The organism is Streptomyces sp. NPDC052701 (genome assembly GCF_040678355.1).
Classification (GTDB): Bacteria; Actinomycetota; Actinomycetes; order Streptomycetales; family Streptomycetaceae; genus Streptomyces.
Genome location: NZ_JBFATO010000028.1, coordinates 1 through 98,479, shown reverse-complemented (window position 1 = coordinate 98,479; position 98,479 = coordinate 1). Strand labels below are relative to the sequence as shown.

General features: G+C 74.3%; 89 protein-coding genes and 1 riboswitch. Of the genes, 39 read left to right on the top strand and 50 right to left on the bottom strand.

Annotated features, from left to right (window positions below; translation table 11 throughout):
- Nucleotides 1-107: 107 nt before the first annotated feature.
- Nucleotides 108-374, top strand: coding sequence for a hypothetical protein (locus tag AB0L29_RS26340; RefSeq protein ID WP_365830241.1), 267 nt, complete (start codon nucleotides 108-110; stop codon nucleotides 372-374).
- Nucleotides 375-712: 338 nt separating this feature from the next.
- On the opposite strand, the gene AB0L29_RS26335 is transcribed toward AB0L29_RS26340, so the two are convergent.
- Nucleotides 713-865 (bottom strand): hypothetical protein, encoded by a 153-nt coding sequence (locus AB0L29_RS26335; RefSeq protein WP_365830240.1) that lies wholly within the window; start codon nucleotides 863-865, stop codon nucleotides 713-715.
- A gap of 164 nt (nucleotides 866-1,029) precedes the next feature.
- On the opposite strand from AB0L29_RS26335, the gene AB0L29_RS26330 reads away from it, so the two are divergent.
- Together AB0L29_RS26330 and pgm are read left to right on the top strand one after the other, a co-directional pair.
- On the top strand, nucleotides 1,030-1,458 hold the full coding sequence (locus AB0L29_RS26330; protein WP_365830243.1) for a hypothetical protein: 429 nt from the start codon (nucleotides 1,030-1,032) through the stop codon (nucleotides 1,456-1,458).
- A 322-nt stretch (nucleotides 1,459-1,780) separates the two neighbouring features.
- Complete coding sequence (pgm, locus tag AB0L29_RS26325; RefSeq protein WP_365830239.1) at nucleotides 1,781-3,421, top strand: phosphoglucomutase (alpha-D-glucose-1,6-bisphosphate-dependent); 1,641 nt, start codon at nucleotides 1,781-1,783, stop codon at nucleotides 3,419-3,421.
- A 343-nt stretch (nucleotides 3,422-3,764) separates the two neighbouring features.
- On the opposite strand, the gene AB0L29_RS26320 is transcribed toward pgm, so the two are convergent.
- Together AB0L29_RS26320 and AB0L29_RS26315 are read right to left on the bottom strand one after the other, a co-directional pair.
- Entirely contained in the window at nucleotides 3,765-5,090 is a 1,326-nt protein-coding gene (locus AB0L29_RS26320; RefSeq protein WP_365830238.1) for a lipase family protein, read from the bottom strand.
- A 300-nt stretch (nucleotides 5,091-5,390) separates the two neighbouring features.
- Nucleotides 5,391-6,482 carry a GNAT family N-acetyltransferase gene (locus tag AB0L29_RS26315; protein ID WP_365830237.1) on the bottom strand — a complete coding sequence of 364 codons (1,092 nt, stop codon included), beginning with the start codon at nucleotides 6,480-6,482 and terminating at the stop codon, nucleotides 5,391-5,393.
- Between the two features lie 816 nt (nucleotides 6,483-7,298).
- Here AB0L29_RS26315 and AB0L29_RS26310 point away from each other — a divergent pair.
- Nucleotides 7,299-7,862 (top strand): snapalysin family zinc-dependent metalloprotease, encoded by a 564-nt coding sequence (locus AB0L29_RS26310; protein WP_365830236.1) that lies wholly within the window; start codon nucleotides 7,299-7,301, stop codon nucleotides 7,860-7,862.
- 305 nt (nucleotides 7,863-8,167) lie between these two features.
- Nucleotides 8,168-9,715: a protein kinase gene (locus tag AB0L29_RS26305; RefSeq protein ID WP_365830235.1), complete on the top strand. Its 1,548-nt coding sequence runs from the start codon at nucleotides 8,168-8,170 to the stop codon at nucleotides 9,713-9,715.
- A 430-nt stretch (nucleotides 9,716-10,145) separates the two neighbouring features.
- On the opposite strand, the gene AB0L29_RS26300 is transcribed toward AB0L29_RS26305, so the two are convergent.
- The 6 genes from AB0L29_RS26300 to AB0L29_RS26275 all read right to left on the bottom strand — a co-directional run bounded on the left by AB0L29_RS26300 (nucleotide 10,146) and on the right by AB0L29_RS26275 (nucleotide 15,076).
- Nucleotides 10,146-11,009: an ATP-binding cassette domain-containing protein gene (locus AB0L29_RS26300; RefSeq protein ID WP_365830234.1), complete on the bottom strand. Its 864-nt coding sequence runs from the start codon at nucleotides 11,007-11,009 to the stop codon at nucleotides 10,146-10,148.
- Nucleotides 11,006-11,755: a cobalt ECF transporter T component CbiQ gene (gene cbiQ / locus AB0L29_RS26295; protein WP_365830233.1), complete on the bottom strand. Its 750-nt coding sequence runs from the start codon at nucleotides 11,753-11,755 to the stop codon at nucleotides 11,006-11,008. The genes AB0L29_RS26300 and cbiQ overlap by 4 nt, the downstream gene beginning before the upstream one ends.
- A gap of 6 nt (nucleotides 11,756-11,761) precedes the next feature.
- Nucleotides 11,762-12,181, bottom strand: a complete 420-nt coding sequence (locus tag AB0L29_RS26290; RefSeq protein ID WP_365830232.1) for an energy-coupling factor ABC transporter substrate-binding protein — start codon at nucleotides 12,179-12,181, stop codon at nucleotides 11,762-11,764.
- Nucleotides 12,178-12,879: an energy-coupling factor ABC transporter permease gene (locus AB0L29_RS26285; protein ID WP_365830231.1), complete on the bottom strand. Its 702-nt coding sequence runs from the start codon at nucleotides 12,877-12,879 to the stop codon at nucleotides 12,178-12,180. Before AB0L29_RS26285 ends, AB0L29_RS26290 begins: the two co-directional genes overlap by 4 nt.
- 29 nt (nucleotides 12,880-12,908) lie before the next feature.
- Nucleotides 12,909-13,092: riboswitch (cobalamin riboswitch) on the bottom strand.
- Nucleotides 13,093-13,684: 592 nt separating this feature from the next.
- Entirely contained in the window at nucleotides 13,685-14,422 is a 738-nt protein-coding gene (locus tag AB0L29_RS26280) for a DUF1775 domain-containing protein (protein WP_365830230.1), read from the bottom strand.
- A gap of 231 nt (nucleotides 14,423-14,653) precedes the next feature.
- Nucleotides 14,654-15,076, bottom strand: a complete 423-nt coding sequence (locus tag AB0L29_RS26275) for a DUF350 domain-containing protein (protein WP_365830229.1) — start codon at nucleotides 15,074-15,076, stop codon at nucleotides 14,654-14,656.
- 261 nt (nucleotides 15,077-15,337) lie between these two features.
- Here AB0L29_RS26275 and AB0L29_RS26270 point away from each other — a divergent pair, with 261 nt between their 5' ends.
- The 4 genes from AB0L29_RS26270 (at nucleotide 15,338) to AB0L29_RS26255 (ending at nucleotide 17,674) form a co-directional block, all read left to right on the top strand.
- Entirely contained in the window at nucleotides 15,338-15,835 is a 498-nt protein-coding gene (locus AB0L29_RS26270; RefSeq protein WP_365830228.1) for a DUF2975 domain-containing protein, read from the top strand.
- Complete coding sequence (locus tag AB0L29_RS26265) at nucleotides 15,835-16,056, top strand: helix-turn-helix transcriptional regulator (RefSeq protein ID WP_365830227.1); 222 nt, start codon at nucleotides 15,835-15,837, stop codon at nucleotides 16,054-16,056. The genes AB0L29_RS26270 and AB0L29_RS26265 overlap by 1 nt, the downstream gene beginning before the upstream one ends.
- A 273-nt stretch (nucleotides 16,057-16,329) precedes the next feature.
- The gene (locus AB0L29_RS26260; protein WP_365830226.1) at nucleotides 16,330-16,575 is read left to right on the top strand and encodes a hypothetical protein; all 246 of its coding nucleotides are present in this window, start codon (nucleotides 16,330-16,332) and stop codon (nucleotides 16,573-16,575) included.
- 235 nt (nucleotides 16,576-16,810) lie between these two features.
- Nucleotides 16,811-17,674 (top strand): restriction endonuclease, encoded by an 864-nt coding sequence (locus AB0L29_RS26255; protein ID WP_365830225.1) that lies wholly within the window; start codon nucleotides 16,811-16,813, stop codon nucleotides 17,672-17,674.
- 59 nt (nucleotides 17,675-17,733) lie between these two features.
- Here the strand turns inward: AB0L29_RS26255 and AB0L29_RS26250 are convergent, their stop codons facing one another.
- The gene (locus tag AB0L29_RS26250; RefSeq protein WP_365830224.1) at nucleotides 17,734-18,999 is read right to left on the bottom strand and encodes a SpoIIE family protein phosphatase; all 1,266 of its coding nucleotides are present in this window, start codon (nucleotides 18,997-18,999) and stop codon (nucleotides 17,734-17,736) included.
- Nucleotides 18,999-19,469 (bottom strand): hypothetical protein, encoded by a 471-nt coding sequence (locus tag AB0L29_RS26245; protein ID WP_365830223.1) that lies wholly within the window; start codon nucleotides 19,467-19,469, stop codon nucleotides 18,999-19,001. Before AB0L29_RS26245 ends, AB0L29_RS26250 begins: the two co-directional genes overlap by 1 nt.
- Nucleotides 19,470-19,794: 325 nt before the next feature.
- Between AB0L29_RS26245 and AB0L29_RS26240 the strand changes: the two genes are divergently transcribed.
- Both AB0L29_RS26240 and AB0L29_RS26235 read left to right on the top strand, forming a co-directional pair.
- Complete coding sequence (locus AB0L29_RS26240) at nucleotides 19,795-20,022, top strand: hypothetical protein (RefSeq protein WP_365830222.1); 228 nt, start codon at nucleotides 19,795-19,797, stop codon at nucleotides 20,020-20,022.
- Nucleotides 20,023-20,024: 2 nt separating this feature from the next.
- The gene (locus AB0L29_RS26235) at nucleotides 20,025-20,363 is read left to right on the top strand and encodes a hypothetical protein (protein ID WP_365830221.1); all 339 of its coding nucleotides are present in this window, start codon (nucleotides 20,025-20,027) and stop codon (nucleotides 20,361-20,363) included.
- A 75-nt stretch (nucleotides 20,364-20,438) separates the two neighbouring features.
- Here the strand turns inward: AB0L29_RS26235 and AB0L29_RS26230 are convergent, their stop codons facing one another.
- Nucleotides 20,439-20,765, bottom strand: coding sequence for a hypothetical protein (locus tag AB0L29_RS26230; protein WP_365830220.1), 327 nt, complete (start codon nucleotides 20,763-20,765; stop codon nucleotides 20,439-20,441).
- Nucleotides 20,766-21,036: 271 nt separating this feature from the next.
- Between AB0L29_RS26230 and AB0L29_RS26225 the strand changes: the two genes are divergently transcribed.
- Complete coding sequence (locus AB0L29_RS26225; RefSeq protein WP_365830219.1) at nucleotides 21,037-22,560, top strand: CYTH and CHAD domain-containing protein; 1,524 nt, start codon at nucleotides 21,037-21,039, stop codon at nucleotides 22,558-22,560.
- Nucleotides 22,561-22,671: 111 nt separating this feature from the next.
- On the opposite strand, the gene AB0L29_RS26220 is transcribed toward AB0L29_RS26225, so the two are convergent.
- Entirely contained in the window at nucleotides 22,672-23,208 is a 537-nt protein-coding gene (locus AB0L29_RS26220; protein WP_365830218.1) for an isochorismatase family cysteine hydrolase, read from the bottom strand.
- Between the two features lie 140 nt (nucleotides 23,209-23,348).
- Here AB0L29_RS26220 and AB0L29_RS26215 point away from each other — a divergent pair, with 140 nt between their 5' ends.
- Nucleotides 23,349-23,591, top strand: a complete 243-nt coding sequence (locus AB0L29_RS26215; protein ID WP_365830217.1) for a DUF6411 family protein — start codon at nucleotides 23,349-23,351, stop codon at nucleotides 23,589-23,591.
- A gap of 92 nt (nucleotides 23,592-23,683) precedes the next feature.
- Nucleotides 23,684-24,739, top strand: coding sequence for a polyphosphate kinase 2 (gene ppk2, locus AB0L29_RS26210; protein ID WP_365830216.1), 1,056 nt, complete (start codon nucleotides 23,684-23,686; stop codon nucleotides 24,737-24,739).
- 190 nt (nucleotides 24,740-24,929) lie between these two features.
- Here ppk2 and AB0L29_RS26205 read toward each other — a convergent pair whose 3' ends face one another.
- Entirely contained in the window at nucleotides 24,930-25,130 is a 201-nt protein-coding gene (locus AB0L29_RS26205) for a hypothetical protein (RefSeq protein WP_365830215.1), read from the bottom strand.
- Between the two features lie 256 nt (nucleotides 25,131-25,386).
- Between AB0L29_RS26205 and AB0L29_RS26200 the strand changes: the two genes are divergently transcribed.
- Nucleotides 25,387-26,838: a WGR domain-containing protein gene (locus AB0L29_RS26200; RefSeq protein ID WP_365830214.1), complete on the top strand. Its 1,452-nt coding sequence runs from the start codon at nucleotides 25,387-25,389 to the stop codon at nucleotides 26,836-26,838.
- A gap of 39 nt (nucleotides 26,839-26,877) precedes the next feature.
- Here the strand turns inward: AB0L29_RS26200 and AB0L29_RS26195 are convergent, their stop codons facing one another.
- Complete coding sequence (locus tag AB0L29_RS26195; RefSeq protein WP_365830212.1) at nucleotides 26,878-27,000, bottom strand: hypothetical protein; 123 nt, start codon at nucleotides 26,998-27,000, stop codon at nucleotides 26,878-26,880.
- Between the two features lie 423 nt (nucleotides 27,001-27,423).
- Here AB0L29_RS26195 and AB0L29_RS26190 point away from each other — a divergent pair, with 423 nt between their 5' ends.
- The 3 genes from AB0L29_RS26190 to AB0L29_RS26180 all read left to right on the top strand — a co-directional run bounded on the left by AB0L29_RS26190 (nucleotide 27,424) and on the right by AB0L29_RS26180 (nucleotide 30,963).
- Complete coding sequence (locus AB0L29_RS26190; protein ID WP_365830211.1) at nucleotides 27,424-28,860, top strand: gluconokinase, GntK/IdnK-type; 1,437 nt, start codon at nucleotides 27,424-27,426, stop codon at nucleotides 28,858-28,860.
- Nucleotides 28,861-29,299: 439 nt separating this feature from the next.
- Entirely contained in the window at nucleotides 29,300-30,265 is a 966-nt protein-coding gene (locus tag AB0L29_RS26185) for a YihY/virulence factor BrkB family protein (protein WP_365830210.1), read from the top strand.
- 383 nt (nucleotides 30,266-30,648) lie between these two features.
- Nucleotides 30,649-30,963 (top strand): alpha-amylase, encoded by a 315-nt coding sequence (locus AB0L29_RS26180; protein ID WP_365830209.1) that lies wholly within the window; start codon nucleotides 30,649-30,651, stop codon nucleotides 30,961-30,963.
- 73 nt (nucleotides 30,964-31,036) lie between these two features.
- Here AB0L29_RS26180 and AB0L29_RS26175 read toward each other — a convergent pair whose 3' ends face one another.
- Both AB0L29_RS26175 and AB0L29_RS26170 read right to left on the bottom strand, forming a co-directional pair.
- Complete coding sequence (locus tag AB0L29_RS26175) at nucleotides 31,037-31,468, bottom strand: hypothetical protein (RefSeq protein WP_365830208.1); 432 nt, start codon at nucleotides 31,466-31,468, stop codon at nucleotides 31,037-31,039.
- Between the two features lie 465 nt (nucleotides 31,469-31,933).
- Nucleotides 31,934-33,532, bottom strand: a complete 1,599-nt coding sequence (locus tag AB0L29_RS26170) for a PAS domain S-box protein (RefSeq protein ID WP_365830207.1) — start codon at nucleotides 33,530-33,532, stop codon at nucleotides 31,934-31,936.
- Between the two features lie 483 nt (nucleotides 33,533-34,015).
- On the opposite strand from AB0L29_RS26170, the gene AB0L29_RS26165 reads away from it, so the two are divergent.
- From AB0L29_RS26165 to AB0L29_RS26155, 3 genes are all read left to right on the top strand, one after another.
- Complete coding sequence (locus AB0L29_RS26165) at nucleotides 34,016-35,548, top strand: protein kinase (RefSeq protein ID WP_365830206.1); 1,533 nt, start codon at nucleotides 34,016-34,018, stop codon at nucleotides 35,546-35,548.
- 109 nt (nucleotides 35,549-35,657) lie between these two features.
- Nucleotides 35,658-36,221 (top strand): DUF488 domain-containing protein, encoded by a 564-nt coding sequence (locus AB0L29_RS26160; RefSeq protein ID WP_365830205.1) that lies wholly within the window; start codon nucleotides 35,658-35,660, stop codon nucleotides 36,219-36,221.
- 65 nt (nucleotides 36,222-36,286) lie between these two features.
- Nucleotides 36,287-37,096, top strand: a complete 810-nt coding sequence (locus tag AB0L29_RS26155; protein ID WP_365830204.1) for a nucleotidyltransferase domain-containing protein — start codon at nucleotides 36,287-36,289, stop codon at nucleotides 37,094-37,096.
- A 415-nt stretch (nucleotides 37,097-37,511) separates the two neighbouring features.
- Here AB0L29_RS26155 and AB0L29_RS26150 read toward each other — a convergent pair whose 3' ends face one another.
- Nucleotides 37,512-38,534 (bottom strand): LacI family DNA-binding transcriptional regulator, encoded by a 1,023-nt coding sequence (locus AB0L29_RS26150; RefSeq protein WP_365830202.1) that lies wholly within the window; start codon nucleotides 38,532-38,534, stop codon nucleotides 37,512-37,514.
- 137 nt (nucleotides 38,535-38,671) lie between these two features.
- On the opposite strand from AB0L29_RS26150, the gene AB0L29_RS26145 reads away from it, so the two are divergent.
- Genes AB0L29_RS26145 through AB0L29_RS26130 form a run of 4 tightly spaced genes read left to right on the top strand, consistent with a single transcriptional unit; the run spans nucleotide 38,672 to nucleotide 44,118 of the window.
- Nucleotides 38,672-39,973, top strand: a complete 1,302-nt coding sequence (locus AB0L29_RS26145; protein ID WP_365830201.1) for an extracellular solute-binding protein — start codon at nucleotides 38,672-38,674, stop codon at nucleotides 39,971-39,973.
- Between the two features lie 7 nt (nucleotides 39,974-39,980).
- A complete protein-coding gene (locus AB0L29_RS26140; RefSeq protein ID WP_365830200.1) occupies nucleotides 39,981-40,937 on the top strand; it encodes a sugar ABC transporter permease in 957 nt (318 codons plus the stop codon).
- A complete protein-coding gene (locus AB0L29_RS26135) occupies nucleotides 40,934-41,752 on the top strand; it encodes a carbohydrate ABC transporter permease (RefSeq protein WP_365830199.1) in 819 nt (272 codons plus the stop codon). Before AB0L29_RS26140 ends, AB0L29_RS26135 begins: the two co-directional genes overlap by 4 nt.
- Nucleotides 41,749-44,118 carry a glycoside hydrolase family 3 N-terminal domain-containing protein gene (locus AB0L29_RS26130; protein ID WP_365830198.1) on the top strand — a complete coding sequence of 790 codons (2,370 nt, stop codon included), beginning with the start codon at nucleotides 41,749-41,751 and terminating at the stop codon, nucleotides 44,116-44,118. The genes AB0L29_RS26135 and AB0L29_RS26130 overlap by 4 nt, the downstream gene beginning before the upstream one ends.
- Nucleotides 44,119-44,167: 49 nt before the next feature.
- Here AB0L29_RS26130 and AB0L29_RS26125 read toward each other — a convergent pair whose 3' ends face one another.
- On the bottom strand, nucleotides 44,168-45,445 hold the full coding sequence (locus AB0L29_RS26125) for a cellulose-binding protein (RefSeq protein WP_365830197.1): 1,278 nt from the start codon (nucleotides 45,443-45,445) through the stop codon (nucleotides 44,168-44,170).
- A 320-nt stretch (nucleotides 45,446-45,765) separates the two neighbouring features.
- Between AB0L29_RS26125 and AB0L29_RS26120 the strand changes: the two genes are divergently transcribed.
- The 3 genes from AB0L29_RS26120 to AB0L29_RS26110 all read left to right on the top strand — a co-directional run bounded on the left by AB0L29_RS26120 (nucleotide 45,766) and on the right by AB0L29_RS26110 (nucleotide 50,513).
- Complete coding sequence (locus tag AB0L29_RS26120; protein ID WP_365830196.1) at nucleotides 45,766-46,854, top strand: endo-1,4-beta-xylanase; 1,089 nt, start codon at nucleotides 45,766-45,768, stop codon at nucleotides 46,852-46,854.
- A gap of 161 nt (nucleotides 46,855-47,015) precedes the next feature.
- Nucleotides 47,016-49,115, top strand: a complete 2,100-nt coding sequence (locus AB0L29_RS26115; RefSeq protein WP_365830195.1) for a SpoIIE family protein phosphatase — start codon at nucleotides 47,016-47,018, stop codon at nucleotides 49,113-49,115.
- A gap of 216 nt (nucleotides 49,116-49,331) precedes the next feature.
- Nucleotides 49,332-50,513, top strand: coding sequence for a spore photoproduct lyase family protein (locus tag AB0L29_RS26110; protein ID WP_365830194.1), 1,182 nt, complete (start codon nucleotides 49,332-49,334; stop codon nucleotides 50,511-50,513).
- 214 nt (nucleotides 50,514-50,727) lie between these two features.
- Here AB0L29_RS26110 and AB0L29_RS26105 read toward each other — a convergent pair whose 3' ends face one another.
- On the bottom strand, nucleotides 50,728-51,321 hold the full coding sequence (locus AB0L29_RS26105) for a TetR/AcrR family transcriptional regulator (protein ID WP_365830193.1): 594 nt from the start codon (nucleotides 51,319-51,321) through the stop codon (nucleotides 50,728-50,730).
- 132 nt (nucleotides 51,322-51,453) lie between these two features.
- Between AB0L29_RS26105 and AB0L29_RS26100 the strand changes: the two genes are divergently transcribed.
- Both AB0L29_RS26100 and AB0L29_RS26095 read left to right on the top strand, forming a co-directional pair.
- Nucleotides 51,454-52,401: an NAD(P)-dependent oxidoreductase gene (locus AB0L29_RS26100; RefSeq protein ID WP_365830192.1), complete on the top strand. Its 948-nt coding sequence runs from the start codon at nucleotides 51,454-51,456 to the stop codon at nucleotides 52,399-52,401.
- Between the two features lie 353 nt (nucleotides 52,402-52,754).
- Nucleotides 52,755-53,411: a YceI family protein gene (locus tag AB0L29_RS26095; RefSeq protein ID WP_365830191.1), complete on the top strand. Its 657-nt coding sequence runs from the start codon at nucleotides 52,755-52,757 to the stop codon at nucleotides 53,409-53,411.
- Nucleotides 53,412-53,453: 42 nt separating this feature from the next.
- Here AB0L29_RS26095 and AB0L29_RS26090 read toward each other — a convergent pair whose 3' ends face one another.
- Nucleotides 53,454-56,402, bottom strand: a complete 2,949-nt coding sequence (locus AB0L29_RS26090; RefSeq protein ID WP_365830190.1) for a hypothetical protein — start codon at nucleotides 56,400-56,402, stop codon at nucleotides 53,454-53,456.
- Nucleotides 56,403-56,705: 303 nt separating this feature from the next.
- Here AB0L29_RS26090 and AB0L29_RS26085 point away from each other — a divergent pair, with 303 nt between their 5' ends.
- From AB0L29_RS26085 to AB0L29_RS26075, 3 genes are all read left to right on the top strand, one after another.
- Complete coding sequence (locus AB0L29_RS26085; protein ID WP_365830189.1) at nucleotides 56,706-60,080, top strand: pyruvate carboxylase; 3,375 nt, start codon at nucleotides 56,706-56,708, stop codon at nucleotides 60,078-60,080.
- Between the two features lie 151 nt (nucleotides 60,081-60,231).
- Nucleotides 60,232-60,990, top strand: a complete 759-nt coding sequence (locus AB0L29_RS26080) for an IclR family transcriptional regulator (protein ID WP_365830188.1) — start codon at nucleotides 60,232-60,234, stop codon at nucleotides 60,988-60,990.
- A gap of 113 nt (nucleotides 60,991-61,103) precedes the next feature.
- Nucleotides 61,104-62,429 (top strand): PP2C family protein-serine/threonine phosphatase, encoded by a 1,326-nt coding sequence (locus AB0L29_RS26075; protein WP_365830187.1) that lies wholly within the window; start codon nucleotides 61,104-61,106, stop codon nucleotides 62,427-62,429.
- Between the two features lie 97 nt (nucleotides 62,430-62,526).
- Here the strand turns inward: AB0L29_RS26075 and AB0L29_RS26070 are convergent, their stop codons facing one another.
- The gene (locus AB0L29_RS26070; RefSeq protein WP_365830185.1) at nucleotides 62,527-62,952 is read right to left on the bottom strand and encodes an ATP-binding protein; all 426 of its coding nucleotides are present in this window, start codon (nucleotides 62,950-62,952) and stop codon (nucleotides 62,527-62,529) included.
- A gap of 199 nt (nucleotides 62,953-63,151) precedes the next feature.
- Between AB0L29_RS26070 and AB0L29_RS26065 the strand changes: the two genes are divergently transcribed.
- Nucleotides 63,152-63,919: an IclR family transcriptional regulator gene (locus tag AB0L29_RS26065; RefSeq protein WP_365830184.1), complete on the top strand. Its 768-nt coding sequence runs from the start codon at nucleotides 63,152-63,154 to the stop codon at nucleotides 63,917-63,919.
- Nucleotides 63,920-63,957: 38 nt separating this feature from the next.
- The gene (gene glpK, locus AB0L29_RS26060; protein ID WP_365830183.1) at nucleotides 63,958-65,472 is read left to right on the top strand and encodes a glycerol kinase GlpK; all 1,515 of its coding nucleotides are present in this window, start codon (nucleotides 63,958-63,960) and stop codon (nucleotides 65,470-65,472) included.
- Nucleotides 65,473-65,478: 6 nt separating this feature from the next.
- On the opposite strand, the gene AB0L29_RS26055 is transcribed toward glpK, so the two are convergent.
- The 5 genes from AB0L29_RS26055 to AB0L29_RS26035 form a co-directional block, all read right to left on the bottom strand.
- The gene (locus AB0L29_RS26055; protein WP_365830182.1) at nucleotides 65,479-66,957 is read right to left on the bottom strand and encodes a glutamate-cysteine ligase family protein; all 1,479 of its coding nucleotides are present in this window, start codon (nucleotides 66,955-66,957) and stop codon (nucleotides 65,479-65,481) included.
- A gap of 140 nt (nucleotides 66,958-67,097) precedes the next feature.
- A complete protein-coding gene (locus tag AB0L29_RS26050) occupies nucleotides 67,098-67,895 on the bottom strand; it encodes a VOC family protein (protein ID WP_365830181.1) in 798 nt (265 codons plus the stop codon).
- A gap of 89 nt (nucleotides 67,896-67,984) precedes the next feature.
- The gene (locus AB0L29_RS26045) at nucleotides 67,985-69,685 is read right to left on the bottom strand and encodes a VanW family protein (RefSeq protein WP_365830180.1); all 1,701 of its coding nucleotides are present in this window, start codon (nucleotides 69,683-69,685) and stop codon (nucleotides 67,985-67,987) included.
- Between the two features lie 195 nt (nucleotides 69,686-69,880).
- A complete protein-coding gene (locus AB0L29_RS26040) occupies nucleotides 69,881-70,129 on the bottom strand; it encodes a hypothetical protein (protein WP_365830179.1) in 249 nt (82 codons plus the stop codon).
- Nucleotides 70,130-70,333: 204 nt separating this feature from the next.
- Nucleotides 70,334-70,747 (bottom strand): SRPBCC family protein, encoded by a 414-nt coding sequence (locus AB0L29_RS26035; RefSeq protein ID WP_365830178.1) that lies wholly within the window; start codon nucleotides 70,745-70,747, stop codon nucleotides 70,334-70,336.
- A 429-nt stretch (nucleotides 70,748-71,176) separates the two neighbouring features.
- Between AB0L29_RS26035 and AB0L29_RS26030 the strand changes: the two genes are divergently transcribed.
- Complete coding sequence (locus tag AB0L29_RS26030) at nucleotides 71,177-72,418, top strand: aminotransferase class V-fold PLP-dependent enzyme (RefSeq protein ID WP_365830177.1); 1,242 nt, start codon at nucleotides 71,177-71,179, stop codon at nucleotides 72,416-72,418.
- Nucleotides 72,419-72,692: 274 nt separating this feature from the next.
- Complete coding sequence (locus AB0L29_RS26025) at nucleotides 72,693-72,908, top strand: hypothetical protein (RefSeq protein ID WP_365830176.1); 216 nt, start codon at nucleotides 72,693-72,695, stop codon at nucleotides 72,906-72,908.
- A gap of 105 nt (nucleotides 72,909-73,013) precedes the next feature.
- Here AB0L29_RS26025 and AB0L29_RS26020 read toward each other — a convergent pair whose 3' ends face one another.
- Together AB0L29_RS26020 and AB0L29_RS26015 are read right to left on the bottom strand one after the other, a co-directional pair.
- Nucleotides 73,014-74,246, bottom strand: a complete 1,233-nt coding sequence (locus tag AB0L29_RS26020; protein WP_365830175.1) for a glycoside hydrolase family 64 protein — start codon at nucleotides 74,244-74,246, stop codon at nucleotides 73,014-73,016.
- Between the two features lie 193 nt (nucleotides 74,247-74,439).
- Nucleotides 74,440-74,994 carry a hypothetical protein gene (locus tag AB0L29_RS26015; protein ID WP_365830174.1) on the bottom strand — a complete coding sequence of 185 codons (555 nt, stop codon included), beginning with the start codon at nucleotides 74,992-74,994 and terminating at the stop codon, nucleotides 74,440-74,442.
- A 928-nt stretch (nucleotides 74,995-75,922) separates the two neighbouring features.
- On the opposite strand from AB0L29_RS26015, the gene AB0L29_RS26010 reads away from it, so the two are divergent.
- Complete coding sequence (locus AB0L29_RS26010) at nucleotides 75,923-76,579, top strand: response regulator transcription factor (RefSeq protein ID WP_365830173.1); 657 nt, start codon at nucleotides 75,923-75,925, stop codon at nucleotides 76,577-76,579.
- A 51-nt stretch (nucleotides 76,580-76,630) separates the two neighbouring features.
- Here the strand turns inward: AB0L29_RS26010 and AB0L29_RS26005 are convergent, their stop codons facing one another.
- The 6 genes from AB0L29_RS26005 to AB0L29_RS25980 all read right to left on the bottom strand — a co-directional run bounded on the left by AB0L29_RS26005 (nucleotide 76,631) and on the right by AB0L29_RS25980 (nucleotide 81,814).
- Nucleotides 76,631-77,215 (bottom strand): NAD(P)H-dependent oxidoreductase, encoded by a 585-nt coding sequence (locus tag AB0L29_RS26005; RefSeq protein ID WP_365830172.1) that lies wholly within the window; start codon nucleotides 77,213-77,215, stop codon nucleotides 76,631-76,633.
- An 85-nt stretch (nucleotides 77,216-77,300) separates the two neighbouring features.
- On the bottom strand, nucleotides 77,301-77,960 hold the full coding sequence (locus AB0L29_RS26000) for a DsbA family oxidoreductase (protein ID WP_365830170.1): 660 nt from the start codon (nucleotides 77,958-77,960) through the stop codon (nucleotides 77,301-77,303).
- Between the two features lie 105 nt (nucleotides 77,961-78,065).
- Nucleotides 78,066-79,463, bottom strand: a complete 1,398-nt coding sequence (locus AB0L29_RS25995; protein WP_365830169.1) for an MFS transporter — start codon at nucleotides 79,461-79,463, stop codon at nucleotides 78,066-78,068.
- Nucleotides 79,464-79,508: 45 nt separating this feature from the next.
- The gene (locus tag AB0L29_RS25990) at nucleotides 79,509-80,288 is read right to left on the bottom strand and encodes a class I SAM-dependent methyltransferase (RefSeq protein WP_365830167.1); all 780 of its coding nucleotides are present in this window, start codon (nucleotides 80,286-80,288) and stop codon (nucleotides 79,509-79,511) included.
- A gap of 3 nt (nucleotides 80,289-80,291) precedes the next feature.
- Nucleotides 80,292-80,585 carry a ferredoxin gene (locus AB0L29_RS25985; protein WP_365830165.1) on the bottom strand — a complete coding sequence of 98 codons (294 nt, stop codon included), beginning with the start codon at nucleotides 80,583-80,585 and terminating at the stop codon, nucleotides 80,292-80,294.
- The gene (locus AB0L29_RS25980) at nucleotides 80,582-81,814 is read right to left on the bottom strand and encodes a cytochrome P450 (protein WP_365830164.1); all 1,233 of its coding nucleotides are present in this window, start codon (nucleotides 81,812-81,814) and stop codon (nucleotides 80,582-80,584) included. The genes AB0L29_RS25985 and AB0L29_RS25980 overlap by 4 nt, the downstream gene beginning before the upstream one ends.
- A gap of 244 nt (nucleotides 81,815-82,058) precedes the next feature.
- Between AB0L29_RS25980 and soxR the strand changes: the two genes are divergently transcribed.
- Entirely contained in the window at nucleotides 82,059-82,514 is a 456-nt protein-coding gene (gene soxR / locus AB0L29_RS25975; protein ID WP_365830163.1) for a redox-sensitive transcriptional activator SoxR, read from the top strand.
- Between the two features lie 3 nt (nucleotides 82,515-82,517).
- Here soxR and AB0L29_RS25970 read toward each other — a convergent pair whose 3' ends face one another.
- From AB0L29_RS25970 to AB0L29_RS25900, 15 genes are all read right to left on the bottom strand, one after another.
- Nucleotides 82,518-83,390, bottom strand: a complete 873-nt coding sequence (locus tag AB0L29_RS25970) for an alpha/beta fold hydrolase (protein WP_365830242.1) — start codon at nucleotides 83,388-83,390, stop codon at nucleotides 82,518-82,520.
- 133 nt (nucleotides 83,391-83,523) lie between these two features.
- Nucleotides 83,524-83,718 (bottom strand): hypothetical protein, encoded by a 195-nt coding sequence (locus AB0L29_RS25965; RefSeq protein WP_365830162.1) that lies wholly within the window; start codon nucleotides 83,716-83,718, stop codon nucleotides 83,524-83,526.
- 18 nt (nucleotides 83,719-83,736) lie between these two features.
- On the bottom strand, nucleotides 83,737-84,456 hold the full coding sequence (locus tag AB0L29_RS25960) for an antibiotic biosynthesis monooxygenase (protein ID WP_365830161.1): 720 nt from the start codon (nucleotides 84,454-84,456) through the stop codon (nucleotides 83,737-83,739).
- 103 nt (nucleotides 84,457-84,559) lie between these two features.
- A complete protein-coding gene (locus AB0L29_RS25955) occupies nucleotides 84,560-85,423 on the bottom strand; it encodes an NAD(P)H-binding protein (RefSeq protein ID WP_365830160.1) in 864 nt (287 codons plus the stop codon).
- A gap of 50 nt (nucleotides 85,424-85,473) precedes the next feature.
- Entirely contained in the window at nucleotides 85,474-85,728 is a 255-nt protein-coding gene (locus AB0L29_RS25950) for an acyl-CoA carboxylase epsilon subunit (RefSeq protein WP_365830159.1), read from the bottom strand.
- 20 nt (nucleotides 85,729-85,748) lie between these two features.
- A complete protein-coding gene (locus AB0L29_RS25945) occupies nucleotides 85,749-87,338 on the bottom strand; it encodes an acyl-CoA carboxylase subunit beta (protein ID WP_365830158.1) in 1,590 nt (529 codons plus the stop codon).
- 191 nt (nucleotides 87,339-87,529) lie between these two features.
- Nucleotides 87,530-88,990, bottom strand: coding sequence for an MFS transporter (locus AB0L29_RS25940; RefSeq protein ID WP_365830157.1), 1,461 nt, complete (start codon nucleotides 88,988-88,990; stop codon nucleotides 87,530-87,532).
- Between the two features lie 88 nt (nucleotides 88,991-89,078).
- Nucleotides 89,079-91,505 carry an SDR family oxidoreductase gene (locus tag AB0L29_RS25935; protein WP_365830156.1) on the bottom strand — a complete coding sequence of 809 codons (2,427 nt, stop codon included), beginning with the start codon at nucleotides 91,503-91,505 and terminating at the stop codon, nucleotides 89,079-89,081.
- Between the two features lie 2 nt (nucleotides 91,506-91,507).
- Nucleotides 91,508-92,443 carry an aromatase/cyclase gene (locus AB0L29_RS25930; protein ID WP_365830155.1) on the bottom strand — a complete coding sequence of 312 codons (936 nt, stop codon included), beginning with the start codon at nucleotides 92,441-92,443 and terminating at the stop codon, nucleotides 91,508-91,510.
- Nucleotides 92,444-92,463: 20 nt separating this feature from the next.
- Nucleotides 92,464-93,249, bottom strand: a complete 786-nt coding sequence (gene fabG / locus AB0L29_RS25925) for a 3-oxoacyl-ACP reductase FabG (protein WP_365830154.1) — start codon at nucleotides 93,247-93,249, stop codon at nucleotides 92,464-92,466.
- Between the two features lie 110 nt (nucleotides 93,250-93,359).
- Nucleotides 93,360-93,620 (bottom strand): acyl carrier protein, encoded by a 261-nt coding sequence (locus AB0L29_RS25920; RefSeq protein WP_365830153.1) that lies wholly within the window; start codon nucleotides 93,618-93,620, stop codon nucleotides 93,360-93,362.
- A 125-nt stretch (nucleotides 93,621-93,745) separates the two neighbouring features.
- The gene (locus tag AB0L29_RS25915) at nucleotides 93,746-94,960 is read right to left on the bottom strand and encodes a ketosynthase chain-length factor (protein ID WP_365830152.1); all 1,215 of its coding nucleotides are present in this window, start codon (nucleotides 94,958-94,960) and stop codon (nucleotides 93,746-93,748) included.
- Nucleotides 94,957-96,228: a beta-ketoacyl-[acyl-carrier-protein] synthase family protein gene (locus AB0L29_RS25910; protein WP_365830151.1), complete on the bottom strand. Its 1,272-nt coding sequence runs from the start codon at nucleotides 96,226-96,228 to the stop codon at nucleotides 94,957-94,959. Before AB0L29_RS25910 ends, AB0L29_RS25915 begins: the two co-directional genes overlap by 4 nt.
- Nucleotides 96,225-96,554: a TcmI family type II polyketide cyclase gene (locus AB0L29_RS25905; protein WP_365830150.1), complete on the bottom strand. Its 330-nt coding sequence runs from the start codon at nucleotides 96,552-96,554 to the stop codon at nucleotides 96,225-96,227. Before AB0L29_RS25905 ends, AB0L29_RS25910 begins: the two co-directional genes overlap by 4 nt.
- 73 nt (nucleotides 96,555-96,627) lie before the next feature.
- Nucleotides 96,628-98,100 (bottom strand): FAD-dependent monooxygenase, encoded by a 1,473-nt coding sequence (locus AB0L29_RS25900; protein ID WP_365830149.1) that lies wholly within the window; start codon nucleotides 98,098-98,100, stop codon nucleotides 96,628-96,630.
- Nucleotides 98,101-98,479: the final 379 nt, after the last annotated feature.

The window sequence follows — 98,479 nt, the reverse complement described above, 5'->3', positions numbered from 1 at the left end:
GGCCCCCCCCCGCCCCCCGCCCATACCCTTCTGGCCGCGCGAGCCGACCCGGACCCGGGTCGGCTCGCGCGGTGCCGGTTGTCAGTGGCGGATGCCACCCTGCCCGTATGGATGAGCTGGAGTTCATGCGTGGCCGGGTCTACGGCTCCGACCACGACGATCCCGGGCCGCGCCACGGGCGCCACTACGCGGAGCTGGTCGGCGGCCCGCTGGACGGCCTGCTGCTGGACATCACCGACCACTCCGAGGGCGAGCTCAGGGATGGCGCGGCGCTGCCCACCGAGATAGGCCGCCATGGTCCGGGCGGACGGGCCGTGTACGTGCCCCGGACGGCGGGCGGACGCCGGTACGACTGGCGGGGCGACATCCCTTGACCAACGATGAGGGCGGCCGCAGGCGGCTCGGGTTCCGGCCACGGCCGCCCTCGGCCCGGAACGGCGGAGGAGGGGCCGCCCCGGTGGGTTCCGCGTGCCCGGGCGGCCGGGACCCATGCTGCGCCGAACGGGTGATGACCATGGGCTCGGTTCCCGCTTCCTCCGGCTCCCCCGGCGGGCTCGGCACCGTCCGCCGGGCCGCGCCGATCGCCGTACGCGGGTTCCCGAAGAGGGCTCGAAAGAGGGCTCGGGGCGGCGGCCGGCGGCTCCGGGCACGGCTGCGCGGCCCGGACTGCCCATGAGCCGGGCCGCGCAGCGGTCGGTACGGAGCGGTGCGGTCAGCGGTGGCCGCGTCCGCGGAGTTTGCCCAGCAGGCGCTGGGCCTGGGCCCGGCGGCGCGGGTCGGCCGCGGCGCGCCGTGCCTGTTCCGTCGTGCGGCGCCCCTGAGGGCTCCTGGCGAACTGCTTGATCCGGTTCAACATGCCCGGCATGAGAGCTCCTTTCCCGGGACACGGGTGCTCGTCCCTGCATAGCGCTGTGACTCGTCTACCCCCTGAGAGCAGAATCAGCCTCTCACCGGGGCACGGGGGCCGCATTCGGGCGACCCCGGAGGGCGGGCGTGTTTGCCGCGGGCGTGGGAGGCAAAGCGATGTCCATGACTGAACAGAACAAGAGCACGAATCAGAAGCCCACCTCCCCGCAGGCGACGGAGTCCAAGGTCCGGCGCGCCACGGACGGGGCCTCCGCTTCCGCGTCGCGTGCCGCGAAGTCCTCCGCGGCCAAGGCCGGTGACACGGCGTCAGCGGCCAAGTCGGGGGCCGAGCGCTCGGCCGGGGCGGCGACCGGGGCCGTGCAGACCGCCGCCAAGGGCGTCGAAGCGGGCCGCCAGGCCCTCGTCACCGCCTCGGGGCAGGTCGCGACCACGGCCAAGACGGCCTGGACGGTCATCGCCAACCGCAAGCTCGTCGCCGCCGGTGTCGGCGCCGGCCTGACCGTGCTGAGCGCCGCCTCCTACGCCGTGGGACGCCGCGCCGAACGCCAGACGTACGGTCCCCTCACCCGGCTCACCGGCGGGCGGATCTGACCGGGCGGGCCCGGGAGGAGGCGACGGCAGCCGCCCACCGGGGCGACCACGCGCGGGGGAGACGCCTTCGCGGCCGACGGCACGGTCCGGGGCCGGAGGCGCTGGACCCGCGGCCGACGACAGGCGCCTCCCCGTGGCCGGGCGCACGCGTCCGGTCACCGTGCGCCGGGCCCGGGAGGACCGGGACCCGCGGCCCCGGGCGGAGGCGCGCCTTCCGGGTCGCGGGTGCGGGGAGAGCGGCCGCCCCACTCGTGCGCCGGTGCCGTGAGAAGGAATGATGTGATCGCAAGCGAAGGATCACCCCTGATGGAGGAGCGGGCACATGCAGCACGAGCGAGCGGGTAGGCCGGCCGGTCCCGAAGACCTCGTCGACGTCGCCCGGCTGGTCACCGCGTACTACGCGCTGCGCCCCGACCCGGACGATCCGGGACAGCGGGTCGCGTTCGGGACGTCCGGGCATCGCGGATCGTCCCTGGCGAGCGCGTTCAACGACGACCACATCGCGGCGACCAGCCAGGCCATCTGCGAGTACCGCGCCCGGCAGGGCATCGACGGCCCCCTCTTCCTGGGCGCCGACACCCACGCCCTGTCGGAACCCGCGAAGGTCACCGCCCTGGAGGTGTTCGCCGCCAACGACGTCACGGTGCTCGTCGACAGCGCGGACGGCTACACCCCGACCCCGGCGGTCTCGCACGCCATCCTCACCCACAACCGCGGGCGCACCACGGGTCTCGCGGACGGCGTCGTCGTCACCCCGTCGCACAACCCGCCCGCCGACGGAGGGTTCAAGTACAACCCGCCGAGCGGCGGGCCCGCCGCGTCCGACGCGACCTCCTGGATCCAGGACCGGGCCAACGAGATCATCAGGTCCGGCCTGAAGGACGTCCGGCGCGTCCCCTACGCCCGGGCGCTCGCCGCCCCCGGCACCGGCCGCCACGACTTCCTCGGCACGTACGTCGCCGACCTGCCCGGCGTGCTCGACCTGGACGCGATCCGCGCGGCCGGTGTGCGCATCGGGGCCGACCCGCTGGGCGGCGCCTCCGTCGCCTACTGGGAGCGCATCGCCGAACAGCACGGCCTGGACCTGACCGTGGTCAACCCGCTCACCGACCCCACCTGGCGGTTCATGACGCTGGACTGGGACGGCCGGATCCGTATGGACTGCTCGTCGCCCTACGCCATGGCGTCGCTCATCGAGCAGCGCGACCGGTTCGAGATCGCCACCGGCAACGACGCCGACGCCGACCGGCACGGCATCGTCACCCCGGACGCGGGCCTGATGAACCCCAACCACTACCTGGCCGCCGCCATCTCCTACCTGTACGCGCACCGCGAGCAGTGGCCGGCCGGTACGGGCATCGGCAAGACGCTGGTGTCGTCCGCGATGATCGACCGGGTCGCCGCCGATCTGGGGCGCGAACTGGTCGAGGTGCCCGTCGGGTTCAAGTGGTTCGTGGACGGGCTGGCCGGCGGCTCGATCGGCTTCGGCGGCGAGGAGTCGGCCGGCGCGTCCTTCCTGCGCCGGGACGGCTCGGTGTGGACCACCGACAAGGACGGCATCATCCTCGCGCTGCTCGCCTCCGAGATCACCGCCGTCACCGGCAAGACGCCCTCCGAGCACTACGCGGCGCTGACCGCCCGCTTCGGCGAGCCCGCGTACGCCCGCATCGACGCCCCGGCGTCCCGCGAGGAGAAGGCCCTGCTGGCCAGGCTCTCTCCCGCCCAGGTCACCGCGGACACCCTGGCCGGGGACCCGGTCACCGCGGTGCTCACCGAGGCGCCGGGCAACGGCGCGCCCATCGGCGGCATCAAGGTGACCACGGCCAACGCCTGGTTCGCGGCACGCCCGTCGGGGACCGAGGACGTCTACAAGATCTATGCCGAGTCGTTCCTCGGCCCCGACCACCTCGGCCGGGTGCAGGAGGAGGCCAAGGCCGTGGTGCTGGCGGCACTGGGCGGCTGAGACGCCGGTGCGGTCAGCGGCGCGCCGCTGACCGCACCGGGGCACGGCCGGCCCCGGTGCGGCACGGCCTTGACGACCTCGCCGTTCGCGTCGGCCTGGAGACAGCCGCTCCCGTTGTACCTGTCGCTCAGGTGGATCCCGTCGCCGAGCCGCGCCTCCGGTTCGAACCGCCCGTCGACGACCCGTCTGCCGCTGCCGCTGCCGCTGCCCTGTCCGCCTCGCCCACGCGCCGGAGCCCGGTCGCCCGCGCGGACACCGGGCCGGGCCCGCCCGGGGTACCCGCCGGCCGGACGGAGGGCGCCCGGCGGCAGCCGTGGTGGGGACGGCTGCCGCCGGGCAGGCGTCAGGGCTGTGTGGGCAGGGTGGCGCAGGTGGAGGCGGCGGGCCTGCCGGCGAGACGGTCGCTCAGCCAGGAGACGGCGTTGCCCTGGTCGGCGAGGAGCGGGGCGAAGTGGTTGAGCAGCCCGCGTCCGGCGCCGGGCAGCACGACGGGTTCGTAGGTGACGTCCGCGCCCTTGCGGCACCAGGCGACGGCGAGTTCGCGGGACTGGCCGTGCGGCACCAGGTCGTCGTTGACGCCGGTCGCCACGCGGACCGGCCCGCTCGGCTTCATGGTCCCGATGCGCTGTTCCTCCAGGAAGGTGCCGAGCGCGGGCTCGGCCCGCACGATGTCGCCCAGCGGGCGCCCGTCGGTCGTCCAGGCGGTGCTGCGTGCCGAGTTGTAGGCGAGGAGGGCGTCGCCGACGCACATGGTCGACAGGTCGTCGAGCGCGGCCTTGCCCGCCGCGTTGAGGTGCTTGTCCACGATGGGCTTCAGGGCCGGCTCGGATTGCAGGAAGCCGTTCACCGACCATCCCAGGGCACCGGCCAGGTCGCCGCCGTCGATGGCCTCCATGACGGCGGCCAGGTCCGCGGGCGGAGCTCCGGAGTAGGTTCCGGCGAGGGTGACGTCGGGAGCGTAGGACGGCTGGAGCTCGGCCGCGGCGGCCGTCGCGCCGCCACCCTGGCTGTAGCCGAACAGGCCCACGCGCGAGGCCCCGGTGACGGAGGCGCCGCCGAGGGAGCGGACCGCGCGGGCGGCGTCCAGGACGGCGTGGGCCTCGTCGACCCGGTTGACGTAGGTGTGCAGTCTGTCCGTCGCGCCCAGACCGGCGTAGTCGGTGATGACGACCGCGATGCCCCGGGCGAGGAGGCGGTAGACCACCAGGGTCTCGTAACCGACGGAGACCGTCCGTCCGTTGAACAGGAGCGGGTACTGCAGGCCCAGCGAGGCGGCGCACTGGTCGCCCTGGCCCATCGTGCCGGGAGCGACGGCGACCAGCGGCCGGGGACCGCCGCCCTTCCAGGCGGCCGCGGGCTCGATGTAGGCGCCGGTGACGGCCACCGGCCGGCCGGTGGAGTCCGTGGACCTGTACATCACACGGGTGGCCCGGCCGGGCAGCGGGCCCTTCAGGCCAGGCAGGCTGAGAGCCAGCGGCAGCGGCTCGCTGCGGACCAGGGCGCCGTTTTGCGCGGGCAGGGTCGTGGGCGGGGTGTAGAACGCCGGGATCCTGACACCGCGGGAGACCACGGGACCGGAGGCGGTGGCCGCGCCGGCCGGGACGGCCTGGGCGCCGACGCAGGCGGCCACGGCGACGGCCGCGGCCAGCAGGCGGGTGGGTGCGGGCATGGCGGGACCTCCTGGGGAGGGGAGGCGGAGCCTTCCTCCGCGGCTCGGTGGCTGACGCCCCGCCCGGCAGCGGCGGGACGCGCGCGTGACGCGGCTCGTCCGGCCGCGCCCCGCAGCATTCTTAGACGGATCGTCAGGACGGTACCGATACCGGTGTTACCAGTGGTAGCGGCAGGGAGGTTACGGTTCAGTAATATCCGTACGGGCCCGGCCCGCCGGCGCCGCCCCCTGAAGGGAGGGGCCGCGCTCACGACGTGCCGGAGCGGTGCCCGGAAGGGGATCGGGCCGGCCGGACCCCGGTCACCCCCGTGGGTCCCGCAGCCGCCCCAGCTCCGTCAGCGTCCGCGCGGCGGCGCCGGCCAGCCGGGGGCGGTGGCGCACGAAGCGGCGGGCGGCCCGGACCGGTTCCCGCCGCAGCCGGTAGGCGGCCCCGCCCGGCCCCGGACGCACCACCGCGCCCTCGTACACCCGCAGGTCGCGGGTCTTGAACGACTCCTTGTAACGCGCCGGCCCGCTGCCCAGGTCCACCAATCCGACGCCGTCGGCCGCGGCGGCCTCCAGCATCCGCAGGTGCAGCACGAGCCCGGGGGAGTACTTGCCGTACGCGCGGTCGTACGCCGGAAACCACCAGGACAGCACCGTGCGCGAACGCAGTCCGAAGTGCGCGGCCACGGGCCGGCCCGCGGCGTACAGCACGGACAGCACCCCGCGGCACTCGGGCTCCTCGCTCCGCGCCAGCAGGTCCACCAGTCGCGTGATCCACTCCTGCGCGAAGCGGTCCCGCCGGCCCGTGCGCCGGTACTGGGCGGACTTCCACTCCATCAGCGCCCGCAGCGCACCCGGATCCCGGGCGTCGTACACGAACCGCACCTCGCCGGCCTGCCGGGCGAGCCTGCGCTCCTTGGCCAGGGTCCGTCCGAGGAAGCCCGCCGACCTCTCCCGCAGCCTCTGCGTGTACCGCTCGAACCCCTCGCCGATGTCGACGACGGGGCAGGCGAGTTCCTCGGCCGCGTGCGGGACGAACAGGTCCTGGCCGGCTTCGAGGTTGTCGAACTCCCACGACGACAACGCGCAGGCCCGCAGCAACCCGCGGGCCTCCGGGCGGATTCCGGGACGCAGGACGGCCCCCTGGCTGTCCGACACCCCGAGGCCGATGGCCCGCCCCTGCCCCAGGGGCCCCCTCTCGTACGGGAAGAACCCGACCGGGGAGCCGTCCTCCCGCAGCACCGCCACTCTGACCCCCGGCCTGACCCGTCCCACGGCCGTGGTGAACGCCGGGTCGAGGAACGGGTTCTCCGGCGCTGCGGACTCCCGCCGGATCTCCCGCCACATCGTGCGGTCGTCCGGGCTCAGTTCGTCCGGTCCGAGGACGAGAACGCGCTTTCCTGGCACCTGTGCCTCCTGTGTCGTCGGCCTGCTGGACACACGGAGGCCCGCTCATGACCGTGGATCGGCACCGGGCAGTACGCGGGCCGCACGGCGCGGGCCTTCGCGGGTACTGCCGTCCCTCAGCAGCGGAACGTCTGTAGGGCGGCGGCGCCGCGGTGCGGACCGCCCGCCCCCGGGCTCCCCGGCGCCCCCGCCGAAGCGGGGTCCGCGCCGGCCCGGCGCGCCGCCGGGACGCGCGCCGGGGCACCGGCCGTCGCACGGCTCGCCCCCGCCGTCCCCGCGGGCCTGGGCGACCGTGCCGCCAGACCGCGCGGCGACACGTCCTGCTCGCACGCGGATCCTTCGCCGGCGTCCTGGAGTCCGGCGTCCTGGAGTCCGGCGTCCGGTGCGTCGCCGGGTACATCCGCCACCGTCGCGGCGGTGGGCGCCGTCGCGTCCCCGCCGGGCGCGCTCCCCGGTACGAAGAGGTGCAGCAACAGCGCCGTCGCCAGCGCGACCGCCGCCGCTGCCCACCGGCGCCGTACCACCGGCCCCCCGATGTGCCTCGCGGCGGAGGTTCGGCCTGCTGGTTCGACATACCGGGCCGGCACCGAACGAGTCCCCCCATACCCCTGGCTGCGCCTTCCAGTAGGCCGAGCGCCTCCCGCCCCGTCAAGCCCTTGCCGCACGGTTCGGCGTGTTCGTCCCGGTGCGCGGCGGGGCGCGGCGCCGCGTCCGGGCCGCCGTCCGCCGATTGACGGATTGGGGCCTTCCCGCGCTGGGCAGGGTGCGGGCGAATGTCATGTGCACGACTCACCTTCCCCCACAAGGAGGTCGACCATGAACGTCCGTACGCTGGCCGGCGGTCTCGCCGCCGTCCTCCTGGCGTCCGTGCCCCTGGCGGGCCAGGCCGCTGCCGCTCCCCCCGGGCCCGCCGACCGCACCGCGGCCGCGCGGGTCCTCACCTACGACGCGAGCGGCTCGGCGGAGTTCAAGACCGCCGTCGACCGTGGCGCGGCGATCTGGAACGAGAGCGTCGACAGTGTCGAACTGCGTCCCGTCACGGCCGGGCAGCGCGCCAACATCCGTGTCCTCGCGGACAACGGCTGGCCCCGCGCACTGCCCGGCTCCCTGGGCAACGGCACCGTCTACATCGGGCGCCAGGCCGTCGACCAGGGGTACGACACGGTGCGCATCTCGTCCCACGAGCTCGGCCACATCCTCGGCCTGCCGGACCGCAAGCCCGGCCCCTGCTCGAGCCTGATGTCCGGCTCCAGCGCGGGCGTGGCGTGCCGCAACCCCTACCCGAACGCCGCGGAGAAGGCCGAGGTCGAGGCGAACTTCGGCGGTGCGCTCGCCGGGCAGGCACGCGCACCGCGGTCCGCTGCCGTGATCGTGGACTGAGACACGGCACGGACGCCGGGCGGAGGCCGCCGCACGGCCCGGGGCGCGCACGGGCCCCGGGCCGTACGGCCCGCGTACGCCCCGAGGGGGCGGCGGGATCCGAGCCGCACCCCGGACTCCGGCCTCTTCGGCGTCGACGGCGGGCCCGGCCCGCGGAAAGGCGCGGCGCAAGGGGCCGACCCGCCGCACCCCGCGTCGAGGACCGCCCCGCCGTGCGCCGAGGGCCGCGCCGCCGTGCGGGACGCGCGCGGCCACGTCGCCCGGAACCGTCCCGGCGCACCGCCTCCTGCCCTAACCTGACGTGCATGAACGCACCGGGGGACATGGTCGACGGACGATTCGAGCTGATCGAGCGGCTGGGCAGCGGCGGGATGGGCACGGTGTGGCGGGCACGGGACACGGTGCTGCACCGCGAGGTCGCCCTGAAGGCCGTCCGCCCGGACGCGGAGGCCTCCCACGCGGTACGCGAACGGGTCATGCGCGAGGCGAGGGCGCTGGCACGGCTCAGCGACCCGCACGTGGTGACGGTCCACCAGATCGTCGAGGCCGATCCGCACCCGTGGATCGTGATGGAGCTGGTACCCGGCACGTCCCTGCAACAACACCTGCAGAGCGGCCCGTTGGAACCGCCGGAGGCGGCCCGCCTCGGCCGCCAGGTGCTCGCCGCCCTGCGCGTCGCGCACGCGGCCGGCATCCGGCACCGGGACGTCAAACCCGCCAACATCCTGCTGCGCCCGGACGGCACCGCCGTGCTCACCGACTTCGGCATCGCCGCCCTGCAGGGAGCGACCGCGCTGACGGTCACCGGCGAACTCGTCGGCTCCCCCGAGTACATGGCGCCCGAACGCATCCGCGGCCGCGAGGACGACCCGGCCTGCGACCTGTGGTCCCTCGGACTGGTGCTGTACGTGTGCGTGGAGGGGGTGAACCCGCTGCGCCGGGCGACCACGCTGGCGACCCTGGCCGCGGTCCTCGACGACCCCGTCCCCCCGCCCGTGCGCTCGGGCCCGCTCACCCCCGTCCTCCAGGCCCTCCTCGTACGCGACCCGGCGGCCCGCCCGGGCGCCGGCCGGCTGGACGCGATGCTCGCGCAGGCCGAGTCCGGCACCGCGCCGCACCGGGACCGGCCGACGATGACGGCGGCACCGGCTCCCGCGCCACCGGTCCCTCCGGCCCCCGCGTCACCTTTCCTCCCGGACCCCGCCCCACCGGTCCTCCCGGCACCCACGCGGCCGGACGGACCGCGGACCGGGCACCCGCCCCGGTGGCGCACACCGGTCCTGCTCGCCGTGAGCGCCGTCCTGGCCGTGGTCGCGGCGACCGCCCTCGTCCTCACCCTGCGCACACCCGACGGCGGCAGGAGGGAGGCCGGGGGCGCGGCCGCGTCCTCCGCGCCGGCCGAGCGGCCGTCACCGGGACGGAGTTCCGGCCCGGCCCCGGCAGCCACCCCGGCCCAGACGCCCGCCCGGACCGAGCCGTCCGCCCCGGACGGCTCCGGTTCGCCCGCGGCCCCCGCCGGGACCGGCCGCTGGATCGCCCAGCTGTACTCCGAACCCGTCTCCTCGGGGACCGCGGCCCGCGACCGCAGCCTCGCCCGGATCCGCCGGTCCGTGCCCGAGGCCGTCGTCCTGCGCAGCGACGCCTACGCCTCCCTCCACCCGGGCTACTGGGTGATCCACGCGCCGGGCCCGTTCACCGACGGCCGCGCCGCGCTCGCCTTCTGCGCCGGGCGGGGGCGTACGACGGCGAACACCTGCGTCGGCCGCTACCTGAGCGCCAGTCCGGCCGATCTCCCCCTGCAGTGCCGCCCGCCGGCGGCGGCCCCGACGGGCCGCTGCACCCGCACCTCCTAGGTGCGCTGTCCGGACAGGTCGGTGACGCGGCCGGCGGGTGGCCGCCGCACCCCGTTTCCGGGGCGGCCGCAGCCGCCCCTGCCGGCGGATCGTCCGCCTCCGCCGCGTACCTCCCGCGAGGACGCGCACACGCGCGGGGTTCCGTGTCCGGGGATGCCGTGAGGGGGTCCCGTCGGCCGGTTCCGGCGGGAGCGGCGCCGGTCCGCGCCGTGCCGCCGACGGGCTGTGCCGGGCCCGGTCGCGGTGGGATCGCCACCCGTGCCTATGAGGACGAACACGGCCGGGCCCGCACCGGCGTGGCGGTGGCCGGCTCCGGGGACGGCGGCCGGGAAGGGACCGGCACCGCCCGCGGCCACCCGCCGGAGGACCGGCCGCCGGGCCCTCGCGCCGCTGCCGGGCCGGGCCCGCGACGCGCCCGCCGGCGGCCGGGTCAGTCCTCGGCCGGTGTCCGCGCCGCGGTCGCGGCCGCCACGAGCGCGGCCAGTTCGTCCGCCGTCCGCGGGCCCGGCGCGGTGTCGGCCAGCAGTCCCTGCGCGCGCAGCGCGTGTGCCGCCGCGACGCCCCACGGCAACCGCAGGCCCGCCTGCTCCAGCAGTTCCGGGCGGGCCAGCATCACGGACGCGGGCCCGGCGCGCACCCCCTGCGGGGTGAGCAGGGCAGCGTCGTCGGCCCAGCGCAGGGCGAGGTCCACGTCGTGCGTGGCCATCACGACGGTGGTGCCCGCGGCGCGCAGCCCGTCCAGGGTGACCAGCAGCCGTTCCTGGCCGTCCGGGTCGAGTCCGGCGGTCGGCTCGTCCAGGATCAGGACGCGTGGCCGCATGGCCACCGCCCCGGCGATCGCCGTCCGTTTGCGCTGACCGTAGGAGAGCAGGTGGGTGGGACGGTCGGCGAGAGCCGTGATGCCCAGGGCGTCGAGCGCCTCGCCGACGCGGCGGCGCACCTCGCCGTCGGGCAGGCCGAGGTTCAGCGGCCCGAACGACACGTCCTGCGCGACGGAGGCGGCGAACAGCTGGTCGTCCGGGTCCTGCACCACCAGCTGCACCGTGGTCCGCAGCCGGGTCAGCCCCTTGCGGTCGTACACGACGGGACGGCCCTGAACCGTCAACTGCCCGGTACGGGGCCGCAGTCCGCCGCTGAGCAGGCGCATGAGGGTGGTCTTGCCGCTGCCGTTGCGGCCGAGCAGGGCCAGCGCGCGCCCCTCGCGCACCTCGAAGTCCAGGCCACTGAGCACGGCCGGGCCCTCCTCGTAGGCGAAGGAGGCATCCCGCAGGGCCACCAGCGCGGGTTCGGTCATGACAGCGGCCTTTCGAGGACGAAGGTCACGGCGGCCACCGCCGCGAGCAGCGCGGCGCCGCCGGCCGTGAAGGGCACGGAGACGCGCGCCTCGGGCACGAGCACGCGCAGGGTGCCGTCGTAGCCGCGCCCGGCGAGCCCCGCCTGGAGGCGGGTCGCCCGGTCGAAGGCGCGGACGAAGGCGGTGGCGCCGAGCCCCGCCAGCGAACGCCACCGGGCGGCCCGTGTGGTGTGCCCGAGCCGCGCGGCCTGCGCCTGCCGGATCTGCCGCATCGCCTCGAGCAGCAGGAAACTCATGCGGTACGTCACCAGGGCGACGTCCACGACCGCGGCGGGCACCCCGGCCCGCACCAGGCGCGGCAGCAGGTCGGACATCGGGGTGGTGAAGGCGAACAGCAGGACGCCGAGGGAGGCGGCGGAGGTGCGCAGGAGCACCTGCCCGGCGCGGGAGGGGCCGCCGTCGGCCAGGGCGAGGAACCCGTCGGGGCCGCCGACCTGGACGAGCAGGGTGACGGCTCCGGTCACGCAGAAGCCGAGCGGCACCCGGTAGGCGCGCCACAGCTTGCGCGCGGGCACGCCCGCCGGGCCCAGCAGGAGCGCTAGGGCGGTGACGAGCACCAGAGCGGCGCCCGGCCAGGGCGGCAGCGAGACCGCGAGCACGGTCAGGCCCAGCCCGAGCACGGCCTTGTCCACGGGGTGGCGGTGGCGCCAGCGGCTGCTGTGCGCCGCCGCGTCGATCGGCAGCACCGTGGGTCAGACCGTTCCGGCGGGGGAGTCCCCGGTGCCGCCGGAACCGGTCGCCGGGCCCGCGGGCCCGGACGGCCGGGGGGCGGCCGACGTCCGCTCCGCCGGCGCGTCGCGCTCGGCCAGGGCCTTCAGCTCTCCCTGGCGGCGACCGCGCCGCAGACCGAAGTAGTAGGCGAGGACACCCGCGCCGATCGCCGCCTGCAGGGCGAACAGCGCCGACTCGATCTCACCCGACGGCGGCTCGTACAGCGGCGAGAACCAGGGCTCGTAGTCCGGCTCGATCTCGGTGATCGCCGTCTCCGCCTGGGCGTCGGCGCCGGCGAACGGCTCCTCCTTGCCGTCGCCGAGGCCCAGGGCCAGCGGCAGGACCGCGAGCGCGGCCACGGCGAGCAGCAACAGGAGGTTGATCTTCGTGTTCCTGCTCACCGGGTCACCGCCTCCGCCCCGGCCCGGTCCTGCCCGCCCGTCACGAGCACGCCGAGCCGGGTCAGTTCACCCTTGCTGGACTGCACGAGCAGACGCATCACGAGCACCGTGAGGAGCCCTTCGCTCACCGCGAGCGGGATCTGGGTGACGGCGAAGATGGAGCCGAACTTGCCGAGCGCGCCCGGGAAGCCGCTGCTCGGGTCGGGGAAGGCGAGGGCCAGTTGCACGCTGGTGACGCAGTAGGTGGACAGGTCGGCGACGAACGCGCCGGCGAACACGGCGGCCATCAGCGGCACGCCGTAACGCCGCAGCAGCCGGTAGACGGCGTATCCGGCCCAGGGCCCCGCGATCGCCATCGAGAAGACGTTGGCGCCGAGGGTGGTGAGACCGCCGTGCGCGAGCAGCAGCGCCTGGAACAGCAGGGTGATGGTGCCCAGCACCGCCATGACCGGCGGCCGGAACAGGACGGCCCCCAGGCCCGTGCCGGTCGGGTGCGAGCAACTCCCGGTGACCGAGGGCAGCTTCAGGGCCGACAGGACGAACGTGAAGGCTCCGGACGCCCCCAGGAGCAGTGTGCTCTCGGGGTGTTCCCGGACCTCACGGGTGAGTGACCGTACTCCGTGGACGACGAACGGCGCGGACGCGACACCCCAGGCGATCGCGTGCGCCGGAGGCAGGAAGCCCTCGGCTATGTGCATGGCTCGGCAGACCCTCTCCAGCACCTCGTGGATGGTTGACGCGCCTTGGCCGGTCTCCTGGCTGACGGGTACCACCGCCCGAACCCCGCCTTCCCGGGTCCGAGGACCCAGTGGCCGCCCCGGAGGGCTGGAGCCGGACTTCCCGATCACAGTGGCGAGGGCCGCACCGGCATCACACCGGATTTCCCGAACACCAAGGCGTCGTGACACTAGTCCGCAGGTAGGGGCGCTGACAACCCGGCCGGAGGGGCGCGCGGGCGCGGGCGGCCCGGACGGCGGCCACCGGGTTCCGCGGTGCTGCGCGTGTCCCGGTGCCGGTCCCGGGGTCCGGGGCGGGGCCGGGGCGGGCCCACAGCCGTCCGGCGGGATCGCCGCGACGCCGGGCGCGCGGGCCCGTCGGCCTGGGCGACCGACGGTCGTGGCCGTGGGCACGGGCGGACGAGAACGGACACGGGCGGAAGAGAACGGACACGGGTGGGCGAGAACAGACACGGGCGGGCGCGCCGGGCGGCGGTGCGTTCGCACCACGGCCCACGGCCCACGGCGCATAGCCCACGGCCCACGGCTCACGGCGGGTGGCGCACGGCGCCTTGTGCCGGTGTCGGTCCGGTGCCGGTGAGGGGGCCACGGGGCGTGCACAGCCGGGGCGGGGCGACCGGGGACGCGAGGAGCCGGACCGCCCCGGCCGGCGGCGGGGCCGTGCCGTCGGAGGGCCCGCGGCGGCGGACGCCCGTGGACGGCCGCCGCCCGGCCGCGGTGAGGTGGGCTCACGGGCCGGCCCGAAGGCCGCCGTGCCCGGCGGGAACTACGCGGACCGTGCGCCGCGGCGCCTCGCCCACCACACCCCGCCGCCGACGGCGAGAAGGACGGCGGCGCCGATGCCGAGGGGAACCGCGGGGGACGTCCCGCCGTCGTCGGAGTCGCCCTCGGCGGAGGACGCGGCGGCCGCGTCCGGCCGTTCGTCCGGGGCGGGGCTGGAGGCGGCCGGGGCCGTGTCCTCCTCGGCGGAGGGAGAGCCGGGGCCGAGGGGTTCGGCGCCGGGCTCGGCCGGGCCCAGCCTCAGTTTCGGGGCGGGGTGGCCGTGGCCGTGCCCGTCCCCGGACCCGTCGAGTTCGATCCAGCGGTCGACGCGGCCGTCGCTGTAGGTCTGCAGGGTCTTGAAGACGAGCTCCTTGACGTCCGGCAACTGGCGGACGGTCACGGAGACCGTGGCGTCCTCGCCGACGGCGAGCGCGGGCCCCGACGCGGCCCAGCCGCGGCCGGTCGCGTCGAACGTCCAGCCCTCAGGGCCCTTTTGGTAGTCGAGGTCGCCGGGGGCGATCCCCTCGGGGAGGATCACCTCCAGCTTGCTGATGCCGGCGGAGGAGGACTCCGAGGCGGCGGAGAACGTCAGCGTGACGTTGCGCGCGAGGGCCCTGGCGTTCTCCGCCTCGACCTCCGTGTGGGCGGAGGCCGGGCCGGCGGTGGCGACCACGGCCGCCGTGAGGACGGCGCCGAGGGTGGTGAGACGGCGCGCGGTGCGCGCCTTTACGGGACGGGACACGGCGGACTCCGGGTGGTCGTCGGTGCGTGCCGTCCTGCCCGTCCCGGTACCGGTGTCCGGTGAGGCACGCCCTGCGGGACGGGCGACGGCCGCGGATCGTGCAGGGAGTCGGAGGGCGCGCCCCGCGAGTTCCCCGCGAGGTCGGTGATCTGTGTCACGCTCCGCAGATCGGGAGCGCCCGGCCTGTCCGCCGCCCCCGGGAGCGACGGACGGGCCGGGCGCGAGACGGCGTCAGGCGATGGAGGCCGAGATGACCGCGGACACGGCGAGGTTGCAGGACGCCGTCACCCAGACCGCCGGGTGCGGCTCCGGCTCGACCAGCGTCGCGCCCAGGCGCCCCGGCGTGATCAGGTCCACCACGAGGAACGCCACGGCCATCATCACCAGTCCCAGCAGCCCGAACGCCGCCGTGGACACCAGCCCCTTGCCGAAGTCCTCGTACGTCGTCCAGATGGAGGTGAACACGATGCCGCCGATGCCGAGCAGCGCGGAGCTGAGCACCATGGCGGCGTTGCGGTTGCGCTGTTCCCAGATCTGGCGGCCGAGTTTCCCGGGCGTCAGCACGTCGACCAGGACGATGCCGAGGACCAGCAGGACCAGGCCCAGGACGCCGTAAGCGGTGGCCCGGCCTAGTCCGTTGACGATGTCGGTCATGGGGTGCCAGCTCCGTAGCGTGAGGGATCGTGAGTGATCGAGGATCAAGGAGAGGCAAAATCTAGCGCACCTGTTCGGCCGACTGGCCGGCGCGCCGGCCGGTCGGCCCGGTGCGCGTCCCGCCGTCGTCGTCCGTGACCCGCATGCACCCGTGCGACGGTCCGCACCTCCGGCGGCCCGTGAGGGCCCGGCGGGCCAACCCCTTGCTCCATCTATCGATTTTCGATAGATTCCCATCGTGCTTCGATAGAAGGGAAGGCAATGGGGAAGTTGACAGTGCTGGCGCTGCGCGCCGTGCTCGTGGTGCTGCTCGCCGGCTCGGTGTTCGTGCAGGCGGTGATGGTGCCGCTGCTGGCCGCCGATCTGGAGGGACTCCGTTCCGCGTACGCGTACCTGCGCACCCCGCTCCTGGTGATCGCGGTCCTCGCCGTGGTGACGGTCCAGGTCGTCCTCGTCTGCGTGTGGCGGCTGGTGACGATGGTGCGCCGCGGAACGGTGTTCTCCCACGGCGCCTTCCGGTACGTGGACGTCATCACCGGTGCGTTCGTGGCGGCCGCCCTGCTGGTCTTCGCGCTCGGCGTGGTCCTCGCGCCGGGGGAGGCGGTGGCCCCGGGCGTCGTGCTCCTGCTGGGCGGGGTCGGCCTGGCCGTCCTGGGGGTCGCGCTCATCGTGCTCGTGCTGCGGATGCTGCTCGCCCAGGCCGTCGCGCGTGATGTCGAGGCGGCGCGGATGCAGGCCGAGCTGGCCGAGGTGATCTGATGCCGATCGTCGTCGACATCGACGTGATGCTGGCCAAGCGGAAGCTGTCCGTGGGCGAGCTCGCCGAACGCGTCGGGATCACCCCCGCCAACCTGGCGGTGCTCAAGAACGGCCGCGCCAAGGCGGTGCGCTTCACGACGCTCGCCGCACTCTGCCAGGTGCTCGAGTGCCAGCCGGGAGACCTGCTGCGCTGGGAGGCCGAGGACGCCACCGCCGGGTGACGTGGGCCGCCGGCCGTGGCGGCCGGGCCGAGGGGGGCGCGGGGCCCGGCGGCAGGGCGTACGCGTTCGCCTTCGACGACGTGGACCACCACGAGTCCCCCTGCACGGCGGCAACCCGCAGCAGGCCTGCCCCGCACTCGACCCGTCCGGCTGAACCGGCCCCGCGGCGGCCGCCGTCCCGTCCGGCCCCGTCCCGCCCCGCCCGGCGGCCGTTTCCGCCCCCGGCCCCGGGGAACCCGGCGAAGCCGACGCGCGACCGGAGGGACGACTCGCATGAGCGATCAGCAGGCGGACAAGTACGCGCGGGCGCGCAGCGACGAGGAGCCGGGATCGCACTCGGGCTCGGAGAGCCAGCCGCAGGAGCGCTCGATCCCGGGCACGGCCAGTGCCCGGGAGGGCTACCAGCCGGCCCGCGGGACGACGGCGGGCAAGCCTTTGGAGGGTGTCGAGGCGGAAGGAGAGGAGCAGCCGGAAGCGGCCGAGCGGGACACGCAGCGAGACGCGACCGGCGGTGACTAGAGCACGGCGCGTCGCGGTCCGCTGTCACCGGCGGGCGCGGCGCGCCGGCCGCCGAACCACCGGCGGGGCCCGTGCGGAGCACGGGCCCCGTTCGCATGGGCCACCGGACCGTTCGCATGGGCCGCCGGAGCGGCCGGCCGGCGCCCTGCCGCCCGGCGTTCACCCGGTCGGCGGTAAAGGACCGGATCGCGGGCAGACGACGTGAGTGATCTTCGTTCCGTTCCCAGAGGGAGGAATGACGTCGGTGGCCGTGCCCGAGCACCATAGGCGCTTCCCGTACCGTGAGCGTCCCTTCGACCTGCGCGCGACCGCCATGTTCTTCGGCATCAGCGCCGTGGTCCTGATCGTCGTGGGGCTGGTCGCCCGTGCGGCCGTCGACGTCGCGGAGCGGCGCCCCGCCTGGGCGGCGGTCCTCTCGCTCGTCGGGATCGCGATCCTGCTGGCCTGGCGGCGGAACCGGCGCCGGATGTCCGTGGTACGGCTCGCACGCCGCACCACCGAAGCGCTGGAGGAGGCCACGGCGACGGCGCTGGACGCCCTGGAGACGGCGGAGCCGGCCGGCCCGCCGCAGGCGGCGCCGCACCGGGCGGGGGTCTGCGCGGCCGGGACGGCCGTCCCGCGGCGGGACGAAGGCGTGCGGACCGGCGACGAGGGCGGCCTGCTCGAAGCGACCGCCGTCCTGGACTACGCCGTCCTGGACTACGCCGCCCTGAGCGCCGACGAGTTCGAGCAGGCGATAGCCGATCTGTGCGTCCGGGACGGCTGCTCGCGCGTCGAGGTCGTGGGCGGCGCGGGGGACCTGGGGGCCGACGTGGTGGCCCTGGCCCCCGACGGCCGGCGGGTCGTCATCCAGTGCAAGCGCTACGGGGAGGACAACAAGGTCGGCTCCCAGGAACTGCAGCGCTTCGGCGGCACCTGCTTCACCGTCCACGAGGCGGACGTGGCGGTCATCGTCACCACCAGCGACTTCACCGCACCGGCCGAGGAGTATGCCGAGCAGTGCGGCATAGTGTGCGTGAACCACGAGGGTCTGCGTGCCTGGAGCGACGGCCTGGCGGTGGGGCCCTGGGCGCCGGGGCCCCGAGGCGGCGCCGCGTAGCCGCGCACCTCCCCGGCCGGGCGGGCGGTACGAGCGGGGGCCGGCCCTTGCGGCGGGTTTCAGGGGACGGGGGAAGAGGGGAGCGGGAGGCCCAGGGCGAGCAGGGCCGTGTCGTCGTCGAGCCCGTCGCCGAAGGCGTCGAGCAGGCCGGTGAAGGCCCCGATCACCGTGTGCGGCGACGCGGGGGCGAGACCGGCGGCGAAGGACTGCAGCGCGTCGTAGCCGTACAGGTCGTCCCTGTCTCCCGTGCGCGCCTCGGTGAGGCCGTCGGTGTACATCAGGAGGGTGTCACCGGGGTGCAGGGTGGCGCGTACGGCGGTGAAGGACGCGTCGGGCAGCACCCCTATCAGCTGTCCGCCGGGCGTCGGCAGGTACTCGGCCCGGCCGTCCGCGCGCAGGACCAGCGCCGGGGGATGCCCGCCGGCGGCGAGGCGGACACCGACGGTCCCGCCCCGGGGCTCGAGGACGCCGAAGACGGCCGTGCAGTACCGCGGGTCATCGCCGGCGTACCGGTCCAGCAGCCCGGCGTTGAGGGTGGCCAGGGCGGTGAGGGGATCGGGGTCGTGGAAGGCCGCGGCGCGCAGGGTGTAGCGGACGAGGGACGTCACGGCCGCGGCCCGGGGGCCCTTGCCGCACACGTCGCCCAGGAAGAAGGCGAAGCGCCCGTCGCCCAGGGGGAACAGGTCGTAGAAGTCGCCGCCGAGCTGCATCGAGGAGGCCGTGTGGTAGTGGGACGCGGCCTCCATGCCGGGCACGGCGGGCAGGTCGGCCGGGAGCAGGCTCTGCTGCAGCACGTCCAGTGCCTCGCGCAGCTGCTCGCGATCGGCCTCCGCCTGGCGGCGGGCCTCCTCGGCCGCGCGGCGGGCGCGCAGCAGCTCGGTCTCGTAGGAGCGCCGGTCGGTCGCGTCGAAGACGGTGGTGCGCACCAGCAGGGGCCGGCCGTCCCCGCTCCTCTTCACGGTCGACGTGATCAGGACCGGCAGCCGCGATCCGTCGGCCACCTTCATGTCCAGCGTGATGCCGCCGGCGTGGCCCTGCATGCGCAGCAGCGGCGCCAGGTGGGTCTCGTGGTAGAGCCTGCCTCCCACGGTCAGCAGGTCGCTGAAGTGCTTGCGGCCCACGACCTCCTCCCGCGAGAGGCCCAGCCAGTCCAGCAGCGTTCTGTTGATCTTGGCGATGGTGCCGTCCATCAGGGTGGACAGATAGCCGCAGGGGGCCGACTCGTAGAGTTCCTCCGCGCTGTCCTCCAGCAGCGCGGTGAACGCCGCGTCGAGGTGCGGACGCCCCTCGCCGTTCTGACCGGAACCGGGGTCCGAGCGGCACATCAGGGGAGGTCCCCCGCGAACGCGGAGACGGCCCCGGGCGACTCCGGCGGTGCGTCGACGTCCGCCGCGCCCAGGCCGCCGCGACAGCCGTCCTCGTCGGTGACGGAGGGGGAGGGGCGGACCACGACCGGGGAGCCGATCGGGTCCGGGGCCGCCGCGGCCGGGACGCCGGCCGCGGCGCCGGCGGAGCGGCCGGCCGAGGCGGTGTCCCGCGGGCCCGGCTCCTCGCGCACGTCCCCCACGGCCCGGGCGTGGCCGTCCGGCGACGCGTACCGTTCCTCCCGCCGCGCCGAGGGGTCCGAGCGGCCGGAACCGACGCGGTCGGACGACACCACGCGCGCGTGCTCCGCCGGGGCGGGGGCCGCGAGCCGTCCCATGGTCCGGGCACGGCCGGAACCGCGGGCGAGGACCACGTCCAGGCCGGTGGCCGACCCCGTGACGCGGACGCTGTTCCTGCCGAGGATGGTCATCGCCCCATCCTCCCACGCGGCGAACCCGCTCGTACGGGTGAGCGATCGCCGGATTCGTCCGGCGGGTGGTCCGCGCCTCCGCCGGGCCGTTGCGGCCGGTGCGCCGGTCACGGGCCGCGGCCGCCGGCCGCCGCCCAGGGCCGCGCCGGCGGCCGGGTGCCGGGCGGTCCGGCGCCCCGCAGCACGTGCGGTCGGGCACCGCGCGGCGCCGGCGTGCCGCCGCGTTGTCAGTGCTGTACTGAACAATGCGGCCACGAGCGAGATCAACATCGCCCGCACTGGGTAAGCGATCGTCAATTCCCGCCTCAAAGGAAGGCCACCGCTGATGCATCCCATCTCCGGTCCGGCACAGGCCCTCGTCGCCGACGCGACCGCGCGCCCGCAGGACGCCGAGGACGGACCGGCACCCGTCCCGGCCCGGGCCGCCTCGGTGCGGCCCTCCTTCCGCGATCCCGGAGCGCGGTCCCGCCCCGAGCGCCCCGGCCGTCCGCTGCCGTCGGGAACCCCGGCCCACGCCGCTCGTGCCCCGCGGGCCACGGTGGGGGAGAAGTGACGATGCTCCTGCCCCACCGCGGCCGGCCCGGTGCCCCGCTCAGCCCCACGGGCGCCGACCTCATGCGCCTCATCTCCGACCCCGGCACCCCGGTGTTCCTCACCGTGCACGCGGGAGGGCGCCGCAGGTACAGCTACTGGCAGCCGTTCGACCCCGGCACCGGCAGGGGAAGCTGCTACGCCGCCCTGCCCACCGCCGAGTGCGACGCGCTGCACGCCGCCGGCCGCATCACGCTCGGCGAGCCGGTCGTGGACCCGACCAGGACGACCTACCGCGTCCGGCCGGCCCGTGCCCAGAGCGCGCCGCAACGCCTCGCACGGCGGCAGGCCCGCGCGGCGTGACCGCGCCACCGCAGGAGCGCCGGGAACGGCGGGTCCGGAGGGCGCCGGCACGCGGCGGCCGCACAGGAGGACGGATCAGCTCCGGCCCCCGCCCCGCTCGACGGCCCTTCCGGCCAGGCCGGCGGTGCCGTGCCCGTCGGCGGTGACCGGCGTGCCCTCCGCGGTGGTCCGCACCCGCAGCGTCCCGCGCGCCGTGCCCTGCTCGGACGTCCCGGCGCAGGCGGAACGCACCGCCCGCGTGCCCTGCTCCCGGGAGCCGGCGCCGGCGCCGCTCTCCGCCGAAGCCCCCTCGGCACGGCCGGCCGAGCCGCTGTCGTCGCCGCAGCCGGCCGGCACCGTTCCCGCCAGGACGCCGGCGACGGTCAGCGCGCCGGCCCTGATGCCGCTGCCGGCCCCGTGCATCGAACCAATTCCTCTTTCCGCACGTGCGTGCCGTGGGTGTGCCGAGGGCCGGTCCGGCCGGCACCGGCCCGAGGCCGCGAGTGCCCACATGGGGCATGAACACACCTGGCTGGTATGCCAGTTGGCCGACCGGCCGACGTCCGGGCGGTGCTCCGGGCGGCCCCGCGCGTGAGTCCCGGGGGGCATTTCGAGGAGGCGTCCCGCCCGGGCCGGTGTCACTCACACCGGCTGATCGGGGTTTGAGCGGGCGCCCAGCGTCAATGGGCACACTATGACCCGGTCTATGCCAGAGACGGAACGAAAGTACACGGTGCCCCCGGCGGACGACGCCGGGTGGCTGGCGTCGCTCACCGGGGCGGGGGCGGTCGCGTCCGTCGTCGACCAGGGTGCCCAGGAGCTGGACGCGGTCTACTACGACACCGACGACCTGCGGCTCGCGCGCAGCTCGGTCACCCTGCGCCGGCGGACGGGCGGCACGGACGCGGGATGGCACCTGAAGCTGCCGCTGGGCGGGGACACCAGGGAGGAGGTGCGCGAACCGCTCGCCGACGACGTGCCCGGCCCGCTGCGCGACCTCCTGACGGCGCGCACGCGCGGCGCGCCCCTGGTCCCGGTGGTGCGTCTTCGCTCCAGCCGTTCCCTGCGCCACCTGGTGGACGACGAGGGCACGGTCCTGGCCGAGCTCGCGATCGACACGGTACGCGCCAAGCCCCTGCTGGACCGCGGCGAGAAGGCCCGCTGGCGTGAGCTGGAGGTGGAGGTGGCCGACACCGCGCCCGCCGCGCTGCTGGACGACGTGGAGAAGGTCCTGCGCGCGGCGGGTGCCGAACGCGCGCGCACGCCGTCCAAGCTGGCGCGGGCCCTGGCCGACACGCACCTGGACGAGGCGCGCCCGGCACGGCGGCGGCCCGCGGCCGAGCCCGGTTCGGCGGGCGGTCACCTCCTCGCGTACCTCGACGAGTGCGTGCGCGCGCTCGTCGAGGTGGACCCGTCGGTACGACGCGGGCTGCCCGACGCCGTCCACACGATGCGGACCACCTGCAGGCGCTTGAGGGGGTGCCTGCGCGCCTACCGTTCCGTCCTCGGCCGGGACGTCACGGACCCGGTCAGGGACGAGCTGAAGTGGCTGGCCGGCGAGCTGGGCGAGGAACGCGACCAGGAGGTGCTGCTGGAGCGTGTGCGCACGGGCCTGGAGGGCCTGCCCGCCGAACTGGTCCTCGGGCCGGTCGCGGCCCGGCTGCGCACCTGGGACGTGGCCGGGCAGTCGGCCGCGCGCCACCGCACGCTCACCGCCCTGCGCTCCCCCCGCTACCTGGCGCTCCTCGAGGCGCTGGACGGCCTCGTCGCCCATCCGCCCCTGCGCGCCAAGGCTTCGCGGAAGCCGGAGAAGGTCATGGCCAAGGCGGTGCGCAAGGAACAGGCCAGGCTCGCCCGCCGCATGGAGCGCGCGCTGGACCGGCCCTCGGGACCGGAGCGCGACGCGGCCCTGCACCAGGCCCGCAAGGCGGCGAAGACGGTCCGGTACGCGGCCGAGGCCGCCGGCCCGGTCCTCGGCGGGCGGGCGGACAGGGTGAGAAAGCGCGTCAAGGCCGTCCAGAAGGCCCTGGGCGATCACCACGACGCCGTGGTGGCCCGGCAGGCGCTGCGCCACCACGCGCTGGCGGCCCACGCCGCGGGCGAACCGGGCTTCACCTGGGGCCTGCTGTACGGGCGGGAACAGGCCGCGGCGATCCGCCTGGAGGAGGAGCGGGTGCCGGCCCTGTGGAAGGAGGCCTCCGGCCTCCGGCTGCGCTGAGGAAGCCCGCGGCACCCGCGGCAGGAGTGCGGCGCGGCCCGCCGGGCCGCGTCACCGCGGGCCCGTGCCCGCACCGGTCACCCCTCGCCTGCGGCGGTCACCGGTGGCCGGTCACGGCCACAGCTCGCCGCTGTCGCACACGCGCGCACCCATGTTGCGCTCCATCATGCGCAGGGCCGCGTCGGCGAGGTCGGCATGGATGTGGGCGACGGCATCGCGCGGGACGACCACGTCGAAGTGGCGGATGTGGGCGTCGAGGGAGGAGTAGAGCACGCACTGCTCCGTCACCTGACCGCACAGCACCAGCTTGTCGATCCCCTGCTGCCGGAGCAGATACGACAGCGGCGTCTCGAAGAAGATCGAGTGGCGGGCCTTGACGACGAAGAGCGAGGAGTCGTCGGGCCGCAGCGGCTCCACCAGGTGCGCGTGCGGTCCCGACAGGGCCTGGTCGAGGAGTTCCCCGTGGTGCGAGCGCCACTCGCCGAAGTTGTCGTTGACGTAGATCACGGGTACGCCGTTGTCCCGTGCCCGTTTCAGCAGGCCGGTCACGACCGGGACCACCGACTCCGCCGAGGGGAGCAGCAACTCGGCGTCCTCGTGGTCGTACGTGTTGATCATGTCGATGACGATCAGCGCAGTCTTGCCCATGCCGCCCGGGTTCCCACCGGACGGCGCCGGACGCGGCACAGGGTTTCCGCCGCTGCGGTGCGTGTTCACAGACTGCGGGGGCAGTCGGTTCAGCGGGACGCCGTCCCGGCCCCGTTCCACCGACCGATTGGGAGTTCCTCATGGTGATCGCCGGAGTGATCGGCCTCTGCGTCGTTCTCGCCGTACTCGCCTTTGTGCTGCCGCGCCTGTCCCGGCACCCCCAGAACGGTGCCCAGCGCACCCTGGGCCTCGGCTCGCGGGCCGGGTCGAAGGCCCCCGGTCCGCTGGGACGCCTGTTCAGCAAGCCCTTCAGTTCCGGTTCCCGCGCGGTGGGCCGCAGCGGTTCCGCCGGGCGCCGGGCGCGCGGTCGCCTGCCGTTCTGACGGAGTCGCCCGGCGACGCACGCCCGGCGCGCGGGGCGCCGACGCGACGCCCCGGGTGCCGGCCAGTTCGAGGAAAGAGCGAGAGGTTCCCGATGTCCGAGCGTGACGACGCCACCGCCCTGGAGAAGGCCGGCGACGACACCGCCCCCGACACCAGCGACGACACCAGCGAAGGCACTGCCTCCGACACCAGCGAAGGCATCGTCGACGACGATCTGCTCACCGGCTTGCGCATCGACCAGCGGCGTCCGGAGAAGCCCCTGCTCCTGGACGCCGACGGAAGCCCCATAGAGACCTGGCGGGAGAACTATCCGTACGACCGCAAGATACGCAGATCCGAGTACGAGCGGACCAAGCGCGTCCTGCAGATCGAGCTGCTCAAGCTGCAGCGCTGGGTGAAGGACACCGGCCAGCGGATCGTCGTGGTCTGCGAAGGCCGCGACGCGGCCGGCAAGGGCGGCACCATCCAGCGCTTCATCGAGCGGCTGAATCCGCGCGGTGCCCGCGTCGTGGCGCTGGAGAAGCCGACCGAGCGGGAGGCGGGCCAGTGGTACTTCCAGCGCTACGTGGCGCATCTGCCGGCGCGCGGGGAGATCGTCTTCTTCGACCGTTCCTGGTACAACCGGGCCGGCGTCGAGCGGGTGATGGGCTTCTGCTCCGACGACGAGTACCGCATGTTCCTGGAGCAGGCCCCGCTGTTCGAGCGGCTGCTCACCGACGACGGCATCCTGCTGGTGAAGTTCTGGTTCTCCGTCTCCCAGGCCGAACAGCGGACCCGGTTCGCGATCCGCCAGGTCGATCCCGTGCGCCGCTGGAAACTGTCGCCCACGGACCTCGCCTCGCTGGACCGGTGGGACGACTACACCAAGGCCAAGGTCGACATGTTCCGTGCCACCGACACCCCGCACGCGCCGTGGACGGTCGTGAAGAACAACGACAAGCGGCGCGGCCGGCTGGAGGCCATGCGCAGCCTCCTCGACCGCTGCGACTATCCGGCGAAGGACCACGCGGCCGTCGGGAAGCCGGATCCGCTGATCGTGGGTGCGGCGGACACCCTGCTGGAGGCGGGCGAGGAACCCACGGTCCTCTCGCCGACACCACTGGCCGGTCCCGGCGACGGGCCGGGAACCCATCCCACCACGGAGTGAGGGCGGCCACGCCGCCGGACTCCGCGGAGCATCCGGTGGCGCGGCGCCTGCAGGCGGACGCGGACCACGGCCCCCGCCGGGCGGCCGGACGTGCCGGGCGGCCGGGCGGCTCAGGCGAGGGGCGCGGGGCCGGGCGGCCGTCCCCGCGCCCCTGGAACCGGCGGGACCGCGCGCCCGCCCCGTTCCCCGGTCAGACGCCGGCCGCCAGCACGAGACCGACGACGATGGTGCAGCACGCCAGCACCATCATCACGGTGCGCCCCGCGCCGCCCGGCGGCCGGACGTGCCGAGTGGCCGGGAAGCAGGCGCACCCCGTGTGGCGCTGGTGGGGGGAGTCCAGCCAGTAGGCGCCCCACAGCGGGGGGCGCGGGGGAGTGAGGTCGTCGCTCATGCCCTGGTCCAACGACCGTCACGGCGATGGGTGGCGCCGCCGGCCGCCGGCGATGCGGGACTCGGGGCCGGTGGCGTCCGGCCCCGAGTCCCGCGGACCTCCCGGGAGGCGCGGTCCCTTCGGCGGTCCGCGGGTCATGAGGAGGCGGTTTCCCCGGAGGACGCGGGCGCCGGGCCGTTGTCAGTGCTCCCTCCTACTCTTCGGACAGTTGGACCCGCCGGAGCGGCCGCGGGTCCGTCCTGGGGAGGGGTCTGCCATGTCTGCCGGGTCCACGGTGTCCACGACGTACCTGGAGCTGTCGCAAGAAGGCGGCGGTGCACACAAGTTCTACGAGGTGGCGGTCGACGGGCAGGTGGTGACCGTGCGGTACGGGCGGATCGGTGCCGCCGGGCAGACGCAGACGACGACCTTCGCCACGGCCGAGAAGGCGCGGGCGGCCGCCGCGAAGAAGGTCGGCGAGAAGGTCCGCAAGGGCTACGCCCCGGCCGTGCCGGGGCAGCGCGCCCCGCGTTCGGTGACGCGGCGCCAGGTGACCTCGGCTCCCTCCACCGCGCGTGCCGTGGCACCCGTGCTGTGGCGCTTCCGCACCGGCTCCTCGGCGTTCGGCATCCACGTCGACGACGACGGCTGCTGGGTCGGCAACCAGGCGGGTGACGTCTACACCCTGGACCACGACGGCGGCGTCCTCGCCCGGTTCAGCCTGCCGGACGGTGTGAAGTGCCTGGTCGCCGACGACTTCTGGATCTACGCCGGCTGCGACGACGGCCGGGTCTACGACCTGTCGTCGAAACTGCCGTTCGCGGCGTACGACATCGCGGCGGACGTCGACATCTTCTGGCTGGACATCCACGAGGGCGTCCTGAACGTCTCGGACCGCGCCGGCCGGCTCACCGTCATCGACCACGAGGACGAGCACCAGTGGGCCCGCCGCAGTCAGGGCGAGCACGCCTGGATGGTCCGTGCCGACGACCACGCCGTCTACCACGGCCACCACCAGGGGGTCACCGCCTACGCACCCGACGGCGGCACCGAACTGTGGCACACGCCCACGCGGGGCGCCGTGCTGTTCGGCTGGCAGGAGGACGACGCCGTCTACGCGGGGACGGCGCACCGTGTGGTGCAGCGGCTGTCGAAGGCGACCGGCGCGACCGAGGCCACCTATGCCTGCGACAGCGCGGTGTACTCGTGCGCCGCCTCGCCCGGCGGGCGGTTCGTCTTCGCCGGTGACGCGGCGTCGTCCGTCTACTGCTTCGACCGGGACGGCACACGTCTGTGGAAGCTCGGCACGGGGGGCGGCTCGGCGCTGTCGATGCAGTACCGGGACGACAGGCTGTACCTGGTGACCACCGACGGCTCGCTGGTGTGCGTGGACGCGAGCGAGGCGGCCGTCTCCGCGGCACAGCAGGGCGCGGTGCCGGCGGCGCGGGACGTCAAGCTCTCCGCGACCCTGCCGACCTACGCGCCGGCCACGGCCGCGGACGCGGTGGCCACGATCGCCCACGCCCCGGCGGGAGCGGTCGTCGTCGAGTGCGTCCAGCAGGGCGGTCGCCTGCGCGTGCACGTGGTGTCCGAGGGATACGACACGTCGTGGAACGTCCAGTTCCCGCGGGCGATACGTGTGCCCGGCGCCCGCTACGTCGTGGACGCCCTGCACCCCGCGGCCGGCGGCTTCTACCGGGTCCGCGGCGACATCCGGCGGCTGTTGTGACCCGGCCGGACGCCGGACGGCCGGGCGTGCCCGGCCCGGTCACAGCAGCAGGGGGAGGCCCGCCAGCGTCGCTCCGGCCGCGGCGAAGGCCGCGAGGAGCGCGGTGGGCCAGTTGCCGGACCGGGCGAAGGCCAGCAGCCCCATGAGCAGGCCGGACACCATCGCGGCCAGGAGGATGAGAGCCCAGCGCAGAGGTAACCGGTCCGATGGGGGAGGCGGTGACGTCGGTTCGGACATACGGCTCTCCTGGGGGCGTGTCGGATGAACGGGGCGGAACGGCTCCACGGCGGCCGCGGGCACCGGCGGAAGGAGCGAGGCGACCGGAAGGGACGGACCCTGCGGGGCGCCCGGATGCCCCGGCACCTCGGCACCTCGGCACCACGGACCTACTCGTATGAGCGACCACGTTACGCATCCGTGGTGCATCAGAGAAGGCGTCTGATGCTTCATTGTCGGTCGGCTGGTGGAGTGAGGGCGCCGAAACGCTGGGGCGCGCCCCGCTTCGCGCCCCGGACCACCCGATGCGCTCCCTTCCTTCGGTCCGGACGGGAGACCAGCCGGCCGTCGTGATTTAGCATCCCGGCCATGACTGGTCTCGAAGGAGAGCCGCCGACAGGGTCCGAGGACGTGCCCCGGGGTTCCACCGTGACGGTGGTGGAACGGCTGGGCCGTCAGATCGTGGGCGGCGACAAGCCCCGCGACCAGCTCGTGACGGTGGACGCCGTGATGCAGCAGTTCGCGGTCACCCGCCCCATGGCCCGCGAGGCGTTGCAGCTGCTGCACCACAAAGGGCTGGTCGACCTGCAGCCGCGGGTCGGGGCCACGGTGCAGGCACTGCACCAGTGGGACCTGCTGGACCCCGACGTGATCGGGTGGCGCCTGGACGTGGCGCCCGACAGCCAGATGCGCTCACTGACCGAACTGCGGGAGGTGATCGAGCCCCGGGCGGCCCGGCTCGCCGCACTCAGCCGGTCCGCGGAAATCTGTCACGACCTGACCAGCCACGCCCGTACCCTGCTCGCCCTCAGCGAGGACCCGCACTTCGCACTGCCCCGGGAAGGGGCGGCGATCCGCCAGCGCTTCCGGGACGTCGACGCGGCGTTCCACCGCACCCTCCTGGCCGGGTCGCGCAACGAGCTCTTCCTCCGTCTGGCCCACCCGGTCGTGATGGCGCTGAACCACCGGATCGACCGGGACTGGGCGGGCGGTCACCGGGAGACGGCGGTCATGCCGGTGCGGGCCGCCGTCGTCGCCGACACCGTCCAGAGCTACCCCGCACGGCCGCAGCCGATCGCCATGTGGCTGCACATGGGGCTGGCCCACGCCGTCGACCAGGGGCTGCCGGCGGCCGCGGAGGCCTTCGCGGAGGCCATCCTCGCCGAGATCCGGAGCGGGCGGCTGCAGGATCCCGCCGTCGTCGGACGCCTCAGGGCGGGACTGGACCGGTTCAACGCCAACGCCCTGCCCGCCGCTTACCGGGCCGGCTTCCAGGAGGCCATGACCGCCGTGGTCCACACCCGCCGCGTCCCCGTCGTCGTCATGGGGGTCAGCGGCAGCGGCAAGAGCACCGTGGGCCGGCACCTGGCGGACGCGCTCCGCGTGCCCTTCGAGGAGGGCGACGGCTTCCACCCCCGGCGCAACCTCGACGCCCTCGAACAGGGCCGGCGTCTCGACGACCGCAGCCGCAGTCCGTGGCTGGCCGCCCTCGCCGGCCGCATACGGGCGGCCGGTCCGGACGAGGGGCCGGTGATCACCTGCTCGGCCCTGCGGCGCATCTACCGCGAGGTGCTGCGCGCCGCCCACCCCGACACGTTCTTCGTGCACCTGGCGCTGAGCCAGGAGGAGGCCGCCGCCCGCGTGGCGCGGCGCAAGGCGCACTTCATGCCCGCCTCCCTGGTGCCCTCGCAGTTCGAGGACCTCGAGCCGCTGGAGGAGGACGAGGCGGGGATGACCGTGGACGCGACGCTGCCGGTCGAACGGATCGTCGCCGAGATCCAGACCGGGCTGGCCCGACGCCCCTGAAGGCACGGCGGGACCCGGCGGACCGGCCGGCTCCGCCCGGTCCGCCGGCCCCGGCCGGGTCACCCCTCCGGACACGCCCCGGTGATCACCCGGGCCGCGGCCGTGCGGCCCGGCCGCGGGTTCACCCAGGGGCAGCCGGGCGGCACCGACGCGTCGGCGGGCGGCGCCCCGCGCACGCCGCGCGGCCGTCCCGTCGCACCGGCGGGGAAGCGCCGCAGGCCCGCGCACGCCGCGACCGTGCCGGCGGGGTGGTGCGCCGGCGGACGGAGCCGGCGCGCGCACGTGCGGGTGAGCACGGCGCCCGGTTCCGCGGGGCCGCGCACCCGGGGGCAGGTGGGTGAGCACCTCCTCGGCGCCCGCGGCGGAAGAAGGGCAGGGGTCCTGGTTATCGGGGCAGAGGACAAGGGAGAGCCGCCACGAGCCGAGGAGCGTCCGCGTCATGGGTACCGCCGTACACGTCCCGCAGACCCGGGACATGATCGGGGAGGAACTCTCCGGAGACGAGGCGTTCACCGCTCTGCGGCACTACGGGGGCCTGCGGCTGCTGACCGACTCCTTCGCGCGGTTCCGCTACGCGGACGGTTTCACCCACGCCCGGGCGCTGGCCTTCCAGGTGGTCGTGGGGCTCGTGCCGTGCACCGTGGCGCTGGTGGGCCTGGCCACGTCGGTGCACACGGAGGGCGTGGGCCGCATCATCGAGCTGACACTGGGCCGGATCGTGCCGGGCGCCAGCGCCGATGTCGTCGAGGACGCCTTCGACGGGACCCGGCGCATCGCCCACCAGGACGTCCTGAGCACGCTCGCCCTGTGGCTGGGCCTGGCGTTCGCCCTGCTGAACCTGGCCTCGGCCATGGGGCAGATCGAGCGGGGCGCGAACCGGATCTACGGCATCGAGCGCGACCGCCCGTTCCCGCGCAAGTACGCCAGGGCCCTGGTCCTGGCGCTCGCGGCCGGCCTCCCCCTGGTCCTGGGGTTCCTCGTCCTCGTCGCGGGCGAAGCCGTCGCCGACGCGGTGGCCCGGACCGCCGGATGGCAGGGTGGCGGCCCGGGCTGGTGGTACGTCCTGGACGTGCCGGTGGGACTCGTGCTCGCCTGGGTCGCCTCGGCGGTGATCTTCCGCTGGTCGCCGCGGCGCGACCAGCCCGGCTACACCTGGCTGGCCTTCGGTTCCGCCGTCCACCTGCTGCTGTGGGTGGCGGCCACCTGGCTGCTCACGCTCTACGTCGACAAGAGCGGCTCGTTCGGTGACCTGTACGGCCCCCTCACCGCTTTCATCGCCCTGCTCCTGTGGGCCAACCTGACCGCGATCGCCCTCTTCCTCGGCATCGCGTTCGCCGCCCAGCTCGAAGCGGCTCGTGCCGGCATCCACCGGCCCGTACGGCCGGATCCCGGACCGGGTGCCTGACCTTCGCCGTCCGCCGCCGGACCCCGCACGGCGACCCGCCTTCGCCCGCAGATGAGAACCGGACCGATGCCCCGCCGAGGTCCTTGCAGGGCCCGGCGGACCCCTTCTCGCCGCCGGGGCCGCCATCTGCGCGTCCACGCGTGTGTTCCGCAGCCGAAGGCGAAACGGTTGAACCGTCACCTCGGCCGTGCCACGGCTCGCGGCGCATCCGGCCAGGTGACGAGAGTGCGGGTATGAAACCGGTCGCCTGACCGGAAACGCGATCACCGCGTTGCGTTCGACGTCTCGCACTGAAAGCTTTCGACCGCTGAACGCCACATGCGCCGAGGGCGGCGTTCGCGTTCAGGAAATCGACGTTTCCCGGTAACGGAAGGTGATCAGTCATGCGGATGCGGGTTCTTCGGCACCTGGCCCACGCGGGCACCGGAGCGGCGCTCCTGCTGTCCTCCGTGGCGGCCGGCCCGGCCTCCGCCGCCCCGTCGGCCGCCGAACCGGCGCCCTCCTGCGTCGCCCTGTACGAGAGCTGGCGGTACACGCAGGCCGGGAACGACTGCGCCGTGACGATGACCGTGAAGGCCGTCTACCAGGACGGCGCCGAGGGCCCGTGCCACGCCGTGCGGCCCGGTGACGTCACCACCATCGGCGAGGGGTACCTCGGCCCGCACGGACACGCGCACCACATCGCCCTCTGCGGGTAGGACCGCTCGTGCCCGCCGCCCGTTCGTGCCGCCGGCCGCCGGGCGGGCCCGCGCCGTGTGCCGGCCGCCTGCCTCAGGCGGCGGCCAGCGCCGCCGTGCCCAGACCGAACAGGGCCGCGGTCTTGAGCACTTCCAGCGCGATGTAGAGGTGGTGCGCGCCCGAACGGGGGACGTCCTCGCCGGCCAGGACCCGGTCGCTGCGGCGGTTCAGGACGGGCCGCACCACGGCGAGCTGAACGGCCAGGAGCACGGCCGCCGCGGCGGTGGGAACGGCGACCGCGGCGGTGGGGGAGCCGGACGCGACCGCCGTCACGACCACCGCGGCGAGGACCGCCTCGGCGAGGTTGAGCGCCCGGAAGACCAGCCGGCCGATGCCGAGCCCGAGCGGGACGGTGATGCCGGGCGCGCGGAACTTCAGGGGCGCTTCCAGGAAGGAGATCGCCAGCACCATGCCGAGCCAGGTGAAGGCGGCCGCGCCCGCCACGGCCGCCGACGTCGCGTTCATACGGTGAGCTCCTGGGTCCGGGGTTCCTCCGGTGTCGCGGTCGTCCAGTGTGCCCGACGGCGGGGACCCTCGCGCCCGCCGGGCCCGGGCCGCGCGCCGGGCCCGCCTCTCACGGCTTCGGCGTGCACCAGGTCGTCCTCCCCCCCCGTCCGTCGGCCGGACGCCCCGGCTCTCCGCGAGCGTGCGCACCGGCACCGGCCCCGGCCGGACTCCTCGTCCTGTGTGACCGGGCGCGGCTGGGGAGGGGTGCGGGCTGCGGTCGCCGTCCTCCACGGCGGGGCCGGCCGCCGAGCGGCACAGGCGCGGGGCGACGGAACCCCCCGGCGCGCTGGACGGCGTCGGTGAGGAGCCCGGGCAGGAGCAGCGGGCGTCGTCGGCGCTGTGCGCACCCCCATGAGGCCAGGGGCCCGCGGGGGAAGGCGCGCCCCCGCCGGGCGGAGGCGGGGACGGCGGGCGGTTCGGTGGTCAGGGCGGGCAGGGGCGTGCCGGGAGCCGGGCCAGCAGGAGCGTGACGTCGTCGTCGTGGCCCTCGGCGTCGGGCAGGAGCCGGCTCAGCACGTGGTCGGCGGCGGCCTCCAGCCCCGCGCGCTGGGTGGGGAACCCGTCCAGGACGGCGCAGAGGTCGGCGATGCGGCCCTCGATGTCGCTGCCGGGCGTCTCGATCAGCCCGTCGGTGTACAGCACGAGCGTGGCGCCGGGCGGGATGCCCGCGCGGGACTGCTCGTAGAGGACACCGCCGACGCCGAGCGGTGCGTTCACCGGGGTGGCGAGCCTGCGCGTGCCGTCCCCGGCACCGGTGACCAGCGGCGGCAGGTGGCCGGCGGAGCAGACGGTCACGGCACCGTCGTCGGGGGCGACGACCAGGTAGCAGCAGGTGACCAGCTGGTCGGGCACGTCCAGGTCGGCGACGGCCGCGTCCAGGGCCTGCATCAACCGCCGGGGCTGCATACCGGTCCTGGCGAGCGCGTGCGCGGCCGAACGCAGCTGGCCCATCACGGCGGCGGCCTCCAGACCGCGCCCCATCACGTCACCGATGAGGATCCCGACCCGGCCGGCGCCCAGCGGTATCAGGTCGAACCAGTCGCCTCCCACACCCGCTCCCTGGGTCGCGGGCCGGTAGCGGCTGGCCGTGGGCAGGCAGGGCAGGGCGGGCGGGGTGCCCATGAGGCTGCGCTGCAGGGTCAGCGCGATGTGCCGCTGCTGCTCGTACAGGGCGGTCAGCTCGGCCTCCGCCCGTTTGCGGTCGCCGATGTCGCGCACGATGGCGCACGCGCCGGCCACCGCGCCCCGCCGGTCCCGGGTCGGCCACAGGGTCACGTCGACGTCCAGCAGGGCCCCGTCCCCGGTGACCCGCAGCGTCTCGAAGTGCTCGACCTTCTCCCCGTTCCGCAGCCGTTCCATCAGCAGGCCGATCTCGTCCTGGGACTCGGCGGGGGCCAGCAGGGACAGGTTCCGGCCGATGGCCTCCTCGGCCGGGTGGCCGTACATGCGCTGGGCGGCGGCGTTCCAGTAGGTGATGCGCCCGTCGAGGGTCGTGGCGAGGATGGCGTCCTGGGAGGACTCCACCAGCGCGGCCAGCTCGTTGATGCGCGCCTCCGCGGCTCTGCGGTCGCTGACGTCCCGGACGGCGGCCGACACCAGCAGCCCGTCGGCGGTCTCCAGCGGACCGAGGCTGATCTCGACGGGGAACTCGGTGCCGTCCCTGCGCCGTCCGCGCAGTTCGAGCCCGGCGCCCATCGGGCGCACCTGGCGGTTGGCGGCATAGCCGCCGCGGTGCCGGGTGTGGTGGGCGCGGAAGCGGTGCGGGACGAGCAGCTCGACCGGGTGGCCGAGGAGTTCCTCGCGGCGGTAGCCGAACAGGGCCTCGGTCCGGGCGTTGACCAGTTTGATCGTCCCGGCGTCGTCGACGATGACCATGGCGTCCGGCGCCGCCTCCAGCAGCCCCCGGAACCGCTCCTCGGCGGCCGACGGCCCGTCCCCCCACGGTGCTGCGCCGCACCGGCAGGCGTCGAGGACCGTGATGGATCCCGTCGGCCGCGTCGGCCGGTCAGCAGACGTACTCATGACCACCTCATCACGCCCGCTTCGCCGGGCCGGCTGCATCGGTATCCGGCCATCCCAACGGACGCCCGCCCTTCACACCGCACCATGTCCCTTACTGTCCTGCCGTGCCCGGAACCGATCGCGGGCTGACGGCGGGTGATCGGGCCCGGATGTCCTCTGCCCGGTCCGCCCGGTCCGCCCGGTCCGCCCGGTCCGCCCGGTCCGCCCGGTCGGGCCTTCGGCACCGGCGGGCCGGACCGCCTCGCGCCCGCCCGGACCGGCACACGGGCCCGCGCGGGGGCGGGCGCGGCAGGGTGGCCGGGGCCTCGCGGGGCCTCGGGCCGGGGATGACCGGGGCCGTGTCGTGGGGCGGCGGCGCGGCGGCGGGACGTGTTCACGAGGCGGTGTCGCCGAGCGGGACGGATGGGCGCGGACACGCCGGGTACACGCCTTGGAGCCTTGCCGATGTCCGGGACCCACGAGCAGCAACCACGGAGACCACACATGAGGGCTCGCCCGTCAGCATCCCCGTCGATCCGCTCCTCAGCCCGGGTGCTCGGCGGCCGGTACCGGTTGGGGGAGAGGATCGGCACGGGAGGAGTCGCCGACGTCCACGAGGGAGTGGATCTCCGGCTCAAGCGGCCGGTGGCCGTCAAGGTCTTCCGGCCCGGCGGCGATCCGGCCCTGAGCGAGCGGTTCGCCGGCGAGGCCGTCGCCCTGGCGCGCCTCGAGCACCACCCGGGACTCGTCACCCTGTACGACGCGGGGCGGCACGAGGGCTGCGCCTACCTCGTCATGCAACTGGTGAAGGGGCCCACCCTCGCCCGGCGTATCGAGGCGGGGACGATGGAACCCCGCCACGTGGCCGGGCTCGGTGCCGATCTGGCGCACGCCCTCGCCCATGTGCACGCCGCCGGCATCGTGCACCGTGACGTCAAGCCGTCCAACGTCCTGCTGGACGCCTCGGGCGCCCCGTACCTCGCCGACTTCGGCATCTCGCGGATGACGGACGCCACACGGCACACCGCCTCCGGCGAGCTCATCGGCACCGCCGCCTACCTGGCACCGGAGCAGGTGCTGGGCAGGGCGGTGGGCCCGCCCGCCGACGTCTACGCGCTCGGCCTGGTCCTGCTGGAGTGCCTCACCGGGCGGATGGAGTACCCGGGCACGCCCTTGGAGTCGGCCGTGGCCCGCCTGCACCGCAGGCCCGCGATCCCCGGCTCGGTGCCCCCGGGCCTGGCCCGGCTCCTGGACACCATGACAGCCCTGGACGAGCACGCCCGGCCCACGGCCGAGGAGTGCGCCCAGACCTTGTCCGCGCTGTGCGCGAGCCTTGCCACGGAGCCGGAGCCGGAGCCGGAGCCGGAGCCGACGTCGGCGGCCGGCGCCGGCCTGGCCGCCGCCGACGGCGCCACAGGCGCCGGGCACACCCCGGCCGAAGTGGAGGGGAGGCGGCCGGAGCGGCCCGCTCCCGCGGTGACCGGAGGCAGCACCCGGCGGCAGCAGGCGCACGGGCCGGGCCGTCCCCGCCGCCTGATGCTGGCGACCGGTACGGCGGTGCTCGCGGTGCTCCTCGGCACCAGCCTCGCGGTGGCCCCGGACGGCGAGGGCACCGGCGAGGACCGGGCCGCGCCCGGAGCGCCCGAGTCCGCCCCCGCCCAGTCGCCGTCCGCCGGCCCGTCCGCCGAGAGCCCTCGGCGGGCCGCCCACCGGCCGGACGTCTCCCCTCCCGACGCCTCTCCCACCGACGCTTCCCCGTCCGATGCCTCCCCGTCGGCTCCCGCCGCCCGGACGTCACCGGCTTCGGACGACGGGGCCGGGAGTGCGCCGAACCGGTCGTCGGCCGTCCCCGGCCCGCGGACCGCGGCGGCGCAGGCCGACGGGCCGGGTGGCGGCCCCCGCCGGGGCACCGCGCCGGCCGATGACAAGGAGCCGCCCGGGGAAGCGCCGGAGAAGGCGCCGGAGAAAGCGCCGGAGAAAGCGTCGGAGAAGGCGTCGAAGAGCCAGGGCCGTGACGTCGGGAAACAGCGGCCATGACCTCGGCGGCCATGCGCGCCGGCCCCGGGCCGGGAACCTCCGTCCCAGGTCCTGACGGCTCCGGGACGGAAGGACCCGCCCGGCCGCGGACGCCCGTACGGGGAACGCCGTGGAACCGCTGCTGATCACCTTCGGGCACGGCACCGCCGGCCGCGAACGGATCGTCCGGCTGCTCCGGGACGCCGGCGTCACCGCCGTCGTCGACGTGCGCATCGCCCCGGGCAGCCGTCGCGATCCGGACCTGGCCAGGGACCGGCTCGGCACCTGGCTGCCGGCACAGGGCATCGCCTACCGGTGGGAGCGCGACCTGGGCGGATTTCGCACGCCGCCTCCGGACAGCCCTGACGTCGTCTGGCGCAACGCGTCCTTCCGCGGTTACGCCGCACACACCAGAACGCCCGGCTTCGTCGCCGCCGCGGAACGGCTGCTGGCCGAGGCGGCCGTGGTCCGCACGGCGGTGATGTGCAGCGAAACGGTCTGGTGGCGCTGCCACCGTCGTCTGATCGCCGACTTCGCCGTCCTCGCGCGAGGGGTGCCGGTCCGCCACCTGATGCACGACGGGCGGTCGCACCCCCACGCGCCGACGCCCGGCGTCCGGCTGCGCGAGGACGGCCTCCTCCTCTACGACGACCTGGCCGCGGCCGAGGGGCCGGCCGCGCCGCCCCGGTCCTGAGGGGCACCGGCCGACACGGGCGTCGCCGCGGACCCGGTGGCGGACGGCGGACGAATACTGACCGTATGACCCGGATTCCCGCAGACCCCCGCTCCCTGCCCGCCGAGCTCCGCCCCTACCTGGAGGAACTCGTCCGCCGCACCCTCGCCGTGTGCGGACCCCGCGTGGTGAGCGTCGTGGCGGTGGGCTCGGTCGCGCTCGGCGACTACCGGCACGGGCGCAGCGACACCGACGTGACGGTGGTGGTCGACCCGTCCCTGCCCGCGGAGGCGCTGGACGACCTGGCAGCCGCTTTGGCGCACCCGTCCCTGCCCTGCCCCGCGGCGGGCCTGGAGCTGGTGGTCTACCCCGCGGACTTCGCGGCCCGGCCGTCCGGCGAGGCCGGGTACCTGATGGACCTCAACACCGGCCCGCTCCTGCCCGGCCGGGTCAGCTTCGACCCGGCGGGCTCCCCGGCGTTCTGGTACGTCATCGACCGGTCGGTCGCCCACCGGTCCGGGCGCCTGCTGTACGGCAGGCCGGCCCGGGAGGCGGTGGCCGAACCGGCGCGGTCCAGCCTGCTCGGCGCCCTGCGCGCCTCGGTCCGCGAACACACCGACGGCGACGGGCACCTCGCGGACAACCGGGTGCTGAACGGCTGCCGCTCCGTGGTGTTCTGCCGTACCGGCCGTTGGTCGGCCAAGCGCCGGGCCGCACAGGAGGTCGCGGCGTCCGAGGACCGCTTCCGGCCGCTCCTGGAGGCCGCGCTGCGCAGCTTCGACCGCCCCCGCCGCTTCGCCGCCGTCCTGCCCGCGGACGACGTCCGGGCCTTCCTGTCCTGGGTGGCCGAACGGATCGAGGAGACGGCCGAGGCGGACCGGGCGGGGCGGGGATGACCGCACGGCCACCCTGGCCCCGAGCCCGCGGACGGGGCGCCGGCCGCCCCGCTCGCCGTCGTTCCGCCCGCCGCCGCCCCGCTCGCCGTCGTTCCGCCCGCCGCCGCCCCGCCCGCCGCCGTTCCGCCCGTCACGGGCCCGCCGCCGACGGGACCACCGTCCGGCGCCGGGGCGCTCCCGGCCCCCGCCCGCCCCTCCGCCGCGGCCCGGGCCCCACCGCCTCTTCGCCCGGCGCGTCCGGCACGTCGCCCTCCGTCCGGCGCGACTTTCGCCGGCGTGCTCTCCGCCCGGCCAGGGGCGCCCGGACGCGCACCGCGGCGGACACGCCCGGCAGCGGCGTCGCGCACCGCTCCCGGGGGCGCCGTGGTCCGGGTGCTTGTGGCCGGGCACCGCGCCCGGGTCCTCGACGCCCGGTTCAGACGCCCGCGGGCGGGGCGGTGCTGTGCCGGACCACCAGGTGGGTCGCGAGTTCCATGCGCAGGGCGCCCGTGCCGGGGCGGCCGGGGCCCAGCAGCATCCGGGTCGCCTCCTCGGCCATCCGCCGCAGCGGCTGGTGGACGGTGGTCAGGGCCGGGCTCGACCACTGGGCGAGCGGGACGTCGTCGTACCCGACGACCGACAGGTCCTCCGGCACGCTCAGTCCGCACAGGCGTGCCGCCTCCAGCACGCCCAGGGCCTGCAGGTCGCTGCCGGCGAACACGGCGGTCGGCCGGTCGGGGCGGCGCAGCAGGTCCATGGCGTGCTCGAAACCGCCCTGCACGTGGAAGTCGCCGAACCGGACCAGGCCGGGGTCGGCCTCCAGGCCCGCCATGGCCAGGGCGGAGCGGTAGCCGTCGAGGCGGGCGAGGGAGCACATCATGTCCGGCGGCCCGGTGATGATCGCGATGCGCTCGTGCCGCAGACCGGTGAGGTGGCGGGTGGCGGCCAGGCCGCCGGACCAGTTGGCGGAGCCGACCGAGGAGACGTCCGGGTCCGGATCGCCGGCCGGATCGACGATGACGAAGGGGATGGCGCGCAGCCGCAGGTGCCTCTTGACCTTCTCGGGCAGGGTCGAGAAGACCAGCACCACGCCCATCGGCCTGCGCCGCAGGACCCCCTCGATCCAGTCGGGGCCGGGCGCGTGCCGTGTGCCGCACTCGGTGAGCGCCACCGTCACCTTGTGCTCCTTGGCGACGTTCTCCACGCCGCGGATGAGCTCCATCGCCCAGACGCTCTCCAGCTCGTGGAAGACCAGCTCGACGAGGGGGGCGTGCGGTGCGCCCTTCGAGCGGCGGCGGTAACCGTGCAGGGCGAGCAGTTGTTCGATCCTGGCACGGGTCGCGTCGGAGATGTCCGAATGTCCGTTGAGGACTTTCGAAACAGTCGACGGTGACACCCCGGCCTCTTTGGCCACCACGGCCAGCGTGACCTTGCCGTCCACCTCGTCTTTTGAGGGCATGTCCGAAGGATAGGGCACAACTCGGGTAACGGTTTCGGCGCATGCATGCGCAACCGTTGACCGGAGGCAGCGAATGCTCCTACTGTCCCAGCCAGGTTATTTCGGCAATGCTGCCGAAAGTTTCGAGAGGCGGGACGATGAAGACACGAGCGCGTTGGCCCAGACTGCTCGCCTGTGGCGCCACGCTCGCCGTGGCGGTGAGCCTGACGGCCTGTGGCGGGGGCGGCGGTGGCTCGGCGGACGACGGGAAGATCCGCATCCTGGTCTACGGCGACGCCAGCAACAAGGTCGAGAGGCGGATCGTCGACACCTTCAACAAGACCTCGGACGTCAAGGCGGTGCTCGACACCATCCCCGGCGCCGACTACCAGCAGAAGCTCCAGACCATCGTCAACACGCCACAGGCCCCGGACGTCTTCTTCAACTGGGGCGGCGGCAGCATCCAGCCCTTCGTCAAGGCGGACCTGCTGATGCCGCTGGACGACTTCATCGAGGACGACCCCGGCCTGAGGAAGAACTTCCTGCCGACGGTCTTCGACAGCGCGGTCGTCGACGGCAAGGCCTACGGCATCCCCATGCGCGGCACCCAGCCGATCCTGCTCTTCCACAACAAGCAGGTGCTGGACAAGGCCGGCGTCGAGCCGCCGAAAACCTGGGACGAACTGCTCGACGCCGTCAAGAAGTTGAAGTCCGAGGGCGTCACCCCCATCGCGCTCGGCGGCGGCGACCGGTGGCCGACGCTGATGTGGTTCGAGTACCTCTACGACCGGGTCGCCGGGCCCGGGCTGTTCCGGAAGGCCCTGGAGGGGGACGAGGACGCCTGGGCGAGCCCCGACAGCAAGGAGGCGCTCGCCAAGCTGAAGGAGCTGATCGACGCCGGCGCCTTCGGCAGCAACTTCGACTCCGTGAAGTACACCAACGGCGCCTCGCCCGCACTGCTGGCCAGGGGCAAGGCGGGCTTCGAGCTGATGGGCTCCTGGTACTACGCCCAGCAGCAGGAGGACGCCAAGGACTTCGCGGTCAAGGGCCTCGGATACACCACGTTCCCGGCCGTCCCGGGCGGCAAGGGCGACCCCGCCAACATCGTCGGCAACACCAACAACTTCTACTCGGTGCTGAAGAAGACCAAGCACCCCGAGGCCGTCGCCGAGTTCCTGAAGCTCATGTACTCCGACGAGTTCGTCAAGGCGCAGATGGACATCGGCAACCTGCCGACCACGACCAGCACCGAGAAGTTCCTCGACACCGCGGCCAGCCCCGCGTACTCGCGCTTCCAGTTCGACCTGGTGAAGAAGGCCCCGTCCTTCCAGCTGTCCTGGGACCAGGCCTACCCGCCGTCCGCCATCACGCCCATCCACCAGGCCGTGCAGCAGTTCTTCAACGGCCAGACCGACGCCGACGGCTTCATCAAGGCCATGCAGGCCCTCCCGGCCGAGTGACCCCCTCATGACCACACAGATGACGCGTGTGCCCCCCGTCGCCGCGGCCGGCAAGACGGCCCGGCGGCGCCCGGGGGGCTCCTCCGCGGCGGACGTGGGGCGCCCCGGCTTCGTCTGGGCGCTCCCCGCCACCCTGTTCTTCGCCCTCTTCGCGATCGTCCCGCTGGTCATGGTGGCCGTGCTGTCCTTCATGAGCTGGAACGGCCTCGGCTCGCCCGAGTTCGTCGGCCTGGACAACTGGTCCCGGGTGCTCGACGACCCGGTGATGATCAAGAGCGTCTGGCTGACCCTGCTGCTCACCGCGATCGGTGTGGCCGTCCAGACGCCGCTGAGCATCCTGCTCGGTGTCTGGGCCGCCGGGCAGCAGCGCAACCGCGCGGTGCTGTCGGTGATCTACTTCATCCCGCTGCTGCTGTCCGCCACCGCGGTGTCGGTGCTGTGGCGGGCGCTGCTCGACCCCAACTTCGGCATCCCCGCCGAGGCCGCCTGGCTGTTCGGCGACGGCAACCTGTTCGGTGAGCAGGGCACCGCCATCGGGGTGCTGGCGTTCGTGAGCACCTGGCAGTTCACGCCGTTCCACACGCTGATCTACCAGGGGGCCGCCCGCGCGATCCCCCAGGTGCTGTACCAGGCGGCGGAGATCGACGGAGCGGGGCGCTACCGCCAGTTCTTCCACATCACGCTGCCGCAGCTGCGCACCTCGGTCATCACCTCGATGATCCTGATGATCGTCGGCGGGCTCACCACGTTCGAGACCGTCCTCATCCTCACGCAGGGCGGCCCGGGCACCGACACCACGATCAGCGCCTACTACATGTACGAGAAGGCGTTCAAGGGCTTCGACTTCGGCGCCGGCGCCGCCATGGCCCTGGTCCTCGTGCTGGCCGCCACGGTCGTCTCGCTGATCGTCGTGCGCGTGTCCGGCTACGACAAGATGCGCAGCTCCATGGAGGGGGTGTCATGAGGCGACGCCCCAACCACCTGGCCGGCGCCGGCTCGCTGATCTGGCTGTTCCTGGTCGGCCTGCCGCTGTACGTGATGCTCGGGGCGACGGTGCGGACCCGGTCGGACTACGCCGAGAACGGCCCGCTGGCCTTCCCGGACAGCTTCACCCTCGACAACTACACCGGCGCCTTCGACTCCGGCTTCGGCCGGTACTTCCTCAACACGCTGGTCGTGACGGTGTGCGTGATCGGCCTGGTGGTGCTGCTGGTGCCGCCGCTGGCCTACGCGATCGTGCGCAACCGCAGCAGGGTCACCTCGCAGGTCTTCCGGCTGTTCCTGCTGGGCCTCGCCATCCCGGCGCAGGCCGTGATCGTCCCGATGTTCTACCTGATCAGCGAAGCCGGACTGTACGACAACCTGCTCGGCGTCATCCTGCCGACGGCCGCCTTCTGCCTGCCCATGTCGGCGCTGATCCTCAGCGGCGCCATGCGGGACATCTCCCCGGAGCTGTTCGAGGCCATGGCCATGGACGGCGCCACACCGCGGCGGATGTTCTTCCAGCTCGTGCTCCCGCTGTCGCGGGGCGGCCTGGCCACGATCGTGGTGTTCTCCGCGCTCCAGGCCTGGAACGGCTTCCTGTTCCCGCTCGTCCTGACCCAGTCCGACGCCACCAAGGTCGTCACCCTGGGCCTGTACAACTTCCAAACCGAACACGGCATCGACATCCCCGGCCTGCTGGGCGCCGTGGTGCTGTCCATGACGCCCGTCCTGCTCGTCTACCTGTTCGCCCGCCGAGCCCTGGTCCGGGGACTCATGGGCGTCGGAGGAAAGTGACCGCCAACGTGGCAGTTGAGACCACCCCCGAAACACCCGTCTGGAACGATCCCGCCCACGACGTCGACACACGCGTGACGGCCCTGATCGACGCGATGACCCTTCAGGAGAAACTCGCCCAGCTCTACGGCGTCTGGGTGGGGGCCTCCGACGAGGGCGGCGAAGTCGCCCCCCACCAGCACGACATGGAGGAGGCCGTCGACCTGGAGGCGCTGCTGCCCGCCGGGCTGGGCCAGTTGACCCGTCCCTTCGGCACCGCGCCCGTCGACCCCGCGCTCGGCGCGCTCTCCCTGCTGCGCACGCAGCGGCGCATCACCGCCGCGAACCGCTTCGGCATCCCCGCCGTCGCGCACGAGGAGTGCCTGGCCGGCTTCGCGACCTGGGGCGCCACGGCCTATCCGGTCCCGCTGTCCTGGGGCGCCACCTTCGACCCGGACCTGATCCGCCGCATGGCCGCCGCCATCGGCCGGGACCTGCGGTCCGTCGGCGTGCACCAGGGCCTCGCGCCCGTCCTCGACGTCGTGCGCGACGCGCGCTGGGGCCGGGTCGAGGAGACCATCGGCGAGGACCCCTACCTCGTCGGCACCATCGGCACGGCCTACGTCCAGGGCCTGGAGTCCGCGGGCGTCGTCGCCACCCTCAAGCACTTCGCCGGCTACTCGGCCTCCCGCGCCGGGCGCAACCTCGCCCCCGTGGGCATGGGGCCGCGCGAGCGCGCCGACATCCTGCTGCCGCCCTTCGAGATGGCCGTGCGCGAGGGCGGCGCCCGGTCCGTGATGCACGCCTACACCGACACCGACGGCGTCCCCTCGGCCGCCGACGAGGACCTGCTGACCGGGCTGCTGCGCGACACCTGGGGCTTCGACGGCACGGTGGTGGCCGACTACTTCGGCATCGCCTTCCTGCGCACCCTGCACGGCGTCGCGGGCGACTGGGCGGACGCCGCGGGCGCCGCGCTGCGCGCCGGCGTCGACGTGGAACTGCCCACCGTGAAGACCTTCGGCGCGCCCCTGGCCGAGGCCGTCGCCCAGGGCCGGGTGCCCGAGTCCGTCATCGACCGCGCCCTGCGCCGGGTGCTGACCCAGAAGGCCCGCCTCGGTCTGCTGGACGCCGGCTGGGACCCGGTGCCGGCCGCGCTCGCGGGCGCCGACCTCGACGACCCGGACGCCCTGCGCGGCTCGGTCGACCTGGACACCCCCGCCAACCGGGAGCTCGCCCGCACGATCGCCGAGGAGGCGGTGGTGCTGCTCTCCAACGACGGCACGCTGCCGCTGGACCGGCCGCGCCGCATCGCGCTGGTCGGCCCGAACGCCGCCGAGGCCACCGCCGTGCTCGGCTGCTACTCCTTCCCGCTGCACGTCGGCGTCCACCACCCGCAGGTCCCGGCCGGCATCGACCTGCCCACCCTGCACGAGGCGGTGACCCGCGAGTTCCCCGACGCCGAGGTCACGGTGGCGCGGGGCACCGGCATCGACGACGGCGACGTCCGCGGCATCGCCGAGGCCGTCGACGCGGCGCGCGAGGCCGACGTGGTGATCGCCGTCCTCGGCGACCGCGCCGGGCTCTTCGGCCGCGGCACCAGCGGCGAGGGCTGCGACGTGGAGTCCCTCGCCCTGCCCGGAGCCCAGCAGCAGCTCCTGGACGCGCTGCTCGACGCGGGCACACCGGTGGTCACGGTGCTCCTCGCCGGCCGGCCCTACGCGCTCGGCCGCGCCGTCGGCGAGGCCGCGGCGATCGTGCAGTCCTTCTTCCCGGGCGCCGAGGGCACCACCGCCCTCGCCGGGGTGCTCAGCGGCCGCACCGACCCCTGCGGACGGCTGCCCGTCAGCGTGCCCAGGGGACCGGGGTCCCAGCCCTCGACGTACCTCGGGGCCCGTCTGGCGCAGGCCAGCGAGGTGTCCAGCATCGACCCGGCCCCCGCGTTCGGCTTCGGGCACGGCCTGTCGTACACCGCCTTCGCCTGGAGCGACCTCACCGTCGAGCGGGCGGAGACCGGCACGGACGGCGAGTTCCGCCTCGCCTTCACCGTCCGCAACACGGGGGAGCGGCACGGTACCGAGGTCGTGCAGCTGTACCTGCACGACCCGGTCGCCACGGTCGTCCAGCCGGTGCAGCGCCTGATCGGCTACACCCGCGTGCCGCTGGCCCCCGGCCAGGCCCGGCGGCTGGAGGCGACCGTGCCGGCCGACGTCGCCTCCTTCACCGGCCGCGACGGACGGCGCGTGGTCGAGCCCGGGGAACTGGAGCTGCGCCTGGCCGCCTCCAGCACCGACGTCCGTCTGACGGCGACGGTCACCCTGACCGGGCCCGAGCGCCGGGTGGACCACACCCGGCGGTTCCACGCCGTCCTGCGCCAGGTGCCGTGACGCACCGCGAGGCCCGGCACGCACGACGCCGGGCCTCGCGGCCCGCGGGTCAGCGCCGGTCGGCGAGGACAGGGGTCTGCCAGTTCCGCCACTGCGCCAGATCGCCGTGCTTGCGGCTGGAGATCCTGAAGACACCCGTGTCGCCGCCGGTCCCCAGCAGGAACTTCCGGATGTTCTGCTGCAACGGCGTGCGCCACTCGGCGCGGGCCGCGCAGTGGGTGCCGTCCTGGACGTCGGACCAGTAGGAGATGTTGCCCCCCGCGCCGAGCGCCTTGTAGACCTCGGCCCCGCCCAGGGCCGCGACGCTGCCGGAGCGGGCGGCCAGCCAGTCGACGTGCGGGTTCTCCATGAGGAACAGGCCGCGTGGCGCGATCATCGCGATGGTCTCGTGGGTGTCCACCGGCAGCGCGGCCGGGTTGCCGGTGAAGGAGCCGAAGGCGTCGCCCAGCCACGGCTGTTCGCCGTAGGCGCTGCTCAGCGGCTGGGCACCGCTCTCCTGGGCGACGCCCCGGAAGACGGGGGCGCCGCCGGTGCCCGACTCGATCGGCATGGTCAGTGCGATGCGCTGGTCGAAGGCGCCGCTGACGAGGGCGCCCTTGCCGAACCGGGAGCAGCCCGTCACGCCGGTGGCGTCGGCCCTGAGGACGCTGCCGTCGGACTGCTCGATCACGTCGATGAGCCGGCTCACCCCCCAGGCCCAGGCGAGCAGCAGCCCCGTGCTGCTGGAGGAGCCGTAGACGGTGTAGAAGGCGCCCTGCTTGTTGGTGCGGGGCGTGCCCTCCCGTCCGATCGCGTAGGGGTCGAGCCGGACGACGGCGGCGCCCGCGGCCTTGATGGCGGCGGTGTCCGCGCCCAGTCCGCCCAGGACGACGACGGCCGGGAAGGGCCCGGAGCCGCCGGGGAGTTCGACCGAGGCCGAGAAGCTCGCGCTGCGGCCGTTGTCCGTCACGTTCACGGTGATGCCGGTCCGGGAGACCGTTCCCGTCACGCGCTGCGGCTTGGCGGGTTTGTCCCCGTAGACGTGGCGCTCCGCGAGTTCCCTGATCTCCGCCCGCCGGCAGCGCCAGTCGGACTTGGCGGTGATGCGCGTGCCGTCGGCCTTCCTGAAGGGGTCGGGCAGTTTGGCGTCGGCGGCCGGCAGGCCGGGGGCGGGGACCGGGCAGCCGGCCCCGTCGTCCTCGGCTGCGGGCTGGAGCCGCGCGGCGGGCCCGGGGGCGGGGGCGGCGGCGCCCGCCGGTGCGCACAGGGCCGTGGCGGTCAGACCCGCCACGGCCAGCAGGGACACGGCCGTCCCCGGACGGAGCCGGTCTCGGTGAACGTGCGCCATGACGAAACCTCCTACTTCACGGGCAGGTGGTGGTGTCGTGCCTCACGGGCGGACGGGGCCGGAGCGGACACGAACGCTCCGAAAGTTTCGATCCAATTTCCGAATTGGTGCGCAGAACTTACGGCCGACAAGGCGGCGGGTCAACCAGTTGCGCGAGGGCTCCTGCTCGTCCGCCGTGAGATTTCGGCCTGTTCCCCGGAGGTTGACGCGGCGTCAAGGGGTGATTACCGTGACGCAACGCGATTTCGGAGATTTCGAAAATTTCGATCCGCCTATCGCTTCCGCCGCCCCGCTTCCTCCCCTCCGCTCAAGGAGTGCTCGTGAAGACGTTGCGCCTCGCCCTGGCCGCCGCCCTGACGTCCTGCCTGGCACTGCTCCCCCTCGCCGCCGCGGGCCCCGCGGCCGGTGCCGAGGGCCGGGCCGCCGACGGCGACCGTCCGCTGCGCCGGCTCGCGGCCGACGACCGCCTGCGGATCGGCACCGCCGTCGACACCACCGCCCTCGCCGACGACGCCGCCTACCGACGCCTGACGGGCTCGGAGTTCTCCACCGTGACGGCGGAGAACGTGATGAAGTGGGAGGCGCTCGAACCACGGCGGGGCGAGTACGACTACGCCGCCGCCGACCGGCTGACGAGGTACGCCGAACGCCACGGGCAGAAGGTGCGCGGCCACGTCCTGGTCTGGCACAGCCAGTTGCCTTCGTGGCTCACCACCGGTGACTTCGACGCGCAGGAGCTGCGCGCCATCCTCCGCCGCCACATCACCGACACCGTGCGGCACTTCAAGGGCCGCATCTGGCAGTGGGACGTCGTCAACGAGGCGTTCAACGAGGACGGAACGCTGCGCGACAGCATCTGGCTGCGCAAGCTGGGCCCGGGCTACATAGCCGACGCCTTCCGCTGGGCCCGCCGGGCCGACCCCCACGCCCTGCTCTTCTACAACGACTACAACACCGAGTGGACCGGCCCCAAGAGCGACGCCGTCCTCGACCTGATGAGCCGGCTGCGCGCCGAGGGCGTCCCCGTCGACGGGGTCGGCTTCCAGGGGCACCTGGGCATCCAGTACGGCCTGCCCACCGACATGGCGGCCAACTTCGCCCGCTTCGAGAAGCTGGGGCTCCGCACCGCCGTGACGGAGGCGGACGTACGCATGGTCCTGCCCGCCGACGAGGCGAAGCTGCGCACCCAGGCCGAGGGCTACCGCCTCCTCCTCGACGCCTGCCTGCGCACCCGGCACTGCCTCTCGTTCACCGTGTGGGGCTTCACCGACAGGTACTCCTGGGTGCCGGACACCTTCGAGGGCCAGGGAGCCGCCAACATCCTCGACGAGGACTACCGGCCCAAGCCGGCTTACCGCGCCCTGCAGGCCGCACTGGCGGGCCGGGCCCGGCCCGCCGCGGCCGAGTAGGAAGCGGCCGAGTCCGACGGCGGCGGGCATCGCGGCGCCCCACGCGGGGAGGACCGGGTGTCCGCCGCGTTCGCCTCCCGGGCGGAGTTGCGGCACCGGCGGCGGGGTCTTCTCCTGAGAAGAAGTGGAGCGCACCGTGCCGACGGCGTCAGGGGAGGCCTATGACCGGCCGCGACGAGGGACTGCGGACCGGGCCGGCGGGCTGGGGGCAGCCCGCGGAGCTGGTGCTGGACGCCGCCTGGTCGGTCCTGGCGTGCACCCGGCCCGCGCTCGAGCTGCTGGGCGGCCCGGCCGCCGGACTGCTCGGGCTGAACCTCGCGTCGCTCTTCGACGACCCGTCCGTGTGGGCGGGACCCGCCGAGGCGGCCGAGCGCGGACGGCCCGGCGGCCGGCGCGCGGTGCTGCGCCGGCCGGGCGGCGGACGGGTCCACGTGGACATGAGCGTGTCGGCGTTCGCCGAGGGCGGCGAGGCGCGTTTCCTCGTCCGGCTGCTTCCCGCACCGGGAACCGAGTTCGAGGACGCCTTCGGGATGCGGGTGACGATGTCCGGCGGCGGACTGGTGGTCACCGACCCGCGTGTGCAGCAGCGGCTGGACCTGCTGCACGCGGCAGCCGTGCGCATCGGCGGCTCACTGGACGTGGTGCGCAACGCCAAGGAGGCCGTCGACCTCCTGGTCCCGGTCTTCGCCGACCTGGCGGCGGTCGACCTGACCGAGGGCACGCTGTCCGGACGGGAGATCGGCGAGTACACCCCGGGCACGCCGATGCGGCGCGTCGCCGTCGCCACCGCGACGGGCCCGTGGCCGCAGGAGGTCCACGGGCTGGGGGAGACGGTGGTGCTCGGGGACGTCGAGGCCGAGCACCTGCGCCGGGGCTCCGCCGGGGTACTGCCGGACCTCGGCCACCTGCGCGCGGAACTGGCCGGCGATCCCGGGCGGCGCCGGCTGATGCTGCCCCCGGGGGCCACGTCGCTGCTGGTCTTCCCGCTGCAGGCCCGCGGCGCCGTGCTGGGCGCCGTCGCGCTGTGGCGGTGCGCCGAGCGCGTCCCGTTCGACCGGGCCGACGCCTCCCTGACCGAGCTGATCGGCTCCCGGCTGGCCCTGGGCCTGGACAACGCGCGCCGCTTCACCGGCGAGCGGTGCACCGCCGAAGCCCTCCAGCGCAGCCTGCTGCCGCCCGCGGCGGTGCACCTGACCGCGGCGGAGACCTCCGGCACGTACGCACCGGCGAGCACCGCGGCCGGGATCGGCGGCGGCTGGTACGACGTGATCCGGCTGTCCGGAACCCGCGCGGCCCTGGTGGTGGGCAAGGTCCGCGGGCAGGGGGTCAACGCCGCCGGCGCGACGGGCCGGCTGCGCTCGGCCGTGCAGACCCTGGCCGACCTCGACCCGCCCCCCGAGGAGCTGCTGGGCCATCTGGACGACCTGGTCACCCGCATCACCGAGGACGAACCGCCCCGCCCCGCGTCGGTCGCCGGCTCCCTGAAGGGGGCCACCTGCCTGTACGCCGTCTACGACCCCGTCACCCGCCGGTGCCTGGTCGCCAGCGCCGGGCATCCGCCCCCCGTGCTGGTCAGGAGGGAGCACGGCACGCCGGAGGAGATCACGCTCCGGCCGGGACCGCCGCTGGGCACCGGTGCCGAGCCCTTCGAACCGGTGGAACTGCACCTCCAGCCGGGTGACGTGCTCGCCCTGCACAGCGGACCGCTCACCCGGCGCGGCCGGGACACCGAGCGCGACCTGCGGCACGTCCACGCCGCCGCCCGGGCCGCCGCGCGCGCCCGGCGGCCCCTGACCGAGGTCGCGGACCGCGTCCTGTCCTGCCTGCGCGCGGAGCCACGCGAGGAGGACATCGCCGCGCTGCTGGCGCGCGTCGGCCAGGTGCCGCCCGAGCACACGGCCTTCTGGCAGCTGCCCGCCGAACCCGAGGTGGTCGCCCGTGCCCGTGCCCTGACCGCCGCCCAGCTGGCCCACTGGGGTCTGGAGGAACTCGGCTTCACCACCGAACTCCTCGTCAGCGAACTGGTCACCAACGCCGTCCGGTACGCCGGGGGCCCCATCGGCCTGCGCCTGATCCTGGACCACCGCCTCGTCTGCGAGGTCTCCGACCCCAGCCAGTCGCAACCCTACCTGCGTCGTGCCCGCCTCTCCGACGAGGGCGGCCGGGGGCTGTTCCTGGTCGCGCAGCTGGCCCGCCGGTGGGGGAGCCGGTACACGCCCGGCGGCAAGACGATCTGGACGGAGCAGCTCCTGCAGACCTGAGGGCGGCCCGCTCCGAGGCGCACGCCCCGCCCCCGCCCGCGCCCGGCCCTTGCGCGGACGCACGTCTGAAATGCGTACAGTGGAACGGTCCGGCCCGGTCCGGTCCGGACCCGTCCGGTCCGGCCGGCCCCGGCCACCGGTCCGGCCGCGCCCGCCGCGGCCCGCCACCTGTCCAGCCGCACCACACCGCGGCCGCCGCACCACCGCGGAGCACCCATGCCCCACCCGTCCACCGCCCCGGACGACGGCTCCGACACCCTCTTCGGCCTCGACGCGCTCACCTCCGCGCCTCCCCCTCCCGCGCCCGGGGACGCCGCGCCCGGCCGCGACAGCCCCGAGGCACGCCGTCTGCTCCCCGTGCGGGAGATCTACGCGGAGCCCGCCGCCGCCCTCTCACCGCGCGGACGCCAGGTCATCGCCCGCTTCCCCGGCGCCCGCGTCATCGAGGTCGACTCGCACTGGCGGGTCCCCGGGCTGCACGGCAACGAGGGCAACGTCGAACGCTGGGCCCGGATCAAGGGCGAGACCGTGGTGCTGGGCGAGAAGAAGTCCCTGACCACCCGTCCCAACGGCCGGTCGGCGGACTGGATCGCCCCGAGCCCTTCCAACGGCTGCGCCATGGCCTGCGCCTACTGCTACGTGCCGCGCCGCAAGGGGTACGCCAACCCCGTCACCGTCTTCACCAACATCGACCGGATCATCGCCCACCTGGGCCGCCACATCGCCCGGCAGGGCCCCAAGACCGAGCCCAACCAGTGCGACCCCCAGGCGTGGGTCTACGACATCGGGGAAAACGGCGACTGCTCGGTGGATGCGCTGATCTGCGACAACACCGCCGACCTGGTGCACGCCTTCCGGCAGTGGCCGACCGCCAAGGCGTCCTTCGCCACCAAGTTCGTCAACCGTGACCTGCTGCGGCTCGACCCGCGCGGCCGCACCCGCATCAGGTTCTCCGTGATGCCGGCGGACGACTCCCGGCTGCTGGACATCCGCACCTCGCCCGTCGCCGACCGCATCGCCGCCGCGGCCGACTTCCTCGACGCCGGTTACGAGGTCCAGTTCAACCTGTCCCCGGTCGTCGTGCGCCCGGGCTGGCGGGAGGCCTGGGCGGACCTGCTGACCCACCTCGACGACGTCCTTCCGCACCGGGTCAAGGAGCAGGCCGCCGCCGAGGTCATCATGCTCACGCACAACCGGGACCTGCACCGGGTGAACCTGGGCTGGCACCCCCGGGCCGAGCAGGTGCTGTGGCAGCCCGGCCTGCAGCAGGCCAAGCGTTCCGAGAACGGGGCCCTCAACGTCCGCTACCGCAACCAGGTCAAGGCGGAGGCGCTCGCCGCCCTGCGCGACCTGGTCGCCGCCCGCGCGCCCTGGCTGCGGATCCGCTACGCGTTCTGAGCCGGCCCGCCGATCCCGCCGCCGCGGACGAGCGCGTGCCGGGCGCCCCGGCCGGCGCGGGGGGATCCGCCTCGGAAGGCCGGGACTCCGCTCCGCGCGCCGTACGAGGCGGTGTTCCCAAGCCTCCCGGGCCGGACCACCGCGGACCGGCCGGGCCGGTGGGTGCTCGCCCCGCGCACGGCCCGGGCGGCCCCCGTACGCCCGCCCCGGCCCCTCACCTCCCGGTCGCGGCGCCGTCGAGCAGGGGGCCGAGCTCGTGCACGACCGTCGTCAGGGGACGCACGTCCCGCTCGGCGCGGGCGAGCAGGATCGCGCCCTCCAGGGAACTGATCATCAGCGTCGCGAGCGGCCCGGCCCGCTCCGGCGGCACCCCCATGCCCGTCAGGGCCTCCTCGACGGCACCGGACCAGGCGGCGAAGGCGGCGGCGGAGGCCTCCCGGGTCGAGGCGGTGGACTCGGCGCAGTCCACGGTCGCCGCGGCGACCGGACAGCCGCGGGCGAAGCCGGCGGCCTCGTACTCGTCGACCCACTGCCGTGCCATCGCGGCGAACAGGCCGCCGGGCGTCGGCTCGGCCATGCCCGCCAGGAACCGTGCGACGCGCCCTGCGGCGTAGCGGCCGGCCCAGTGCACCGCTTCGTTGACGAGCTGCTCCTTGCCGCCGGGAAAGTAGTGCTGGAGCGAGCCCCTCGGCGCCTCGGCGTGGGCGGCGACGTCCCGCATCCCCGTGGCCACGACCCCGTCACGGCGGATGAGCTGCGCGGCGCTGAACACCATCCGTTCCCGCGGACCCCGTCCGGCCCCGGCCATCCTCGCCCGCCTTCCCGTGTCGTGCGTCGGTCCCCGCCTCACCCTATGACCACCGTCATGGGCACGGCTACTATGACCGTCGTCATAGAAGCGTCGCTCCGGCGGCGGACCCCTGCACACGGGCGGTACATCATGGACGTCGGATTCATCGGTCTCGGGATCATGGGACAGCCGATGGCGCTCAGACTGGCCCGCTCCCGGACGCCCCTGGTCGTCTGGAACCGCACGGCCGCCCGGGCCGAGCCGCTCCGCGCGGCCGGCGCCCACGTGGCGCAGGGCCCCGCCGAGGTCTTCGAGCGCGCCGAGGTGGTGCTGCTCATGACGGCCGACGAACCCGCCACCGACGCCGTCCTGGGGCGGGGCACCGCGGACTTCGCGCCGCGGGTCGCCGGACGGGTCGTGGTCCAGATGGGCACGGTCTCCCCCGGGCACTCCCGCGCCCTGGAGGCCGACGTCCGCGCGGCGGGCGGACACTACGTCGAAGCCCCCGTCTCCGGATCCCGGGTCCCGGCGGAGCAGGGCCGCCTGGTGGCGATGCTCGCCGGGGAGGACGAGGCGGTGGCGCGCGTGCGGCCGTTGCTCGCGCCCCTGTGCCACGAGACGTTCGTGTGCGGCCCGGCGCCCGACGCCCTGCTGACGAAGCTGTCGGTGAACCTGTTCCTGATCACGCTCGTCACCGGCTTCGCCGAGGCGTTCCACTTCGCCGAACGGCACGGGCTGGACCGGAAGCTGTTCCTGGACGTCCTGGACGCGGGTCCCATGGCCAGCGGGGTGTCCCGGATGAAGGCGCCCAAGCTGCTGGCCGGCGACTTCGCGGCGCAGGCCGCCGTCCGGGACGTCCTGAAGAACAACCGGCTGATCGCCGGGGCCGCCCGCGGGAACGGTCTGGCCTCCCCGCTGCTCGACGTCTGTCACGCCCTGTTCGAGGAGACGGTGTCGCTGGGGTACGGCGACCAGGACATGGTGGCCGTCCTGCGGGCGATCGAGTCGCGCACCGACGGCCCCCGCGAGGACGCCCTCCCGGAGGCCGTCACCGACCGGGCCGGTGCCGTCGGCCGGCCCGGGCCGCGGCCCCGGTGAGCCACCACGACCGGGCGTCCCGCCGGGATCGCCGAGGGCCGCGGCGCCCCGGCCGTCCGCCCGCCCGGCCCGGTCGGCGCCCACGGGCGGCCGTGCGGCCGGCCGGCCCGTCCCGGGTCGGCATATCCGGATTTTTGTCCGGAATGAATCGTGGAATTCGGGCGTGCGATTGCCGGCCGGACTTCTCCGTCGGACACCCGGCTGCCGTCTGGTTTTTCTGCGGTATTTGTGTGCGGGAGCTGTGTGTGTCGGTCGCGCGGTGGCGGCGTTGCGGTCGGCTTCGGGGAATTCGCGGAAATCCGTTCCGGCGCGGACTTGCGGCTCTCATTGTCCGTCGAGTAACTAGATGAAACATGAACCTGTTCAGTCGCGCTTCGTCCTCCCGTCGCCATGTGCCGGCCGCTGCACCCGAGTTCCCCGCCGGCTCGTCGGCCGCCGCCGTCCTGCCGGACCCCGCGCTGGCCGCGCTGACCGGAGAATGGGTCATCGATCCCGCACACAGCCGGATCGGTTTCTCCGTCCGGCACGCCATGGTGACCACGGTGCGCGGTTGCTTTTCGGAATACCAGAGCCGCCTCTACTTCGACGGCCGGAATCCGGCCCGGTCGCAGGCGGAGATCGTGGTGTCCACCGCCAGTGTCGACACAGGTGTGGAGCAGCGCGACGCCCACCTGACGGGGCGCGACTTCCTGGACGTCGCGCGTTATCCCCGCATGCGCTTCACCAGCACCGCCGTGGAATTCGCCGGCAACGACCTGTACCGGATGACCGGTGACCTCACCATCAAGGGGATCACGCGCCCCGTCGTGCTGGAGCTGACCTACATCGGCCACGTCGTGGACGCCTTCGGCGACGAGCGCGCCGGCTTCGACGGCACCACGACCATCAACCGCTCCGAATGGGGCCTGACCTACGACAGCCGGCTGGCCGAGGGAGGCGCGATGGTGAGCGAGAAGGTGCGCCTGCAGTTCGACATCGCCGCGATCCGGGTCGCCCGAGCGGCCGGCTGAGGGCCGTGGTGCCGGAGCGCGGTGGTTCCGGCCCGCACCGGCTCACCCGGTGCGGCACACGGTGTGCGGGTCGGCGCCCTCGGGCCCCGGAGGCGCGGTGAGCGGCTCGACGCTGCCCGCCGGGCGCCCGCACACCGTCGCCGAGCGCACCCGGTGGCCCCGGTAGGTCACCCGCACGATCGCGTAGCCGTGTCCTTTCTGGTCGGCATACGGCTGGCCGCCGGCGAAGCTGACCGTGCCCACCGGCAGGTTCGGGTTGGGGCGCCGGCGCAGGTCGGCCCAGGTCTCCGGGGCCGTCTGCGGGGCGTCGCCGTTCTTCGAGGCCCGGTACAGCACCGCGGTGGCGCTGTACGCCATGACCGTCTGGCCGCTGGAGAACAGCGCGTCCTCCCAGGGCCGGGCGGGATCGGCGAGCGCGGCCGGCCGCGCGCCCTCGGGGAGCAGCCCGGTCAGCGCGCGGTGGGCGTCCGCGTAGAAGCCGGTCGCGCCGACGAGGTCCATCGGCGCCAGCGCGGAGTGGTAGAGGGTGACCTCCGGCGGGATGCGCAGGCCCTCGCCCTCGTCGTAGTTGTTCTTCGTCAGGTCGTCGCCGGTGAACAGGGTGATGTTCCGGCCCGAGCAGCCCGGGGTGGAGCCGAGCTGGGACATCAGGTTGGGCACGTCCTCCACCCGGCCCGCGAAGTACAGGGCCCTGGGCACGGGGTCGCTCGCGCAGATCGCCTCGACCGGGGTGGTGAGTTCCGGTTCACCGCTGGGGCTCAGCCGGTAGGTCCGGGCGGGCAGCAGGGTGAAGCCGGCCCGGCCCAGCATGCGCTTGCCCACCCGGGCCTGCTCGGTGGTGTAGAAGTCCTTCTCGCTGCCGACCTTGCGGGAGAGCACCACGGCCCGCGCGCCGCGCTCCTTCCGGGCGAGCTGCCCGGCGACGACGAGCAGCGCGTCCGCCTGCTCCTCGTCGGTGGCGGCCAGGCCGAACCAGTTCGACAGCCGCCGCGCCAGGTGGCTGCCCGAGTTGGTGGTGCTCACCACGGGCAGGCCCGCACCCTTGAGGATCTCGCCGGCGTCGTCGCTCTCCGTGGTGTCGCGCCCCATGCCGACGACGCCGACGACGGACCGGTCGCGCCGGGCCAGGTCCGCGATGCGGTGGGCCATGGGCAGGGTGTGGAACATGTTCTCGCCCGCGTTGGCGAGCAGCACCCTTATCTTCGTCGGCTGGTGGGTGCTGACGTTGGTGTAGCGCTGGTAGAGGTAGACGCCCGTGATCTCCTCCAGCCCCTTGCGGGTGCGGCCCCGGTCCGCCGCGGTGACCGCGCCGGCGTAGACGATCGTCACGTACTTGTCCTCCGGGCCGATCCTCGCGTTCTCGGCCCTGATCGCCCTCTCGACGGCGTCGAAGGTGACCCCTTCGCCGGCCCCGTACAGCTCCAGGTCGTTGCCCGCGGCCAGCCGTACGTTCCCGGTGGCGACGCCCACGCACTGGTCGTCCATCAGGACCGAGTCCGTGTTGGAGCCCAGCAGCCGGCCCTCGCAGTACCGCTGGGCCATCCACCGGTTGCCGAGGAAGCCGACACCGAGGGCGATGGCGAGCACCACCGCAAGACAGGGCCGGGACCACAGCAGCCAGACGGCCGTACGGCGGATCCTGGTGGTGGAGTGCTGCGCGGAGTGCGGGCGGCGCAACTCGTCGGCGGGCAGCGGTATGCGCAGGATCCACGGCAGCGCCGCCGCCCGGCCGGGGGACTGGCCCGCGTTGAGGTTGGTCACCCACTCGCGGTACCTGACGTCCGCCCCGAACGCCCGCTGCGGATCCTCCTCCGGCCCGTCGGGCCGGGGCGCGGCGGGCCGTCCGGGGTCCTCGGAGCCCGGCGGCCGCAGCCGCTCGGCCGCCGGGACGGCGGCGAGCACCAGCAGCGGATCCACCTCACTGCGGCGGCTGCGCACGTCGCTGATGGCCCGCAGCAGCAGCAGGCCGCCGTCGTCCTCGGTGGCACACGGCAGGTACACCACGGGGGGAACCGTGCGCTTGCGGCGGCGCAGGTCCGCGGTCCTCGGCCGGAAGTTCTCGCGCAGGTCCTCCAGCAGGGCCAGCACCCGCAGCTCCACGTGGAACTGACGGGCCGTCGCATCGCCCGCCCGGGCGGCGACCACCTGCTGGGCGACGGCGAAGGCCCGGCCGCGGATGGTCTCCCACGACTTCGCCGGCCGCCACCGGGACCACTCGGCGGCCTCCGGCCGGTCGCTCGCGGGCGCCAGGAACGTGGTGGTCGCGAACCACCGGCTGGCCCTGCGCAGCCACAGCAGCGGCGGCGCGCTGCGCGCCAGCAGGTGCGCCGCGCCGAACGCCACCAGCGCCAGCGCCCCGCCCCACACGGCCGTCCGCCAGCCGCCCTCGCCCAGCAGCACGCTCAGGCAGGCGATGAACATCGCCCCCACGAAACCGGACGGGTTCACCACCGTGCCGAGGGTGTCCGCCAGCGCCGAGGCACGGCTCGTCCCGCCGGCGCCGTCCGGGTCGCGCTCCGGGCGCCACCGCAGCTCGGCCAGCCGCCGCATCAGCCGTTCGCGGCGCTGCGCGGCGGACCACACCGTGGTCACCTCACCGCCGACCTCCGGCGCGGCCTGCTCGATCGCCCGCAGCAGCCGCGAGCGCGGGAAGGCGAACGGCTTGTACTGCGAGTGGTTCTGGTTGTCCCAGGGGTGCTCGCACAACTGGCGCACCATGTCGATCGCGCAGGAGTACGCGTCCGCACCGCCCGAGCCGTCCAGCCGCTTGGCCATCAGCCCCCGCGGCTGATGGCCCTGGCGGACGAACTCCACGATCTGCGCGACCCGCCGGTCGAGCGTCCCGGCCGGATCCTCCTCGGCGGCCTGCAGGACCACCAGCGGTGTCACCGGGGGGTTGTCCCGGAAGCCGTCGACGAGCCGTCTCATCAGCTCGAACACCGCGTCGGCCGCCCCGATCCCGGCGCTGCCGCTCCACACCTCTCTTCTCACGTGCTCCGCCCCCGTCGCATCGGTCCTGTCCGGCGCCCCCGGATCCGATGGAGATACCCAGACCGAACGGCACTGCACCGCACCTGTGTTCCAGCTGTTCCACGGTTCTGTCACGGACCGGCCGGTTCACCGGCCGAGGGCACCGGCCGCACCGCCGCGCCCGGGCCTCCCGCGCGGCCGGCGGCGGCCCGGGGGAGGGAGAAACGGGCCGGCACCCGCGCAAGTGGCCGGGCTCACATGGCGTGACAGGGGTGGCGCCGACACCATGGGTGCTCCGTCACCGGCAGGCTGAAGGGATCGAGCATGTTCCGCAAGGTGCTGGTCGCCAACCGCGGCGAGATCGCGATTCGCGCGTTCCGCGCAGGCTACGAGCTGGGCGCGCGCACGGTCGCCGTCTTCCCCCACGAGGACCGCAACTCGCTGCACCGGCTGAAGGCGGACGAGGCCTACGAGATCGGCAGCCCCGGGCACCCGGTGCGGGCCTACCTGTCGGTGGAGGAGATCGTCCGCGCGGCGCGCCGGGCGGGAGCGGACGCCGTCTACCCCGGCTACGGGTTCCTGTCGGAGAACCCCGACCTGGCGCGGGCCTGCGAGGAGGCGGGGATCACCTTCGTCGGGCCGAGCGCGCACATCCTGGAGCTGACCGGGAACAAGGCGCGCGCGGTGGCCGCCGCCCGCGAGGCCGGCGTCCCGGTACTGGGTTCCTCGGCGCCCTCCACCGACGTCGACGAACTCGTGCGAGCCGCCCAGGACATCGGCTTCCCCGTGTTCGTCAAGGCGGTGGCGGGCGGCGGAGGGCGCGGCATGCGCCGCGTGACGGACCCCGCCCGGCTGCGGGAGGCCGTCGAGGCGGCCTCCCGGGAGGCGGCGTCCGCCTTCGGCGACGCCACCGTGTTCCTGGAGAAGGCCGTCGTCGACCCGCGCCACATCGAGGTGCAGATCCTCGCCGACGGGCGGGGCGAGGTCATCCACCTGTTCGAGCGGGACTGCTCGGTGCAGCGCCGCCACCAGAAGGTGATCGAGCTGGCGCCCGCACCCGGCCTCGACCCCGTGCTGCGCGAGCGCATCTGCGCCGACGCGGTGAGGTTCGCCCGGCGGATCGGCTACCGCAACGCGGGCACCGTGGAGTTCCTGCTGGACCGCGACGGCAACCACGTCTTCATCGAGATGAACCCGCGCATCCAGGTGGAGCACACGGTCACCGAGGAGGTCACCGACGTCGACCTCGTCCAGGCGCAGATGCGCATCGCCGCCGGCGAGACCCTGGCCGACCTCGGGCTGTCGCAGGAGTCCGTCACGTTGCGGGGCGCCGCGCTGCAGTGCCGCATCACCACCGAGGACCCGGCCAACGGCTTCCGCCCGGACACCGGCCGGATCAGCGCCTACCGCTCACCCGGCGGCTCGGGCATCCGCCTCGACGGCGGCACCACCCACGCCGGCACGGAGATCAGCGCGCACTTCGACTCGATGCTGGTCAAACTCACCTGCCGGGGACGGGACTTCACCACCGCGGTCAACCGGGCCCGGCGTGCCCTGGCCGAGTTCCGCATCCGCGGCGTGGCCACCAACATCCCCTTCCTGCAGGCCGTGCTCGACGACCCGGACTTCCAGGCCGGCCGGGTGACCACGTCGTTCATCGAGCAGCGCCCGCAGCTGCTCACCGCGCGCCACTCCGCCGACCGCGGCACGAAACTGCTGACCTACCTCGCCGACGTCACGGTGAACAAGCCGCACGGCGAGCGCCCCGACCTGATCGACCCGCTGACCAAGCTGCCCCCACTGCCGGCCGGCGAGCCGCCGGCCGGCTCCCGGCAGCGGCTCGCCGAACTCGGCCCCGAGGGCTTCGCCCGCTGGCTGCGCGCGTCACCGGCCATCGGCGTCACCGACACCACCTTCCGCGACGCCCACCAGTCGCTGCTGGCCACCCGGGTCCGCACCAAGGACATGCTCGCCGTCGCCCCGGTCGTGGCGCGCACCCTGCCCGGGCTGCTGTCCCTGGAGTGCTGGGGCGGCGCCACCTACGACGTCGCCCTGCGCTTCCTCGCCGAGGACCCGTGGGAGCGCCTGGCCGCCCTGCGGGAGGCCGTGCCCAACATCTGCCTGCAGATGCTGCTGCGCGGCCGCAACACCGTCGGCTACACGCCCTACCCGACGGAGGTGACCGACGCCTTCGTCCAGGAGGCGGCGGCCACCGGCATCGACGTCTTCCGCATCTTCGACGCCCTCAACGACGTCGACCAGATGCGTCCGGCCATCGACGCCGTACGGGAGACCGGAACGGCCGTCGCGGAGGTGGCCCTGTGCTACACCGCCGACCTGTCCGACCCGTCCGAGCGGCTCTACACCCTGGACTACTACCTGCGTCTGGCCGAGCGGATCGTGGCCGCCGGCGCCCACGTCCTGGCCGTGAAGGACATGGCGGGCCTGCTGCGGGCACCGGCCGCGGCGACACTGGTGGCGGCCCTGCGCCGGGAGTTCGACCTCCCGGTCCACCTCCACACCCACGACACCGCCGGCGGCCAGCTCGCCACCTACCTCGCCGCGGTCCAGGCCGGGGCGGACGCGGTGGACGGGGCGGTGGCCTCGATGGCGGGCACCACCTCGCAGCCGTCCCTGTCGGCGATCGTGGCGGCGACCGACCACTCCGACCGCCCCACCGGCCTGGACCTGAAGGCCGTCGGCGACCTGGAACCGTACTGGGAGAGCGTCCGCAAGGTGTACGCGCCCTTCGAGGCGGGTCTGGCCTCGCCCACCGGCCGCGTCTACCACCACGAGATCCCCGGCGGCCAGCTCTCCAACCTGCGCACCCAGGCGATCGCGCTCGGCCTGGGCGACCGCTTCGAGGAGATCGAGACGATGTACGCCGCCGCCGACCGGATGCTCGGCCGCCTGGTGAAGGTCACCCCCTCGTCGAAGGTGGTCGGTGACCTGGCGCTCCACCTGGTCGGGGCCGGCGTGTCCCCGAAGGACTTCGAGGCGGATCCGGACCGGTTCGACATCCCCGACTCCGTCGTCGGGTTCCTGCGCGGTGAGCTGGGCACCCCGCCCGGCGGCTGGCCCGAGCCGTTCCGCAGCAAGGCGCTGCGGGGCCGCGCGGAGGCCGGGCCGGCGCGGGAACTGACCGCCGCCGACCGCGAGGGCCTGGCCGAGGACCGGCGGGCGACGCTCAACCGGCTGCTGTTCCCCGGCCCGGCGCGCGAGTTCGAGACGCACCGCGACACCTACGGCGACACCTCCGTGCTGGACAGCAAGGACTTCTTCTACGGGCTGCGCCCGGGCAAGGAGTACGCCGTCGATCTCGACCCCGGCGTGCGGCTGCTGATCGAGCTGCAGGCCGTCGGCGACGCGGACGAGCGCGGCATGCGCACCGTGATGGCGTCGCTCAACGGCCAGCTGCGGCCGATCCAGGTCCGCGACAGGGCGGCGGCCTCGGACGTGCCCGCCACGGAGAAGGCCGACCGGGCGAACCCGGGCCACGTCGCCGCGCCGTTCGCCGGCGTGGTGACCCTCGCGGTCGCCGAGGGCGACGAGGTGGCCGCCGGCGCCACGGTGGCCACCATCGAGGCGATGAAGATGGAGGCCGCGATCACCACCGCGAAGGCCGGCAGGGTGGCCAGGCTGGCCGTCCACCCCGTCCAGCAGGTCGAGGGCGGCGATCTCCTGGTGGAGCTGTCCTGAGCCGCGCCGGTCCCTTCGGGAACCGGCCGGAGCCGCCTCGCCGCCGACGAGGGGCACGGCCCGCCGCCGGGCCCCCGCCGGCGGCGGGCCCGCGGGGAATCGTGGCCGCCGGTGCCTTGCCCGCGCCGGGCGCCCGGCGCACGCTGGTCCTATGGGTGCGCGCGACGGCCCCACGCTCATCACCTCCGTGCAGCGGGCCTTCCGGCTGCTGGAGGCGGTGAGCGCGCACGAGAACGGTGCGCCGGCCAAGCAGCTGGCCCGGGAGACGGGCCTGCCCCTGGCCACCGCCTACCACCTGCTGCGGACGCTGGTGAACGACGGCTACGTCAGGAAGCTGGACGACGGCGGGTTCGTCCTGGGCGACAAACTCCAGGCGCTGCACGGGGCGGCCCGCGGCCAGACCCTGCTCAGCCGTGTGCGCCCCACGCTCGCCGCGCTGCGGGACGACCTCGCGACGGCCGCCTACCTCACCTTCTACGAGGACGGCGAGATCCGGATCGCGGACATCGTCGACGGCCCCCGGGCACCCCGGACGGACCTGTGGGTGGGGTTCGCGGACGCGGGGCACGCCACCGCCCTGGGCAAGTCCGTGCTGCGGGAACTGGACGAGGAGGCCCGCAAGGACTACCTCTCCCGGCACCACCTCGCCGACCTCACACCGCGCACCATCACCAGCCCCCCGGAGCTGCTCCGGCGGATCGACTCCTCACCCGTCGCGCCGGCCGTCACGGACCTGCAGGAGTACTCCCTCGGCACGGTCTGCGTCGCCGTGCCCGTCTACCGCGGGGACACGCTCGGCTCGCTCGGCGTCTCGCTGCCGGCGGACCGGCTTCCCCGGCTGGAGGAGGTCCGGACGCGGCTGATACCGGTCGCGAGCCGCGTCACCCGGGCCCTGTCGCTCACTATCTGAAATCCCGGTCCTTGTGACGCCCCGACCGACCGCCTTTCCTGGATGAAACGGAAATACCGGGACCCGGCTCCGGCAGATGTAGTGCGCATATGGATGAGGATCACGGAATAAGCATGAGTCAGACTCAAGACCACCGCGGCGACCCCCGGCCGATACGGCCGGCCGCGAACCCGCCGGCCGCGCGTGGCGCGCCGGCCCGTCGGCGCGCGCAGCCGGCCGCCGGCACGGCCGTGCTGCCCGCGCTGCCCGTCCTGATCGTGATCGTCGTCGCGCTCGTCGACCTCTGCGGCGGAGCGGGGATGATCTGGCTGCCCCTGCTCGCCGCCGGACCCGCCCTGGCCGCCAGCACCAACGGGCCGCGAGGCGTCCTGTGCGTCGGTCTCTTCGCCGCCGTGCTGGGCGCCCTGCTCGGCGTCCGGGACGGCGTCCCGGGCCGTGAGCTGTCGGCCGTCCTGTCCGCCCTGGTGGCCGTCACCCTGGCGAGCGGCCTGGCCAGCGCCCTGCGCGGACGCCGTGAACGGGTGCTCGCGGCCGTCCGCTCGGTCGCCGAGGCCGCCCAGCAGGCCCTGCTCACACCCGTACCGGCGACCGTCGGACCGTTCCGGGTGGCGGTGCGCTACAGCGCCGCAGCGGCGGAGGCCCGTATCGGCGGAGACCTGTACGCGCTGGTGTCCACCCCGCACGGCACCAGGCTGATCGTCGGCGACGTGCGCGGCAAGGGCCTGCCGGCGGTGGGCACCGCCGCGCTGGTGCTCGGCGTCTTCCGGGAGGCCGCCTACGACGAGCGGGACCTCCTCGCGGTCGTCGACCGGATCGAGCGGAGCCTGGCGCGCAACCTCGGGCACGACGACTTCGTCACCGCCGTGGTCGCGGGGTACCCGCGGGCCGGGCACCTGGAAGTGGTCAACTGCGGACACGCCCCTCCGCTGCTGGTCCGCGCGTCGGGCGGGGTCGTGGCGGTGGAACCCGCGCATCCCGCCCCGCCCCTGGGGCTGCGCGCCCTGTCGGGGGAGGCCCCCGCGCTCCAGGTGCTGCCCTTCGCCGAGGGTGATCAACTGCTGCTCTACACCGACGGGGTCACGGAGGCCCGCAACCGCAGCCGCGAGTTCTACCCGCTCGCCGAGGGCCTGGCGCGCCACGTCTGCGACGAGCCGGAGCGCACCCTCGCCGCCCTCCACGGCGAACTGCTCGCCCATGTGGGCGGACGGCTGCACGACGACGCCGCGCTGCTCCTGCTGCAGAAACCGGCCGCCCGCGAGCCCCGCGCGGCGGGTTCGGACGGCGGACGGCGGGCCGTCGGGCGGCCCGGGGGAGCACAGGCCGCCGGGCGGCCTCCGGGAGCGGCGGACGGGTGTGCCTCCCGCGCGCCGCGCGGCGCGCGGTCCGGTTCCCGGCGGCCGGGGGACGGTCGCGCGAACCCGCTGGCGCGGGAAGCCTGACCGGCGCCGGCGACGCACGGCACCGGCGACGCGCGGAGCCGATACCCGCCGCGCGCGGATGTGCCGGCCCGCGCCGGACCCGCCCACGGCCGCGCGCTCACACCGCGACGAGGTCGGCCCACCGGGTCACGCCGCCGGGGTGGGTGCGCACGCCGTGCCGGGTCGCCAGGGCGTGGACGATGCCCTCGCCCCGGCCGTGCTCGTCCGGATCGATTCCCGCGCGCGCTTGCCCGGCCGCCCGCGCGGGTCCTCCGTCGGTGACCTCCACGCGCAGGGTGCCGAGATTCCCGGCCCGGCTCCACGACAGCCGCAGTTCCGCCGGGGGCAGGGCGTGCAGGACCGCGTTGGTGAGCAACTCCGAGACCACGAGGAGCGAGTCCTCCACGATCCCGGGCGAGACGTCCCAGGCGGCGAGGACCGCCTGGGCGCGCCGGCGTACGGCCGAGACGGCGTCGGGGGCGTGCGGCAGTGGGCACACGTGCTCGAGCGCCTCCCTGATCGCCGTATTGAGCTGTACCGCCATCTTTGCTCTCCTCCGGTGAGCGCTGCCGGCTGGACGCCGGGCCTCAGCGCGCGGTGCCGGGGCCACATGGCACGCTAGGCGCCCGGCCGGGGCGGTGCAATGAACGAGGGTCGGCATTACCGAACAAACGCCTACATGGGGATGAAAAGGGCGTATTGGTCACACGGCAGATCTCTCAGGACGGGGCTAGGCTCGCTTTATGGCCGGCCCTGTCCAGTCGATCGAACGGGCGGCGGCGATACTGCGTCTGCTCGCGGGCGGGCCCCGCCGACTCGGACTCGGCGAGGTGGCGGCCTCGCTCGGTCTGGCGAAGGGCACCGCCCACGGCATCCTGCGCACCCTGCAGCACGTGGACTTCGTGGAACAGGACGAGGCGACGGGAAAGTACCAGCTCGGAGCCGCCCTGCTGCACCTGGGCACCAGCTACCTCGACGTCAACGAGCTGCGGTCGCGCTCCATCAACTGGGCCGACGCCCTGGCCGCCCGCAGTGGCGAGGCGGTCCGCCTGGGCACCCCCCTGGAGGGCAGGGTCCTCGTCGTCCACCACGTGTTCCGGCCGGACGACACGCTGCAGACCCTGGACGTGGGCGCGCTGCTGCCGCTGCACGCCTCCTCGCTCGGCAAGGTCCTGCTGGCCTTCGGGACCGCGCCCCTGGAGTCCGCCCTCGAATCCGGGCTGGAGACGTACACCCGGCACACCCTGGTCGTGCCCGAACACCTCACCCGGGCGCTCGCCGAGGTCCGGGAACTCGGATGGGCCGCCGAGGTCCAGGAGATGAGCATGGGCGAAGCCGGCGTCGCCGCACCGATCCGGGGGCACGGCGGACTCGTGGTGGGAGCCATCGGCATGTCCGGCCCGGTCGAGAGGATCTGCGACGGCCAGGGCCGCCCCCGGCCGAACCTGATCACCCTGCTCCGCGAGGCCGCACGGGCCATCTCCAGAGACCTGGGCGCGGCCCGCTGGTAGTCCCACCGCCCTCGACACACCGGAAGGCAGAACCGGACATGGTTGCACGGTACGTAATGTCCATCGATCAGGGCACCAACTCCACCCGATGCATCCTGTTCGACCACCAGGGGCGGCTGGTGTCGGTCGCCCAGCGGGAGCACCAGCAGCACTTCCCCCGGCCCGGATGGGTCGAGCACGACGCCCTGGAGATCTGGCGCAACCTGCAGCGCATCGTGCCCGAGGCGCTCTCCGCCGTCGGCATCGGCATCGAGGAGGTCGCCGCCATCGGTCTCGCCAACCAGCGGGAGACGACGGTGCTGTGGGACCGGCGCACGGGCGCCCCGCTGGGCAGGGCGATCGTCTGGCAGGACACCCGCACGGCACCGCTCGTCGAGGAGCTGGGACGGGACCCGGGAGACGCCTTCTTCCTCGACCGGTGCAGCCTGCCCCCCTCCACGTACTTCTCCGCGCTGCGGCTGCGCTGGCTGTTTGACCATGTCCCCGGGCTGGAGCGGCGCGCCAGGGACGGCGAGGTGCTGTTCGGCACGATGGAGAGCTGGCTGATCTGGAACCTCACGGGCGGCACGGACGGCGGCCTGCACATCACCGACGTCACCAACGCCAGCCGCACCATGCTGATGAACATCCGCACCCTCGCCTGGGACGAGGAACTGCTGGACTTCTTCGGCGTGCCTCGCCCGATGCTGCCCGAGATCCGCTCCTCGGCCGAGCGGTACGGCGAGGCCCGCTCGGTCCTGCCCGGCGTCCCCCTCACGGCCGCCCTCGGGGACCAGCAGGCCGCCCTGTTCGGCCAGACCTGCTTCTCCCCGGGCGAGGTGAAGTGCACCTACGGGACGGGCAGCTTCCTGCTGCTCAACACCGGCACCGAGGTCGTGCGGTCCCGGCACGGGCTCCTGGCGACCGTGGCCTACAAGATCGGCGACCGGCCCCCGGCCTACGCGCTGGAGGGGTCGATCGCCGTCACCGGCGCCCTGGTCCAGTGGTTCCGCGACCGCCTGGGGCTGATCAGCAGCGCGGCGGAGATCGAGACCCTCGCGCGCACGGTCGACGACAACGGCGGCTGCTACGTCGTCCCCGCGTTCTCGGGCCTGTTCGCGCCCCGCTGGCGCAGTGACGCCCGCGGCGTCATCGTCGGCCTGACCTCGTACATCACCAAGGGCCATCTGGCCCGGGCCGTCCTGGAGGCCACCGGCTGGCAGACAAGGGAGGTCGTCGACGCCATGAACGCCGACTTCTCGGTCCCCCTGAAGGAGCTCAAGGTGGACGGCGGCATGACGGCGGACAACCTGCTCATGCAGTTCGTCGCCGACGTGCTCGACGTGCCCGTGGTGCGGCCCATGGTCGCCGAGACGGTCTCCCTCGGCGCCGCCTACGCCGCGGGGCTCGCCGCCGGCTACTGGTCGGACCTCGCGGTCCTGCGCCGTCACTGGCACCGGGCGGCCCAGTGGCTGCCGGACATGGACCCCGGGTACCGGGAGGCCGAGTACGACAACTGGCAGCGGGCCGTCGAACGGTCGCTGGGGTGGATCAGGCCGCCCAGGTCCCCGTGACCCGGGTCAGTCGACGGGCCACGTGTGGACCGGGGCGTTGAGGTGCATGTAGTCGATGTACTGCTGCGTCATCCGCCGCAGGGCCTCGTGGCGGGGGCAGTGCGCGGAGGCGTCGATGTGGTGGAACATCTCCTTCTGCCAGACCGCCCCGTTGCGGCCGGTGACGCACCGCTGCTCGATGACGCCGAGCAGGGGTTCCCGCCAGGCCGCGTCCATGCCGGAGCGCTCCAGCCCCCGGTGCGCGAGCGGCAGCAGGCGCCGCAGGACCAGTTCGGGCACCGGCACCTCGCCCATGCCGGGCCAGTACAGCCGGGCCTCGATGCCGTGCCGTGCGGCCGTGTGCAGGTTCTCCTCGGCCGCCGAGAAGGACATCCGCGACCACACCGGCCGCTCCTCCTCCACCAGGGCGCGGGTGAGCCCGTAGTAGAAGGCGCCGTTGGCGAGGGTGTCGGCGACGGTCGGGCCGGCGGGCAGCACACGGTTCTCCACCCGCAGGTGGGGCTTGTCGTGGGCGACGGCGTAGACGGGGCGGTTCCAGCGGTAGATCGTGCCGTTGTGCAGGGTGAGCTCGGCCAGCTCGGGGATGTCGCCGCGGTCCAGCGTCTCGACGGGGTCCTGCTCGTCGCACAGGGGCAGCAGCGCCGGGAAGTAGCGCAGGTTCTCCTCGAAGAGGTCGAAGACGCTGTTGATCCACCGCTCGCCGAACCACACCCGGGGCCGCACCCCCTGCTCCTTGATCTCCTGCGGGCGGGTGTCGGTGGCCTGCTCGAACAGCGGGACGCGGGTCTCGTGCCACAGTTCCCTGCCGAGCAGGAAGGGCGAATTGGCCGCCAGGGCGACCTGGACCCCGGCGATGGCCTGCGCCGCGTTCCAGTAGCCGGGGAACTCCTCGGGCGACACCTGCAGGTGGAACTGGGTGCTGGTGCACGCGGCCTCCGGCGTGATCGTGTCCGCGTAGGTGCGCAGCCGGTCGACGCCGTCCACCTCCAGGCGCAGGTCCTCGCCCCTGGCGGCGAAGATCTGGTCGTTGAGGAGCCGGTAGCGCGGGTTCTCCGACAGCGCCGCCCCCTCGACGTCCTCCTGCCGCAGGGTGGGCAGGATGCCGATCATGATCAGGTGAGCGCCGACGGTCCGGGCACGCTGCTCCGCGTGGTTGAGCGCGGCGCGGATCTCGGACTCCCAGGCGTCGGGGCCGCCCGCCGTCAGGTGGCGGGGCGGGACGTTGATCTCCAGGTTGAACCGGCCCAGCTCGGTGGACCAGGCGGGGTCCGCGATCGCCTCCAGCACGGCGCTGTTGCGCATCGCCGGCTCGGCCGCGTCGTCGACCAGGTTCAGCTCGATCTCCAGCCCCACCCGGGGCCGGTCGGAGTCGAACCGGGACGCGCGCAGCATCTGCGCGAACGCGTCGAGGCACTCCTGCATCTTGATCCGGTAGCGGCGGCGGTCCTCGCGGGTGAAGACCATCGCCGGGACGTCCCGTCCCATCGGCCCTCCCAGTCTTCCCTCCTCGGACGCTCTCTCCCAAGCCTCGCACCGCCGGGGGGAATCGACCATGCGGGGGGCGGGGTCCGCGCCGGGGGGGGCGGGGCCGGCGGCCGCACGGGACGGCCCGGCCGGCGGGCCGGTCAGGGACCGGAGGGGGTGAGCACCACGAAGTCCGCGCCGGACGGGTCGAGGCACAGGGCCAGCCGGCCGACGCCCTCCGCGTCCTCCGGCCCCATCTGCACACGGCCGCCGTTGCCGGTGACCGCGGCGACCGCGGCGTCGCAGTCGGTGACGGCGAAGACCGGATGCCAGTACGGCCGCCCGTCCGCCAGGGTCAGGTCCTGCGCGGGCAGCTCCATCAGACCGCCGTGCATGCGCTCCTCGGGAAGCCCGGCGGGCGTGATGAGGCTGTAGGTGCCCCCGCCGTCCGGGAGCTCCATGTCGCCGAACTGCCAGCCCAGGACGCCGCCGTAGAACTCCTTCGCGGCCGCGGCGTCGCTCGTGTACAGCTCCGTCCAGCACAGCGAGCCCGGCTCGTCCACCAGCTCGACGCCCTTGCTCCTGCCCGGCTGCCAGACGGCGAACTGGCCCCCCAGCGGATCGCTGTACTGGGCCATCCGGCCCCAGTCGTCGAGATCCGTCGGCGCCACCCGCACCGTGCCGCCCGCGCTCTCCACGGCCCGGGTGGCGGCGTCGGCGTCGGTGACGCTGTAGTAGACCATCCAGGCGGGACGCGCGCCCTCCTCGGTGAGCCTGCCGAGCCCGGCGACGATCCTGCCGTCCTTGCGGAACATCCCGCCTTCCGCGTCCTCCCCCTCGCCCATGGACTCGTAGTCCCACCCGAGCACCGCGCCGTAGAAGGCCGCGGCGGCCCGGACGTCGGGGACTCCCAGGTCGAGCCAGCAGGGTGAGCCGGGGACGAAGTCAGTGGTGATCATGGTGATTCCCCCTTCGCGGATCCTGTGTCACCCCAGCGTGACACCGGGCACTGACACTCGCCCGCCGACCGCCCCGGACCCCTCGGGCGTCACGCGCAGGTGATCTCGTCGCGCGGGGTGTAGCGGGTGCGGAACGGCTCCCGCCTCACCTCCCGGCCGTCGTCGAGGAAGACCCGTTCCACGGTGACGTCGAAGCCCTCGAGCGGGGTCTGCGGCACGCACTGCTCGCCGGTGCCGGTCCTCTTCGCCGGCTGCTTCACCCGGGTGCGCGGTCCCTTGACCGACCTGATCTCGTCGTACTTCCTGGTGCCGAGGAAGGTGACGGTCACGGAGGTGTCGGTGGACTCGGCCTGGATGTAGAGGGCCTTGCCGGAGTCGTTGGCGAACCTCAGGTCGAGGCTGCCCCAGGCGACCGTCGCCTCACGGCCCTCCGGGTAACGCTCGATGTAGAAGGAGTGGGCGCCGTACTCGACGGGCTCGACCCCGGCGAAGAACATCGCGTTGAAGACGGTCGTGGCCACGGCGGAGACACCGCCGCCGGGCGCCTTGGTGAACTGGTCGTCGAGGATCATGACGCCTTCGACGAAGCCGTTGGCCTCGGTGCGTTCGCCGACGGTCCGGTTGAAGCTCCAGGTCTCGCCGGGCATGACCAGGGAGCCGTTGATGAGTTCCACGGCCCGGCCGATGTTCTTCGTGCGGTACGGGGCCGGCTCGAAGCGGACGGTGAAGGAGGACATCTTCTCCGTCAGCCCCAGCCGCGCGGCGTTGTCGCCGGTCAGCTCCGGCAGGGTCCTGCGGGTGGCCACCTCGCCGGTGCGGGCGGTGCCCGTCCTGGTGAGCAGAGGCAGCACGGCCTCGCCCAGGGCCTCGTCGGTGACCTGGACGCCGACCCTGCCGGCGGAGGCCACCACGACCTTGTCGCCGTCGAGCCGCAGCGTGGCGTTCCTCGAGGTGGTGGTGACGCCGGCCAGGGGGCGGGCCACCGCGGGGGCGGCGCGCAGGCCCTTCGCGTCGAGCTTCGGGACGAGCGTGCCGGCGCTGTCCGGCCGCATCGTCAGGTACTCGCCCAGGACGGCGGGGCCGATCGTGAACCGCCTGCCCTCCGCGGTGAGCGTGACGGGCGCCGACATGGCCGGCCCCGCGAAGTCGCGCACCGCCCGCCGTACCTCCCGCGCCGTGACCTCGGGGTCGGTCCGGCGGGCGGGCAGAACCGTCACCGGGTCCGCTCCGCCCCGCAGGAAGGCGGCCCGCAGGGGGGCGACCGCGGCGTCCACGTCCAGCGCGTACCCGGTGCGCGGCGCCGTCTCCTCGACGCGGCCGCGCGCGAAGGCGACGGCGCCGTTGCGCACCTTCTGGTCGAGGGACTTCGCCAGCTTCCCCAGGACGGCACGGGCCTTGTCCTCATCGACACGGACGGCCGGCTCGATGGCGCCGCCCGAGCGGAACAGCCCGCCGATCACGCCGACCGGATCGGTGCCGGTGCGTGCCGCCCGGTCCAGGGTGCGCCGGACGTCGAAGGCGATCCCGGCCTGCCGCGGATCGACCGTGCCGGTCCGGTCGCCGACCTTCACGGCCAGCTTCCGCGGACCGGCCGCGACCAGGCGCTCCTCCAGCTTCCGGGTGGCCTCCGCGCGGCTCAGGCCCCCGATGTCCACACCGCGCACCGTCGTGCCCGTCTCGATCTCGCCGCCCGTGAGCAGCAGCCCGGCCAGGTACAGCCCGCCCACGCCGACGGTCAGGGCACCGCCGGCCAGAGCGAGGGGCGGCACGGAGCGTATGCGGGGGCGCATGGTTCTCCCGGACGGGTGATCGACAGGACGGCGCGGCGCGGCTGCGCGCGGGCAACCACGCCAAAATATCCCCAACCGGGTGATGAACGTGTATCTCCCGGGCCACGTATGCCCCAGATCACGCCGGACGTCCACCGCGCGGTCGTCCCGCCGGGAGGCGGTGCGAGGCGTGGAGGCCGGTCGCCGGCCGGTCCGTCAGGCGCCGAGCTTGCCCACGGCGTCGCCGAGCGACTGGGCGAGGGTGCGCAGGTCCTGCTCGGCCGGCGCGGCCGTGCCCAGCCGGCCGACCAGCTCGCCCCTGGTCAGGAGCACCGCGGCTCCCGCGTACCGCTCGTCCGCGCGTGCCGCGGCGTCGATCACCCGGGCCCTGCCCTCCAGCAGGACCAGCGCGGCATCGTCGTCGCGCGCGTCGAGCAGTTCCCTGACATGGCTCTCGTCGATCACGGGTCGGCCTTTCCGGTCGTCGTCGGAGGGATGCCCCGGTACCGCGGGGCAGGGGCCCCGCCGTACCGGCGTGCTGCGGGTTCCCGCGGGCGGGCGGGGTCAACCGTCGGCCGCCGGTGCGGAAGGCCGCGCACGCCTGTCGCGCCGGGCGGGGAGCCGGGGGGCGCCGGGTGCGCGGGCGGCGCAGTGCCGCGCGGTCCGCGGTCAGCCTGCCGAGGCGTCCGAGCGCAGCCGCACCTGCTCCTCCAGCTGCCGGAGGCTGGAGTCCAGGGCGTCCTGCACGGCCTTCTCGCCGGGGTCGTGGCCCTCGTCGAAGAACGACAGGTGCACCGTCACCTCGCTGGCTCCGCTGCCGATGCCGGCGACCTGGAGCCAGCCGGTGTAGCCGCCTCGCTCACGCGTGCCCCACTCGAGCCGCATCTGGTCGGGCCGCGCGCGCAGCAGGGCGGAGGTGTCCGCGTCGGTGCGGTCCTCGTGCACGGTGACGGCGGGAAGGTCCCCGGCCTCCACGTGCAGGGCCTCCGGCAGCCAGGTGTCCATCCGGCCGATGTCGGCGGCCTGGTCGAAGACCTGCTCGGGCTGGGCGGTCATGGTGCGGGAGCGTTCGTACTCGGTCATCGCGACACCGTCCTCGGCTCGGGGGTCGTCCCTCGGACGCGTGCCCGGAATGCCCCGGCATAAGCCCTTGAGCGGCGTCTCGTCGTCTTCGCGGGTCCGGTGCGGGGGAGGCCCGCGGTGTCACGGCGATGCCGGTCAGGGCCCTTGCCGCCGGTGACGGTGACGGTGACGGTGTCGCTGTCGCTGTCGACTGCGGACGTGCGATCCCTCTTCTTCCCCCGGCGGGCCGCCGGTGCCACCGGGACCCTCGGCGCACTGTGACGAGTCGCCCGGTCTCTGCGACGTGTCGCCCGGAATTCGTCCGATGACCTTCACGGCAAGATCCTTGTCGTGGCAGGAAGGCCCGTGTCAGGATGCCGGGTCGTCATACGTGCGGCGCCCGGGTTCGATGTGCCGCGACCCCGCCGCGCCCGCCGGACAGGGAGTCGTGTGAGCGAGACCGAGGTGACCACCGCACCGCGCCCCCTGCTGCTGGCCGACGGCCGGCCCGCCGCCCGGGCGTGGTCGCTGGACCCCGCCCTGAAACACCTGAACCACGGCTCGTTCGGCGCGGTCCCGCTGGCGGCGCAGGAGCGCCAGGAGATCCTGCGCGCGGAGATGGAACGTTCGCCCGTGGTGTGGTTCCCCGCGCTGCCGCGGCGGATCGCCGCGGCCCGCGCCGAGCTCGCCGCCTTCCTCCACGTCGCCGCGGACGACCTCGCCCTGGTGCCCAACGCCAGCGCCGGCGCCAGCGTGGTGTTCGCCGCCCTGGACCGCCGCCGCGGCGGGGAGATCGTCGTCACCGACCACGGCTACGGGGCCGTGACCATGGGCGCCGAACGGCTGGCGCGCCGCTGGGGAGGCAGGGTGCGCACCGCCCGGGTGCCGCTGGACGCGGACGAGGACCAGGCCTACGAGGCGGTGGCCGCCGAGATCGGCGAGGCCACCGACCTCGTCGTCGTCGACCAGATCACCTCGCCGACCGCCCGCCGCATGCCGGTGGAGCGGATCGGCGCGCAGGCGCGGCGCCATGGCGTCCCGGTCCTCGTCGACGGCGCCCACGCCCCCGGCCTCCTCGCCGCCCCGCTCGACGGCGCGACGTACGACTTCTGGACCGGCAACCTGCACAAGTGGGCCTGCGCCCCGCGCGGCACCGCGGCGCTGGTCGCCCGCGGCCCCCTGCGCGACCGGCTGTACCCCCTGATCGACTCCTGGGGCGCGGCCGATCCGTACCCCGGCCGCTTCGACCAGCAGGGCACGGTCGACGCCACCGCCCACCTGGCCGCGCCCGCCGCGCCGGCCTTCGTCGACCGCACCTGGGGCTGGTCCGCCGCCCGCCGCTACATGGACGACCTGGCCGGCTACGGCGCCCGTGTCATCGGCACCGCCCTCACGGAACTGACCGGCGCGGACAGCGGCGTCGACGTCGGCATGCCGGTCCCCGGCATGCGCCTGGTCCGCCTGCCGGAAGGACTGGCCGGCAGCCGCGTCGAGGCCGACGCGCTGCGCGACCGGGCGGCGGGCGAACTGGGCGTGGAGGCGGCCTTCACCAGCTTCGGCGGCATCGGCTACCTGCGCCTGTCCGCCCACGTCTACAACACCGCCGCCGACTACGAGTACTTCGCCGAGGAATGCGTCCCCGTCCTCGGCGAGTGGGCCGGGGAGAACACGGGAAAGAGGCCGGCACGATGAGAAGAGGGGCGGCGGGGCCCTGCGCCCGGCCTGCCCGTGGCGGCCGCGCCGCCGGTGTTCGCGGCGGGTCCCGGGCCAGTCCCGGGGCAGTCCCGGGTCAGGCGCCGCCGGCCTCGCGCGCGTCCATACCCCGGACTGTGCGGCAGCCGGGCGCGCCGCGCAAGCCACGGCTCCCGGGCTCCTCCCGGGCGGAGGAGCGGCGCCCGGCCGTCCTCCTCCCGGGCTCCCCGCCACCGCGCGTGCGCGCTGCCGGCCCGCACGGCACCCTGGTGCCATGACCGGCGCCCAGCCCATCGTGATCTACCCGCCCGCCGACGACGGCGGCCGGCGGGTCCGTGCCGGCGGGCGGTTCCTCGGGCTGGCGTACGGGCTGCTGGACGTCGTCGAGTTCCTGCGCCTGGCCGGTTTCGACGACGTCGAGGAGGACTGGGTGCGCACGTCCGGGCTGGTCGAGTGGCGGGGCGGCGGGCCCGAGGCGTGGCGGCGCTGATCGGCGCCTTCCGCCGGCCCTGCGGGTGACGTGGCCGGCCCGCACGCGGTGCGGGCCGGCCCGCAGGGGAGGAGCGCCGCCGGTTCTGCCGGCCGGCCTGACGGCCTAGGAGCCGACCGACACGGTGAAGCGGCGCGGGTTCGGGTCGTGGGCCGCGCCCGAGACGTCGGGACGGCCGTCGGGGCGGACGTCGTCGTAGGGGAAGGCGTAACCGATCGGGGTGTTGGCGTGGACCAGCCGTGCCCAGTGGTTCGTCGACGGGTCGGTGTAGTAGTCGGAAGGGGCCGGGCCGTTCGGCTGGTCGGGGTGGGTGAGCAGGGTCGAGCGGTTGAAGCCGGCCGCGAGCCGGGCCAGCAGCGCCTTGCGGTCGTCGGAGTCCGCGGGGTTGTTGGCGAAGGGGCCGTGGTTGCAGGTGAAGACGTCCCGCGAGGTCGGCTTGGTGAAGGTGTGGCCGCCGGTGAAGGTCAGGACGTCCCCGTTCACCCGCCCGGTCCGCACGCCGCGCCCGCCCTGGAGGTCGATGCGCAGGTCGGTGGTGCGGTACTTCTGCCAGACGCGGTCGATGTAGCCGGTGAAGGCGTCGCGGAACGGCATCTGGTCGGGGCGGTCGAAGTAGGGCGCCATGAGGTTCTGGGGCGAGATCGCCCGCAGGACCGAGCCGTTCGAGGAGCGGATGACCAGCTTGTCCCAGGGCTGGCCGTCCCGTGCCGCCTGCGCGACCAGGCCGTCCGCGATCCGCTGGAGCGCGCCGGAGGGCAGGGGGGCGACGGTGTGCGTGGCGTCGCCGGTGAGCGTGATGCCGATGGGCAGGGCCGTCACGAGGTCCACGTAGCTGATGTTGGCGTACAGCTGCGAGGGGTCGAACGTGAACTCGGCGAAGGACCACACCCGTCCGTAGTTGGGATCGGCGGGTGTCGCGAAGGCGGGCTCGACCAGGGCGGGGCCGGGGTTGAGGAAGAAGTCCAGCTTGTTGTCGCGTACGAAATAGACGCGGGCGCCGAACATCTGGGGGAGCGTCAGGACGACCGGTCCGGCGCCGGCCGGGCGCAGGGGGATGGCGCAGTCGACGGGCAGCGGGGTCAGCGGGCGGGCGGGGGACTCGGGCCGGTAGACACCGCCGTCCGGGCGCAGCAGCACCCAGCGGCCGGTGCCCTGCTCGTGTCCGGTGACGTAGGCGTGGACGGTGCCGGGCAACGACCGGTTCTCCAGGGCGATTTCGCAGGTGGCGGGGGCCGCGGAGGCGGGGGCGCGGGAGGCCAGGGCGGTGGCCGCGGCAGCGGCGGCGGTGCCGGCCAGGAAGCTGCGGCGCGTGATGCGGCCAGGGGCGCGGTCGATCATGATGCACTCCTGTGGGGGTGGGGAGTGATGGGGAGTGGCCCACACTTTCCTGATGCCGAGGGGTCGCGTCAAGACATGTGACTGAGAGCGCTCTCACATTCCTGTCGTCTTCACAAGTTGACGCCGTGGGTGCGCAGTTGGCATCAGGTGCCCTGCCGGCGGCCGGCCTTTCCGGCCGTGGACCCAGGTGGGTTCACGCCGGGCCGCCGGCGTGCCCCCGCAGGTGCGGCCGGTCCGGCCGGCGGTCCCGGGCCTGTAGGGAGTCACGCAGCCGCCGCAGGTCGTCGGCGGGCCGGCCGAGGCCGTTGAGCTGCAGCCGTGCCGCCTCGGTGCGGGCATCGGGGTGCACGGTGAAGGCCAGGTTCAGGGCCTGGCACAGCATCCACTGGTCGTAGGCCAGCAGCCGTCCGGCCCGTGCCCGCACGTCCGCCAGGCCGGGGTCGGTGAGCGGCAGGTCCCACAGCCGCGCCCGCAACCGGACGAACCGGGACCCGGCGCGGCTGCAGTCCTGGGCGGCCTGCCCGCAGGCGCCCTCCGGCGCGCCGCAGGCGGCCACCGCCGCGTCGGCGGGCCGCTGGGCGGCCACCGCCTCCTCCAGCACCGCCAGCAGCGCTCGCGCCTGCTCCTCACGCGGCACGCCGGCGGGAGCGGGAGCGGGCGCGCGGCGGTGCAGGGACCGCAGGAACCGGTGCCACAGGCTGAGGCCGGGACGCGTCGTCGGCGGGGCGGCTGGGCCGGTTGCCGGCATGACTCCTCCTGGACGGCGCAGGCGGGCCGGGGGCCGTCGGCGGAGGCCTCCGCGGCGGCGGTGCGGCCCGTGATCGGCGGACCCCCTGGGGTGTGCGTCCTTCCAGTGTGCGCCTCCCCGCGGTCCGGGCCGGCGCGTGGCCGGGACGGCCCGCGGAGCCGGCCCGGGGGCGGGGCGGGAGCGGCGTGCCCGGCCTTGCCGGCCGGGGCGGACGCGGGGGCGGCCGAGCGCGGCCCTGATCGCACCGGCCGGTGTGTCCGGGACCGTCGTCCCCGGTGCCGGGGATGGGGACGGGGACGGTGCCGGAGACGGTCCCGGTGCGGGTGGGCGCCCTCGCGGTGGCGGGGCACCCTGCGCGACTCCGCCCGCGGTCCCTCCCCCGGCCGACGCGCCCCGATCCCGGATCTCGCGGCCGTGTCAGCCAACTCGCAAGTGCGTATGGCGAACTGAAGATCCGTCACCTGATCTGTGAGATTCGGCATATGCCGTGTCGTGCATGATCTCCAGCAGGCGCAAAAACCGGCCACTACCAGCGGTCTCGTTCACCGTTCGCCCGCCCGTCACCCGGAACCGCCCTGTGGACGAAACGAATTGGTCATCGATTTATTGACAGTGCCTGGCGCAAAGTTTTTACGCTTGGACGTCGACTCCCGAACGACTGTTCAGTCGTTCGGGCTGCGCCGTGCGGAGGAGGCAGAGGGCTTCGCCGCCGGGTCGACGGGGGAGCGGTCGGCGCGGCCTGCAGCATTCGCCTCGCCGGCTCCGGGCACGGTCGGCGCGTCCTGACGGTGAGTGGCCGACGTGTGCCCGCGAGCCGTGCCGGGACGATCGGTGCAGCCGCAGGACAGCACCCCTTGGTCATGCCAGTCAGACAGCGAAAGATGCCAGTCGGACAGCGAAAGGCCGGAAAGCAATGCGGGTGCTCGTAGTGGACCATGACGCTGCCTGCGCACGGTCCGTCGTCCATGTGCTGAGGCAGAACGGTTACGACGCGTGGAGCGTCGGGACCGGCGCGGCGGCACTGGAACTCCATCACCAGGCCGACCTGGTGTTAATCGATCTCGGGCTGCCGGACCTCGACGGTCTCCAGGTCTGCGCGGACATACGCGCCGCCGCGGACACGCCCATCATCGCCATCACGGAGCGCACCACCGAACTGGAACGCGTGCTGTGCCTGAAGTCCGGATGCGACGACTGCCTCGACAAGCCCTACGGGGTACAGGAGCTGGTGGCCCGGGTGGAGGCCGTGCTGCGCCGGGCCCGCCCCGCGGCGCACAGCCGCTGCATCGTGCACGGACCCCTGCGGATCGACGCCGGACGGCGTGAGGCGTACCTCTCCGGAGAACTGCTCTCCCTGACCCGTAAGGAGTTCGACCTGCTGCACGTCCTCGCCTCCCGGTCCGGCTCGGTGGTCAGCCGGCGGGAGCTCATGGCGCGCGTGTGGCACAAGGGCTCCGCGGCCACCGGCCGGACGATCGACACCCACGTCAACAGTCTGAGGAACAAACTCGGCGACAGTTCCTGGATCCTCACCGTGCGCGGCGTCGGCTTCCGCCTCGGGCGGGGCATGAGCATGGCGGCCTGATCGCCGGCCGGGGTGGGGTGCCCGGAGTGCGGCACCCCACCCCGCCGTCGGTCACTGGCCGTACGGACGCTTCTGGCGGGCCTCGCGCAGCGCCTCACCCCACCAGGTGAGCTGGTCCAGCATGGTCTTCGCGGCCGCGACGGGGGCGTCCGGGTCCTTCAGGGCGCCGTTCTCGTCGAACCGCTCCCAGGCGTTGTGGAAGCTCACCTGCTCGCGGATCGTGACCGCGTGCAGCTCGGCGAAGACCGGCCGCAGGTGCTCGGCCGCGCGCAGGCCGCCCGCCAGGCCGCCGTACGACACCAGGGCGACCGGCTTGGCCCGCCACTGCGTGTAGTGCCAGTCGATCAGGGACTTCAGGGACGCGGGGTAGCTGTGGTTGTACTCCGGCGTCACCACGACGAAGGCGTCCGCGTTCTCCAGACGGGGCGTCACCTGCGCGAGGACGTCGGCGACCTCGCCGTCGGGGGACTGCGACAGCACCACCGGCAGGGGGTGTTCGGCGAGGTCGATGTAGTCGACCTCGACGTCACCGCGCTGACGGGCCTGGTCGCTGATCCAGCGCGCGACGGTCGGACCGAACCGGCCCTCCCGGACGCTGGCGCAGATCACCGCGAGACGCAGAGGGGACGTGGACATGGCTCTCCTTGTTGGTGAACGTGTCGGTGGTGGATCGGCGGGATGCCGGGCGGCCGGGGCGGGCCCGGCGCGTGTGGGGGGAAGCTCAGTGGACGTGGACGGTGTGGCCGGACAGCGCCCGGAGGTAGACCTCCTCCGGCTGCGCGCCGGAGAGGGTCGCGCCGGTGTCGAAGCGCAGAAGCGGGACCTGGCGGACGCCCTCGGCGCGGACCCGGGCGAGTTCCGCCGCGAGCTCCCGCTCGTCGGGCTCCCCGGTGCCGCGCCGGACCCCGGCCTCCGCGGCCAGCCGGTCCAGCGTGGCGGCGTCGGCGATGTTCGCGCCGTCGGTGAAGTAGGCGCGGAACAGCCGTTCCGCCATGGGTTCCGCACGCCCCTGGCGTCCGGCCGCGGCCAGCAGCCGATGGGCGGCGAAGGTGTTGGCGAACACCGCCCGGGCGAAGTCGAGCCGGAGACCCTCACGGGCGCCGACGGCCGCCATGCGCTGCGTCATCCGCTCGGCGTCGGCTCCGAAGTCGCGCCGGTGGCGTTCGGGCAGCGGCTCGCCTTCGACGGGGGCGTCCGGGGCGATCTGGAAGGGACGGAAGGCCACCTCGATCCGGTCGCCGCCGGCCCGCCGCCGTTCGACGGCGCGCTCGAAGCGGGTGAAGGCGAGGTAGGAGTGGACGCAGATCAGGTCGAGGACGAACTCGACCCGCCGCGCGGGGGGCTTGTCGGGGTGCGGTTCCAGATGGGCTTGCGGTTCCATGGTCGCCTCCGGTGAACGGGACGTCGTCGGGCGGGAGGGCGAAGGGCGGGAGGGCGGCGGGCGGAGGCCGGCGGACGGTCCGGGCCCGGGACGCCCGGTGGGCCCTCACCCCGCCCGGCGTGCGGCGTGGCCGGGTCCTGCGGCCGGCGCGTCCGGCCCCTCCCCGGCGGGGGACTGCGCCGCCGGGGCGTCGCGGTGGGCGGCCCGCCGTTCGCCGGCCGGGCCGCTCCGCGCCGCCCGCCCGCGGCCGCCGGCGAGGTATCCGGCCGCGACCAGCAGGGCGCCGACCGCGATGACGCCGAACATCGGCTGGATGCCGAGCCCCCTGACCATGGGCTGGGTGACGAGCGGGGCCAGGAACTGCCCCAGGAAGAGCGCGGTGGTCAGGAAACCCGCGTACCGGCTGCGCACCTCGGGCGGTGCCTCGTCGAGCACCCAGCTGTTGAGCGTGGGCATCAGCACTCCGAGGCCCGCTCCCATCACCAGCGTGCCCAGCGCCAGCACCGCCACGTGCGGGGCCAGCCAGAGCACCAGGTAGCCGGCGCCGATGCAGCCGAAGGCCGTGGCGACCAGGCCGTGTTCACCGGCGAGGCGCCGCACGGCGGCGAACCGCAGCGACACCAGTCCCGTGGTGAGGGTCTGCACGGCGATGACGGCGCCGGAGGCCACCGAACCGGCGTGGAAGTGGTCCTCGACCAGGAACGGGACCTGCACCGGCACCGAGTAGAAGGCGACCTGGCCGAGGAACATCGCGGTGAGCGCCGCCGCCACGCCCGCGGGCAGGCCGCGCCGGCCCCCCGCCGCGGGGCCGTCCGGAGCCGGCCCCGCGTCGGCGGTCCCCGGCCGGGTCTCCGGCAGCCGGGTCAGGGCGGGCACCACGAGTGCCGCGCCGAGCAGGTACACCAGGAACACCGTCCGCCAGCCCAGCCCGGCCAGCGCGCCGCCGCCCACCAGCAGCAGCACGCCGCCGAAGGCGCCGGCGGCGGTCTGCCGCCCGAGCAGCCGCTGCCGCTCGGTCCCGTCGTACAGGTCCGCGATCATGGCCACGCTGTTGGTCATGATCAGGGACACGCCGATGCCGAGGACGACCCGGCCGGCCAGGATGCTGACCAGGTCGGGCAGGTAGAAGCCCGAGCTGCCGCCCACCGCGAAGGCGAGCATGCCGGTCACCAGGGCGCGCTTGCGTCCGATGCGTTCGGAGAAGGCGCCCGCGAACGGAGAGAACAGCACGATCGCCAGCGCGTGGGCACTGGTGATCATCCTGGCCAGCAGGTCGACGTCGGCCGTGTCCGCGAAGGCGGCGCGTATGCCGGGTATCGCGGGGGACACCACCGCTCCGGCCATGATCGTGAGCGTGCCGGCGAGTACGAGCACGGTGGCCCGGCCGTGACCGCCTCGGCGGTTGTGGTCCTTCACCGTCGGTTCGGGGCGCACTTCTACCTCTCCTTGTGCGACGTGGACGACTCGGGCGAGCCTGGGCGGGTCGCGGGTTCTGTTCGTCACCGTAGGAGTTGAACCTAAGTTGAGGTCAAGCCGTGGCGGTCCGGGTCACGCCTCGGGGCGCCGCCCCCACACCGAGAACAGCAGGGTGGTGACGTCGCGCGCCTCGGGCCGGTCCAGCGTGGCGACGAACTCGGTGAGCTGCTCCGCGCTCACCCAGCCGTTGTCCACCAGCGGCTGTCCCTGCAACTCCAGGCGCCGGCGCATGAGTTCGTTCTCGTACTCGCCCTGACCGGGGCCGAGGGGACGCAGATGCAGGTCCACGGAGGCCAGGCCGAGCTGCGCCAGCCGGGCGGGGAGGCGGCGGGCGAAACGCATGTCGGCGCCGTGCCCGCGGAAGGCGCGCAGGTACGCCTCGATGACCGCGCGTCCCACCGGCGTGGACGCGTCCTCGCCGGGCAGGAAGTAGAAGTCCTCCGCCACCAGCCAGCCGCCCGGTGCCAGCCAGCGCACGGCGCGCTCGAGCAGCTCGTCGGGGGCGCGCAGCACCGACAGCACGCCCCGGGCCAGGACGAGGTCGAAGGATCCCTCGGGGAACTCCTCCTGTTCCACGTCCGCCCGCCGCACCGTCAGGTTGGGGCTGCGCGAGGCGTCCAGCAGGGTGGTGTCCACGTCCACGGCGAGCACGGATCCGTCCGGCACCCGTTCGGCGAGCCAGTACGCCATGGATCCGGCCCCGGCGCCGACGTCCAGGCAGCGGGCGTCGGGGCGCAGCGGCAGGCGGCTGATGATGTCGGTGGTCAGCGGATCGTAGTTGCGCTCCCACAGCTTGGACAGAATGGCCTCGGACTGGTCCACGGTCGGTTCCTCCTGGGGGGTGCGGGTCAAGGGTCAGTTCTCCTGGTCGGCGCGGTGGGGGTCCCGGGCGCCTGCGCCGCCGGGCCCGCCGGCCGCCTCGGGCGGGCCGGGGAGCACCTCCACGGCGCCCATGGGGCAGCAGTCGGCGACGGACCGGGCGAGGTCGGCCGTGTCCTCGTCGCGCAGTTCGCCGTCGACCGGGACGGCGTGTCCCGCCCCGGTCAGCCGGAAGAGGGCGGGTGACATGGCCTGGCACAGGCCGGTGCCCCGGCACAGGCGGGGGTCGATGCGCACGGTCGCCCGCACACCGGTCTCCCGGGCGGTCACGCCGGCCCCGTCCCGGCGGCGTGGACGGGCAGCCGGACCAGCCGCCGCATCGCCCAGTTCTCGATGTGGCGCAGCTCCCCGCGCGGCACGGCCAGGGTCAGCGAGGGGAACCTGCGCAGCAGCGCCGGGATCGCCAGCTGCCCCTCCAGACGGGCCAGCGCGGCGCCCAGGCAGTTGTGCAGGCCGTGGCCGAAGCCGACGTGCCGCGACCCGGAGCGCGTGAGGTCGAGCCGGTCCGGGTCGGAGAACTGGCGCGGGTCGCGGTTGGCCGACAGCAGCGCCGCGATGACCGGCGCACCGGCGGGCAGGACCGTGCCGGCCAGCTCCAGTTCCTCGGTGGTGACCCGGAACAGGGCCGTGGTGAGGGGCCCTTCGTAGCGCAGCAGCTCCTCGAACGCCCCGGCCTCCAGGTCGGGCCGCTCCCGCAGCAGCCGGGACTGGTCCGGGTGGTCGAGCAGCGCCAGTACGGCGTTGCCCACGAAGGCGCGGACGGTGTCGCTGCCCGCCAGGATCATGGCCGCGACCATGGCGACGAGTTCCTCCTCCGACAGCTGGTCCTCGTCCTGCCGGGCGTGGATGAGCGCGGAGGTCAGGTCGTCGGCCGGGCTGCGCCGCTTGAGGGCGACCAGGTCCTCGGCGTATCCGCAGATCCGGGCGAACCCCTCGGGAGCCTGGTCCATGCGGGCGGCGTCGGAGGGGAAGGCCTGGGCGAGCGCGTCCACCAGCTCCCGGTGGCGCTCGATGCGCAGCCCGAGGATCTCCCCCATGACCGCCGAGGAGACGGGGCCGGCGTAGTCGTCCATGACGTCGAACTCGCCCCGGGCCGCGCAGGAGTCCAGCGCGGAGGCCACCACGCGCTCCACGGTCTGCCGCCACTGCGCGATGCGGCGCGGGGTGAAGGTGCTCATCGCCAGCCGGCGCAGCCGGGTGTGGGCGGGCGGATCGACGACCGTGACCGCCTTCTCCAGCACGCTCCCGGCGCCGCTGACCAGACCGGCCTCCTTGAATTCCGCGTTCCCCCAGGTGCCGCCCTCGGAACTGAAACGGGGATCCGCGAGCACGGCCTTCACGTCGTCGTACCGGGTCACGATCCAGGTGCGCACGTTTCCGGCCGGAAAACGGAATTCATGCACCGGGGAATGCTCCCGGAGCCAGGCGAACGTCGGATACGGATTCTGGAAATAGTCGGCGCTGAACAGCGGCGCGGGTGGCGCTTCGGATACTGTCATCCCTGGTCCTCCCCTGTTTCCTGACGCGTTCACCGGCGGCCTGCCGCTTTTGGCTGCGTCGGCCCCGGTGATTCGACTCGGCATTTACCGGTCTTTCCGATCACGAGTCTGTTGGCGGCCCGCGTGCGGCGTCAAGGCGACATTTCATGCTTTTGTCAAGGGGTTCGTCAGGGAGTGTCAGGGGAATGAAAGGCGGGCCGGAAAGGAAGTTGAAGCATGGGTGAGGTTCGTCTAGCGTGGCGGTATGTCCACCCCCACGCTCCCCAAGGAGCTGACCATCGGCGAGCTGGCGCGGCGCAGCGGCGTGACGACCTCGGCGCTGCGCTTCTACGAGCGCGAGGGGCTGATCCACAGCCATCGCACGACGGGCAACCAGCGCCGGTACTCGCGTGACACCCTGCGCCGGGTGGCCTTCATCCGCGTCTCCCAGCGCGTCGGCATCCCGCTGAGCGTCATCAAGGACGCCCTGAGCGTCCTGCCCGCGGACCGGGCACCCACCCGTGAGGAGTGGGCCGGCCTGTCGGCGCACTGGCGTGCCGACCTCGACCGGCGCATCGAGCAGTTGCTGAAACTCCGCGACGACCTCGACGACTGCATCGGCTGCGGCTGCCTCACCCTGGAACGCTGCGTGCTGGCCAACCCCTACGACGTCCTGGGAGAGCAGGGCTCCGGCCCGCGCAGACTCCAGGTCGACGGCTGATCCTCAGCCGCCGGCCCGCGCCGGGCGGGTGCGCCGCCCCACGCCCGGACGGCGCTCGGTGAGGCACTCCTCCAGGAACGCCAGGGCGCGCAGGTGGTACGAGCGGGCGGCCCAGCCCAGGCTGACGTTGTGCCCGGCCGCCGGCAGCCGGTCCACGCGCACCCGGTCCGCCGCCAGCAGCCCCGTCAGCTCGGCGAGCGCCTCGTCGTCGTGCCGCCACCACCGCTCGTACTCGGCGAAGGTGAACCGGACCGGGACCCGGACCCGCGTCGCCAGCCGGGGGAAGATCCGCTGCCAGCGCCGCGCCTCGCGCTCCTCCCGCTGCGGCATGGGGCCCACCAGCGGGGCGGCGAGCCGGAAGGTGTGCGCCGGGTACAGGGCGAGCGGCCCCCAGTGCAGCGCGGCGGCACGGCGGTCGTGCAGCGAGGGCAGCCGCCCCGGGGCGACGGCGAACCGGTGGCCGAGGCCGCAGATGTCCAGCCCGATCAGGTCGGCGCCGGCCGCGGCCAGGGCGAGGGCGAGCTTGCCGCCGTAGGAGTGGGCCACGACGAACAGGCCCTCGCCCACCGGGTGGCGCAGGTCGAAGTCGGCCAGCGCCGCCCGTACGGTGGCGCACTGCTCCCGCAGCGTCTGGCCGTGCGGCAGCCGCGCGGCCGACCGCCCGTAGCCGGGCCGGTCCAGGGCCAGCACGGTGAAGCCGAGCCGGGTGCCGAGGGTGAGCAGCGACAGGCCGGGATGGGCCTGCCCGTGGAAGTAGCCGGCCCGCATGCCTCCTCCGTGCAGCGCCACCACGGTCGCCCGGGGCGGACCGTCCGTGGGCTCGCCGAGCAGGCCGGACAGCGGGACGCCGTCCGCGTCGAGCACGATCTCCCGCACGCCGGCGGACGGGGCGGGGCCGGGCGGCGGGGCGGCGGCGGGTGCGCCGGTCGGGTGGGGGGAAGTGGGGTGTGAGGTCATGGTGCTCCGGTCTCCCCGTCGTCGGCGGGGCGCGGGGGCCCGTGGGCGGGGGTCAGTCGATGCCGCGGACGATGTGCGTCTCGGCGGGGTCGGTGTCCTCGGTTCCGGCCAGCAGCGGCATGGTGGGCGGCTCGGTACGGGCCGCCGGGCCGGGAACCGGCCGGTCCGGACGGGGCCGGGGCAGCCGCCCGGAAAGGCCGGCGGGCGGCTGCGGGCCCGTGTGCGCACAGGAGGGCAGATCTGTCACGGGATCTCCAGGGCTGTCTCAGGCCGTGCCCTCGGCCGGGGCCGCGACGGCCTCCGAGGCCACGGTGCACACCAGGTACTCGGGCGGGGCGGTCTCCAGCCGGGCGATCTCGCCCTGCCCTTCGGCGATACGGGGGTCGGCCATCCACGCGTCGTAGGCGGAACGGTCCGTCCACATCGGGTAGTTGACGAAAGTCCGCCCGTCGTGGTCGAGATAGGGGGTGGCCGAGATGAAACCGTCGAAGTCGCGCTTCCACTCTCCCGTGCGGTGCAGCAGGTCCAGGACGGCGCGGGCCTGCCGGGGCCCGGCGAAGTGACGGGTGGCCACGGCCACGATGCCGGGGGCCCGCCCGGCCGCCGGTCCCGTGATCCCGCCCGCCGGGGCGCCCCGGAAGGACGTGGCGGAGAGCACCCCCGGCATCCGCTCCGGAGCGCGCGGCGCTCCGGCGCCGGCAGGGCCGGGCCGGGAGGCGGAGTGACGGGCCTCGCCGCTCCACCGCGTGTGGTGCACCACGGCCCTGCCGTCCAGGGCGATGTGCACGCGCGACAGCAGGAAGCCGGGCGCGCCGGCCCAGGCGGCCGCCTCCCGGGCGATGCGGCCCGCCAGGGCGTCGGCCGTCGCCGCGCCGTCGACACGGAGTATGTCGAAGATCGCCACGTGCCCGCCGCCGGTGCCGTCCGGAGGCAGGCCGCGGCCGGGCGCCGGTTCCGCGGGGGAGGAGGGGGTGGTCGGGGACATGGGACCTCCAGTTCCTGGTTCTGCCGTCGGACCGCCGCGCGACCGCGCGACCGTGTGGCCGGACGACCGCGCGGCCGCCGACGGGAGAACGGCCGCGCGGCCGTCAGCGGAAGGCTTCGATGTGTTCCTCGGCCCACTGCCGGAAGGTGCGCGCGGGCCGCCCGGTGACCTGGGCGACGACCGAGGAGCCGACCTCCGGCTCCCGGGTGAGGCGGGCGAAGTAGTCCAGGGCGCCGTCGGCGTAGGAGGGGGGCCAGCCGGCCGCCACCATCTGCTTGCGCGCCTCGTCGGCGTGGACGTCCTCCCAGCGCAGGGCGCGCCCGAGCACGTCACCGACGATCTTCACCTGCTGCTCCTGGGTCACCACCTCGGGGCCGGAGACCAGGTACTTCCGCCCGGCGTGCCCGTCCTCCAGCAGCGCCCGGGCGCCGACCTCGGCCAGGTCGCCCTCGTGCACCGGCGTGCGGGCCGCCGCCCCGTACGGGAAGCGCACCACGTCCCCGTGCCGGATCTGCGGGGCGAACCCGAGCGCGTTCGCCATGAAGCCCGTGGTGCGCAGGAACGTCCACTCGAGACCGGTCCGCTCGATCAACTGCTCCAGGTAGGCGTGGCAGTTGTTGTCGACCGGCTCCAGGCCGATGTGCACGCCCACGGAGGAGACGAGCACGACGCGCCGCGCCCGCTGCTCGATCCGGCGCAGCACCTCGGGCGCCGTCCGCACGTCGAGGGTGAAGAAGGGCCACATCCAGAACACGCCGTCCACCCCGTCCAGGGCGGCGTCCAGGCTCTGCGGGACGGCCAGGTCGCCGTAGTGGACCTCCACGCCCTCGGGCAGCCGCGTGACGTGCGGGTCGTCCTCCAGGACGAGGGCGCGTACCCGGGCACCCGCCCGCAGCAGGTGGGCGGCGGCGTGCGGACCGACGTTGCCGGTGGCCGCGGTCACCAGCACGGTGGGCTGTGCAGTCATCGGATCTCTCCTCGGGTCGGGATGGTCGCGGTGAGCGGTGCGGGCACGTGTCAGGCCCCGGACCGGGCCGGCGGCCGGACGCGGCGCAGTTCGTTGCGCCAGCTGCGCGCGCTCCGGTGGTTCAGCGCCCGTTCCAGCCGGCGCCAGGTGGCCGGGCGGTGCCCGCGCCCGGAAACCTCCTCGCCCGCGGCGGCCGGACCGCGGGCGTACAGCAGGAGGGCCACGGTGAGCGCGGCGAGTTCCTCGGGGCCGGCGTCGCCCCTGACGACGCGCACCAGGGGATCGGCGGTCTGTTCGCTGTGCATGCGCTGTCGTTCCTCCGGGGTCACTGCGGCGGGTTGCCGTGCTTGCGGGAGGGCAGGTCCGCGTGCTTCTCGCGCAGCATCGCCAGGGCGTCCACGAGCGTGCGGCGGGTGTGACGCGGATCGATGACGTCGTCCACCAGCCCGCGTTCGGCGGCGTAGTAGGGGTGCATGAGCTGCGCCTTGTACTCCTTGATCTTCTGCTGCCGGACGGCCTCGGGGTCGTCGGCGGCCTGGATCTCCCGGCGGAAGATGACGTTCGCCGCGCCCTCCGCCCCCATCACCGCGATCTCGTTGCCGGGCCAGGCGAAGGCCAGGTCGGCGCCGATGGAGCGCGAGTCCATGACGATGTAGGCGCCGCCGTACGCCTTGCGCAGGACGACCGAGATACGGGGCACGGTGGCGTTGCAGTAGGCGTACAGCAGCTTGGCACCGTGCCGGATGATGCCGCCGTGCTCCTGGTCCACGCCGGGCAGGAAGCCGGGCACGTCCACCAGCGTCACGATCGGGATGTTGAAGGAGTCGCAGAAGGTGACGAACCGCGCGGCCTTCTCGCTGGCGTGGATGTCGAGGACGCCCGCGAAGGCGGCGGGCTGGTTGGCCACGACGCCCACCGTCTCGCCGCCGAGCCGGGCGAAGGCGCACACGACGTTGCGCGCCCACCCGGGGTGGACCTCGACGTACTCGCCGTGGTCGGCGATCTCCTCGACGACGGCGCGCACGTCGTAGCTGCGGCCGGGGTCGGCGGGCACGATCTCCAGCAGCGCCTCCGACGTACGGTCCTTGGGGTCGTCGCACGGCACGCGGGGCGGCAGTTCCCGGTTGTTGGACGGCAGCAGGGACAGCAGGTAGCGCACGTCCTCCAGGCAGGCGCGTTCGTCGTCGTGGACGAAGTGGGCGACGCCGGAGGTCTCGCCGTGCACGTCGGCTCCGCCCAGTCCGTCGTGGGTGATCCGCTCGCCGGTGACGGCCTGCACCACGTCGGGACCGGTGATGAACATCTGGGAGGTGGTGCGGACCATGAAGACGAAGTCCGTCAGGGCGGGGGAGTAGGCCGCCCCGCCCGCGCACGGGCCGAGCATGACGCTGATCTGCGGGATGACGCCCGAGGCGCGGGTGTTGCGCTCGAAGATGCCGCCGTAGCCGGCGAGCGCCGAGACGCCCTCCTGGATGCGGGCGCCCGCCCCGTCGTTGAGCGACACCAGCGGAGCGCCGGCCGCGATGGCCATGTCCATGATCTTGTGGATCTTGGTGGCGTGCGCCTCGCCCAGGGCTCCGCCGAAGATCCGGAAGTCGTGCGCGTACACGAACACCGTCCGTCCGTGCACCGTGCCCCAGCCGGTGACCACGCCGTCGGTGTACGGCCGCTTGTGCTCCAGTCCGAATCCGGTGGCCCGGTGCCGCCGCAGCGGCTCGACCTCGTGGAAGGAGTCCGGGTCCAGCAGCAGGTCGATCCGCTCGCGCGCGGTCAGCTTGCCCTTGGCGTGCTGCCGCTCGGTGGCGGCCGGGTCGGGGCCCTGGCGCGCCGCTTCCTTGATCTGCTCGAGTTCCGTCAGGCCGTCGCGCGCCGGGTTCGCCGGGGCGTCGACGGTGGGTGGTGTCACGGTGGTCATGGCGATTCAGCTCCTGGGGTTCTCGTCCGGTGCGTGCGGAAAGAGCCGCGGAGGCGGTGGGACCGGGATGCGGCGGGACGGGAGGGACGGGGGAGACGGGGGAGACGGAAAGGACTGGGGGTGGTGGGACGGGAAGGACCGGGGGTTGGTGGGACGGAGGACCGGGACGCGGTGGGGCGGGAGGGTGCGGGTCACGGCCGGGCGGGCGTCCGCCGCCCGGCGGCGCGGCCGGGGCCGGAGCGGCGCACCGGGCGGAGCAGCGCCGCCGGCGGCCCCAGGGCCCCGAGCGCGATCACCAGCCACAGCGCGGACCGGTAGCCCTCGGCCGGCTCGGCGGCCGGAGCGCCGGACGCGATCAGCAGCGCTGTGACCAGCGCGGGCGCCACGACCGCGGCCGTCTGCACCGCCGTCTGGTAGTGGCCGACGGCCACCGGCCGGTCCGCGGCCGGAAGACCGGCCGTGGCCTGCACGTTCAGGGCGGTGAAGCCCAGCGCGAAGCCGAGGCCGACCAGCAGCACGGTGGGCAGGACCTCGGTGGCGTACGCGGGCTGCGGGGTGAGCGCCCGCAGGTAGAGGAGGTAGCCGAGCAGCGGGGCCGGAGCGCCCAGGGCGATCAGCCGACGGGTGCCGAACCGGTCGATCAGCCGCCCGGAGAAGGGCGCGGCCAGCACCAGCGGCACGCTCGCGGGCAGCAGGGCCAGCGCGGTGCGCACCGGCGACCAGCCCTCGGTCGTCTGCAGCTGGAACGTCGCCACCAGCAGGAAACCGAGGTACGACCCGTTGAGCGCGACGGCGCCCAGCATCGCCCGCGCCAGCCCCCGGTGGGCCAGCAGGCCCGGGCGGAACAGGGGATCGGGGGCCCGGCGCTCCGCGCGGACGAACACGCCCAGCAGCAGGGCGGCGACGGCGAACGCGCCGGCGGCGAGCGGACTGTCCCAGCCGCGTCCCGGCACCTGGACGACGCCGGTCACCAGGGCCGCCAGGCAGCCGGTCAGGGCCGCCGCGCCGGCCGGGTCGCACGGGCGGGCCCGGCCGCCGGGCCCGTCCGCCGGGATCAGCCGCAGGCCCACGGCGAACAGGGCCAGCACCACCGGCGCCGGGAACAGGAAGGTCCAGCGCCAGTCGACCCCGGTCAGCAGGCCCGACAGGACGAGTCCGCCGGTGAACCCGCAGGCGCCGACGAACGCGTAGACCGAGACGGCCCGGGAACGCGCGCGGCCCTCAGGGAAGGCCGTCGTGATGATGGCCAGACCGGTCGGGGCGGTGAGCGCCGCGCAGAACCCCTTCACCACCCGGCTGGCGATCAGGAGCGCGGGCCCGTCGGCCAGTCCGCCGGCCACGGACGCCGCGGCGAAGCCCAGCAGCGCGGCCAGGTACACCCGCCGCCGGCCGAACCGGCCGACGACGCGGCCGCCGAACAGCAGCAGCGCTCCGAAGCCCAGGGCGAAGCCGGTGACCACGGCCTGGAGGGCGCTCAGGGGCAGGGCGAGGTCGCGGCCGATCGACGGCAGCGCGACCACCGCCGTCGACACCTCGAGGGAGTCGATCAGCATGTTCCCGGCCAGGACCAGCAGCAGGCCCCACTGCCCGGCGCTCCAGGGCCCGGACACCGGACGCGAGGGGCCGGCCGGACCGAGTGTCGAAGGTTTCACGGAACCGCTCCGAAGGGTGTGGGCGAGGCACGGGGCGCGCCCGGCCGGCCGCGCGGACGGCGGGCCGGGCGGGCCGTGCCGGGCACGGTCAGCCGAGCAGGGTGCCGCCGGTGGCGTCCAGGAAGGCACCGGTCACCCAGCGGCTGTCGTCCGAGGCGAGGAAGGCCACCACGTCGGCGACGTCCTCCGGCTCGCCGACCCGGTTGAACGCGGACAGCTGCGCCATCTGCTCCACCGCCTCGGGCACGTCGAACAGCGGGTTGCCGTTGCGGGTGATCCCGGGCGCGACGCTGTTGATGGTGATGCCGCGCGGCGCCAGCACCTTCGCGAAGTGCAGGGCGAGTTGTTCCACCGCGCCCTTGGTCATCGCGTAGGCGATCTCGTCCGGGTTGGCGAACCGGGTCAGCCCGGAGGAGATGTTGATGATCCGGCCGCCCTGGGCGAGGTTGGCCAGGGCGCGCTGGATGAGGAAGAACGGTGCCTTGGCGTTGACCGCGAACAGCCGGTCGAACTCCTCCGGCGTCATCTTCTCCACGGGCACGCCGCCCATCCGGCCCGCGTTGTTGACCAGGATGTTCAGCTCGGTCGACCCGGTGCGCTCCTTCAGTCCCTCCTCCAGTCCCAGGAAGAGTTCGTGGACGTCGCCGGGGACGCCGAGTTCGGCCTGCACGGCGAAGGCCCGGCCGCCGTCCTTCTCGATGGCCGTCACGACCTCCTCGGCCGCGTCCCGGTTGGCCGCGTAGTGCACGGCGACCAGGGCGCCCTCGGCGGCCAGCCGTACGGCGATCGCCCGGCCGATGCCCCGGCTGGCCCCGGTGACCAGCGCCGTCCTGCCCGTGAGCCTGCCCATCTGCGTGTCTCCTCCTCGTCCTCGGTGGTGCTGTGTTTGGCTGTGCCGTTCGTCGCCGTGCGGTGCGGGGCGCGGGCGCGCCGGGAGCGGGCGGGCCGCCTCCGGCGCCCCGGGCGCGGACGCCGGCGGGCCGAACCACGCCTCGAGGGCGGCGGCCGGCCCGTCCGGGCCGGAGGCGGACGCGGTCCAGACGACGTGGCCGTCGGGGCGGACCAGGAACGCGTCCCGTCCGCCGGGTGCTCCGGCCGGACCGGGCTCGGCCGCCACCAGGTCCACCCGGTCCAGCCAGGGCCCGCACTCCCGGCGCAGCCGCGCGTGGTGGGTGCGGTCGCCGCGCAGGTCCAGCAGCAGCCCGCGCCCGGAGCGCAGCAGCGCGGCGGTCGTCGTGGTGCCCCGGTCGGTGACCAGCTCGGCGGGTTCCAGACGGGCGCCCAGGAGGGCGTGGCCGTCGGTCTCCGCCTCCGCCCCCGTCTCCGTCTCCGGGTCCCGGGTGCCGGGCCGGGCGTGGCCGTCCGTGCCGAGGTCGTAGCGGACGTCCAGGCCGGAGATGGTCCCGGCCAGGTGCCGCCGCACCCGTTCGTGGCCGCGCAGTTCGGCGAGGACGGACCGCATCGCCTCCACCTCGGGGCCGCCCAGCAGCAGGGCCGCCTGGGCCTCGATGCCCGCCAGCACCCGGGCGCCGACGGCGTGCCGCTCGCGGTGGTAGGTGTCCAGCAGGCCCTCCGGTGCCCGGCCCCGGACCACGGCGGCCAGTTTCCAGCCCAGGTTGACGGCGTCCTGGAGCCCCAGGTTGAGGGCCTGGCCGCCCACCGGCATCTGCTGGTGGGCGGCGTCGCCGGCGAGCAGCACGCGGCCCGCGCGATAGCGGGCGGCCAGCCGGGAGGCGTCCCCGAAGGCGTTGAGCCACAGGGGGGTGCCGTCGCCGATGTCCTCTCCGGTGACGTGCCGCCACACCTCGCACACCTCGGCGAAGTCCGGTGCGCCGGCGCGGGAGCGGGGCCGGCGCCCGTAGGCGTGGACCATCACACGGGTCACGCCGTCGCCCCGGCGGGCGGCGATGGCCAGGCCCCTGTCCAGCCGCTCGAAGCGCCGGTCGGGGACGTCGATGCCGGCTATGTCGGCGCGGATCAGTTCCCGGGCGGCGTCGTGCCCGGGGAAGTCGATCCCGGCCAGGCGGCGGACCGTGCTGTGCTCGCCGTCGCAGCCCACCACGTACCGCGCGCGCAGCCGCACGGACGCGCCGGGCCGCTCGGCCGTGACCTCCACCGTGTCCCGGTGCTCGGTCAGCGCCGTCACCTCGTGGCCGCGCCTGAGGTCCGCGCCGAGCGAGACGGCCCACTGCGCGAGGACCGCCTCGGTGCGCGTCTGCGGCACCTTCCACTGGCCCGGATACGGTCCGGGCAGGGTCAGGTCCAGCGGGATCCCGCCGAAGTGGCCCCGGGTGTCGCGGGGCAGCGTCCCGAAGCGGTCCAGCAGGCCCCGCGCGTCCAGCAGTTCCATGGTGCGGGCGTGCAGCGTCGAGGCCCGGGACTCGGTGGTGGGCTCCGCCAGCCGTTCCAGGACGGTCACCCGCGCGCCGCCGGTGCGCAGTTCCCCGGCGAGCATCAGCCCGACGGGACCCGCGCCGACGACGATGACGTCGGTGTCCAGCGTGTGCCCGGTCATGGTCAGCGCTTGTTCTCGGCGTAGTCCTTGGCGTGGTTCAGCGTGGCGCGGCTGTTGGTGCTCAGCGCGCCCTGCACGTAGGCGCGGGCCTGGGCGACGCCGGCCTCGGGGCCCAGCACCTTGGCGATGTTGGTGGTGTTGAGGACCACGGTGTGCTGCGAGGTGGCGGTGACGCCCCGCTCGTTCTCCGTGAACGTCCAGACACCGGTGTGCAGGGTCATCAGCGCGGGCAGCGTGACCTGCTTGTAGGCGATGCGGTGGTGGGGGAAGGTCACCCGGTACGACTTCGTGGTGTGCGTCGAGCCGTCCTTGGCGCGGGTGTCCATCTCCAGGGTCTGCAGGCCCGGCGTGTCCTCGGTGAGGTGGACGCGGGCCACGTGCGGCAGGCGCTCGGCCCACAGGCCGGCCTGGTCGATGAAGTCGTAGACGTCCTTGGCGGAGCCGTCGATCTGGACGGTGTCCTCGAAGGAGAACGTGATGTCCTCGGCGCCGTGGGCGAGTTCGACGTTCTCCTTCAGCGCGGCCAGTTCGGAGCGGGAGTTGCGGTCGACGGCCTCGTCGATCCACCGCAGGCTCTCCGGGTCGTCGTCGACCGCCCGGTAGTCGTGCAGCAGCCGGATCCGGGACCGCGTGTCCGACAGCGGTTCGATGATCCAGGTGCCGCCCATGGCGGCGACCGGCGGGGCGGACACCTCCTGGCGGAAGGTGATCCGCAGGTTCTCCGGGTCGAGGGTGCGGCGCGAGGTCCAGCTCTTGGCCTCGCCGTTGGCGGTGGCCCAGATGCGGATGCGCTCCTCGTCCGCGCCGCGCTCGACGTGGTCGACGTAGATGGTGGGCGGGAAGATCCGGGGCCAGTTCTCCACCTCGGCGATCAGCCGGTAGACGGTGGCGGCCGGGGCCTCGGCGGTGATCTCGTGCTCGACCTGGCGGGTCGTCATGGCGTGGTCTCCTTCGGGGATCAGAAGTTGCCCAGACCGCCGCAGACGTTGAGGGCCTGCGAGGTGATGGAGGCGGCGGTGTCGGAGGCGAGGTAGGCGACGAGGCCGGCGACCTCCTTCGGCGTGGAGTAGCGGCCGAGCGGGATCTTCGCCTGGAACTTCTCGAGGATGGCCTCCTCGGTGGTGTCGTACGCCGCCGCGTAGCCCTGGCGGACGCGCTGGGCCATCGGGGTCTCGACGTAACCGGGGCAGACGGCGTTGACGGTGATGCCGGTGGGCGCGAGCTCGTTGCCGAGGGCCTTGGTGAAGCCGACCACGCCGTGCTTGGAGGCGGAGTACGGGGCGCCCAGGACCACGCCCTGCTTGCCGGCCGTGGAGGCGATGTTGATGATGCGGCCCCACTTCTTCTCGCGCATGCCGCCGGTGTTGAGGACCTCGCGGGTCATGCGGAAGACGCTGTTGAGGTTGGTGTCGATCACGTCGTCCCACAGCTCGTCGGCGATGTCGGCGGTGACGCCGCCACCGGACCGGCCCGCGTTGTTGACCAGCACGTCGACGGTGCCGAAGGCGTCGACGGCGGCCCGGACGAACCGCTGGATCTCCTCGCTGCTGCGGACGTCGACCGCGCTGCCGTCGGCCGTGACGCCCTGCTCGCGCAGCTGCTTGACGGTGGTCGCGACGTTCTCCGCGGTGCGGGCGCCGATGTACACGCGGTGGCCCTGGGCGCCGAGGGCCTCGGCGACGGCCAGGCCGATGCCGCTGGTGGCCCCGGTGACGATGGCGACTCGCTGGGTGTGCTCGGTCATGGCTGCTCCGGATCTGCTCGTTGCGGGGGAGTCGGTGGGGGAGGGGAAGCGGGGAGCCCGGCGCCGGCGGTGCGGGTGCCGGTCCGCCGGCACCGGGCGGCACTCGGGCGTCAGGCGGCGGAGGCGGCGCCGAGCTGCGCGTTGACGATCTCCAGCAGCGCGCGCGGGGTGTCGGCGTCGGTGACCGCCGACTCGTCGAACGTGATGCCGTACTCCCGCTCGATGCGGCTGCCGGTCTCCAGCAGGGCCAGCGACTCGTAGCCCAGTTCGTCCCAGCGCCGGTCCAGGATGTCCCCGTCGAGGTCGACGTTCTCGTCGGCGCCGGCGCTCTCCAGGAGGATGCGCTTGAGGTCGTCGAGGGTGAACTGCACGGTTTCCTTCTCCGTTTCCGATGTGGTCAGGGGTTGCTCGTGAGAGGGGTTGTTTGTGAAGGGGGTTGTCCGTGAGGGCCGGGCGGCCGGTGCCCGCGCAGGCCCCCGTCGCCGGGCTCGGCCGGTCAGGCGGCGGCCCGCACGACCATGGCCGAGTTGAAGCCGCCGTGGCCGCGGGCCAGCACCAGCGCGGTGCGCAGTGCGGCGGCGCGCGGGGCGCCGGTGACCAGGTCCAGGCCGTAGTCGTCGGCCGGCCGGACGTTGGTGGTCGGCGGGATCTGCCCGTCGGCGATCGACAGGACGGCCGCGGCCAGGTCCAGGGGCGCCGCCCCCGAGTACAGCCGTCCGGTCATCGTCTTCGGCGCGGTGACGGGCACGCCCCGCGTGCCGAAGACCGCCGTGACGGCCTCGGCCTCGGCGCGGTCCTCCTCCGGCAGGGCCGCCGCGTCGGCGAACACCACGTCGACGTCGCGGGCGTCGGCCCCGGCGTCGGCCAGCGCCAGCTCGATCGCCCGGCGCAGACCGCGCTCGCGTCCGCTGTCCGGCCTGGGGTCGAAGGTGGACCCGTACCCGGCGATCTCGCCGTAGGCCCGCGCACCGCGGCGCCGGGCCGACTCGGCGTCCTCCACCACCAGGATCGCGCCGCCCTCGCCGGGGACGTGCCCGCACGCGGCGGCGTCGAACGGCAGGTAGGCGCGGTCGGGGTCCTCGCTGGTGCTGAGCCGTCCGCCGGCGAGCTGGGCCACCCAGCCCCACGGGCACAGGGAGGCGTCGATGCTGCCGGAGACGATCAGCGGGGTGCCCCGCCGGATCTGCCGGCGGGCCTGGGCGACCGCGTCGAGACCGCCGGCCTGGTCACTGACCACCACGCCGCTGGGGCCCTTCATGCCGTTGCGGATGGAGATCTGGCCGCTGTTGACGGCGTAGAACCAGGCGAACGACTGGTAGGCGCTGACGTACTGGCTGCCCTTGCTCCACAGGTTGCGCAGCTCGTTCTGGCCGAACTCGAAGCCGCCGCAGGAACTGGCCGTGACGACCCCCATGTCGTACGGGGGCAGCTCGTCGGGCCGCACGCCGGCGTCGTCCAGCGCCCAGTCCGCGGCGGCCAGGGCCAGCCGGGTCATCCGGTCGGTCTGCGGCAGCAGCCGGCTGGGCAGGTGCTCCTCGGCGACGAAGCCCCGGATCTGGCCGGCGAGCCGCGCCGGGTAGCGCGACGGGTCGAACCGCTCGATGCGGCCGATGCCGCTCTCTCCCTTGAGCGTGGCCGTCCAGTACTCCTTGACGCCCAGCCCGTTGGGCGCGGCGACGCCCAGTCCGGTGATGACCGCGGTGGTGGTCATGCCGCCCTCCTCTCCGGACGGGTGAGGACCACGGCGGTCTGGAATCCGCCGAAGCCGCTGCCGACCGACAGCACCGCGTCGGTGCGGTGCTCGCGCGCGGTCAGCGGCACGTAGTCCAGGTCGCATTCGGGGTCGGGGGTGTGCAGGTTGGCCGTGGGCGGCACCACGTTGTGCTCCATGGCCAGCGCGCAGGCCGCGATCTCGATCGAGCCGATGGCGCCCAGCGAGTGGCCGACCATCGACTTGATGGAGCTGACGGGCGTCGCGTAGGCGTGCTCGCCCAGGCTGCGCTTGAACGCGGCCGTCTCGTGACGGTCGTTCTGCTTGGTGCCGGAGCCGTGCGCGTTGATGTAGTCGATCTCCTGCGGGTTGACGCGCGCCTCGTCGAGCGCGACCCGGATCGCCTCGGCCATCTCCGCGCCGTCCGGCCGCAGTCCGGTCATGTGGAAGGCGTTGCAGCGCGAGGCGTAGCCGGCGATCTCGGCGTACACGTGGGCGCCGCGACGCCGGGCGCTGTCCAGCTCCTCCAGCACGAACACCGCCGAACCCTCGCCCAGCACGAAGCCGTTGCGGGTCCCGTCGAAGGGGCGCGAGGCGTGCTCGGGGTCGTCGTTGCGCGGGGTCGTCGCCTTGATCGCGTCGAAGCAGGCCATGGTGATCGGCGAGATCGGGGCGTCCGTGGCACCCGCGACCATGATGTCCGCGGAGCCCTCCCGCAGCAGCTCCACCGCGTGGCACACCGCGTCCAGACCGGACGTGCACCCGGTGGAGACCACCGCGTTCGGCCCCTCGGCCCCCACGCTCCAGGCCACCTCCGCCGCGAACGAGCTCGGCACGAAGTAGTTGTACAGGTGCGGTACGGCGTACTCGTGGTCGACGAGTTCGAGCCGCCCCGCGTCACTCACCACGCGGTACTCCCAGTCCAGGCCCATGGTGGCCCCCACCGCGCTGCCGACGGTGACCCCGATGCGGTGCGGGTCGAGCTCGTCGAGCTCCAGCCCGCTGTCGCCGACCGCCTCCCGCGCGGCGACGACGGCGAGCTGGGCCGCCCGGTCCATCCGCCGCACCTCCTGCGGGCCCAGGCCGTGCTCCTCGGGGTCGAAGTCGATCTCGGCCGCCACCCGGGAACGGAACTGGGAGGGGTCGAAGAAGGTGATGCCGCGGGTCGCGGTGCGCCCTTCGCTGAGCAGGTTCCAGAAGTTCTTCGCGCCGATGCCGCCGGGAGCGACGACACCGATGCCCGTGATGACCACCCGACGCGCCGTCACGCCGACGCCTCCCACGAGTAGAAGCGGGTGGCCATGGCGTCCTTGGGCGAACGCCAGGTGGCCGGGTCGTAGGCCTCGATGTACGGCTTGAGGTCCTCGCTGATCCGGACGAAGCGAGGGTCCAGCTTGGCCTCCTCGATACGGCTGCCGCCGTCGTCGGAGTCGAAGTCCTGCAGGTGGAAGTACAGGCCCCGGAAGTGGAAGAGCTGACGGCGGCGCGTGCCCATCCGGTGCGGCATCTCCGTCTCGTCGAAGGCGCGGAAGATACGGGCGACCTCGTCACTCGACCCGGGGTCCATCCGGGCCACGATCAGCGTGCTGTGCATGTCCTTGTCTCCTCATGACCCGTGCGGGTCTCGAACGGTGCGACCGGGGTGGGGGTGGGGGGAAGGGCGGGCGTCACAGGGCGGGACCGAACCAGCGCTCCAGGGCCATGGGCAGGTCGCCGTGGCTGCCGGGCGCGGCCCAGGCCACGTACCCGTCGGGGCGGACCAGCACGGCGGAGCTGCCGGCCAGTCGCCCGGCCGCCCGGCTGCCCTGCGGAGCCGCCGTCACGATGTCGACACGGTCGCGCCAGCCGGCCGCCCGGCGGCGCAGCACCGCGTTGTCCTCCAGGTCCAGCAGCACTCCGCGTGCCGTGTGCAGGGCCCGGGTGCTGCTGGTCGCGGTGCCGTCCGGGCGGACCAGGTCGACCTGCGGCATACGGTGGCCGAGCAGCGGGTTGCTGCCGCCGCCGACGTCGTAGTGGATCTCCAGGCCGCTGACCATGGCGGCCAGGTGACGGCTGACCTCGGGGTACCGGATGAGCTCCGTCATCACGTCGCGCAGCGGCTGCATCTCGGGACCGCTGAGGAAGAGCAGCCCCTGGGCCTGGGTGTTCATCAGCAGCCGCCTGCCGACCTGGTGGCGCTCACCGTGGTAGGTCTCCAGCAGGCTCTCCGGGGCCCGGCCCCGCACCACGGCGGCGAGCTTCCAGCCGAGGTTGACCGCGTCCTGGATCCCGGTGTTCATGCCCTGCCCGCCGGCCGGCAGGTGGATGTGCGCGGCGTCGCCGGCGAGCAGCACCCGGCCGCGCATGTACTGGGTGACCTGGCGGGTGGCGTCGCCGAAGGAGCTGACCCACACGGGCTCGCCGTGCGAGATGTCGTCGCCGGTCAGGCGCTGCCAGGCGGCGGCCACCTCGGCGTACTCGGGCGGCGCGGTGCGCCGCCGGGGCGGGGTGCCGCGCTCACAGACGATCAGCCGGGTGATCCCGCCCGGCAGGTGACCGACCATGACCATGCCGCCCGGCAGGGTCTCGCCGATCATGCGCGGTTCCAGGTCCAGGCCCCGCACGTCGGCGAGGAACATCTCCATCGTCGCCGCCGTGCCGGGGAAGTCGAAGCCGGCCGCCTTGCGGATCGTGCTCCGGCCGCCGTCGCAGCCCACCAGGTAGGGGGCCGTGAACCGCTCGACTCCGTGCGGGCCGCGGGCCTCGACCGTGATCGAGTCGCCCTCGTCCTTCAGAGCGGTGACCTCGTGACCGCGCCGGATGTCACCGCCGAGTTCGACGACCCATTCCTCCAGGACCGTCTCGGTCTGCGACTGGGGGATCGTCTTGGCGGCCTGGTGGGCGCCGTCGAGGACGCCGAAGTCGACCGGCAGGCCCCCGAAGTGGCCCTGGTTGCTGATCTCGATCTCTCCGAACCGGGGCAGCAGCCCGCGCTGGTCGAAGACCTCCATGGTGCGTGCGGTGAAGCCCAGGCCACGGGACTCGCCCGTGCGCCGGTCGAGACGCTCCAGGACGGTCACGTCGACACCGGCCAGGCGCAACTCGCCCGCCAGCATCATGCCGGTCGGACCCGCACCCACGACTATCACTTCGGCGTCCATGTGCCTCTCCTTGGCCATGAGTCCTTTCCTCGGAATGTCCTCGGTTTTCGGGCGCCGACCACGAACCGTGCGTAAAGGGAATGATTTCCCGGTGGTGCGGCGATCGTCCTAGGCCGTCTGCGGTCCGCCGGACTCCTGCGTCCAATGCGTCGACCTGACCCACCGGTTGCTTTCTTCTCCGGAATTTCGGGGCGCAATTACCGGTGGCTTTTTCATCATCTGCGGTGCGCCATGGCGCGTCAACGGCCTCTTGTACAGGCGACTGCAATGAAATGCAAAGTCCTGGTCCGCCGGGCGCGCTGTGGCCGTGCCGGACGTCAGTCCTTGATCTCGCAGATGGCGGCGCCGGAGGTGAGGGAGGCGCCGACCTGGGCGTTGA

Excerpts from the sequence above, each read along its gene's own strand:
- AB0L29_RS26340 (WP_365830241.1), top strand. The coding sequence starts at position 108 with ATGGATGAGCTGGAGTTCATGCGTGGCCGGGTCTACGGCTCCGACCAC.
- AB0L29_RS26335 (WP_365830240.1), bottom strand. The coding sequence starts at position 865 with ATGCCGGGCATGTTGAACCGGATCAAGCAGTTCGCCAGGAGCCCTCAG.
- AB0L29_RS26330 (WP_365830243.1), top strand. The coding sequence starts at position 1,030 with ATGACTGAACAGAACAAGAGCACGAATCAGAAGCCCACCTCCCCGCAG.
- pgm (WP_365830239.1), top strand. The coding sequence starts at position 1,781 with ATGCAGCACGAGCGAGCGGGTAGGCCGGCCGGTCCCGAAGACCTCGTC.
- AB0L29_RS26320 (WP_365830238.1), bottom strand. The coding sequence starts at position 5,090 with ATGCCCGCACCCACCCGCCTGCTGGCCGCGGCCGTCGCCGTGGCCGCC.
- AB0L29_RS26310 (WP_365830236.1), top strand. The coding sequence starts at position 7,299 with ATGAACGTCCGTACGCTGGCCGGCGGTCTCGCCGCCGTCCTCCTGGCG.
- AB0L29_RS26305 (WP_365830235.1), top strand. The coding sequence starts at position 8,168 with ATGAACGCACCGGGGGACATGGTCGACGGACGATTCGAGCTGATCGAG.
- AB0L29_RS26300 (WP_365830234.1), bottom strand. The coding sequence starts at position 11,009 with ATGACCGAACCCGCGCTGGTGGCCCTGCGGGATGCCTCCTTCGCCTAC.
- AB0L29_RS26285 (WP_365830231.1), bottom strand. The coding sequence starts at position 12,879 with ATGCACATAGCCGAGGGCTTCCTGCCTCCGGCGCACGCGATCGCCTGG.
- AB0L29_RS26275 (WP_365830229.1), bottom strand. The coding sequence starts at position 15,076 with ATGACCGACATCGTCAACGGACTAGGCCGGGCCACCGCTTACGGCGTC.
- AB0L29_RS26270 (WP_365830228.1), top strand. The coding sequence starts at position 15,338 with ATGGGGAAGTTGACAGTGCTGGCGCTGCGCGCCGTGCTCGTGGTGCTG.
- AB0L29_RS26265 (WP_365830227.1), top strand. The coding sequence starts at position 15,835 with ATGCCGATCGTCGTCGACATCGACGTGATGCTGGCCAAGCGGAAGCTG.
- AB0L29_RS26260 (WP_365830226.1), top strand. The coding sequence starts at position 16,330 with ATGAGCGATCAGCAGGCGGACAAGTACGCGCGGGCGCGCAGCGACGAG.
- AB0L29_RS26255 (WP_365830225.1), top strand. The coding sequence starts at position 16,811 with ATGACGTCGGTGGCCGTGCCCGAGCACCATAGGCGCTTCCCGTACCGT.
- AB0L29_RS26250 (WP_365830224.1), bottom strand. The coding sequence starts at position 18,999 with ATGTGCCGCTCGGACCCCGGTTCCGGTCAGAACGGCGAGGGGCGTCCG.
- AB0L29_RS26245 (WP_365830223.1), bottom strand. The coding sequence starts at position 19,469 with ATGACCATCCTCGGCAGGAACAGCGTCCGCGTCACGGGGTCGGCCACC.
- AB0L29_RS26240 (WP_365830222.1), top strand. The coding sequence starts at position 19,795 with ATGCATCCCATCTCCGGTCCGGCACAGGCCCTCGTCGCCGACGCGACC.
- AB0L29_RS26235 (WP_365830221.1), top strand. The coding sequence starts at position 20,025 with ATGCTCCTGCCCCACCGCGGCCGGCCCGGTGCCCCGCTCAGCCCCACG.
- AB0L29_RS26230 (WP_365830220.1), bottom strand. The coding sequence starts at position 20,765 with ATGCACGGGGCCGGCAGCGGCATCAGGGCCGGCGCGCTGACCGTCGCC.
- AB0L29_RS26225 (WP_365830219.1), top strand. The coding sequence starts at position 21,037 with ATGACCCGGTCTATGCCAGAGACGGAACGAAAGTACACGGTGCCCCCG.
- AB0L29_RS26220 (WP_365830218.1), bottom strand. The coding sequence starts at position 23,208 with ATGGGCAAGACTGCGCTGATCGTCATCGACATGATCAACACGTACGAC.
- AB0L29_RS26215 (WP_365830217.1), top strand. The coding sequence starts at position 23,349 with ATGGTGATCGCCGGAGTGATCGGCCTCTGCGTCGTTCTCGCCGTACTC.
- ppk2 (WP_365830216.1), top strand. The coding sequence starts at position 23,684 with ATGTCCGAGCGTGACGACGCCACCGCCCTGGAGAAGGCCGGCGACGAC.
- AB0L29_RS26205 (WP_365830215.1), bottom strand. The coding sequence starts at position 25,130 with ATGAGCGACGACCTCACTCCCCCGCGCCCCCCGCTGTGGGGCGCCTAC.
- AB0L29_RS26200 (WP_365830214.1), top strand. The coding sequence starts at position 25,387 with ATGTCTGCCGGGTCCACGGTGTCCACGACGTACCTGGAGCTGTCGCAA.
- AB0L29_RS26195 (WP_365830212.1), bottom strand. The coding sequence starts at position 27,000 with ATGGTGTCCGGCCTGCTCATGGGGCTGCTGGCCTTCGCCCGGTCCGGC.
- AB0L29_RS26190 (WP_365830211.1), top strand. The coding sequence starts at position 27,424 with ATGACTGGTCTCGAAGGAGAGCCGCCGACAGGGTCCGAGGACGTGCCC.
- AB0L29_RS26185 (WP_365830210.1), top strand. The coding sequence starts at position 29,300 with ATGGGTACCGCCGTACACGTCCCGCAGACCCGGGACATGATCGGGGAG.
- AB0L29_RS26180 (WP_365830209.1), top strand. The coding sequence starts at position 30,649 with ATGCGGATGCGGGTTCTTCGGCACCTGGCCCACGCGGGCACCGGAGCG.
- AB0L29_RS26175 (WP_365830208.1), bottom strand. The coding sequence starts at position 31,468 with ATGAACGCGACGTCGGCGGCCGTGGCGGGCGCGGCCGCCTTCACCTGG.
- AB0L29_RS26170 (WP_365830207.1), bottom strand. The coding sequence starts at position 33,532 with ATGAGTACGTCTGCTGACCGGCCGACGCGGCCGACGGGATCCATCACG.
- AB0L29_RS26165 (WP_365830206.1), top strand. The coding sequence starts at position 34,016 with ATGAGGGCTCGCCCGTCAGCATCCCCGTCGATCCGCTCCTCAGCCCGG.
- AB0L29_RS26155 (WP_365830204.1), top strand. The coding sequence starts at position 36,287 with ATGACCCGGATTCCCGCAGACCCCCGCTCCCTGCCCGCCGAGCTCCGC.
- AB0L29_RS26150 (WP_365830202.1), bottom strand. The coding sequence starts at position 38,534 with ATGCCCTCAAAAGACGAGGTGGACGGCAAGGTCACGCTGGCCGTGGTG.
- AB0L29_RS26145 (WP_365830201.1), top strand. The coding sequence starts at position 38,672 with ATGAAGACACGAGCGCGTTGGCCCAGACTGCTCGCCTGTGGCGCCACG.
- AB0L29_RS26140 (WP_365830200.1), top strand. The coding sequence starts at position 39,981 with ATGACCACACAGATGACGCGTGTGCCCCCCGTCGCCGCGGCCGGCAAG.
- AB0L29_RS26135 (WP_365830199.1), top strand. The coding sequence starts at position 40,934 with ATGAGGCGACGCCCCAACCACCTGGCCGGCGCCGGCTCGCTGATCTGG.
- AB0L29_RS26125 (WP_365830197.1), bottom strand. The coding sequence starts at position 45,445 with ATGGCGCACGTTCACCGAGACCGGCTCCGTCCGGGGACGGCCGTGTCC.
- AB0L29_RS26115 (WP_365830195.1), top strand. The coding sequence starts at position 47,016 with ATGACCGGCCGCGACGAGGGACTGCGGACCGGGCCGGCGGGCTGGGGG.
- AB0L29_RS26110 (WP_365830194.1), top strand. The coding sequence starts at position 49,332 with ATGCCCCACCCGTCCACCGCCCCGGACGACGGCTCCGACACCCTCTTC.
- AB0L29_RS26105 (WP_365830193.1), bottom strand. The coding sequence starts at position 51,321 with ATGGCCGGGGCCGGACGGGGTCCGCGGGAACGGATGGTGTTCAGCGCC.
- AB0L29_RS26100 (WP_365830192.1), top strand. The coding sequence starts at position 51,454 with ATGGACGTCGGATTCATCGGTCTCGGGATCATGGGACAGCCGATGGCG.
- AB0L29_RS26095 (WP_365830191.1), top strand. The coding sequence starts at position 52,755 with ATGAACCTGTTCAGTCGCGCTTCGTCCTCCCGTCGCCATGTGCCGGCC.
- AB0L29_RS26085 (WP_365830189.1), top strand. The coding sequence starts at position 56,706 with ATGTTCCGCAAGGTGCTGGTCGCCAACCGCGGCGAGATCGCGATTCGC.
- AB0L29_RS26080 (WP_365830188.1), top strand. The coding sequence starts at position 60,232 with ATGGGTGCGCGCGACGGCCCCACGCTCATCACCTCCGTGCAGCGGGCC.
- AB0L29_RS26075 (WP_365830187.1), top strand. The coding sequence starts at position 61,104 with ATGAGTCAGACTCAAGACCACCGCGGCGACCCCCGGCCGATACGGCCG.
- AB0L29_RS26070 (WP_365830185.1), bottom strand. The coding sequence starts at position 62,952 with ATGGCGGTACAGCTCAATACGGCGATCAGGGAGGCGCTCGAGCACGTG.
- AB0L29_RS26065 (WP_365830184.1), top strand. The coding sequence starts at position 63,152 with ATGGCCGGCCCTGTCCAGTCGATCGAACGGGCGGCGGCGATACTGCGT.
- glpK (WP_365830183.1), top strand. The coding sequence starts at position 63,958 with ATGGTTGCACGGTACGTAATGTCCATCGATCAGGGCACCAACTCCACC.
- AB0L29_RS26055 (WP_365830182.1), bottom strand. The coding sequence starts at position 66,957 with ATGGGACGGGACGTCCCGGCGATGGTCTTCACCCGCGAGGACCGCCGC.
- AB0L29_RS26050 (WP_365830181.1), bottom strand. The coding sequence starts at position 67,895 with ATGATCACCACTGACTTCGTCCCCGGCTCACCCTGCTGGCTCGACCTG.
- AB0L29_RS26045 (WP_365830180.1), bottom strand. The coding sequence starts at position 69,685 with ATGCGCCCCCGCATACGCTCCGTGCCGCCCCTCGCTCTGGCCGGCGGT.
- AB0L29_RS26035 (WP_365830178.1), bottom strand. The coding sequence starts at position 70,747 with ATGACCGAGTACGAACGCTCCCGCACCATGACCGCCCAGCCCGAGCAG.
- AB0L29_RS26025 (WP_365830176.1), top strand. The coding sequence starts at position 72,693 with ATGACCGGCGCCCAGCCCATCGTGATCTACCCGCCCGCCGACGACGGC.
- AB0L29_RS26020 (WP_365830175.1), bottom strand. The coding sequence starts at position 74,246 with ATGATCGACCGCGCCCCTGGCCGCATCACGCGCCGCAGCTTCCTGGCC.
- AB0L29_RS26015 (WP_365830174.1), bottom strand. The coding sequence starts at position 74,994 with ATGCCGGCAACCGGCCCAGCCGCCCCGCCGACGACGCGTCCCGGCCTC.
- AB0L29_RS26005 (WP_365830172.1), bottom strand. The coding sequence starts at position 77,215 with ATGTCCACGTCCCCTCTGCGTCTCGCGGTGATCTGCGCCAGCGTCCGG.
- AB0L29_RS26000 (WP_365830170.1), bottom strand. The coding sequence starts at position 77,960 with ATGGAACCGCAAGCCCATCTGGAACCGCACCCCGACAAGCCCCCCGCG.
- AB0L29_RS25980 (WP_365830164.1), bottom strand. The coding sequence starts at position 81,814 with ATGACAGTATCCGAAGCGCCACCCGCGCCGCTGTTCAGCGCCGACTAT.
- soxR (WP_365830163.1), top strand. The coding sequence starts at position 82,059 with ATGTCCACCCCCACGCTCCCCAAGGAGCTGACCATCGGCGAGCTGGCG.
- AB0L29_RS25960 (WP_365830161.1), bottom strand. The coding sequence starts at position 84,456 with ATGTCCCCGACCACCCCCTCCTCCCCCGCGGAACCGGCGCCCGGCCGC.
- AB0L29_RS25955 (WP_365830160.1), bottom strand. The coding sequence starts at position 85,423 with ATGACTGCACAGCCCACCGTGCTGGTGACCGCGGCCACCGGCAACGTC.
- AB0L29_RS25950 (WP_365830159.1), bottom strand. The coding sequence starts at position 85,728 with ATGCACAGCGAACAGACCGCCGATCCCCTGGTGCGCGTCGTCAGGGGC.
- AB0L29_RS25945 (WP_365830158.1), bottom strand. The coding sequence starts at position 87,338 with ATGACCACCGTGACACCACCCACCGTCGACGCCCCGGCGAACCCGGCG.
- AB0L29_RS25935 (WP_365830156.1), bottom strand. The coding sequence starts at position 91,505 with ATGACCGGGCACACGCTGGACACCGACGTCATCGTCGTCGGCGCGGGT.
- AB0L29_RS25930 (WP_365830155.1), bottom strand. The coding sequence starts at position 92,443 with ATGACGACCCGCCAGGTCGAGCACGAGATCACCGCCGAGGCCCCGGCC.
- fabG (WP_365830154.1), bottom strand. The coding sequence starts at position 93,249 with ATGACCGAGCACACCCAGCGAGTCGCCATCGTCACCGGGGCCACCAGC.
- AB0L29_RS25915 (WP_365830152.1), bottom strand. The coding sequence starts at position 94,960 with ATGACCACCACCGCGGTCATCACCGGACTGGGCGTCGCCGCGCCCAAC.
- AB0L29_RS25905 (WP_365830150.1), bottom strand. The coding sequence starts at position 96,554 with ATGCACAGCACGCTGATCGTGGCCCGGATGGACCCCGGGTCGAGTGAC.
- AB0L29_RS25900 (WP_365830149.1), bottom strand. The coding sequence starts at position 98,100 with ATGGACGCCGAAGTGATAGTCGTGGGTGCGGGTCCGACCGGCATGATG.